Here is a 113,134-nt window from a genome sequence, read left to right as displayed (position 1 = left end):
CTTGGTCCGCTTGTGCCGATCTCACGTTTCTTCCGCGTCGAGCCTGTGCTGATGCGCGATGGCGGCGGAGTAGGGCGCCTGCGCCCTCGCGGCGAGCCGCCGCACGACATCCTGTCCTGACGCCTCGGGTCCAATTGGGAGACCACCATGTATCTTGAACGCTTCCGCCTCGACGGCCGCATCGCCCTCGTCACGGGTGCTGCACAGGGGATCGGATTCTCGACGGCCGAAGCCCTGACCGAGGCCGGCGCCCACGTCATCCTCGCCGATCTTGCGGTCGAGAAGGCCGAGGAGGCGGCCGAGCGCCTGATGGCCGACGGCCGCAGCGCGGAGGGTGTCCGGCTCGACGTGACGTCGCCCCAAGCGGTCGACGCCCTGCGCGACGACGTTCTCGCCCGGCACGGCCGGCTCGACGTCCTCGTCAACAATGCCGGCATCGCGATCAGCAACGAGCCGGCGGAAACCATGTCCGACGCGGTGTGGCTGAAGGTTCTCGACGTCAACCTCAACGGTGTCTTCTGGTGCTGCCGTGCCTTCGGCAAATCCATGCTGGAGCGCGGGCAGGGCGCCATCGTCAATGTCGGCTCGATGTCGGGCTTCGTCGTCAACCGGCCGCAGGAGCAGGCCCAGTACAATGCATCCAAGGCGGCGGTGCATCACCTGACCAAGTCGCTCGCCGCCGAGTGGGGCGGCCGGGGCGTGCGGGTCAACGCGGTGGCGCCGACCTATATCGAGACCGCGCTGACCAGCTTCGTCTACGACGACCCGGAGATGATGAAGCACTGGATCGGCGGTACGCCCATGGGCCGCATGGGCCGGACGGACGAGATCGCCGCCACCGTGCTCTTTCTCGCCTCCGATGCGGCCAGCCTCCTGACGGGCTCCATCGTTCTGGCGGACGGCGGCTATACGGCCTGGTAGGTCTTCAGTTCCCAGGTAATAAACGTTGCAGGTTGATTTTGTTGTCAACCCGAGGTTGAGGTTTGCTCGCGTGTGACTCCTGGCATTACGCTCGATGAACAGAAGTCCGCGCAGCAAACCCTTTCCGCGAAGACTTGCGGCACGACCGCTGGCACAGACCGGGCCGGGATCGTCTGGTGGTCAGCTACTGAAACCGCAGCGGTTCCATTGGCAAAACATCGGATTTCACGGGCCGGTGATGCACGGTCATTAACGTCCCGACTCTACCGCTCAAGGCAGGAGGAGCGATGAACGTCCTGCTGACCTGCCTCGGTGTCCTGAACGATCCAAAGCTGCTGACGCTGGCGGCCCTGGTGTGCCTGATCGGCGTCTACGGCTCGTTTTCCGTCGCGCGGCATGCCGGTCGACGCGACGGCGCGGCCCGGCGGCAATGGGCGATCCTGTCGCTGGTCACCGCCGGTTGCACCGCCTGGGCCACCCATATGGTCGCACTGCTCGCCTTCCGTCCGGGAATGGAGGCGGGTTTCGAGCCCGTCACGACGGCGCTCTCGCTTCTCCTGGCAATCGTCGGGATCGGCGCCGGCCTGATGCTGACGCTCGGACGGCGCGAGCGCTGGAGGCGGTTCGTCGGCGGCGTGGTGATCGGCCTCGGCGTTGCCGTGCTGCATTATGTCGGGCAGGCCGCCTATGTGGTGCGCGGCCACGTCCACTGGGACCTTGCGATCGTCTGGACCACCATCCTCGCCAGCCTCCCGCTCTTCGGTCTCGCGACGCTGGCCTCCGTCGAGCGGACACGGTGGATCAACCTGACCGGCGCCCCGCTTCTCGTTTTGGCCATCGGCATCCTGCATATCGGCGGCATGGTCGCGATGACGCTGGAGTTCGATCCGCGCGTGCAGCTTCCGGCCTGGACGGTGCCGCCCGAACTTCTCGCGCCGCTCGTCGCCACGATGTCGTCGGGGCTGGCAATCATCGCGGTCATCGGCCTCCGGCTCACGATCGCGGCCAAGGCGAAGCTGCGCTACGAGCGGCGGCGTCTCGGCGAACTGGCCAATCTCGGGCTGGAGGGGCTCGCGATCTGCGAAGGAAGCCGGATCGTCACCGCGAACGACAGCCTGGCGCGCCTGACCGGCCTGTCGCGCGACGACCTTGCGGGGCGCGAGTTGTCCGAGCTGCTGCCGGGCCTCGACCTCGCCGCCCTGCCGGAGCGCGAGGAGATCGACGCCAGGCTGGCCACGCGCCTCGGGCCGTTCGTGCCGGTGCGCGTTTTGCGCAGCGACGTGCGCCTCGCCGGCAGCCTCCAGACGGTCATCGCCTTTCGTGACCAGAGCGAGCGCCTGTCCGCCGAGGAGCGCATTCGAACGCTCGCCTACACCGATACCCTGACGGGCCTGTCGAACCGGGCCCGGTTCCAGGAGGCCATCGCGACCTGCATCGAGGAGCATGGCAAGGCGCGCACCCCCTTCAGCCTGATGCTGTTCGATCTCGACGGCTTCAAGGACGTCAACGACGCCTTCGGGCATGCGGGCGGCGACGAGGTTCTGCGGGTCGTAGCGCGGCGCATGCGCGAGGTCGTCGGTGCCGATCACCTCGTCGCCCGTCTTGGCGGTGACGAGTTCGCGGTGGTCGTGCGGGGAACCGCCGATCCGATCGAGGTCTCGCGGCTCGGCCAACGGCTGATCGAGGCGACCGAGCTTCCGATCGCCCTCGGTGACGAGATCGTGCACCTGTCCGCCAGCGGCGGGCTGATGCCTTCCCAGTTGCAGGCCATGTCGGCGGACGAACTCATGCTCGCCGCGGATCTTGCGCTGTTCGACGCGAAGGCCAACGGCCGCGCGCGGCTCCGCCTCTTCACGCCCGAGCTTCGAAAGGCCGCCAAGGACCGCCTCAGCGTCGCCGAGGATCTGCGCGAGGCATGGGAGGAGCGCAATTTCGAACTCTACTACCAGCCGCAGGTCCGCCTCGCCGACGATCGTGTCGTCGGTGCCGAGGCACTGATCCGCTGGAACCACGCCTATCTCGGCGTCCTGTCGCCCGTATCCTTCCTTCCGGTGCTCGAAGCGGGTCCGCTGACGCTGCCCGTCGGCGACTGGATCCTGTCGAAGGCCTGCCAGGATGCGGTGGCGATCCGGCGGGCCGGGCATGGCGACTTCCGCATCGGGGTGAACCTCTTCGCCGCGCAGCTTCGCGCACCCGATCTCGTGGAGCGCGTCGAGGAGGCGCTGCGGGCGAGCGGGCTGCCCGCCGAGGCGCTGGAGCTCGAGATCACCGAGAACACGGTCCTGCGCAACGAGCGCACGATCGCCAATCACCTTGCGCGTCTGCGCCGCATGAATGTCGGCATTGCCTTCGACGATTTCGGAACGGGCTACGCTTCACTGACCTTCCTGAAGCAGCTCGACATCACGCGCCTGAAGATCGACCGGTCCTTCGTGCGCGACATCACGATCGACGGGAAGGATCAGGGCATCGTCGACGCCGTCGTTCGAATGGCACGCGGATGCGATCTCGACGTCATCGCGGAGGGCATCGAGACGCAGGCGCAGGCGGATTATCTCCGCGATCGCATGAGCGAGGGGCAGGGCTATCTCTTCGGCAAGCCGATGCCGCTCGCGCGCTTCCGTGAGGCGATCGCGCCGACGGATCAACGGCTCGGCGCAAGCCCTTCCTTCCCGAGCGACGCGCGTCGTCGAGCCTGACGCCCGTCAGGCAGGCGGGGCACTGCGACCCATCTCGCGGCGCTTGCCATCAGGCGAGCGCGTCGAGGTCGTCGTAGAGCGCCTGCGAATGATGGTAGAGGCGTTCGAACACCGGCTGCATGCGCTGGTAGGTCTCCGCCCAGCGCGGCTCGGGGCTCACCTCGCGCTCGAAGGAAACGTAGGCTGCGGCCGCATTGGTGAGGCTGGGAAACCGACCCATCGCCGTTGCGGCCATGGCGGCGCAACCGACGATCCCGCATTCGGCTTCCTGCGGCACGAGGATCGGGATGCCGTAGCAGCTGGCCTTGATCCGCAGCCACAGGTCGGTGCGCGCGCCGCCTCCGGAGGCGACGAGCCGTTCCACGCGCGGCCCGCCGTTCGCCTCCATGACGTCGATGTGCCGCTTGACCGCGAAGGCGACGCCCTCGAGGACGGCGCGGTGGAGGTGCGTGAGGCCGTGGCCGGCGGCGAGCCCGAAGAACTGCGCACGGGCGTTGCGATGGCGGCCGAAGCGCTCGCCGGTGAGGTACGGGACGAAGAACAGCCGGTCGGAACCGGGCGGCGCTTCCGCCGCTCGCTCGACGATGGTCTCGTAGGAGACTGTGCCTTCGTGCAGTGCCCGGCGCGCCCAGCGCATCGCGTCGCCGCCGCTTTCCAGCAGCATGAATGCGCCCCACGCGCCGTCCACCGTCCCGACATTCGAGATTTCGGGGGCGAGGATCGGCCGGTCGGCAATCGTCGTGACGATGCAGGAGGTGCCGATCATCTCGGAGCCCAGCCCCGGCGCGAGGACGCCGGATCCGGCGAGGGCCACGGGATAGTCGCCGCCGCCGACCAGCACCGGCGTTCCCTCGCGCAGTCCCGTCTGCATGGCGGCTTGGCGTGTGACGCGCCCCAGCACCTCCATCGCCCCGCGGATCGGCACGAGCTTCTGGAGGTCGAGGCCGAGCCGATCCACCATTTCGGGCGACCAGTCGCCGGTGCGTGGGTCCATCAGGAAGGAGCAGGCCGCTTCCGTCCGATCCATCTCGATCTCGCCGGTCAGGCGGAAGTTGACGTAGTCCTTCGGCATGATCACGGCAGCGGCGCGCCGGTAGGCGTCGGGATCGGCATCCCGGATCCATTGCAGCTTGAAGGCGGGCCAGGCGGGCGTCGGCGGGTTGCCGGTGCGGGCAAGATAGGTCTGCGCCGCGTTGGCCTCCTCGAATGCGCCGACGAGACCGGCCGTGCGCTTGTCGTTCCACAGGGGGACGGTGTCGCGCGTCGGTTGTCCGTCGGCATCGACGAGGACGGTGCCATGCATCTGGCCGCAGGCGCAGATCGCCTCAATGCGACCGGCGGCGTCCGGGACGGCGGAGAGAACGCCGCGGACGGCCGTGACGACACCCTCCCACCAGTCGGCGGGCCGCTGCTCCGACCAGCCGAACTGCGGCACGATCTGATCATGCTCGCGCGCGACGATCGAGACGATGTGACCCGAGGCGTCGACCAGCGCGGCCCGGACGCTGCCGGTTCCGACGTCGATGGCAAGGATGAGATCGTCGCTGCGCATGAGCGTGCCTCAGTCTCGGCGCGTCATGCGGGATCGACCGGAAGCGCGGAAGCATGAGACGTCGCCAAGCATTCCTGCGACAGCTGCGGCGAGGTTGATGTGCATGATCGGCCTCCAAGCTGTGTAGCTTAGGTACTGAAAACTGGGCGGTCAACCGCCAGCCGTTGGCCCAAGAGGGCTACGGAACCCATGATCGCCTGTAGTTTTGCCCCGTTGCGTATGCCCTTGATCATCGTCTATGTAGCAAAATTACCTCTTATACGATGCCGACATTGAGGAGCAGTATCCATGCTGACCGAGCCTGCAAGCTGTCATGTCGACCTCGCTGCCGGGACGATGGGCGGGGCGGGCGGACGTTACCAGAAGCGGCTAAGCGACCTCACGGGCCTGTATCTCGACGCCGACGCCCATCGTGACCTTGTGACGCGCACTGGCGATGCCGTGGTCTACGACGTGGGAGATTTCCGCCCGTCCGCCGCGGCCGGCGACATGATCTTTGGCCTGACCCGGATGTCCCCCGGGTTGGTCGGCGAGGAATTCTTTCTGACCCGCGGCCACATCCACGCAAAGGCCGACCGTCCCGAAATCTACTACGGCCAGGCGGGCCAAGGACTGATGCAACTGGAGTCGCCGGAGGGCGAGACGCGCATCGTCGAGATCGGACCCCAGACGATCTGCTACGTCCCGCCGTTTTGGATCCACCGCTCGATCAATACGGGCGAGGGGGATTTCGTGATGATGTTCGCCTATCCCGCAGATGCCGGGCAGGACTACGGCATCATCGAGCGATCCGGCGGAATGCGCCACCGGGTGCTGCGTGGCGAAGGCGGCGGCTGGCGCCTCGCGGAGAACGCGGCGTATCGACCGCGGACGCCGTCGGAGGTCCAGGCCCTGATGGGGGCCGCGGCATGACCTACGCACCCGCGACCCGGCCCACGCTCCACTTCATCGGCGTCACGACGGGCCAGAGCTCGATCATTAAGGTGTTTCCGGCCTGGGCCGCGCATCTCGGCCTTCGCGACGCGGCGATCCGGGGCATCGATTTCCCGCCTCATGCCGAGGCGTCCGCCTACCGGGATGCCGTCGAGTTCATCCGCGACGATCCGCTTTCGCTCGGCGCGCTGGTCACGACGCACAAGATCGACCTGTTCCAGGCCGCGCGGGACCTCTTCGACGTCGTCGATCCGCATGCGAGCCTGATGGGCGAGACGAGTTGCATCTCGAAGCGGGACGGCAAGCTCGTCTGCCATGCCAAGGATCCGATCTCGTCGGGGCTCGCCATCGACGGCTTTCTCGAGCCCGGCCATTTCGCCCGCACGGGGGCGGAGTTCTTCGCGATGGGGACAGGCGGCTCCACGATCGCCATGACATGGCACCTGATGCGCGCCGACCGGGGCCGGGACGTGCCCTCGCGCGTCGTGGTCTCCGACCGCAGTGCCCATCGCCTCGACGAGATCCGCGCGGTTCACCGGCAGATGGCGCCCGCGATGCCGGTCGAGTACGTGCTGGTCGACACGTCGACCACCAACGACGAGGTCTTGCGAGCCTTGAAACCGGGCTCGTTCGTCGTCAACGCCACGGGCCTTGGCAAGGATGCGCCGGGCTCGCCGCTCACCGACCGGGCGCTCTTCCCCCACGAGGCGATCGCCTGGGACCTCAACTATCGGGGCGACCTCGTCTTCCTCGAGCAGGCGCGGCGGCAGGCGGCCGAGCGCGCCTTGCGCGTCGAGGACGGATGGACCTATTTCCTCCACGGCTGGACGCAGGTGATCGCCGAAGTGTTCGAGACGCCGATCCCGACGTCGGGCGCGGGCTTCGACGCCATCTCCGATATCGCGATCCGGGCGGCGAAGGCCTAAGGCGGGGCGAGACTGTTCGCCGGGACGGCAGCTTTCGGGGGCCGGCGATCGGGGGCGGCAGGTGGGATGGCGATGCAGCGCGAGGATCGCAGGGAGACGCGGGAGGTGTCGGCCGCCAACATCATCGAGGTCGTGCGCGCCGCGCGTCCCGATCTGCGCAAGTCGGAGCGCAAGGTCGCCGACGCCGTCCTGTCCGATCCGCGCTCGGTCCTCGGCGCGACGATCGCGGAGCTTTCAGCCCTGGCCTCGGTGAGCCAGCCGACCGTGGTGCGCTTTTCGACCGCGGTCGGCTGCGACGGCTTCTCGGACTTCAAGCTGAGGCTGGCGCAGGCGCTGGCGCTCGGCGTGCCCGCGACGCATTCGGTGCTGCTCGACAGCGATCCGCCGGAGGCGGTGGCGGAGAAGATCTTCGACTATACGATGACCAGCCTCGACTGGGCGCGCACCCATCTCGACCGCGCTGCCCTCAACGAGAGCGTCAGGCTGCTCGGCCGCGCGCGCTCGATCGAGTTCTTCGGCCTCGGCGCCTCCGGCATCGTCGCGCGCGACGCGCAGCAGAAGTTTCCGCTGTTCGGTGTGCCCTGCGGCGCGCAGGTCGATCCGCACCAGCAGTTCATCGCCGCTTCCATGATGGGGCCGGACGACGTGGCCTTCGTGATCTCGAATACCGGGCGGACGCAGGCGATCCTGCGCGTGGCCGAGACCGCCCGCACGGCCGGCGCGAAGGTCATCGGGCTGGTCGGAGCGGACTCGCCGCTCGTCGAGTGTTGCGATGTCGCCCTCGTCGTGCGCACCCACGACAACACCAATGCCTTCACGCCGACCACGTCTCGGATCGCCGCACTGGTCGTCATCGACATCCTGTCGACGAGCGTCGCGATGACGCGCGCCCCCAGCCACAAGGAACGGGTCGCGGACATGAAGCGGCACTTGCGTGCATTCCGCGAGGCCGATGCTTCGGGACATGCGGGCGAGCCTATCGACTGAGCGACGCGCGCCGCGTCGCCGACCTCGGTGCCTAACGATCCGGCTTCGCGGCGAACCAGAGCACGTGCTTCGTTCCGCGCCCGCGTCCGGCCTTGACGCGCATCTCCTCCACCTCGAAACCGGAGCGCCCGAGCCGAGCGGTGAAGGCCGGGTCTGCTCCTTGCGACCAGATGCCGAGGATGCCGCCCGGCGTCAGTGCCCGGCGAGACGCGCCGAGGCTCGCCGGTCCGTAAAGGCGATCGTTGCTGTCTCGCGTCAGGCCGCCGGGTCCGTTGTCGACATCGAGCAGGATGGCATCAAAGGCGTTGCTCGCGCGGCCGATCGTCTCGGCCACGTCTTCCACGACCACGGTCACGCGCGGGTCGGACAGCGAGGTGCCGAAGACCTCGGCCATCGGTCCTTTTGCCCACGCGACGACGCCCGGCACCAGCTCGGCGACCGTCACTGCCGCATCCGGCGCAAGGCTCGCCAGGGCGGCGCGCAGCGTGAACCCCAGGCCGAGACCGCCGATCAGGATGCGCGCAGCCGGCCGCGCTCCGATCCGCTCGGCCGCGATCGTCGCCAGCGCTTCCTCCGATCCGCTGAGGCGGCTGTTCATCAACTCCGTCCCACCGATCATAATGGAATATTCCGTGCCGCGCCGCATGAGGCGCAGTTCGCCGCCGTTCGGGATGGCTGCGGTGCCGAGCGCTTCCCAGGGGATCACCGGCGGTTCCCTTCGGGCGGGTCGCGGCGGCACGGGGTTGGGGCGAGGGGAGAGGGGTCGATCATCGGGCGCGCTCGCTGGGGCATTCCAAGCCCCTCTCGTAGCGCGCATGGTTCGCACCCGCGAGGGGTTTCATGCGTCCGGGTTGACGCGATCCGCGCCGACCGGCGGAGGGGAGGTCAGCCCTTCCGGCATCCACCTGCGGCGCGTCCAGAAGGCAAGGGCGCCGACCAGGAGGAGTGCCCCGGCCGCTCCGAGGAGGAGACGGTGGTTCGCGCGCAGCGCGCCGAAGGCCGCTTCGATGGCATGCCCGAACCAGTATCCCGCGGACACGAAGACGAGCGCCCATGTCGCCGCCGCCGCGGCATTGATCAGGACGAAGCGCGATGTCGAAAGCCGGGTCGTGCCGATCGCGATCGGACTGACCGTCCGGAACCCGTAGACGAAGCGAAAGCCGAAGGTGAAGAGGACAGGCCGCTCCTCGAAAGCCTTCAGCGCCTTGGCGAAGAAGGGGCGGGCGCTGACGCGTCGCACGAAGCGGGAGCTGCGGAAATGGCGGCCGCAGGCGAACCAGACCTGATCGGCGACGAAGGATCCAAGCGCCACCGCGAGGACGACCGGCCAGAACCCGAGCGTTCCCGAATGCGCGATGACGCCGGCGAGGATGGCGACGGTTTCGCCCTCGAGCCCCGCTCCGAGGAAGATGGCGGGCAGGCCGTATTGGGCGATGAAGGTCTCGATCGCTCTGGTCCTCGACAGGGCACGGGGGACACCGCCGGACTGCATGCCCCGCAGCCGTCGCGCCGCTCCGGATGGATCGACAATCGCGCCTCCGCGATCGATGCCTTGAGCGATATAGCGGACGACCCTTCGGAGCGAAGGGCGGAAGGCGTCGCCTCGGAACGAAGTTCAAGGTTGGAACCTGCCGACCTCGGCCGGCCGGTCAGACGGTGAGGGGCACATTCATGGTCGGCGCGCGTCGAGGAGCCACTCCCGCACGGCCGCGGTGGGTACGGGGCGACGGGGCCTGCGCAGCGTGACGACGTAGGCGTTCAGCCCACCGTCCATCGTGTCGGGGAACGCCTGAACCAGGCGCCCGGCCTCGATGTCGCTCGTCACCAGGAAGCGGCTGGCGACGGCGATACCCTGACCGGCGGCCGCGGCATCGATCGCGAGCGACGTCTGGCTGAACCGCATCTGCCGGGCCGATGCCGGAAAGGCCTGCCCGAGGACGCGCTCCGTGAACTCCGGCCAGAGGTCGTGCGCATCGCTGAGGAAGGTCAGGCGGTCGAGGCTCGACGCACGGATTTCGGACGACCCGTCGTCCAGCATCGCGGGGCTGCACACGGCCACCACCTCCTGCTCGAACAGAAGGTCGGCGACGAGGCCGGGCCCGAACCCGGTGCGGCTCTGGCGAACGGCGATGTCGACGCCGTCGCTCTGGAAATTCGACAGGCTTTCCGTTGCGAGGATGCGCAGTTCGATCCCGGGATGCGCCTCTGCGAAAGCGGGAAGTCGCGGCAGAAGCCATTTCGACGCGAAGGTCGGCGTGACGCTGATCGTCAGGCGCTCGGGCTCCGGGCGTAGCGCCGCTGTCGCCTCGTTCATCACCTCGAACGCCCGGCGCAGTTGCGCCGCATAGCTGCGCCCCGGTGCCGTCAGCGCGAGGGAGCGCGGCAGCCGTTCGAACAGTCGGATGCCGAGATCGGCCTCCAGCCCGCGCACGTGCTGGGCCACGGCGGCCTGCGTCACCCCAAGCTCCTCGGCGGCGAGCCGGAAGTTCAGGTGTCGCGCTGACGCCTCGAAGGCGCGAAGGGCATTGAGCGGCGGAAGACGATGGGACGAGGACCTCATCCAGTAGATTTCCTACTGCATCGAGACAGGACTTCTCCTTAGTCCGGTTCCCCCATCGATGCGATAGGCATCGGGTGGCGAGCGTCTTTCGGCTTCGTCACAACCGGTTGCGGCACCTCGCGTCAATGCCGGTCGATCCTCCGTTCGAAAAGGTGGGATTGCCATGGCCCGCGCCTATGCCGCGCTCGTCACCCTCGGCTTCATCTGGGGCACGAACTTCATCTCCATGAAGATGGCGACAGGGCTCATCTCGCCCGCTCAGACCGTATTCCTGCGCGTCCTCTTCGGCTTCCTGCCGCTCGGCCTGATGGCGTGGAGAACGGGCGCGATCACGCGGGCCCAGCTGCGGCACCTGCCGCATTTCGCCGTCATGTCGGTGATGGCGACGACGTTCTACTACTACGGCTTCGTCGCCGGCACGGCCCTCCTGCCGACGAGCGTCGCGGGCCTCCTCAGCGGCTCCATCCCGATCTTCACGTTCCTCGGCGCCGCGCTTTTCCTGCGCGAGGATCGCCCGACCGGGCAGATGGCGGCCGGCGTCGCGCTCGGCTTCGTCGGCATCGTGCTCAGCGCCCAGCCATGGAACGCGTCCGCGGACATTCCGCTGGCCGGCGTCCTGTGGATGCTCGCCGGAACCTCGAGCGTCGGCTGCTCCTTCGTCTACGCCCGACGCTTCCTCACGCCGCTGAACCTCAAGCCCCTGACGCTCGCCACGTGGCAGACCGGGCTGGCGGTGGTGACGATCGCGGCCCTCACCGATTTTCACGGCATCGGCGCGATCGTCTCGAACCCGCACGCGCTGCTGGGTGCCGTCGTCGGGCTCGGCATCGTCGGGACAGGCGGGGCGTTCCTCATCTATTACTTCATCATCGGCACGCTCGGCCCCGTCCGTGCGGCCGGTGCGACCTACATCGCGCCCGTCGTCGCCGTTGCGATCGGTGCCCTGATCGGCGAGCGCATCGCCGGTATCGAACTCCTTGCGCTCGCGCTGATCCTCACAGGTGTGGTGCTGATCCAGACCGGAAAGCGGACTGCACCGGCGGACTCGGTCTGAACACGGCAAACGGCATGATCCATCAGTAGCAATGGGAAACCTCGACTTGCAGTTTATTCAACAGACTTGAAAAGCGGAGTGGGTTCCGCTCTCTTGTCGCTGCATGGATCGAAGCGAGGCGCGCTGGTGAGTTCGGAACCCAAGTCGGTCACTACGGTGTCCGATCCTCAACCTGGCGGCGTCGCGCTCTCGAGCATGCTCGGCGTTCGCTTGAAGCTCGCACGGCAGACCAAGGGGATGACCCTGAAGGGTCTCGCCGTATCCGCGGGCTGCTCGGAGAGCCTTCTGTCCAAGATCGAGAACGGCAAGGCGTCCCCCTCGCTGCCGATGCTCCATCGCCTGGTCGAGGCGCTCGGAACCAATATAGGCCGCATGTTCGAAGAGGTGGACGGTGAGGAGGGCATCGTCTTCCGCGCCGGCCGACGACCGCTCATCACGCTCGACCCGCTCCGCCAGGGGGACGGGATCACGCTGGAGCGCGTCATACCCTACTCGGCAGGCCATCTCCTCCAGTGCAACATCCACCATATCGACGTCGGCGGCGCGAGCGCCGGTCCGATCCGGCACGCGGGCGAAGAGGTCGGGTATGTGGTGTCGGGCGAGGTCGAGCTGATCGTCGACGATCGCTCGTTTCACCTCCGGGAGGGCGATTCGTTCGCCTTCCAATCCGAGCGACCCCATCACTATCGCAACAACGGGACGAAGCGCGCGAGCATCTTCTGGGTCAACACACCGCCGACGTTCTGAGCACGATAGAGGCTTCAGTCCAGCGGGCATTGGGCGACGTCCTGATCCGCCTGACGTTTGCGGCGCGCAAATCCGATGCGGCGCTGCACAAAACGAATGCACATTCCGAGATTGGCGAAGGGCTGCGCAATTCTGTTGACAAGCGTTCAAGTCTCTTGAATTCTCCCACTGCCGACGATGGCATGGCCCCCCTGGATCGGGCCCTCGATCATGGAGAATCGGAAAATGCGCCTTTCCCATTTCCTCGCCGGCACCGCCGTCGCCCTGACGGTTCTGGCCGGCAACGCCTCGGCGGCGCTCGCCGACACCTACGCCCTGGTGACGATCAACCAGCAGGCCCTGTTCTTCAACCAGATCAACGACGGCGCGAAGGCCGCGGCCAAGGCCGCCGGCGCCGAACTCGTGATCTTCGACGCCAACAACGTGCCGGCCGCGCAGAACACGGCGATCGAGAACTATATCACGCAGAAGGTCGACGGCATCATACTGATCGCCATCGACGTGAACGGCGTGAAGCCCGCCATTTCCGAGGCCAAGAAGGCCGGCATCCCGGTGATCGCGATCGACGCGCAGATCCCGAACGGCGACAATGTCGCCTTCGTCGGCGTCGACAACATGAAGGCGGGCGAGGAGATCGGCAAGTTCTACGCCGACTACGTCAAGTCGCAGATGAAGGGCGAGGCGACGGTCGGCGTCGTCGGCGCGCTGAACTCCTTCATCCAGAACCAGCGCCTCGACGGCTTCAAGAAGGCCGTCGGCGACAGCGGCGCGAAGGTCGAGTTCCTCGATACGGTCGACGGCCAGAACGTGCAGGACGTGGCGCTCGGCGCCGCCGAGAACCTGATGACCGCCAACCCCACGATGACGACGCTCTACGCGACCGGCGAGCCGGCGCTGATCGGCTCGGTCTCGGCGGTCGAGAGCCAGGGCCGCCAGAGCGACGTGAAGGTCTTCGGCTGGGATCTCACCGCACAGGCCGTCAAGGGCATCGATGAGGGCTGGGTCGCCGCCGTCGTCCAGCAGGACCCCGCCGGCGAAGGCAAGGCCGCCGTCGAGGCGCTGGCCAAGCTGAAGAAGGGCGAGAGCGTCGAGCCGATCATTAACATCCCGGTGACAATCGTGACCAAGGCGAACGTCGACCAGTTCCGGGGCATGTTCAAGTAAGGCTGCCGCCGCGAAAGCGGCCCGATGGACGGGCTCCGGCCCGTCCGCTTCCCGTGTTCCTCCAGACGGAGCGGCGTCATGCCAGCCACCCCCGACCGTGTCCGGATGACCGGCATCTCCAAGCGCTACGGTCCGATCCAGACGCTCAGCGACGTATCGCTGCATCTGGCGCCGGGCGAGGTGCTCGGACTTGTCGGCGACAACGGGGCCGGCAAGTCGACCCTCTCCAAGGTCCTGTCCGGCGCGGTTGTGCCCGACAGCGGCACGATCGAGATCGACGGGCAGGCGGTCGCCTTCGCCTCGCCGGCGGACGCACGCGCCGCAAGGGTCGAAATGGTCTACCAGGACCTCTCGCTCTGCGACACGGTCGATGTCGCCGGCAACATCTTCCTCGGCCGCGAGCCGCGGCGGCGGCTGGCGGGCCTCAACCTCCTCGACAAGCGGCGGATGCACGACGAGGCGAGGGCCATGCTGGAGACGCTCGGGATCGTCATCGCCGACACGCGCCTCATGGTCGAGAACCTGTCGGGCGGGCAGCGCCAGTCGATCGCGATCGGCCGTGCCGCCTCGTTCGAGCCGAAGGTCCTCATCATGGACGAGCCGACGGCCGCGCTCGCCGTCGCCGAGGTGGAGGCCGTGCTCGAGCTCATCCGCACGGTCTCGGCGCGCGGCGTCTCGGTGATCCTGATCACCCACCGGCTGCAGGACCTCTTCCTCGTCTGCGACCGCATCCAGGTCATGTACGAGGGCCGCAACGTCGCCGAGCGGCGCATCGCGGACACCAATATCGAGGAGGTCGTGAACCTCATCGTCGGGCGCAAGTTCCAGGCGCGCTCGGCGCGCGGCGAAGACGGGCAAGGAGCACGGGCATGAGTTCCGGGATCGCGGGCGGCAGCGCCCATCTCCATGCGGCGGCACCCCCGCGGGTGCGCAAGGCCACCTTTCGCGACCGCTTCATCGCCAACGGCGCGGTGGGCTCGATCGCGATCTTCTTCATCCTGGTCTGCCTCCTGTTCAGCCTGACCACCGGCGCCTTCCTGTCCGCGCCCAATCTCCTGAACATCGTCCGCCAGTCCGCGCCGCTCCTCATCGTCGCGGCGTCGATGACCTTCGTCATCACAACCGGCGGCATCGACCTCTCGGTCGGCTCCGTGCTGGCCCTCGTCTGCGCCCTCTCGGCCGCGCTCCTCCAGTGGGGCCTGCCCTGGCCGCTGACGATCCTCGCCATGCTGGTGCTCGGCGCCCTGATCGGCGCGCTGCAGGGCTTCTTCATCGCCTACGAGGGAATTCCCGCCTTCATCGTGACGCTCGCCGGCCTCTCGGTAATCCGTGGCGTCGCGCTCCTGATCACCGGCGGCTACTCGATCCCGATCGAGCCCGACAGCATGTTCGTGACGCTCGGCCGCGGCTGGTTCCTCGGCGTGCCCATCCCGGCCTGGATCGCGCTCGCCGTGCTGCTGGCGGCCTATCTCGCCTTCAACGGCACGCGTTTCGGCCGCTACGTCACGGGCATCGGCGCCAACAAGGAGGCGGTGCGGCGCGCGGGCGTCGACGTCCGGCGCACGCTCCTCAGCGTCTACATGCTCTCGTCGACGGCAGCCGCGCTCGCCGGCGTCGTCCTCGCCGGGCGGCTCGGCTCCGGCTCGTCGAACTCCGGCCAGGGGTTCGAGCTCGACGTCATCGCGGCCGTGGTGCTCGGCGGAACGTCGCTCTTCGGCGGACGCGGGACGATGGTCGGCACCGTGCTCGGCGCGCTGACGGTCGCCGTCATCGCCAACGGCCTGATCCTCGCCCACATGTCGCCGTTCCTGACGCCGATCATCACCGGCTGCATTATCCTCGTCGCGATCTGGCTGAACTTCCGCCTGTTCCGCGGCGCCTCGCGCGGGCGCTGATCCGATGGCGCTCGACTTCCGGGATCCGGCAGGCCGGCGCGGGGTGCCATCGGGCATCGGCGTGCACTCCGGCCATGTGATGACGGTGGACGGACCGTCCCCCGTGTCCGACATGGGCGTGACGCTGATGCATGAGCACGTCTTCCTCGAAGGCGCCAAGTCCTGGCGCTGTCCGTGCCACCCGCCCGATCCGGTGCGACACGAAGGCCCCGTGCGCATCGAGATCATCGGCGAGCTGCGCATGAACCCCTACATGAACCGCGACAACGTCTCGCTCGACGACGGCGACCTCGCGCTATCGGAACTGAGGATGTTCCAGGCGCTCGGCGGCCACACGGTGGTGGACCCGACGAACTTCGGCATCGGGCGGGACCCGGAAGGGCTGCGGCGCATCCAGCGCATGAGCGGACTGAAGATCGTGATGGGCTCGGGCTTCTACCTCGAGTTCAGCCATCCCGACTGGCTGAAGGGCATGGACGTCGACGAGGTCGCCGAACTGATCGTGCGCGACGTCGGCGGCACCGAGGACCGGCCCGAGATCATGGCCGGCATCATCGGCGAGGTCGGCGTGTCCAAGGACTTCACGCCCGAGGAGCGCAAGTCGCTGCGCGGCGCGGCGCGGGCCTCGGCGCGTACCGGCGTGCCGCTCTCGATCCATCTGCCGGGCTGGGAGCGTCTGGCGCACGAGGTGCTGGACGTCGTGGAAGGCGAGGGCGCCGATCTTCGGCACACCGTCCTCTGCCACATGAACCCGAGCCACGACGACATCCCCTACCAGACGAGCCTGGCGCGGCGCGGCGCGTTTCTGGAATACGACATGATCGGCATGGACTACTACTATGCCGACCAGGACGCCCAGTGCCCCTCCGACGAGGAGAACGCGCGCGCGATCCGCACCTTGGTGGACGAGGGTTTCGCCGACCGCATCCTCCTCAGCCAGGACGTCTTCCTGAAGATGATGCTTACCCGCTACGGCGGCTTCGGCTACGCCCACGTGCTGCGCCATTTCGTGCCGCGCCTGAAGCGCCATGGCGTGCCGGGAGCGGTGATCGACGCCATCATGACCGACAATCCGCGCGCCGTCTTCGCGGCCGCCTGATCCTTTTCCCTTCGCTCAAGGAAATTCGATATGACCCGCAAGAAGGTGCTCCTCGCCGGCGAAAGCTGGGTGTCGACCGCGACCCACATCAAGGGCTTCGATCAGTTCCCGACCGTGACCTACCACCAGGGCGCCGACGAGCTTCTGGCCGCGCTGAAGGACAGCGCCTACGACATCACCTTCATGCCCGCCCATGCGGCGCAGAAGGACTTCCCGCAGACTATGGAGGCCCTGCGCGAGTACGATGCGGTGATCCTCTCCGACATCGGCGCCAACACGCTGCTGCTGCATCCCGACACCTGGATCCACTCCAAGACGACGCCGAACCGCCTGAAGCTCCTGCGCGACTACGTCGATGGGGGCGGCGCTCTCCTGATGTTCGGCGGCTACTATTCCTTCCAGGGCATCAACGGCGGCGCGCGCTACGCCCGGACGCCGGTCGAGGACGTCCTGCCCGTCACGTGCCTGCGCTTCGACGACCGCGTCGAGGTGCCCGAGGGCTTCTCGCCCGTGGTCACCGGCGAGGCCTCGCATCCGATCCTGAACGGTCTCGGCACCGAATGGCCGGTGCTCCTCGGCTACAATGAGGTGGAATTGAAACCCGGCGCCGAGGTGCTGGCAACGGTCTCGGCCGACTACGGCTCGCAGCCGCTCCTCGTCACCGGCACGTATGGGCAAGGCCGCTCGGTGGTCTGGACCTCGGACGTCGGCCCGCACTGGCTGCCGGGCGAGTTCATCCGTTGGGACGGCTATGCCAAGCTGTTCTCCGCCATGCTCGACTGGGCGACCGCGAAGTAGGGAGCGCGGCCGCATGCCCGTGCATGTCGTCGGCAACGTCTGTCTCGACACGACATTCCGCCTCGCCCGCTTTCCGGAGCCCGGCGAGACGCTGAATGCGATCGATTGCAGCGTCGCGCTCGGCGGCAAGGGCGCCAACCAGGCGCTCGCCGCGTGGCGTGCGGACGCCGAGGTCCACCTCTGGTCGGCCATCGGCTCGGATGCGGAGGCGACGCTCGTCCGCCGGGGGCTCGTCGAGGCCGGCCTGTCGGATCACGGCCTCACGGTGCTGCCGCTGCCGACCGACCGCTCCGCCATTCTCGTGGACGCGGGGGGCGAGAACCAGATCGTGAGCGCCGTCGCCTGCGCGCGGGCCTTCGACCCAGCGGCGAGCGGCTGGCTGGCCGCGGCACGGCCGGGCGACGCGCTCGTCCTGCAGGGCAACCTCACCCCGGCTGCGACGCGCGCCGCGCTCGAGGCGGGGCGCGCGCTCGGCCTCCTGACGGTGCTGAACGCCAGTCCGCTAGGCGAGCGCGCCGACGGACTTCCCGGCGCGCCGGCCGTCACCGTGGTCAACCGCGGCGAGGGCGAGGCCCTCACCGGGCAGCGCGATCCCGGCCGGATCGCGGAACGCCTCGCGCGCACGAGCGGCGGCGCCGCGGTGGTCACGCTCGGCGCCGACGGGTATGTCGCACTGCGGGACCACGCCGCGGCGCCCCGATTCCATCCGGCCGTTCCCGCAAAGGCCCTCGACACCAGCGGTGCGGGCGACGTCTTCTGCGGCACGCTGGCCGCCCGGCTGTTGCTCGGCGACGCGTTCGAACCGGCCCTTCACCTCGCGGCCCGGGCGGCGGCGGTGGCCGTCACGCGGGCCGGCACCTTCGGCTGCGGCCCCAGCCGCGACGAGTTTCACGCATGGCATACGAGAGAGAGCGCATGAGCACCCCATCCAAGCCCATCGGACAGGCATCCGGCGATGCGCTCCACGACATCTTCGGCAGCCGCCGCGCCATTATCGGCGTCGTGCACCTCGCACCGCTGCCCGGAAGCCCGCGCCATGACGGCGAGGCGGTCGAGACGATCTACCAGCGCGGGCTCGACGACGCGCGCGCCTATCTGGAGGGCGGCTGCAACGGGGTGATCGTCGAGAACCATGGCGACGTACCCTTTTCCAAGCCCGATGCGATCGGCCCCGAGACCGCCGCGCACATGTCGGTGGTCGCCGACCGCATCCGGCGCGAACTCGGCCGCCCGATCGGCATCAACGTCCTCGCCAATGCCGCGATCCCCGCGCTCGCCATCGCCAGCGCCGCCGGCGCCGCCTTCGTGCGCGTCAACCAGTGGGCCAATGCCTATGTCGCCAACGAAGGCTTCGTGGAAGGCGAGGCGGCGCGCGCCATGCGCTACCGCGCGCGGCTTCGGGCCAAGGGCATCCGCATCTTCGCCGACGCGCATGTGAAGCACGGCGCGCACGCCATCGTCGCCGATCGGCCGGTCGAGGAACAGGTCAAGGACCTCGTCTTCTTCGACGCCGACGTCGTGATCGCAACCGGCCAGCGCACCGGACATGTGGCAGAGCTGTCCTACATCCGGATGATCAAGGAGGCGGCGAACCTGCCGACGCTGGTCGGCAGCGGCGTGACGCCCGAGAACGTCGGCGACATCCTCTCGGTCGCCGACGGGGTGATCGTCGCGAGCTCGCTGAAATACGACGGCGTCTGGTGGAACCAAGTCGATCCGGGCCGCGTGAAGGCGTTCACGGCTAGGCTCGGTCGATGATCGGGCGACCCGCGATCCGGTCCGAGCGTCTTCTGGAGCGTCTCGATCGTTTCGCGGCGATCGGCGCGACGGCAAGGGGCGGGGTCAACCGCCAGGCCCTTACCGAAGGCGACCGGCAGGCCCGCGCCCTCCTGACCGAGCTTGCCGGGGCGCGCGGCTTCCATGTCCGGCAGGATGAAGCGGCCAACCTCTTCCTGCGCCGCGACGGCACCGATACCGCCTTGTCGCCGCTGCTCCTCGGCAGCCATCTCGATACGCAGCCGACCGGCGGGCGCTTCGACGGGGCGCTCGGCGTTCTGGCCGCTTTCGAAGTGCTGGAGGCGCTGGAGGACGCGAGCGTCGTGTGCGAACGGGCGCAGGAGGTCGTCGTCTGGACCAACGAGGAGGGCAGCCGTTTCGCGCCCGGCGCCATGGGGTCGCAGGCCTTTGCCGGCGGCTCGCTTCCGGCGGCATGGCGCGATGCGCGCTCGCCCGACGGCGCACGCCTCGGTGACGAACTTGCGGCGACAGTCGCAGCCCTTCCGGTGCCGATCGTCCCGCTCGGGTTTCCGATCGCCGCCTATCTCGAACTCCATATCGAGCAGGGGCCGGTCCTCGAGCGCGAGGACATTCCCGTCGGCGTCGTCACCGGCATTCAGGGGACGCTCTGGCTGGATGTCGAGATCGAGGGGCAGGCGGCTCATGCGGGGACGACCCCTCTCGAGTTCCGCCGCGACCCGATGCGCACGGCGGCCGCCGCCATGGCGGCGTTCTATCGGACCATCATGCCGTCGGATCCCGAGGCGCGCTTCACCATCGGCCGCATCGCGTCCGAGCCCGGCTCGGTCAACGCGGTTCCCGAGCGCGTGCGCTTGACGATCGACCTGCGCCACCCCGATGCGGCCGTCCTCGCCTCACTCGCCGGACGGATCGAAGACGTGCTGCGGGACGTCGCCAAGGAGGGCGGCTGCCAGCTCTCGATCCGCCGCCTCGTCGATATGCCGCCGACCGCCTTTCCCGAACTGATGCTGGAGCGGGTCGAGGCGAGCGCTCGGCGCGCCGGCCTCCGATCCCGCCGGATCGTCTCCGGCGCGTTCCATGATGCGCTTTACCTCGCGCGGTGCGCGCCCGTCGCGATGATCTTCTGCCCGTGCCGAGACGGGATCAGCCACAACGAAGCGGAATATGTGGAGCCCCGTCACGTGCTCGCGGGCGCAACCGTTCTCTTGGAGACGGCGCTATCGCTGATCGGCGGCGTCGATTTGGCGATCGACGAGCCGCCTGTGGTCCGCGCTCTCTAAGGCTTTCCGCTCGGCGCCTCCCTGCTGTCCGAGACGGGTCACTCAGGATTGCGCGATGGGGCTCGACGCGGTGGCCCCGGCTCGTGCATCCTGCATTTCGGAACCGCCGGGAGAGCCATCGAGATTGATGGGGCGGATCTATGCGGGGCGCGAAGCCGCGTTGCGGGCCGCATGGGCGTCGGGCCCTGTTCATGGGCGTTTGCCCGCCGCGACGGTGCGATGCAAGGCGGGGAGGCAACGCCGATTTGACGACGATAAGGAGAGTTTCCGACGGCGGCCGCCTCGATCTCGGCCGCTACAGCCATATCGTCGTCGGCGCGGGCTCGGCCGGTTGCGTCCTTGCCAACCGGCTGAGCGCCGATCCGAAGAACACGGTGCTCCTGCTCGAAGCCGGCGGCTCCGATCGATACCACTGGATCCACATTCCGGTCGGCTACCTCTACTGCATGGGCAACCCGCGGACCGACTGGGGCTACTCGACCGAAGCCGAGGCCGGGCTGAACGGGCGCAGGCTCGCCTATCCCCGCGGCAAGGTCATGGGCGGCTGCTCCTCGATCAACGGCATGATCTACATGCGCGGGCAGGCGGCCGACTACGACGGCTGGCGCCAACTCGGCAATGTCGGCTGGGGGTGGGACGACGTCCTGCCGCTGTTTCGCCGCTCCGAAAACCATCATGCGATGGACGAACCATTCCACGGCCAGAGCGGCGAGTTGCGGGTCGAGAAGCAGCGCCTGTCCTGGCCGATCCTCGACGCGATCCGGGAGGCTGCCGAGGAGCTCGGCGTGCCGCAGATCGACGACTTCAACGCCGGTGACAATCTCGGCTCGTCCTATTTCGAGGTGACGCAGAAGTCCGGCCTGCGCTTCAACGCCGTGCGGGCCTTTCTCGGACCGATCCGGCATCGCGGGAACCTGCGCATCCTGACCAAGGCCCAGGCCGAGCGCATCCGCATCGAGAACGGGCGAGCGGTCGGCCTCGACTTGCGTCTCGACGGCCGGCCCGCCACGGCGCACGGCGACGTCGTCTTGTCCGCCGGCGCGATCGGCACGCCGCAGCTTCTGCAACTGTCCGGCATTGGTCCGGGCGACCTTCTCCGGCGATACGGTATCGACGTCGTGCTCGACCGGCCGGGCGTCGGCGCCAACCTGCAGGACCATCTCCAGATCCGCACCGCCTTCCGCATCGAGGGAGCGCGAACCTTGAACGAATGGCAGGCGACGCTCCTCGGCAAGGCGCAGATCGGCCTGCAATATGCACTGAAGCGCTCGGGGCCGATGGCGATGGCGCCGAGCCAGCTCGGCATCTTCATGAAATCGGATCCGCGGTTCGAGACCGCCAATATCGAGTTCCACGTCCAGCCACTGTCGCTCGACCGCTTCGGAGAGCCGCTGCATTCCTTCCCCGCGATCACGGTCTCGGTCTGCAACCTGCGTCCGGAATCTCGCGGTCATGTCCGGATCGCAAGCGCCGATCCCTTCGCCGCGCCCGCGATCCAGCCGAACTACCTGTCGACCGAGGGCGACCGGGAGGTCGCCGCCGCTTCGATCCGGGCCGCACGCCGGCTGATGGCGACGAGGCGTCTCGAACGCTACCGGCCGGAAGAGTTCAAGCCGGGCGCCCACCTGCAGAGCGACGCGGAACTGGCGGAAGCGGCCGGCGACATCGCCACGACGATCTTCCATCCCGTCGGTACCGCACGCATGGGCGTCGATCCCGATGCCGTGGTCGACCCGCAACTGCGCCTGCGCGGCCTCGAAGGCCTGCGGGTCGCGGATTGCTCGATCATGCCGACGATCGTTTCCGGCAATACCCACGCTCCGGCCGTGATGATCGCGGAGAAGGCCGCCGAGATGATGCGCGCGGACACCTGAAAGTCGGGCCACGGCTCGCGACGAGCCTGTCATTCCCGCCGCCCGGCGAAATGCCGTGCGAGCTAGTTGCGAAGCCCCGGCGCTTCCTGGCCGGTGCGCTCGACATATTCGCTGTAGCCGCCGCCGTAGAGATGCGGGCCTTCCGGCGTCAGTTCCAGCACGCGGTTCGACAGCGCCGCCAGGAAGTGGCGGTCGTGGCTGACGAAGAGCATCGCGCCCTCGAAGCGGGAGAGCGCCTCGACCAGCATCTGCTTGGTGGCGATGTCGAGATGGTTGGTCGGCTCGTCGAGGACGAGGAAGTTCGGCGGGTCGAACAGCATGCGCGCCATCACGAGACGCGCCTTCTCGCCGCCCGACAGAACCCGGCACTTCTTCTCGACCTCGTCGCCGGAAAAGCCGAAGCAGCCGGCGAGCGCGCGCAGGGGAGCCTGTCCCGCCTGCGGGAAACTGTCCTCCAGGGACTGGAGCACCGTCCGCTCGCCGTCGAGGACTTCCATCGAATGCTGGGCGAAATAGCCCATCTTGACGCTCGGACCCCGGGTCACCGTGCCGGAGTCCGGTTCCGACGTGCCGGCGATCAGCTTGAGCAGCGTCGACTTGCCCGCGCCGTTCACGCCCATGACGCACCAGCGCTCGCGCCGGCGCACCTGGAAGTCGAGCGCGTCGTAGATCGTGCGCGTGCCATAGCGCTTGGAGACTGCCTTGACCGTCGCGACATCCTCGCCCGAGCGCGGCGCCGGCAGGAATTCGAAGCGCACCGTCTGCTGGCGCTTCGGGGGCTCGACGCGGTCGATCTTGTCGAGCTTCTTCACCCGGCTCTGCACCTGCGCGGCATGGCTGGCGCGCGCCTTGAAGCGCTCGATGAAGGCGATCTCCTTCGCCAGCATCGCCTGCTGGCGCTCGAACTGCGCCTGCTGCTGCACCTCGGCGATGGCGCGCTGCTGACGATAGAACTCGTAGTCGCCGGAATAGGAGGTCAGCGCGCCGCCGTCGATCTCGATGATCTTGTTGACGATGCGGTTCATGAACTCGCGGTCGTGCGAGGTCATCAGGACGGCGCCGTCGAACCCCTTGAGGAAGCTTTCGAGCCAGATCAGGCTCTCGATGTCGAGATGGTTCGACGGCTCGTCGAGGAGCATGATATCGGGGCGCATGAGGAGGATCTTGGCGAGCGCGACGCGCATCTTCCAGCCGCCCGAGAGCTTGGCGACATCCCCGTCCATCATCGACTGGGTGAAGCCGAGACCGTCGAGCACCTCGCGGGCGCGGCCGTCGAGGGCATAACCGTCGAGTTCGTCGTAGCTGCCCTGCACCTCGCCGTAGCGGGCGATGATCTGGTCCATCTCGTCGGCACGGTCGGGGTCTGCCATGGCGGCTTCGAGTTCGGCCATCTCGGCAGCCAGAGCGCTGACGGGACCGACGCCGTCCATCACCTCGACCACCGCGCTGCGGCCCGCCATGTCGCCGACGTCCTGGCTGAAATAGCCGATCGTCACGCCGCGATCGACCGAGACCTGGCCTTCGTCGGGCAGTTCCGAACCCGTGATCATGCGGAACAGGGTCGTCTTGCCCGCACCGTTCGGGCCGACGAGACCGATCTTCTCGCCGCGCTGGAGCGCGGCCGACGCCTCAATGAAGATGATCTGCTTGCCGTTCTGCTTGCCGATGCTCTCAAGGCGGATCATGCGAAAATTCCAGGTCGGCAGGGGAAGGTGCTGCCTCAAACCATCCCGTTTGCCGCAGCGCAAGCGCGGAGTGCGCCGCGTCGAGAAATTGCCCATAGGCGAGCCCCCTTGCGCAGCTCTAGATCGTTACGTAATAACATTACAAACTGAGGCGATTTCGAGCCTCGCTGCATGGAGACGACGATGCTGCGCCAACTTGCCTGCGCCACAGGCCTCATACTGGTTCCGTGGTCGGGCGCCATGGCGGAAGACGCCGCACGGGAACGTAAGGCGACGACGCTTTACCGCGTGTTCGTGGGCGACCACGACGCTCCCAAGGTCACGGCCTTCGACCTTGGCGATCCAGCCAAGCGCTGGTCGTTCGAGACGACCGGTCAAGCTAGACTCTACGGCGTCGACAACGGCTCGGCGGTCGTTGTCGTCCAGTCCGAAGACGACAGGGTCGACATCATCCGCAGCGGCATTTCCCTTCACTCCCATGGCGACCACTCGGACATATCGATCGCCGAGCCGGCCGCCGTGCGCGAGGCGCTCACCGGACCCCGCCCGTTCCACCTGATCGACCACGGCGGCAAGGTCGTCATCAACTTCGATCGAGGGGGCTATGCCGAGGTTCTCGACGCGCATGCGCTCGGAGAGGGCAGGTTGGAGGCGACCCGGCTTGCGCAGGGACTTGCTCACCACGGCTATGCCGCGCCGATCGGAAAGGCCTGGGTGACGACGGTCGCGTCCGACGCATCCGTCGAGGGCAGTGCTGCTCCTAAGCGCCTCGGCCTTCGGCAGGTCGAAGCGGACGGGATGCCCGTCGGCGAGATGCAGCCCTGCACCGGGATCCACGGCGAGGCCTTCTCCGGCGCCTATCTCGCGACGGGCTGCGACGAAGGCATCCTGACGGTGACGGCCGGGAAGGAGGGCCCCGAGTTCCGGATGCTGCCTTACCCCGCCGATCTTCCGGCCGGCGAGAGCACGGGAACGCTGCTCGGCTCGAAGAGCCTGCAGGTCTTCCTCGGCAACTTTGGCGCCAAGGGCCTCCTCGTGGTCGATCCTGCGGGCGAGCCGCATATCCAGCATATCGAACTTCCGTTCCGGCGTATCGACTTCGCGCTCGACCCCGCCAACGCCCGCTTCGGCTACGTGCTGACCGAGGACGGCACCCTGCACCGGATCGATGTCCTCGATGGCAAGATCGCGCAAAGTGCCCGGGTCACCGAGCCCTATTCGATGGACGGCCACTGGAACGATCAGCGTCCCCGACTCGCGATGGCCGGCGACGAGGTCGTCATGAGCGACCCGAAGGCCGGGCTGGTCCGCCGCATCGCCAAGGACACGCTGGAAGAGGCTGGTACGGTTCCCGTCGAGGGGGTGCCCTACAATATCGCCGTCGTTGGCGGCAGCGGGGTCGTCCACGAGGGCGACGGCCACGACCATGCGGGCCACGCCCATTCCCACGGCGACCCGAAGATCTATGCCGGCTACTTCGAGGACAGCCAGATCCAGGACCGGCCGCTGTCGGACTATGCCGGCGACTGGCAGTCGGTCTACCCATACCTCCAGGACGGCACGCTCGATCCCGTCTGGCAGCACAAGGCGGAGAAGGGCCCGATGGATGCGGCTGGGTACAAGGCCGAGTATGAAACCGGCTACCGGACGGACGTCGAACGGATCACGATCGAGGGCGATGTCGTGACCTTCTATAGGGACGGCAAGCCGATGAAGGGGACATACGCGTCCGACGGCCGTGAGACCCTGACCTACAAGAAGGGCAACCGCGGCGTCCGCTTCATCTTCCGGAAGATGGACGGCGACGCCGATGCCCCGCAGTTCATCCAGTTCAGCGACCATGGGATCGCACCGGCGAAGGCCGACCACTATCACCTCTACTGGGGCAACGATCGCGCCGCCCTGCTCGAGGAGGTCACGAACTGGCCGACCTATTATCCATCGACGCTGACGCCGACGCAGATCGTCAGCGAGATGATGGCGCACTGACGCGCTTCGCCGAGCGACGGGCCCAGGGAAAGATGCAGAAGGCGGGCGCATGGCCCGCCTTTCGCGTTTTCTGCGGCAGGCGCGGGACAATCCACAGCCCGCCCGTTGGCTTTTCGGCGCCACGCGCTCTACGACTGGGACGGACGTTTCGGGGAGCGTGGGTCGCAATCGTCGGGGGAAGGGGATGGCCGAGAAGGAGTTAGATCGACCGGTTCCTGCGCCCGCAGTGCCGGCGACCCGCATCCAGACGATGACGCGTGCCCTGATCCTCGACGCCGCGCTGGACATCTTCTCCCGCCACGGTCTGCGCGGATCGACGGTGGACGAGATCGCAGCCCGCGCCGGCATGTCCAAGGCGAACCTTCTCTACTACTACCGCCGCAAGCAGGATCTCTACGAGGCCGTCCTCGAGCGCACGCTGGCCGACTGGCTGCAGCCGCTGGAGGAACTGACGGTCGAGGGTGATCCGGCGGAGGAGCTTCGCCGCTACATCACGGCGAAGCTCGCGCTGTCGGCCGAGCGGCCGGAAGCCTCCCGGCTCTTCGCCAACGAAATCATCGCCGGCGCGCCGGTCATGATGCCCAGCCTCGAGACGACGCTGCGCGATCTCGTGTCGAAGAAGACGGCCGTCATCCGGGCGTGGATCGCGCAAGGACGGCTGGCTCCGGTCGATCCCGTCCACCTGATCTTCGCGATCTGGGCGACGACGCAGCACTACGCCGACTTCGACGCGCAGATCCGCGCCATCCTCGGTCCCAAGGCGGAGAGCCCCGATTTCCGCTCGTCGGTCACCCAGTCCGTCCTCGCGATCATCCTCGACGGCGTACGGCCTCGCTGAGAGGGAGCGCCTCACCTGCGAAAGCCTTCAGCCAATCCGGCCGAGATCACAGGCGGTGATAGGTCCGATCGAAATAAATGAGCGCGCCGCCGTCCTCGCGCGAGCGGATCGAGACGACCCGGCAGAAGAGGACATCATGCGTTCCCGCCTCCGTGACCGTCTCGATCTCGCAGCCGATCGAGACCAAAGCGCCCTCAAGTTCGGGCGTGCCTGAAGCGTTCGAACGCCACGATGCGGCAGCAAAGCGCTCGTCGGCCGGCGTCCGGCCGCCGAACACGCGGCTGACCTCCGCCTGCTCGTCGCCGAGGACGTTGACGCAGACCCGGCCGTTCCACCGCACCGGCTGATAGGCGGAGGACGCCCGGTTGATGCAGACGAGAAGCGTCGGCGGGTCGTCGGTGACACTGCAAACCGCGGTCGCCGCGAAGCCGGTGCGCCCGCCGGGCCCGTCGGTCGTCACAATGGTCACGGCCGCCCCGAGCCGTGCCATCGCGTCGCGGAATGCGGAGCGGTCGACAGGTTCGGCGTCGTTCGGGAGAACAGGCGATGCTGCGGCGGCACTCATGGCGATCGTGTCCCTTCCAGCGACGCAAAGAACGAGACGACGGCCGCATCGAACCAGGCGGCCTCGGTGATGTTGACCGCATGGGCGCCGTGGTCCGCCAGGGCGAGCCGCGCCCCTCCGATCCGTTCCGCGAGATTTACGGAGCGCGTATAGGTGACGAGGAGATCGTCCTTTGCGGCCACCACCAGCGTCGGCACCGCGACCTCGCCGAGCCGGGCTTCCATGTCGAAGGCGCGCAGGGCCTTGATGCGGGACAGGACGGTCTCGCGTCCCTGGAAATGGGCGATCCCGTGCGCGACTTCGGCTTCAAGACGCGCAGCGTTCTCGGCCATCCAGGCAGCGGGGTAGAGGAACAGCGGCTGGGCGTTGACGAAGGCCTCGACCCCCGCCCTTTCCAGAAGCGTGATCCGCGTATCGAAGCAACGGCCGGAATGGGGATCGGCGCGACCCCAGGCGTTGACAAGGACGAGGCTCCGGATCGGCGAGGCAGGCCGCAGGGCGAGATCGAGGCCGATCAGGCCGCCCAGCGCGTGACCCATGAAGTGGAAGTGCTCGGCGCCGATCGCCTCGGCCATCTCGAGGACGTCGTCGGCCATGGCGGCGATCATGTCCTGCCCCGCACCACCGCTGCGGTTCGTGCCGCGATGATCGTAGGTGACGACGCGAAAATGCGGCGCCAGCGCCTCGATCTGCGGGGCCCAGTAGCCGCCGGAGCCCCCGAGGCCGGACGAAAGGATGAGCGTCGGCGCGCCGCCGTCGGCGCGCCCAAAGACGTCGTGATGCAGCGTCATGGGCGGCCGATATGCGCGACGGTGGCGATCTCCACCAGTGCATCGGGCTTCACGAGGCCGCAGAGAATGCAGTAGCGCGCCGGCTTGTCGCCCGGAAAATACTCGGCATAGACCGCGTTGACCGCGGCGTAGTTCGCCCAGTCGGTGATGAAGATGTGGTTCATGGTCACGTCCTCCATCGTGCCGCCGGCGGTCGTGATGACGGACTTGATGGTTTCGAGGACATGGCGCGTCTGGGCCCCGGCGTCGCCGACATGCACGACGTCGTTGTTGGCGTCGAAGGGGAGCGTTCCCGAGACGTAGACGATCCCGTCGGCCAATGTGCCGGGCGAGAACGGGGCGATCGGCTTCGACGTGCCCTCGGGGACGACGATGGATTTCGGCATGCCGGCTCCTGGATCAGATCGAGGGGGAGGGGGCGGCTTGCGAGACGGCGCCGCAGAAGTCGGCGACCGTCGAGACCCAGCCGAAGAAGGTCTCGACATTGTAGGCCGCCGCCTCCTGAATGAAGGCGGGACCGAGCTGATGCGTGGCGTCCTCCAGCATCACCGCGAAATATTCGAGGTGGAAGGCGTCGCGCAGCGTGCTCTCCACGCAGACATTGGTGGCGATGCCGACGAAGACGAGATTGCGGATGCCGCGCGCACGCAAGGTGCTGTCGAGGGTCGAGTTGAAGAAGCCACTGTAGCGCGTCTTCGGCACCAGAAGGTCGCCTGGGCGCGGCTGGAGCGCGTCGACGATCGCGTAGTCCCAGGTGCCCTTGGCCAGCAGCGTGCCGGCAAGTTCCGGCCGGCGGCGCATGGTTTTCAAAGCGTTCGACTTGTGCCAGTTCGGCGAGCCGGGACCGCCGGCGTCCAGGTAGTCCTTGTCCCAGCCGTTCTGAAGATAGACCACGAGGACGCCGGCGTCGCGCGCCGCCGAGAGCGCCCTGCCGATCGCTCCGATCGTGCCGGCGGCGCCGGAGATGTCAAAGCCGGCGAGGTCCACGTAGCCGCCGGGCGTCGCATAGGCGTTCTGCATGTCGACCACGACGACTGCGGTCTCGTGGAGCTTCAGCGACAGCGGCTCCGGGCGGGCGGGCAGGGTGACGCTCTCGCGCGTCTGCGGCCGGGGCACGTGTCCGGCAGCGGGAAGCGCGCTCATTCGGCGGCCTCACGCTGGAAGGCGACGTGGCGACGGGACGTCATCTGCGGCTGGATGCGGGTGCCGAAGGCCTCCACGCCTTCCACGAAGTCGTCGAAGGTGAGGAGCACGCCGCCGGTGCCCGGTACGGTCGCGACCTCGTCGAGGAGCCGCGCCACCGTCTCGTAGGAGCCGACGAGCGTTCCCATGTTGATGTTTACGGCCGAGACCGGATCGGCCATCTGCCGGACATTGGTGTCGGCGCCGGACTTCGTGTCGGCCGCGCCCTGGACGCCCAGCCAGGCGATCGCCTCCGCGTCGGCGCCCGCCTTGTAGTGCTCCCACTTGGCGCGGGCCTCCTCGTCGGTCTCGTCGGCGATGATCATGAACAGGACGAAGGTCGAGACGTCGCGGCCCGTCTCGTCGGTCGCCGCCTTCAGCCGGGCGGTGTTGCCGGCGAAGGCCTTCGGCGTGTTGACGCCGACGCCGAAGCAGAAATTGTAGTCCGCGTGGCGGGCCGAGAAGGCCATGCCGGCGTTGGACGAGCCGGCGCAGATGATCTTCACCGGCGTCTGGGGCTGCGGCGACAGGCGGCAGTCGTCCATCTGGAAGAACTCGCCCTTGAGGTCCGACCGGCCGGTCTCCCAGAGCTCGCGCAGGATGGTCGCGTATTCCGCGAGATAGTCGTAGCGGCGGGCGAAATACTCGTCGCCGGGCCACAGGCCCATCTGCGAATATTCCGGCCGCTGCCAGCCGGTCACGAGGTTCAGCCCGAAGCGGCCGTCCGAGATCGAGTCGATCGTCGACGCCATGCGGGCGACGATGGCCGGCGGCATCACGAGCGTCGCGGCGGTCGCGAAGAGGCGGATGCGGGTCGTCACGGCGGCAAGGCCCGCCATCAGCGTGAAGCTTTCGAGATTGTGGTCCCAGAACTCGGACTTGCCGCCGAAGCCGCGCAGCTTGATCATCGACAGCGCGAAGTCGAAGCCATGGCGCTCCGCGCTCTGCACGACCGCCTTGTTCAGGGCGAAGCTCGGCTTGTATTGCGGCGCGTTTTCCGAGATCAGCCAGCCGTTGTTCCCGATCGGGATGAAGACACCGATTTCCATCCGTCCTCTTGCTCCAGCAATGCGGCATCAGCACCGCACCGAATGCACAGCAAGACGCGTGCCAGAGACATTTTCATAATTGATTGCAATGGCTTGTAAGGAAAGGCGATAGCCAGGTGTCCGAGGGTGGCCGGGAAAACTGACCAAATGGACAAATTCGAGAGGGAGATGCCGAAAACCGCGGCAACCCATGGTTACTGCGTTGGCAACGGGTTCCGAGGATGTCTTCGTCGATCCGCGCGCCCGCCGTCGGAGCCGCTTCTTCGCAACTGCCGCCTGACCCATCCTTCAGCAGCAGCCGGAGGGCTCCGGACCAAGGTCAGGCATCTCGCGACTGCGCTTCCAGCGCCTTGACCGCGCAGACCACACCGTCGAACACGGGCACGCCGAACCGGGCGGCGAACGTCTCGGCGAGATCGGCCATGCCGGCGCAGCCGAGGACGACGGCACCGGGCTGGTCCTCGCCGAGCGCCGCCGCGATCTCGGCCGCCACCGTCTCGCGTGCGGCGCTGCCGGGCTCTTCCAGAGCCAGCACCGGCACCTCGGAGGCGCGCACCCGCCGGCAGAGGCTGCCGAGCCCATAGGCCCGCACGTTCTCCTCGATCACCGGAATCGAGACCGACAGCGTCGTCACCACGCTGAACGCGCGATTCCCGTCGGCGGCGGCCCGCATGGCGGCCTCGCCGATCCCGATGACCGGCTTGCCCGTGAGCGTTCTCGCCGTCTCCAATCCCGTGTCGTCGAAGCAGGCGATCACGAAGGCATCGGCGTCCGCGTCCCGCTCCGCGATCAACGCGAGGAGGCCGGGCTCGGCCGCCTCGCCATCAGCCGGTCCTTGGATCGACGCCGGACCGGCATGGTTGGTGGCGGAGAGGATGAACGTGCCGGGCGAGGCCGCGGCCCGGGCCGCCGCCCCGATCTTGTGCGTCATCGAGACGGTGGCGTTGGGATTGATGAAAAGGATGCGCATGGCGGCTTTCAGAGCGTACCCTTGCCGGCGTCGGAGGCGCCGCGCATGCGACGCGCACGAAGGAACAAGCCGGTGCCGAGCGTGAGGGCAATGACGAGGAAGGACACTGCCGTCGTCAGCGTGCCGAGCGCGTAGATCGCCGGGGTGGTGACCGTCGTCGTCAGGCCTTGGAGTTCCAGTGGCAGCGTATTCGGGCCGCCGATCGCCTGGGAGGTACGGGCGATCTCGTCCCACGACAGGGTGAAGCCGAAGAGCGCCACGCCGACGAGATAGGGTGCGATGATCGGCAGGACGACATGGCGGAAGGTCTGCCATGGCGTTGCGCCGAGATCGCGGGCGGCTTCCTCGTAGGCGGGGTCGAAGCGGTTGAAGACGGCGAACATCACGAGCATGCCGAAGGGCAGGGTCCAGGTGAGGTGAGCGCCGAGCGCCGAGGTGAAGAGGCCCATCGCCGACTGGTAGCCATCGCCGCCGAGGCCGTAGGCTTTCACGACGTCGTCGAAGATGCGAAACTCCAGCGCGATGCCGAGCGAGACCGCGATCGACGGCAGGATGAGGCTTGCGATCGCCGTGTAGAACAGGAGCGTCGAGCCTCGGAACCGCCGCCGGAAGGCGAGGCCCGCCAGCACCGAGATGACGACCGTCAGGACGGTCACCACGAGGCCCAGCCGGAACGAGCGTCCGAACGCGGCCCAGACGTCGACGACGCCGAGCCCCTGCCACAGCACGCCGAACCAGTGGGTCGAGAACCCGTTCATCGGGAACGTCAACCCGCCCTGCGGCCCCTGGAAGGAGAGGACGAGGACGGTCAGCGTCGGCCCGTAGAGGAACAGGACGAAGAGTGAGAAGAAGATCGCGAGCGGCCAGAAGGCGCGGGAGCGTTTTTCCGACACGTCAGAGTGTCCTTCGATGATGCGGGGCGGAGGCGGGGCGAGGGATGCTTCCCCGGCCGCGAGGAGCGGAGCGCAGTCGATGCCGGCGGCATCGTCGAGCATCCGGGACGCTGCGGAGGGGAAGCAGGACCGGCCTGCCGACCCCCGCATCGTCGAAGGACACTCTATAGCTCCTTGCGGATGTCGACGACGCGCAGGAGCGCGAAGACGATGAGGAGGACGGTGGCGAGCAGCACGACGGCGTTGGCGGCGGCGATCGGGAACTGGAGGTAGCTGATCTCCGTCTGGATCGTCTTGCCGACCGAGGCGATCTGCTGGCCGCCCATCAGGCCGACGGTCACGAAGTCGCCCATGACGATGGTGAGGACGAAGATCGAGCCGATGGCGATGCCGGTCTTCGACAGCGGCACGATGACGTTCCACAGGATCTGCCAGCCGGAGGCACCGGCATCCCGTGCCGCCTCGATCAGCGAGCGGTCGATGCGCAGCATCGAATTGTAGATCGGCACCACCATGAAGAAGGTGAAGAGGTGGACGAAGGTCAGCGTCACCGAGAAGGAGGAATACAAGAGCCAGTCGATCGGCTGGTCGATCGCCCCGATGCCCATCAGGGTCCGGTTCACCAGACCCTCGCGGCCGAGGAGCGGGATCCACGAGATCATGCGGATGACGTTGGAGGTCCAGAACGGGATCGTGCAGACCAGGAACAGCATCGACTGCACCGCCTTCGAGCGCACCTCGAAGGCGAGAAAATAGGCGATCGTGAAGCCGATCCCGAGCGTCAGCACCCAGACCCGGAGCGCGAAGCCGAGCGTCGACAGATAGGTGCGGAAGGTCGTGCAGAGCACCGGTAGCCGCGTGATGCAGCGGTCGAAGACGTCGGCATAGTTCTGCAGCGTGAAGGCCGGCTGGATCTGGTAGTTGTCGTAGGTCCAGAAGCTCACCATCACGATGAAGGCGAGCGGCACCACCAGAAACAACAGGAACACTAGCGCCAGCGGCGCCGCCTGGAGATAGGGCGCAAGCCCCGTGCGATCGGTCGCTGCCATGCGGCCTCCGTGGGTGGGAACGTTGCAGCGTGGGGCCGCGTGGATGTGGCGGGGCTGCCGCCCCGAGCCCCGCTCGGGAAGGAATTCCCGAACCCTTCTTTTCGTTTGGGACCTTTCCGAAGATCGGGAGGGCCGCTGGCCCTCTCGATCTTCGGACACCTCATCAAATGAGGAGGGGCCAGGGGACATCATGTCCCCTGCGACAACCGCCGCGCCTTATGCCGCGACGAACTCGTTCCATTTGCGGACCATGTAGGCGTCCTCGTCCATCACTGCGTTCCAGCAGGCGACGGCGCCCATGCGCTCGTTGAAGGAGCCGCCGTCGCGCACGTCGCCGGTCTTGGCGATGACCTGGCCCTGCGGGGAAAGAATGTCCTTCTCGGCCGGCTTGCCCTCCATCCAGTAGGCCCATTCGTAGGGCTGCATGGCGGACTTGGCAGTCGACAGGACGCCGGAGTAGTAGCCCTGGCGGTTGAGGAAGGCGCCGGCCCAGCCGGACAGGAACCAGTTGACGAACTCGTAGGCGGCGTCGAGCTTCGGGCCCTCGAGCGTCGCGGGCAGGGCGAAGCCCGAGGCCCAGGCGCGGTAGCCCTCCTTCAGCGGCTGGAAGCGGCAGTCGATGCCCTTGGCGCGCACGGCGGTGACGGCGGGCGACCACATGGACTGGATCACGGTCTCGCCGGAGGCCATGAGGTTGACGCTCTCGTTGAAGTCCGACCACAGGGCTCGGAACTGGCCGCCCTGCTTGGCCTCGATCAGCGCGTCGATCGTCAGGTCGATCTCGTCGCGGGTCATGTTGCCCTTGTCGGGATACTTGTACTTGCCCGACGCCTCGATCGCCATGGCGGCGTCCATGATGCCGATCGAGGGGATGTTGAGGATCGAGGCGCGACCCTTGAACTCGGGGTTCAGGAGTTCCGCCCAGCTCTCGATCGGGCGCTTGATGAGGTCGGGCCGGATGCCGAGCGTATCGGCGTTGTAGGTGGTCGGGATCAGCGAGATCCACTCCGTCGGCGTCGCCGAGAAGGCCTTGGACTTGTTGGCCTCGAGATAGAGCACCTTCCACGGCGCGGTGCCCTGGTCGCCGATCTTCTTGCCGTCGATCTCGCCTTTGGTGAACACCGTCGTGATGTTGTCGAATTCCTTGATGCGCTTGGCGTCCATGCCCATCAGGTTGCCGGTCGGCACGAACTTCTTCAGCGAGAAGTATTCGGTGTCGACGATGTCGAACGTGTTGGGCTGGGTGATGATGCGCTTCGTCACCTCGTCGGTCGTGACAGGCACGTACTCGATCGTGATTCCGAGATCCTCCTTCACCTTGGCGGCGATCTCGGTCGACTGGTTCACCGCCGTGCCGAGATAGCGCAGCGTCTTGGCCTCCTGCGCCCGCGCGCCGGACACGAAGGGAAAGCCGGTGACCTTGGTGGTCACGACCGCGCCGGCGGCGAAGACCGCCCCGGACTTCAGGAAGGCGCGGCGGTCGAGCCCGGTGGTCTTGGGGGTGTCGCTCATGAGGTGGTCTCCTTGGGTCGGGGGCTGGAGGCGGCTGCGGATCAGGCGGCTTCGAGCACGAACTCGTCGCCGCGCGACCAGTGGACGGCACGCGTCTGCCCGAGTTCGGCCGGGGTCGCGTTGAACTGCTCTTCGGGGATCACGGCGGTGATCTCGCCGGCGTCGCCGGCATGGACGACCACGGTGACGGTGGCGCCGCCGTATTCGACGCCGCGCACCTCGCCGGAGACGGAGCGCGCGTCGGCGCTGCCCTCGCCGATGCGCACCCGGTCGGCGCGCACCGAGACGGGCCGGCCGTCGAGCTGCAGGACGTTATGGCCGCCCATGAAGCGCGCGACGAAGCCGGTGGCCGGGCGGTGGAAGACGTCCTGAGGGCTGCCCGCCTGCTCGATGCGGCCGTCCCGCATGATGACCACGAGATCGGCGAGGGCCATCGCCTCGTCCTGCCCGTGCGTGACGTGGAGGAAGGAGATGCCGAGTTCGCGCTGGAGCCGCTTCAGCTCGGTGCGCACGCGAAGGCGCAGGAACGGGTCGAGCGCCGACAGCGGCTCGTCGAGGAGAAGGATGCCGGGATCGGTGACGAGGGCTCTCGCGAGCGCCACGCGCTGCTGCTGGCCGCCGGACAACTGGGCGGGCATGCGCGCCTCGAAGCGCGCGAGGTCGACGAGCTCCATGACGGCGCGCGCCTTGCGGTATCGCTCGTCCTTCGAGGCGCCCTTCATCTTCAGGGAGAAGGCGACGTTGTCGAGAACGGTGAGGTGCGGAAACAGCGCGTAGGACTGGAACATCATCGCGGTGCCGCGCCGGGCTGGCGGCAGATCGGTGACGTTGTTGGCGCCCAGGATGATGTCGCCGCCCGATGCGCTTTCGTGGCCGGCGATCATGCGCATGGTCGAGGACTTGCCGCAGCCCGAGGGTCCAAGGAAGCAACAATAGGTGCCGGCCGGCACGCGCAGGTCGATCGCGTCCACCGCCGTCGTCGCGCCGTAGCGCTTGGTCAGTTTGACGAGTTCGAGGTCTCCAGGGGCCATGCGTCCGTCTCCGCTTCTCTCGCAGGAGACGGATGCAGGAAGCGTGCCACATCGAGGCTGGCCGGAAACGCGCGGCTTCGGCAGCGGGGAGGGAAGGCAACGCATCCATGGGCGGCGCCCGATGCCCATGGACGAAGCGCCGCCTCTCGTTTCCTGCCTAAAGCGTATACAATTTGTGTATCCGATCCGCTGATCGTCACTCGGTCGGCGTGGCACGGTTCCTGCATGAAACACGTCGGCAGCCGGCGGCCGCCCAGAACGGAGACGACGCGTGCCCCCCGATCCCGCTTCCCCCGGAGACGTCACGGCCTCATGGGAGCCGATCTGCGACGGCATCATGCATGCGATCGCGCGTCACCGCCTCGGGCCGGGCGCCAAGCTGGTCGAGGAGGAGATCGCCGAAATCTATGGCGTCAGTCGCACGGTGGTGCGGGCCGCCCTGCAGGCGCTGGCGCGCGACGGCGTCGTCATCCTCCAGCGCAACAAGGGCGCCCGCATCGCCCATCCGACGCCGCGCGAGGCGCGCGAGATCTTCGAGGCGCGGGCCGTGATCGAGCCGCCGCTCGCCGCCCTTGCGGCCGAGCGCATGGGGCCGGACGACGCCGCGAGGCTGCGCGCCGCGATCGACGCCGAGCATGACGCGCTGAACGCCGACAACCCGCGCGAGGCCGTCTACCACTCCGCCGACTTCCATCGCAGGATCGCCGCGCTATCCGGCCACGGCGTCCTCGCCGCGATCGTGGATGGGCTCCTGTCCCGCTCCTCGCTGGTGATCGCGCTCTACTGGCGGCAGACGGCGACGCTTTGCGACAACGCCGCCCATCTCGCGCTTCTCGACGCCCTGGTGCGCGGGGCCGGCGACGACGCGTCCGGGCTGATGAAGCGCCATGTTGAGACGCTTCTGGCCGATCTCGACCTGACATCCAGTCCGCCGCCCGCGTCGGACCTTGCCAGCGCCTTGAGCCTTCGCCGTCGTCGAGCCCTCGTCAGGCGTTCTGGCGGATGAACTCGCGCGCGGCTTCCTTGCTCATCGGCTTAGCGAACAGGAACCCCTGCGCTTCGGTGCAGCCGTTGGCGGTGATGTAGTCGAGCTGGGCCGAGGTCTCGACGCCTTCGGCCGTGGTCGTCACGCCGATCTTCGACGACAACTCGAGGATCGACTTGATGATCGCCACGCTCTTGGCGTCGCCGTTGATCGCCTGCACGAAGCTCCGGTCGATCTTGATCTTGTCGAACCGGAAGTTCTGCAGCGAACTCATCGACGAGTAGCCCGTGCCGAAGTCGTCGATCGACACGCGCACCCCCAGTTCCTGCACGGAGCGCAGGAAGCCGACCGTCTCCGGCTTGAGGGCCAGGAGCGAGCTCTCGGTGATCTCGAGCTCGAGGCGGCTCGGATCGAGCCCCGTCGCCGCCAGCGTGTTGACGAGGACCGGCAGCATCTCGCCGTGCCCGACCTGGAGCGCCGAGACGTTCACGGCGATGCCGATATCGGCAGGCCATTGGGCGGCCTCCGCGCACGCTTCACGAAGGACCCAGTCGCCGAGCGCCACGATCAGCCCGGTTTCCTCGGCCAGCGGGATGAACTGGTCGGGAGCGATGGTCCCCTGCATCGGGTGATGCCAGCGAACCAGAGCCTCGAACGACTTGAGTCTGGCGGTCTGGGCGTCGAACAGCGGCTGGAAGTTGAGTTCGAGGCAGCCGTCCTGAACCGCATGGCGCAGGTCCATCTCGAGGATGCGGCGGGTCCGGCGCTCTTCCAGCATCGCCGGATAGAACACCTTCACCTTTCCCTTGCCGTCGGCCTTGGCCGCGTACATTGCGGTATCGGCAGCGTTCAGGGCTTCGTCGACGTCGGCGTCGGCGAACGCGGGCGACAGGCGGACGAGGCCGCAGGACGCCCCGAGACACGCTCTACGGCTATGTCGTGGGCGGCGGCATCGAGCACAAGCTGACGCAGTCGATCAGCGTGCGGGCCAAAGGCCTGTACTACGATCTCGAGAACACGACCGTCTACGCGTCCGATCCGGTCGCCTTCCCGGGGCAGCGGATCTCCTACGGCTTCGACAACGACGGCTTCATCGGCCGCATCGGCCTCGCCTACTCGTTCTGATCGGGAGCGAGTCCCGTTCGGGCTCCAGGGCGGTGAGCCCGGAGCTTCGGCCGGCTAGACGACCCACCCCACCATCGGGGTGGGCCTACGACATGGCGCTTCAGTAGCCGCCCGAAGCGCTCTCCTTCGCTGCCCCGACGATCGCGACGCTGGCGCTCGCGCCGATGCGGTTCGCACCGGCTGCGACCATCGCCCGCGCGGTCTCTGCGGTACGGATGCCGCCCGATGCCTTGACGCCGACGTCCGGGCCGACCGTGCGGCGCATGAGTTCCACCACCTCGACGCTTGCGCCCCCGGTCGAAAAGCCGGTGGAGGTCTTCACGAAGTCCGCGCCGGCTTCGGCCGCGATCCGGCATGCTGCCGTGATCTGCGCTTCGTTCAGCAGGCACGTCTCCAGGATCACCTTCAGGACGCGACCCTTGAAGGCCTCGCGCACCGCCGCGATGTCGGCGCACACCCGGTCGAGGTCACCCTCGCGCAGGGCTCCAATATCCAGCACCATGTCGAGTTCATCGGCGCCCTCGCCGACCAGCCAGGCGGCTTCCGCCGCCTTGGCCCCGGCGCCGCCCGCGCCGAGCGGGAACCCGAGCACGGCGCAGGTCTTCACCGGCGTGCCCCGCAGCCGCTCGGCGACGAAGGCGACATGGACACCGTTGACGCACACCGAGGCGAACCCGTTCGCCACCGCCTCGTCGCAGTGCCGCGCGACGTCCGCGCGGGACGCCTCGGGCTTCAGGATCGTATGGTCGATCAGCGCCGCCAGATCGTTGCCCGGTCCGGCGCTCGCGAAGTCCTGCATGAAGCCTCCAGGGCGTATGACGGTCGGGTCGAGAGCGAACGGTCTTTCACGACCCTCAAGGGGCGTCAAGCCGACCGGAAGCCGGTCCCGTCGCGCTCAGTCGCGGACGGGGGCGTGCGCCGCGCCTTGCGCGACGACCGAGCGCTCGATGCGCTCGCGGTCGAGCACGCCCGAGCGGCGCAGTTCCGCCTTCAGCTTGTCGATCGGCGGCGCGTAGAGGAAGCCGAACGAGACGCAGTGGTCGCGGCCTTCGACCGCATGGTGCAGGCGGTGCGCCTGCACGAGGCGCTTGGCGTAGCCGCGATGCGGCACGTAGTGGAACGGCCAGCGCTGATGCACCAGCCCGTCATGGGCGACGAAGTAGAGAAGACCGTAGATCGTGATCCCCCAGCCGATGGCGAGGAGGATCGGCGACAGGTAATGGCCGACGAAGAACAGGGCGACGGCGAAGACGCTGAAGACGACCGCGTAGAGGTCGTTCTTCTCGAACAGCCCTTCGGTCTCCTCATGGTGCGACTTGTGCCAGCCCCAGCCGCTGCGCCCATGCATGACGTATTTATGGGCGCCCCAGGCGAACCCCTCCATCGCGACCACGGTCACCAGAACGATCAGGGCGTAGAGGAGGAAGTCGAGGGTCATGGCCGCTTCGCTGAATGGGTTCCACACGTGTTTCGATGCCGAACGGGGCTAGGGTATGGCAAGGGACCGCGCCGCTGCCAAGCATTTCCCGATCGCGCCCTATCGCCACAGGAGGCGACGCGGGTCCGGCGCGGATCGGCGGCGTCGGCTCTCCGCTTCGTGATCGCCGATCCCCGCGCGGCAACGAGCCGACTTCCTTCCCGCGCCAACCGGTGGCAGGACGCGGGAGCCGATGTCGTAAGATCGGCAAACAGCCGCAATCGACTGGCATAGTGCCGCATGGTGCTGTTCGGGCGGGGCGATCGAGGTAGGTTGAGCGTGATGCACGAATACACCGCCCTGACCGAGATGAAGACGATCGCCCGGCGCGCGCCGGCCGCGTCCGCGCGCCCGACGCTTCGCCCGTTCCAGGCGGCGATCGGGCTCACCCTGGCGGCCGCGATCCTCGTGTCCTGGCTGACGATCCATTTCGGGGCGGTGTTCTTTCTCGAACTGAATTGGACGACCGCGCCGTTCGTCCCGCTGCTCGTGGCCGTCCAGTGCTGGCTCACCGTCGGGCTCTTCATCGTGGCGCACGATGCGATGCACGGCTCGCTCGTGCCCGGATGGCCGCGGCTGAACGCGGCGATCGGCACGTTTATCCTGACGATCTATGCGGGCTTCGCCTGGGCGCGCATCCGCGCCGCCCACATGGCCCACCACGACGCGCCGGGCACGATCGACGATCCCGACTTCTTCGCGGATGAGCCCGACCGCTTCTGGCCTTGGTTCCGCACCTTCTTCATGCGCTACTTCGGCCGGCGGTCGATCCTCTTCGTCAGCACCGTCGTGACGCTCTACATCGTCGTCTTCGGGGCATCGGTCGCCAACGTCGTCCTGTTTTACGGGATGCCCTCGCTCCTTTCGTCGATCCAACTCTTCTACTTCGGGACGTTCCGCCCGCACCGCCACGAGGAAAGCGGCTTCGTGGATGGCCACAATGCGCGCTCCAACGAGTTCGGTTACCTCGCCTCGCTCCTGTCCTGCTTCCATTTCGGCTACCACCACGAGCACCATGACCAGCCATGGGTGCCCTGGTGGGCGCTGCCATCGCAGTGGCGGCGCAAACGCGAGGCGGCGCTCTAGGGCAGGCCTGCCGGCCGGTCAGAGATAGGCCGGCACCATCGAGCGGACATCGACTTTGGCCTGGAGGCGAGCCGCCAGCAGCGCCATGCCGCTGACCTTGCGCTGGACGAAAAGCGTGTCGGTCGGCGGGATGTGCCAGGTCGCCCGGTCGCTCGCCATCGCGGTCGCGTGCTCGCGGATGATCGGGACGAGGCGTCGGTCCGCGAAGTCGAACGGTCCCCCGCGCGACGCTTCCGTCACGATCAGGTCGATGATGCGATCGACGAGATCTCCATGGCGCCGCACCGCCGCCTCGCCGAGGAAGCCAGCCTCGACCGCGGCGCGCTTCACCGCCTCGCGATCTTCCGAAAGGCCGGCAGCCAGAAGCCGGCGGTAGGCTTCGGACGTCTCGGCCGTGACGGCGCGCACGGCACCGAAGTCGAGAAGCACGATCCGGCCGGTCGCCGGCTGGTAGCGGAAATTGGCAAAGTTCGGATCGGTCTGCATCCGCCCGAAGCGGAAGAGTTCGTCGAGCGTCAAACCGATGAGGCGGGCGGCGATCCGATCGCGCTCCTCCTGCGAGCGTCCCGCGGTCGTCTCGATCGGGACGCCCTCGATGAACGACATGGCCAGCACGTTGTCGGTCGTGAAGTCGGCGGCGACGGTCGGCACGACGAAGGCGTCGTTGCCTTGGAGAAGGCGGCCGTAGGCCTCCATCTCGGCGCCCTCCCGCCGGTAGTCGGTTTCCTCGTGCAGCTGCGTCTTCGCCTCGGCGAGAAGGGCCGTGATGTCGAGTTGTGGCGGCAGGAGGCCGGAGACGCGCAGAAGCGTTGCGACGTTGTCCACATCCGCATCGATGCTGCCGCGCACGCCGGGATACTGGACCTTGATCGCCAGCTCGCGGCCGTCGAGCGTCCGGGCGCGATGGACCTGTCCGATCGAGGCGGCTGCGATCGGACGGTCGTCAAAGCGCTCGAAGCGAATGCGCCACTCGCGGCCCCACTCGGCCGTCAGCACCCGCTCGAGCTGGACGCGCGGCATAGGGTCGGCCTCGGCGCGCAACCGCGCCATAATCTCGGAAAGCTCCGGTGGCAGCGTGTCGCCGGCATCCAGCGAGATCATTTGGCCGAGCTTCATGGCCGCGCCGCGCAGGTGCGACAGGCGGTCGGCGACGCGCACGAGATTGCCGGGCGTCAGCAGCATGTCGCCGACCCTCGGACGCTGGCCGTCCGCGATGCGCCGCGCTCCCTCGGCGAGCATGCCGCCGGCGATCCCGCCCGCCAGCCGCCCGAACTGCCCGAGCCGCGACAGGCGACCGCTCGGCACCGACCGGCCCTTCGAACCGTTGTCCCACCCGCTCATCGCTTCCTCATCCTGCACTGCCCGACCAAGCCGGTGTGCCGCGCGGCGAACGATCGCTGCGGCCACGCCGGATCGTCGGTTCCGTCGTCGCAGGTGAGATGGGGACGCCTCGGCCAAAGTCGCGCCCCGCGCCGTGCGGCCAATCGCTCGCAGGGCCCCGAAAAAAGGGGGCGGTCGCAAGGACGCCCGCCGACAGGATCGACGGGCGTCCGCTTGCTCCGTGCGTGTGGCTTACTTCAGCTGGTCGGCCGTGTAGTAGCCGCTCTCGACGATCGTCTTCTGGATGTCGTCCCTGGTCACGAGCACCGGCGTCAGGAGGTTGGCGGGCACCACCTTCACCCCGTTCTCGTAGGTCTTGGTATCGTTGACGGCCGGCTCCTTGCCCTGGCCGATGGCGTCGATCATGTCGACGGTGACCTTGGCAAGATCGCGGGTGTCCTTGAAGACGGTCGAATACTGCTCGCCCGCCAGGATCGCCTTCACCGACGGGAGGTCGGCGTCCTGACCGGAGATCACCGGCATCGGCTTGCCGCTGCCGCCATAGCCGTTGGCGGTGAGCGCCGAAATGATGCCGATCGCGAGGCTGTCGTTGGGCGAGAGGACGGCGTCGATCTGCTTGCTGCCGTAGTAGGACGACAGGAGGTTCTCCATCCGGGCCTGGGCGACCGCCGGATCCCAGCGCAGCGTGCCGATCTTGTCCATGCCCATCTCGTCCGACGTCACGACCAGCTTGCCGCTGTCGATATAGGGCTGCAGCACGCTCATCGCGCCGTTATAGAAGAAGAACGCGTTGTTGTCGTCCGGCGAGCCGCCGAAGAGCTCGATGGCATAGGGACCCTTGCCGCCCTTCAGGTCGAGCTTGTCGGCGATCGAGGTCGCCTGCAGGACGCCGACTTTGAAGTTGTCGAAGGTCGTGTAGTAGTCGACGTTCGGCGAGTTGCGGATCAGGCGGTCGTAGGCGATGACCTTGATGCCCTTGTCGTGCGCCTGCTGCAGCACGTCCGTCAGCGTCGTGCCGTCGATCGAGGCGATCACCAGCGACTGGACGCCCGCGGCCACCATGTTCTCGAGCTGGCTGATCTGCGTCGGGATGTCGTCCTCGGCATACTGCAGGTCGGTCTTGTAGCCGCGCTCCTGCAGCTGCTTGACGATGTTGTCGCCGTCCTGGATCCAGCGCTGCGAGGATTTCGTCGGCATCAGGACGCCGACCGTGCCCTTGTCCTGCGCCGACGCGCCGAGCGTCGAAAGGCCGAGCCCGAGCATGGTGGCGGCCAGAAGCATGGTTCTGCGGTTCATCGTGTGTCTCCCGTCTGCGTGCCGATGCCGGGTCCCTCGACCCGTCCTCCCCCGGCACAAAGTCCTGTTGTCTCGAGGTCCGGCGCCGGCGGCAATCCGGGCAGGGCGCCGCCCGGCAACCCGGATGAGAGCGACGGCGAAGCGCCAAGGCCCGGACCTCCATCCGGCGACGCCCACCCCGTCATCCCGCATTCGGCCTGCGCGCCACGCTGCCGTTCCCGTCACTTTGAGCTACGTACCTCAAATCTCCTCGATCTGGGTATCGCAACACGGGTGGCGTGGCAACCGGGGTCAGGGGAGGTTGTCGGGGAAGATCACCTCGATGCGAATGCGCTCCTGGCTCTCGTTGAGCACAGTCCCGGTCAGGGCCGCCATCAGGCAGCGGACGGCCGAGCGCGCCTCGTGGCCGGGGTCCTGCGCGATCAGCGCATCGAGGATGCCCTCCTCGAGAAGCGGCCGCGTTTCCGACGTCAGTTCGTGGCCGATCACCACGGGCGCGAGTCCCGCCTCCCGGATCGCCGCGGCGACGCCCGACGAGCCGGCGCCCGCGTTGTAGACCGCACAGGGCCTTGCCCCCGCCGCGAGCGCGTCGTGGACGACCGCGCGCGTCCGGTCGATGTCGTCAGCGCCTTCGAGGACGGCTGCGACGCTCATCCCGGGAAAGCCCTCACCGAGCGCCGCGCGGAAGCCTTCCAACCGGTCGCGATGGTCGCGAAGGTTTTGCGAGCCAAGGACAACCAGCACCTGTCCCGCCGGATCGGCCGCGAACCGCCCGATGATCGTCGCCGCGACCCGGCCCGCCGCGCGGTTGTCGATGCCGACATAGCGGTGGCGCTTCGACCCCGGCACGTCCGACACCAAGGTGACCACCGGCACCCCATCGGCGACGGCTGCGTCGATGGCTTCGGCGACGCGCGGATCGTCGAGCCCCATCGTGATCACGGCGTCGCTCCCGCGCGCAGCCCTAGCGAGCGCATCCACAAGGATCGTCGGCGAGAATCGGTCGACCTCGTCGAGCGCGAGCGTCAGGCGGCGCTGTCCCTCGGCGCGGCAGGCCTCGGCGAGTTCCTCCGCAAGTCCTGCGACGAACGGATTGGCAAAGCGCGGCAGGATGGCGGTGACGTGGAAGCCGGAGCGGCGGGCGAGGGCGGCCGCGCCCGCATGGCGCTCGAAGCCGAGTTCGCGCACCGCCGCCTCGACGCGCTCAATCGTCGCTGCGCGCACGCCCGGCCGCCGGTTCACGACCCGGTCGGCCGTGGCAAGGCTCACCGCCGCGCGCCGCGCGACATCGCGTAGCGTCGGGGCACCGATCCGCCCTTGATCGTCCATGAACCTCCCCCGCACGCTCCGGCCACGCCACGGCATGGGTCCCGGCCGTTCCCTCTCCCGCCCCATTCCTTGAGCCGCCCGGCGATCCGGCGCAAGACCGGTGTGGGTCGAACCTCGAACCTTCGGACCGGGCGCGTCGGTAAAGTGCGATCTGCCGCGGCGGGCAGGGTGAACGCGCAAGGCCGTCCTGCGTTACCACACATGCTTCACGACCCGCGCCCCGCCCTTCGCTCCACACCGATCTGGCGTCCGAAGCGCGTCCTCGTCACGGCCTCCGCGCAAGCCTACCCGCACGGGCGCTCGATCGCTGAGCGGGCGGAGGCGCTGGGGCTCACCGTGGAGCGCCTGCGCTCCGACCGGCTTCCGCTCGAGCGCGGCGAGGACCCGCGAAAAGCCTATGCGCGCGCCAAGTCGACGCTCGCGGTCGTGGTCGCGCCGCCTTCGAAGCTCCGCCTCCAGCCCATCGCGCCGAGCGCCGACTGGCGGGTCGATCTGGCGGAAGGCTGCCCGGCCCATTGCAGCTACTGCTACTTGGCGGGCTCGCTGAAGGGACCGCCCATCACGCGCGTCTACGCCAATCTCAGCGAGATCACCGGCGCGCTGCCGTCCTACCTCGGGCAGGGCGTCGTGACGTCCCGCAGCGCCGAGCGGGCTGCCGAGGGAACGACGTTCGAAGCGTCCTGCTACACCGATCCCTTAGGCATCGAGCCCGTCACGGGGTCGCTCTCCGCGCTGATCTCGTGGTTCGGGCGCTGGGACGCGCCGGTGCAGCTGCGCTTCACCACCAAGTTCGCGTCCGTCGATCCGCTACTCGATCTCGATCATCGCGGGCGCACGCGCATGCGCGCCTCGCTGAACCCCGATGCCTTCGCGCGGTTCGAGGGCGGGACCAGCCGCGTCGCGGAGCGCCTGCAGGCGCTGCGGCGCATGGCGGAGGCCGGCTACCCGATCGGGCTGACCATCGCCCCGATCATCGCCGCGGACGGTTGGGAGGACGCCTATGGCGGCCTGATCGCGGATATCGCCGCCGTGCTCGGCGAGCTTCCCGCCTCGGCCGACCCGACCGTGGAACTCATCACCCATCGCTATACGCCGGGGTCGAAGGCGGTTCTGGAAAGCTGGTATCCGGGGTCCGACCTCGACATGACCGGGGCGCAACGTCGCGAGAAGCGGACGCGGTTCGGCGCCGTCAAGCAGGTCTACGACGCGCCGACGATGGCGGCGTTGCGGCGCTTCTTCGAGACCGAGATCGCCGCCAGGCTCCCGGCCATGCGCGTCCTCTACTGGACATGAGAAGGCGGGCACCGTCGGCGCATCGGTCGCATGGACGATGCCGGATGCTTTGCCATCTAGCGGTGGCATGACGGAACGGACTTCTCTCACCCGCAAGGCCGGCCTCGAACGCCTCGCTGCGTTCCTGCGCGAGGATGCGGCAGACTACGCCGCGATGCGCAACACCGACCACGGTCCCGACGCCCGGCCGACGACCTCGGCCCTGTCGCCCTTCCTCCGCCGGCGGCTGCTGGACGAGCGGGAGGTCGTGGCGGCGGCCCGTGCCAAGCTCGGCGAGCGGGGTGCCGAGAAGTTCGTGTCCGAGGTGTTCTGGCGGACCTACTTCAAGGGTTATCTCGAAACGCATCCGGGCATCTGGAGCGATTGCCTGGCGCTCGCGCGCGCCGGCCACGATCGGCTCGACGCCGAGCCCGGCCTGCGGCGCGCCTATGCGGCGGCGACGGACGGGCGCACCGGCATCGACTGCTTCGACGCGTGGTCGCGCGAACTCGTCGAGACGAACTGGCTGCACAACCACACGCGCATGTGGTTCGCCTCGATCTGGATCTTCACGCTTCGCCTGCCCTGGGCGCTCGGGGCGGACTTCTTCATGCGCCATCTCCTCGACGGCGATCCGGCCAGCAACACCCTGTCCTGGCGCTGGGTCGCCGGGCTCCACACGCGCGGCAAGCACTATGTCGCGCGGGCCGAAAACATCCGCCGCTACACCGACGGGCGCTTCGACGCCAAGGACCTCGACGAGAACCCGACGTCGCTCGAAGAGGATCGCACGCCCGCCGAGGTGCCCTTGCCGGCGGCCCACAAGGCGCCTGCCGGCGAGGTCGCGCTGCTTCTCCATCTCGACGACCTCACCGTCGAGACGCTTCCGCTCGACGGGGTCCGACGTGTCGCGGGGCTCCTCGTTCATGCCGAGGGTGCGGCCGACCGGGTGAAGGCGGCCGACCGCGAGGCGCTGAACGACGGCCTGAAGCGCGCTGCGGCCCGTTTCGGATGCCCAGTGGTCGCGTTGGAAGACGGCTGGGCCGCGGACCTGCCGGTCGTCACGCCGTGGGCGCCCGGCGGACCGAGCGCCGCCGCGCTGCCGTCGGACTGCCTGCGCGTCCGCCGGCCGTGGGACGAAGTGGCCTGGCCGCGCGCGACGCGTGGCTACTCCCGGCTGCGCTCGGCGATCCCCGACGTCCTCGACACCTGCGGGGTGCCATGAGCGAACTGACGGTCTGGCACGATGGCTCGTGCCCCCTTTGCCGACGCGAGATCGCGCTGATGCGGCGTCTTGACCGGCGCGGTGCGATCCGCTTCGAGGACGCCGCGGCCGGCGAGGGGGCTGACTGTCCGATCGACCGGGCCGAGCTTCTCGCCCGTTTCCATGCGCGCGAAGACGGGCGCATCCTCAGCGGAGCGGCGGCCTTCGCCGCCATGTGGCGCGCCATCCCCGCCTTGCGTCCGCTCGGCCTCCTGTTTCGCAGCCGACCCGCGCTGGCCGTGCTGGAGGTGCTGTATCAGGCCTTCCTGCGCTTGCGCCCGCGCCTCCAGCGACTGGCCTTGCGATGGGAGAGATCATGAGACCGACACCCGACCCGACACGCGACGGTCAGGAAAGCGTCTGGGACTATCCGCGACCCGCGATCGCGGAACGGTGCAGCGCCCATGTCGTCATCGAGCACAAGGGCCGCCGCATCGCCGACAGCCGCCGCACCGTGCGCACGCTCGAGACCAGCCACCCGCCGACCTACTACATCCCGGTCGAGGACATCGCGCCCGGCATCCTGCGGCGCGGCGTCGGTCGGTCCATATGCGAATGGAAGGGCGCCGCGACCTACTGGGACGTGGTCGTCGACGGGGAGGTGCTCGCCTCGGTCGGCTGGAGCTACGCGTCACCGACGCCGGCCTTCGAGATTCTGCGCGACCACGTCGCCTTCTACGCCCGGCCGTTCGATCGTTGCCTCGTCGACGGCGAGACGGTCTCGCCGCAGCCGGGCGGCTTCTACGGCGGCTGGATCACCTCGAAAGTCGCCGGGCCGTTCAAGGGCAAGCCGGGAACCATGGGCTGGTAGCGTGGCGCACCCGGGCGGTCCGCTCCGTGGGAATGCTCCTCAGCGCGACTGTTCCAAAACGAAGACCGGGGGCGCCTCCGGCCGCAGCATGTCGCGCGTCAGCTCCATGCTGCTCGCTCCGACACGGTGGACGCGTCCAGAGGGGAACCGGTCGAGGAAGCGCTCGACCGGTTCGATCGCGAGCACGCCACGCGCGCTGTAGTAGTGCATCGGGATGATCGCGCCGGGGCGGATCCGCTCGATCGCGCGATCGAGATCGTCGAGCGCGATCGTCGCATGCTCGCCGGTCAGCGCGAGCAGGAGATCGACCTGACCGGCGAGGGCGTCGAGCTGGTCGTCGGCGATCGGGTTGCCGACGTCCCCCATGTGGAGAACGCGGATCCCGCCGAGCTCGAAGAGGTAGAGCGCATTGGCGTCGGGGTCGCGGTTGGACGCCGCCCGGAAGTCGAAGGTCAGGCTCTCGTAGGTCGGGAAGGCGCGGACGGCGAGCCCCTTCACCACCGTGCCCTCGCTCGGCAGTTCCAGCGTATTGACCACCACCGGTTCGCCGAGGACATGGCTCGGATCGGAATGGAAACGGTCGGTCGCCGAACTCATCAGGACGATGTCGGCCGGCTCGTCGATCGGGTCGAACCCGCTCTGGCCGGGGCCGGGCGTATAAGGGTCGGTGACGACCGCAAGGCCGTCCGCTTCCAGGCGAAAGCTGGCATGGGCGTAGAAGGTGATCTTCATCGGTCGTCTCCCGTCGCGTCCGCTCGGTCCGTCAACCCTCAATGCGCCGGCGGCACATGCTCCCCGGCCTCGACGCGGATCGGCAGCACGTTGCCGGGCGGGGGCAGGGGGCAGACCGCGAAGTCGGTGAAGGCGCAGGGCGGGCTGACGGCGTGGTTGAAGTCGAGAACGATGGTCTCGTCCGCGACGTCCTCACCGAAGAGAAAACGCGCGGCGGGATAGGTCTCGCCGGTTTTTGCCGTCGCGTCCCGGAACACGAACTGCGGGCGCTCGGGCGTGCCGTGCGTGGCCAGCAACTCGTATTGCTGGCCTTCCCGTTCAAAAACGGCGCGGTGCGTCGCCTCCACCTCAGTGCGTATGCTGCGGCTGGTGTCGATCTCGACCGAGTGGGGCGTGTCCAGCCGCTCCCAGCGGGCGACGATCCGCCAGGTCGGATCGTAGGAGAAGGCGGTCAGTTTCGGCAGGCGTTCGCCCTCGAGCGGCGTCGTGTCGCGCACGCGCAGCGCGTTCTCGCCGTTCAGCGTCGTGACTTCGAGCAGGAGGTTGCCGCTCGAAAAGCGTGGCGGCGCCGACTTCGACAGGGCAAGGCGCTGCTCCGCGCCGCCGCCGGCCGGCTGAAAGCGCACGCCGGTCTCGTCCTGCGTGAGCGTGCCGACCTCGGTGGGGCCGGTCGGCAGCACGATGTCGTTGTCCTGTCCGCTGCCGATGCGGAACCGCCCGTTCTCCAGCGGATAGCGGCCGACGATGTTGAGCCACCCGTCGGGTCGGGCGAGATCGGCGAGCCGCCGCTCCCGCCACGCTGCAAACCCGGTCTTCGCGTCCTCGGCGGTCTCGCTCATGGAATGGGTCCTTCCGGTCTCGTGCCGAAGCAGGCTGGCGTTTGCGGGCCGGGTCTAGCGAGGCTGCGACCCGGCGCGCAACCCTTGCGATCGCGTTTGCCGCAAGGCGGCCTCTGTCAGGCGCTCGCCGGCACGCGTGCGATCACCTTGATCTCGAAGTCGAAGCCCGCCAGCCAGGTGACGCCGACCGCCGTCCAGTTCGGATAGGGCGCGGCGCCGATCACGCCGTCGCGCACCGTCATGATCGTCTCGAACTGGGCTTCCGGGTCGGTGTGGAAGGTGGTCACGTCGATCACGTCGTCGAAGGTGCAGCCGGCGGCGGCGAGGACGTTGGCGAGGTTGGCGAAGGCCCGCCGCACCTGCGCCTCGAAGTCGGGCTCGGGCGAGCCGTCGTCGCGGCTGCCGACCTGACCCGACACGAACAGGAGGTCGCCCGAGCGGATGGCCGCGGAATAGCGGTGCGCGTCGTAGAGGGCGTGACGGTTGGCGGGAATGATGGCCTGACGCTGAAGCATGGGTCGGTTCCTGAATGGATAAGGAGGGGCGAGCATGGAGGCGCTCGCGCGCGCTTCACTTCCTCCCGCGGGTTTGATATACGCGGCGTATGTGAATTGGTCGCACACATACGCAGCGTATGTCAAGCGCTCGCGGCAGGAGAACATTCGCGATGGCGGCAGCGGGTCGACGGGCGGAACAGATGGAGGCGACGCGCGCCAGGCTGATCGCGGCCGCGCGCGCGGCCTTTGCCGAGAAGGGCTATGCGGCGGCGTCGATGGACGAACTCACCGCGCAGGCCGGCCTGACGCGCGGCGCGCTCTATCACAACTTCGGCGACAAGAAGGGCCTGCTGCAGGCCGTGGTCGACCAGATCGACGGCGAGATGGCGGAGCGGGCGAAGCGCGACGCGACCGCGGCCGGCGGCGGTTTCGAGGCGCTGCTCGCCGAGGGCATCGCCTATATCGAGCTGGCGCTGGAGCCCGAGGTGCAGCGGATCGTGCTTCTCGACGGGCCCGCCGTGCTCGGCGATCCCTCGCGCTGGCCCTCGCAGGACAGCTGCCTGCGAACGACGATCCGCACCCTGGAGGACCTCATCGCCGCGCGTGTCGTGAAGCCCGTCGACCCGGAGGCCGCGGCGCGGCTGATCAACGGCGCGGCCCTCAACGCGGCGCTCTGGATCGCAGCTGCGGAAGATCCGCGCGCGGTCCTCGGCAAGGCCGTCGATGCTTTCCGGCAGCTCTGCTCGGGCCTCCTGCGCGCCGATTGACCGCGGGGCCATATGGCTACCCAGCCGCTCCGATCGGGCGTAGGCTTCGCTCCGATCTCGGGAGTGCACCCATGGTTCTCGATCGTCGTTCTCTGCTCGCGGCGCTTGCCCTTGCGCCCCTCGGCCTCGCGTCCGCCCGCGCCGCGACGCCGGAGCCTCTCTCCGACCCGCCGCTTCTCGGCAGCGACTACCGGGCGGCCCGCGCCGGCTTCCGGACCAGGCTCCTTCGGCGCGGACCCGCACCCGACGAGGGCGATCCGCTGACGGCCCCGGACGGCGCGGTGGCGCTCCGCTACCCATCGGGCCCGCGCGAGCTCGTCGCCTGGGCGAGCCCGCCGGGCGACGCTTCGGCGCGCAAGCCGGCCGTCCTCGTTCTCCACGGCGGCAACGCGATCTGGCACGGCCACTGGCAGGACCTCGCAGCGCCCTTTGTTGCGGCAGGCTTTCATGCGCTGATGCCGACGATGCGCGGCGAGAACGGCCAGCCCGGCGACTTCTCCGCCTTCTACGACGAGACCGACGACGTGCTCGCCGCCGCCGCGGTTCTGCGGGCGCGTCCCGACGTCGATCCAGAGCGCGTCTACATCAGCGGCCACAGCATCGGCGGCACGCTGACGCTTCTCGGCGCGCTCGCCGGCGATTTTCGCGCGGCGGCCGCCCTGTCGCCGTCGCCGGACACGCGCATCTTCTTCCGGCGCTTCGCCGACGAGGTCCCGTTCGACATATCGGACCCGCGCGAGGTCGAGATGCGTTCGGCCGTGTGCTTCGCCTCCGGCTTCCGCTGCCCGGTCCTCATGTCGCACGGCGACGGCGAAACGCGCTCGAGCGGCGCGATCGACCTGACCGTCGCGCGCGCCAGAGCCGCCGGGCAGACCGCCGAACACCGCGTCGTGCCGGGCGATCACATGGGCTCGATCCCCGGCAGCATCCGCGAGGCGCTCGCCTTCTTCGCCCGCGTGGGTTGAAAGGCGAGCGCCCGGACTCTTGCGCCTCAGGAGGCGTGGGGGAGGGCGGCGTGTGGCTCCCGCCCGGCGGCCGCCGACTTGGCGGCGCCCCGACGCACGAGGACGTAGAACAGGGGCGTCAGGAACAGGCCGAACACGGTGACGCCGAGCATGCCGGAGAAGACCGCGACGCCCATCGCCGAGCGCATCTCGGCACCCGCACCCGTCGACAGGACCAGCGGCAGGACGCCCATGATGAAGGCGAGCGAGGTCATCAGGATCGGCCGCAACCGCAGCCGCGCCGCCTCGATCGCCGCATCGCGCGGAGTGCGCCCTTCGGCTTCCAGTTCGCGGGCGAACTCGACGATCAGGATGGCGTTCTTCGCCGACAGGCCGACCAGAACGATCAGGCCGATCTGGGTGAAGATGTTGTTGTCGCCCGCCGTCAGCCAGATGCCCGCCAGCGCCGAGAACAGGCCGGCCGGCACGATCAGGAGGATCGCGATCGGCAGCGTCAGGCTTTCGTACTGCGCGGCGAGCACCAGGAAGACGAGGAGCAGCGCCAGGGGGAAGATCACGATGCCGGAATTGCCCGCGATGATCTCTTGGTAGGTCAGCTCGGTCCATTCGAAGGCGAAGCCCGGCGGCAGCGTCTCGGCGGCGATCCGCTCCACCGCGGCCTGCGCCTGCCCCGACGAGAAGCCGGGCGCGGCGTTGCCGTTGACGTCGGCGGCGAGGAAGCCGTTGTAGCGTAGCGCCCGCTCCGGCCCGGCCACCGTGTCGACCGACAAGAGCGCCGACAGCGGGATCATCTCGCCCGTGGTCGAGCGGACCTTGAGGCTGCCGATGTCCTCGGCCCTTGCGCGATAGGGCGCATCGGCCTGGACCCGCACCGAGTAGGTACGGCCGAACTCGTTGAAGTCGTTGACGTAGAGCGAGCCGAGATAGATCTGCAGCGTGTTGAAGATCTCGGTGATCGGCACGTTCAGCTGCCGGGCGCGCGCGCGGTCGACGTCGGCGAAGAGCTGCGGCACGTCAATGCCGTAGCCCGTGAACATGCCGGTCAGTTCGGGCGCCTGATAGGCCTTCGCGAGGAAGCCCTTCACCACGTCGTCCAGCGCCTTGTAGCCCTGGCCGGAGCGGTCCTCGATCTGCAGCTTGAAGCCGCCGATGGTGCCGAGGCCCTGGACGGGCGGCGGCGGGAAGATGGCGGTGAAGGCCTCCTCGATCCCAGCGAACTGTCCGTTCAGCGCCTGCGCGATGGCGCCGGCCGAAAGCTCCGGCGTCTTGCGGTCCTCAAACGGGGCGAGGGTCAGGAAGACGACCGCGGCGTTCGAGGAGTTGGTGAAACCGTTGATCGAGAGGCCCGGGAAGGTGATCGTCGATTCGACGCCGGGCGTCTTCAGGGCGATCTCGCCCATGCGCTTCGCCACGGCTTCGGTGCGGTCGAGCGAGGCGCCGTCGGGCAGCTGCGCGAAGCCGACGAGATACTGCTTGTCCTGCGCCGGCACGAAGCCGCCGGGCACCTTCTGGAACAGCACGACCGTCAGCGCGACGAGCACGATGTAGACGCCGAGCATCATCCCCTTGCGGGTGATCAGGCGTCCCAGCCCGTTGCCGTAGCGGCGCGACGAGGCGCCGAAGAAGCGGTTGAAGCCGCGGAAGAACCAGCCGAGCGCGCCGTCGAGGATGCGCGTCAGACGATCCTTCGGCGCATCGTGGCCCCGCAGGAGGAGGGCGGCGAGCGCTGGCGACAGGGTGAGCGAGTTGAAGGCCGAGATGACGGTCGAGATCGCCAACGTCAGCGCGAACTGCCGGTAGAACTGGCCGGTGAGTCCGGAGATGAAGGCGAGCGGCACGAACACGGCGACGAGCACCAGCGCGATCGCGACGATCGGACCCGACACCTCGCGCATCGCCTGATAGGTCGCCTCGCGCGGCGAGAGGCCGTTCTCGATGTTGCGCTCGACGTTCTCGACGACGACGATCGCGTCGTCCACCACGATGCCGATGGCCAGGACGAGGCCGAAGAGCGACAGCGCGTTGATCGAGAAGCCGAGGAGATGCATCACCGCGAAGGTGCCGACGATCGAGACGGGCACGGCCAGAAGCGGGATGATCGAGGCGCGCCAGGTCTGGAGGAAGACCACGACGACGATCACGACCAGCACCACGGCTTCGAGCAGGGTGTGGACCACGGCGTCGATCGAGGCGCGCACGAACTGGGTCGTGTCGTAGACGATCTCGTAGTCGACGCCGTCCGGCATCGTCTGCTTGATCTCGGCCATTGTGCGGCGCACCTCGTCGGCGATCGCGATGGCATTGGAGCCGGGTGCCTGGAAGACGGGGACGGCGACCGCCGGCTCGTTGGAAAGGAGCGAGCGCAGGGCGTATTCCGAGGCGCCGAGCTCGACGCGGCCGATGTCGCGGATGCGCGTGATCGCGCCCGTCTCGGGATCGGTGCGAACGATGATGTCGGCGAATTCCTCGACGTCCCGCAGGCGCCCCTGCGCGTTGACGGACAACTGGAACTCGACGCCGGCGACGCTCGGCGAGGCGCCGATGACGCCGGCCGCGGCCTGCACGTTCTGCTCGCGGATCGCGGTCACGACGTCGTTTGCCGAGAGGCCGCGGGCGGCGGTCTTCTCGGGGTCGAGCCAGATGCGCATGGAATAGTCGCCCGAGCCGAAGAGCTGGACCTGGCCCATGCCGTCGATGCGCGCGAGGCGGTCGCGCACGTTGAGAAGCGCGTAGTTGCGAAGATAGGTGAGGTCGTAGCGCCCGTTGGGCGAGGTGAGGTGAACGACCAGCATGAGGTCGGGCGAGGACTTCACCACCGACACGCCGAGGCGGCGGACTTCCTCGGGCAGGCGCGGCTCGGCCTGCGCGACGCGGTTCTGGACGAGCTGTTGCGCCTGGTCGGGATCGGTGCCGATGCGGAAGGTGACGGTCAGCTGCAGCGTGCCGTCCGTCGTCGCCTGGCTCGACATGTAGAGCATGTTCTCGACGCCGTTGATCTGCTCCTCGAGCGGCGTCGCCACCGTCTCGGCGATCACGGCCGGATTGGCGCCGGGATAGGCGGCGCGCACGACGACCGAGGGTGGCACGACCTCGGGATATTCCGAGATCGGCAGCGCGAAGATGGACAGGAGGCCGCCAAGGAAGATCATGACGGACAGGACGCCCGCAAAGACGGGACGGTCCACGAAGAACCGGGAAATGTTCACGGGCTGACGCTTTCGAAGGGGAAGGACGAGGGACGGCCCCGGCGGAGCGGGAGGGACTCCGCCGGGGGCCTCGGCTCAGCGCGTGGCGGGGGCGTCCGCGCTGGCCTGTCGGTCGAGGCTGCGGCCGGTCTCCATCGAGACCATCTGGGGGGCGACCTTGGCGCCGGGGCGCAGACGCTGCAGGCCATTGACGACGACGCGCTCGTCGACGGCGAGGCCGCTTTCGACGACACGCATGTCGCCGGACGCCGCGCCGAGATGCACTTCGCGGTACTGCACCGTATCGGTCTCGTCGACCACCAGCACATAGCGCTTGTCCTGATCGGTGCCGACCGCCCGCTCGGACACGAGAAGGGCCGGTTCCGCCTTGGGTTCACCAAGACGGACCTTGGCGAACTGGCCCGGCATCAGCGCTCCCTCGGCGTTCGGAAAGGCGACGCGGATGGCGACCGTGCCGTTGGCGGGGTCGACGGTCGGATCGACGAAGCGGACATGGCCTTCGACGCTGCCACCGTTCTGGAGATCGAGGCGAGCCGGAATGCGCCCGATGCCGTCCATGCCGCCGGCGGACTGCAGCAGGCGCTGCGTGCTGCCCTCGTCGGCGTCGATCGTGGCGTAGACGGGATCGACCGACACCATCCGCGCCAGGACCGGCGAGGCGGCCCCGGCCGAGACGAGGTTGCCGCTCGTCACGAGGAGCCGCCCGATACGCCCGGACACCGGCGCCCGGATCTCGGTATAGGAGAGATCGAGCTCGGCGCTGCGCAGAGTGGCGGCGGCAGCCGAGAGCTGGGCCTGCGCCTCGGCGGCGGCCTGGACACGGCGCTCGTATTCGGAGCCTGCGATGGTGCGGTTCCCCTGAAGCTGTGCGCCGCGATCGCGTTCGCCTTCGGCAAACGCGAGGCGCGCCTGCGCAGCCTGCAGGTCGGAGCGGGACCGCTCCACCGCTGCGCGATAGGGCTCGGGATCGATGGTGACGAGAAGCGCACCCTTTTCCACCAGGGCACCCTCCTCGAAATGCGTCGCGAGGACCGCACCGGCGACGCGCGAGCGGATCTCGACCCGCTCGACCGCCTCGAGCCGGCCCGAATGGCGCGACCAGAGCTCGACCGGACGCCGCTCGACCCGGGCGACCGATGCCGGCACGGCCGCTGGGGGCGCGGCTTCGCTCGTTTCGGCGCCGGCCGCTGGCCGGGGCTCATGGCTGATCACGCCGAGGCCAAGGAATGTGACGGCAAAGGCCGCCGCGACGGAACTTGCCATGACCGCGGCGACGCCGTTCAGGACGGAATGGAGTTTGGACATGGGGTCTTCCTCGATCGATGCGGGGGGCGGACGGATGGGAAAGGCGGGAGGCCCGCCGGCGCGCGGGGGCGCTGACGGCAGGCCGCTTTCTCAGAAGCTGTCGGAGCCGGGAACGATCGCGCCGCCCCGGGCAAAGGACTGGCTGCGGGCGTTCTCGCGCACCTCAGGCCGTTCGGCCGGCACGAAGGACTCCGAGCGCACGGTGCGGCCGGACTGGTAGCCGTAGGAGGTCTCGGAACGATCGCGGCTCTTCACAGTCCCGGTCACCACCGAGTGGTCGGCGGCAGCCTGCGCCTGGCGCACGCCGAGATCGGAGCCCGGAACGAGGTCCGCGGCGGAGGCGAAGCCGGCAGAGAGCAGGAGGGCGGCGGTGGCGGAGAAAAGAATGCGGGACATGGGTTGGTCTCCGGAAAACAGGTCGCAAGAGATCGCTGCCGCGACGCCGGGGGCGCGCGGAACAAGCGGTCGGAAGGTTGGGAACGGGAGGCCGCATGCGGAGAGCGCGCGCCCATCCCTGCCGCAGCACGAACGTGCGTCGGCATCGGGTCCGGTCTCGGACATCGGGTGGGCGATCTTGGTGCCACCGTCCCGATGTTGATTACCGATCGGTATGGAAAGAGCTAGACGCTCCCCTCCTCGATGTCAACGGAATATTTTACCGATGAGTATAAAAGATGCCGAAGGGGGACTGCGGGCATCTCGTCAGGCCCGTTCGCGGCGGTATCGCAAGATATGGTCCACGAAGGCGCGCAGGCGCATCGGCATGTCGCGGCGGCTGGGATAGTAGAGGAAGAAACCGGGGAAGGGCGGGCAGAAGGCGTCCAGCACCGACACGAGGGTTCCGCGTTCGAGATCCTCGTGGAACGTGTCCTCCATGCCAAAGCTGATGCCGGCTCCCGCGCGGGCCAGCTGCACCATCAGGCGCATGTCGTTGGTGGTGACTTCCGGTTCGACCGAGACCGTGAAGTCGCGTTCGTCTTCGGCAAATTCCCAGCGATAGGGCGCGGCGCGTGGTGCCGGACGCCATCCGATGCAGCGGTGGGCAGCCAACTCGCGCGGGTGCAGGGGCGTGCCAGCCCGTTCGAGATAGACAGGCGCGGCCACTGCGACCTGGCGCTGGTCGCCCGACACCGGCACGGCGATCATGTCCTGCTCGATCACCTCGCCAAGCCGCACACCGGCGTCGAAGCCCTGCGCCACGATGTCGAACTCCTCGTCGGTGACGAGGACGTCGAGCTGCACGTCGGGGCAGGCATCGCAGAAGCCTGCCAGCAGCGGGCCGGATAGGACGCTCTCGGCGATCGAGGACACGGCCAGCCGCAACTGTCCGCGCACGGCGGAGCGATGGGCCCGAACCCCGTCCAGCGCTGCCCGCATGTCGGCGATGGCCGGGGCGATCTCGCCTCGCAGCCGCTCGCCTTCCTCGGTCAGGCTCATGCTGCGCGTCGTGCGGCGGACCAGCGACACGCCGAGATCGGCCTCAAGACGCCGCAGCGACTGGCTGACCGCGGAGCGGGTGACGCCGAGACGATCGGCGGCGGCACGCAGGCTCGCCTCCTCGGAGATGACGGCGAAGACGGACAGGGCGTTCAGGTCGTCGTGCATTGGTTATCGTGGCTTACCAAGGCGTGCAGTGGAAGGTGGCTTTTGGCGACAATGGAGCGGGTCTATCTCATCGGCAACCGCCCCGGTCGACGAAATTGCCGGAGCGGGATGAACGCAAACCACGCAAAGGAGGCCCTCATGGCTCTCGACAAGGTCGTTCTCATCACCGGCGCCTCGTCCGGCATCGGCGAAGGCATCGCTCGCGAACTCGCTGGCGCCGGCGCCACGCTCATGCTCGGAGCCCGTCGCACGGACCGGTTGGACGCGCTCGCCGAGGAGCTCCGACGCAACGGCGCCCGTGTGGCGACCCGCCGCCTCGACGTCACCGACCGCGCCGACGTCGCAGCCTTCGCCGAGGCGGCCCGCGCCGCGTTCGGGCGTGTCGACGCGATCGTCAACAACGCCGGCGTCATGCCGCTGTCGCCGCTCGCCGCGCTGAAGGTGGACGAGTGGGACTGGATGATCGACGTCAACGTGAAGGGTGTCCTCTACGGCATTGCGGCCGTGCTGCCGGAGATGACGGCGCGCGGCTCCGGCCACGTCGTCAATACCGCCTCGATCGGCGCGCTCGCCGTGTCGCCGACCGCCGCCGTCTACTGCGCGACGAAGTTCGCTATCCGAGCCATCTCGGACGGGCTGCGGCAGGAGCGGCAGGACATCCGCGTGACCTGCATCCATCCGGGCGTCGTGGAAAGCGAACTGGCCTCGACCATCACCGACCGCGACGCGGCGACGCTGATGGAGAGCTTTCGCTCGGTCGCCCTGAAGCCGGACGCGATCGGCCGCGCCGTACGCTTCGCGCTGGAACAGCCGGAGGACGTCGACGTCAGCGAGGTGGTCGTGCGTCCCCTCCGGTCGGCGCACTGATGCGCCGGCTCGTCCTTGCGGGCGCCACCCTTGCGGCCGCGTCCGTCCTTCCGTCCCAGGCCGAGGAGGCTGTCATGCCGGACCAGAACCATCCCTATGTCGGCCTTTGGGTCACCGACGATGGCCACGTGCGCCACGAGCTTCTCCCGAACGGTCGCTATGACGAAGCGCGCGGCACGCGCGAGAGCGCCTATCGCGGCCGATACGAGGTGTCCGGCACCCATATCGAGTACTGGGACGATACCGGCTTCACCGCCGACGGCGATTTCGTCGATGCCGATACGCTGCACCATGGCGGAATGGTGCTTCGCCGTCGCTGAGCGAAGACGGGCTGCCGCAGCAGGGAAAGCCTGCGGCGGCTCGGCCACAGCACCGCCACAATCCGGCCTTGCGCTTCGGCGCGCGTCCACAATCCGCTGTCGCCGCGCCGCGCCGTCTTGCATGCTCCCGTCGGACCGGCTGCGGGGGCTTGCCGGAGGGGGACGTTTCGCATGAGCCGTATCGATTGCCGGGCCGTTCTGGCCGCTACCACCGCGCTTCTCGTCGCCGGCACGGCGCTGCCCGCGCTGGCGCAGGTCGCCGGACCCGTCATCAGCTTCGGCGACTCCCTGTCCGACAACGGCAACCTCTACCTCCTGACCGGCCGGCCGGCATCGCCGCCCTATTTCGCAGGCCGCTTCTCGAACGGGCCGGTCTTCACCGAATACCTCAACGGCGGTCCGATGCAGCAGGCGGGCGCGGCGACCCTCGCGGGCGTGCGCATCAATCCCGAACTGTCGCAGAACTATGCGTTCGGCAACGCCCGCACCGACCGGCTGGACGGCCTGCTGCCGCCCGGTATCCCCGCGCAGATCGATGCGTTCGAGCTGCAGGACGGGCGCTTCGGCGCGAGCGACGTCGTCACCCTCTACGGCGGCGCCAACAACATCATCCAAGAGATCAACACGCCCGGCGCGACCGCCGCGCTGGTCGGCGCGGAAGCCGTGGCGTCGGCCGGCGACGTCGCCGCCTCGCTCGCCCGCCTCGGTCGTCTCGGCGCGCCCACCGTCGCCGTCCTCAACCTGCCCGACATCGGCGCGACGCCGGCCTTCTCGGCGACCCTGCAAGGGTCGGTGGCCGGAACGCTCGCCACAAACGCCTTCAACACCGCGCTGCGGGCCGGCGTGGCGCAGGTCGCCGCAGGGCTGCCGAACACCGACGTCGTGCTCGTCGACGTCCAGCGCCTCGGGGCGCTGGTCGCGAGCGATCCGGCGCGCTTCGGCATCCTCAACACGCGCGACGCCTGCCTGTCGACGCCGGCCTGCGCGGCGGCCCCCGTCAGCGTCCAGAACACCTATCTCTACTGGGACGGCATCCACCCGACGACCGGCGTCCACCGCCTGTTCTCGCAGCTCGTCGAGGACTACCTGTCGGTCGGAACCACCGCTGCGGCGGTCGGCTCGCTGACGGAGACCGCGCTTCTCGATCGCATGACGGCGAACGAGGCGGTGCGCGACCGGGCCCGCGTCGCCGCGCTGCGCCTGCCGCCGCCGGCCACCGGCTCGGACGCGGCGATCGCCGTGCCGTTCTCCGACCTCTACGTCTCGCTCGGCGGCAGCCGCTTCGAGCGCGACGGGGCGCGCGACTACCGCTTCGACAACGGCTCGGTCCGCATCGGCTACGACCACCGCCTGACCGACCGGGTCCTGATCGGCGGTGCGCTGTCGGCGGCCGCCGGCGAGGTGGACGACGCGCGCCTCACCTACGACACGCTGTCCTTCGCCGCCGACCTCTACGCCACGGCTCTGTTTGGCCCGGCCTATGTGACCCTCTCGGGCGGCGTCGCGCATCACGACTACGAGGACCTCGACCGGCGGACCCTCGTTTCGACCGTCGTCAATCGCGGCACCAACACCAACGGCGTGTCGGCCAATGTCGGCCTCGAGGCCGGCTACGGCTTTCAGGCCGGCGCCTTCACGATCACGCCGGCGCTCGGGCTCGACTACCTCTACGCAGATGCCGACGGCTATGCCGAGAGCGGCGCCGCGGCCGAGATCGTCTATGGCGACACGCAGCGCAACGCGCTGCTCGGCTCGGCGAACCTGCACCTCGGCTATGTCACCGATCTCGGCGGCCGACCGCTCGCGCTGACCGGCCGCATTGGCTACGAGGACATCCTCACAGAAGACGACGCGCGCGTCTCGGCGGCGATCGCCGGCGGCATCACCCGCGCACGCTCCAGTGCGCTCGACGATCTGGCGGCGCGTGGCTTCGTGGCGGGCGTCGGCGTCGATGCGGGCCTCACCGACCGCCTGTCGCTTACCGGCCGCTATTCGATCGGCACGAGCTCGGACATCGACACCAGCCACGTCGGCGAGGTCGGCTTGAAGTATCGCTTCTGACGAGAACGGATGCGGCGCGGCGGGCATCTGACGCGGCGTCGCCTCAGACCGCGGTGCCGAGCTTGATGCGGCTGAGGTCGGAGAAGCGGGGGATCGCGTAATCCTCGGTCCCGACCATAGTCGGGCGGCCGGTCAGCACCTCGGCCGCGAGGCGTCCCGCGCCCGGCCCGATGCCGAAGCCGTGGCCGGAGAAGCCGGTCGCCACCACGACGTCGGGATCGGTCTCGATCCGGTCGATATAGGGGATCGCGTCGGGGGTGACGTCGATATAGCCGGCCCAGCGCTGGAGGATCCGGGCGCCGCCGAGCGCCGGGAAGAAGCCGGCGGCCTTTCGCAGAAGGGCCTCTCCGTCGCCGGCGCGGGGCCGGGGGTCGAGCATCCGCGCGCCGGTATAGGATCGAGGCGCCAGCGTCTCGCGGAAGGACTGCAGCGCGATGTGCGGGCGGATGCCGCGGCCTTGCTGGCGCAGCATCGGCGCGAACTCGCGAAGGAAGCGGAGGCTGTCGGGCGTCAGCGGCGCGTCGTAGGTTGAGCTGTCGGCGATCGTGTAGCCGCCGTCGAGGCGCTTGCGGACGCCGATCTTGTCGATCCAGATCGAGGCCTCGGGACCACCCTCGACCGCCGATGTGCGGAACACGGAGCCGAGGACCTTCAACTGCGGCAGGCGGAGGCCAAGGCTTCGGCCAAAGGCGCTGGACCAGGCGCCGGCCGCCACGAGAACGCCGGAGCACGCGATCCGCCCATGCTCGGTGAGAACGGCGTCGACCCGCCCCGCCGACCGCTCGACGCCGTTGACCGCGCAGGGCGCGAGGACGGTCAGGCCCTTGGCCCTGGCGGCGCGCACGATGGCCGGGACGGCGAGCTGGGGTTCGGCGCGCCCGTCGCTCGCGACGAAAAGGCCGAGGCGCTGGCGCAGCGGCGCATCGCGCGTCACCTCGCGCAGGCGCGCGCCCGTCAGGATCTCGGCGTCGACGCCCTGCGGCCGGGCCATCCGTGCCCAGGCCTCGAACGAGGCTTCCTCTTCGGCGGTCTCGGCGACGAAGAGCGTGCCGTGCTGGCGGAAGCCGACATCGGCGCCCACCGTCTCGGCCATCCCGCGCCACAGGCGCAGGCTCTCGACGATGAGCGGCACCTCGCGCTCGTCGCGCCCGGCCTGCCGGCACCAGCCCCAGTTGCGGCTGGACTGCTCGCCGGCCACCTGTCCCTTTTCGCAAAGGACGACGGAATGGCCCGCCTCGACGAGATGAAGAGCGGCTGCCGCCCCGATGATGCCGCCGCCGATGACGACGAAATCCACCTTGGTCGGCACGCGCGTGTCGCTGGCGACGAGATCGAGATGAGGTCCCATGATGGGTCTTCGTAGAGCAAACCGGGGAAGGGGCGGTCAAGCCTTGTGATCATGACGGGCGCGGATCACGGCGCCGGACTTGGGGGTTGCCGAGTTGTGCGGCGAGGGGCGTCGTGGCACGCTCAACCATCCTCTCAAAGGCATCCACCCTGCGACGTTGGCTCGCCACTTTGCCTACAAACTAGGCAAGCCCTTCTTCTCATCAAAGTGGTTGACGCCGCTGTGATCCTGTCGCAGGATCGCCCGACATACCGGCCTTGTCTGCCGGACGGCATTCGAGCCCCGTCGGTCCGACGCGACGCCCTTCCGGCATCGCGGCGCGCTTGCGGGGCTTTTTCGTTTCGGGAACTGCGACATGAAGCAACCCATCGACATCGGCGTCCTGTTCTCCCGCTCCGGCAGCTACGACCGGCTCGGCGAGGCGTGCCGCGAGGGCGCGATGGGGGCGATCGAGGCCGTCAACGCTGATCCCGCGCGGCGCATTCGCTTCCGTGTCGCCGAGCGCGATCCGGCCGGCCGGATCGAAGCCTATGCGCCGCTCTGCGCCGATCTCCTCGTCACTGATGGCGTGCGCCATGTCGTCGGCTGCATCACCTCCTGGAGCCGGAAGGACGTGATCCCGGTGCTCGAGAAGCACGGCGGACTTCTGTGGTATCCGGCGCCCTACGAGGGGTTCGAGGCGAACGAGCACGTCGTCTACCTGAACGCCGCGCCCAACCAGCACCTCGTGCCGCTCGTGGCGCACGTTGCCGCGCGATATGGGCGCGACGCCTTTCTCGTCGGTTCGAACTACATCTGGGGCTGGGAGATGAACCGCATCGCCCGCGACCTCGTGGCGGATGCCGGCGGGGAGGTGAGGGGCGAGCGGTACCTCGCGCTTGGCGACACGGATGTCGGCCGGCTCGTCGCCGAGATCCGCGCGACCGCGCCGGACTTCGTCCTCAACAACCTGATCGGCCCGTCCGCTTATGCCTTCTACGAGGCTTATGCGGCGCTCGGGCGCGAGGACGAGCGCTTCCGGCCCGAGCGGCGCCCGATCGTCTCGTGCAACCTGACCGAGGCGGAACTGCCCTCCATCGCGCCCTTCGGCGACGGGCACCTCTCCTCGCTCCCCTTCGTCCACGACGGCGCGCCGGGACCGGGCTCCTCGTTCGAGGCGGCGGCGCACGCCGCGGTCACGGTGCTCGCCGATGCGATCGAGGCGGCGGGGACGGACGAGCCGTCGGCGGTCCGCCGTGCGATGGGTGCGGGCATCCGCGAGACGGCGCTCGGGCCCATCCGCGTCGATCCGCTGACGCAGCATGCGGCGCTGCCCGTGCGCATCGCGCGCGTTCGCGGAAGCCGCTTCGAGGTGCTGGAGGAAAGCCGCGGGCGGGTCGAGCCCGATCCCTACCTGTCGCACTACGATCCGACGGCTACCTTTCGGCCCTCGCTGAGGCTGGTGAAATGACCCGGCGCGCGCGCATCCCCAATCTCGGCGGCGCCAGGGCCGTCGTCCTCCACCGCGAGCACGCCGCCGTCGAGGTCCTGATCCGCCAGCTCGGTGCGATCGGCCTCGAGGTCGAGCAGGCTTGGCCCGATCTTCCCGCGACCGCCGCCGGCGCGAACTTCCTGTTCTTCGACGTCGACCACGGCTTCGACGAGCAGTTTCCGTGGAAAGCCGGCGAGGCGCCGATGCCGCTCGTCGCCTTGATCGGCTCGGAAGCGCCGGGGCGCATCGAATGGGCGCTGTCGCTCCAGGCGGACGCGCAGATCGTGAAGCCTGTCGGCAATGCCGGCGTCTATTCGGCGCTCCTGATCGCGCGGCGCGCCTTCGACGAGCGGCGGCGGCTCGGCGAGGAGATCGCCTCGCTCCGCCGTCGCATCGGCGAACGCCAGACCGTCGTGCGCGCCGTCGTCGCTCTATCCGGAGCCGGCATCGGCGAGGAACAGGCCTATGCGCAGCTCCGAGCGCTCGCCATGAGCTGGCAGGTCAGCCTCGAGGACGCCGCCCGCCGCATCGTCGAACTCAAGACCACGGAGGCCTCGGATGAGCGTCCTCGTCTCGCCTGACACGTCGGCGGTCCCTCCTGCCGCGCCGGTCGGCGGCGAGGGCGTCCTGAAGCGCCTCCTGTCGCGCAAGCTCGGCGTTCTCGGTCTCGTCGTCATCGCCGCGGTCGTGCTGGCCGCGATCTTCGCGCCGCTGATCGCCCCGTTCGACCCGAACGAACAGTTCTTCGACGGCCTGTCGCTCGAAGGCTCGCCGCTGCCGCCCTCCGTGACCTACTGGCTCGGCACCGATCTTCTCGGCCGCGACCTCTTCTCCCGCCTTCTCTACGGCGCCCGCAATTCGCTCGTCATCGGCATCGTCGCCAATGGGGCGGCGCTCGTCATCGGGACGCTGGTGGGCGTCGTCGCCGGCTACTATCGCGGGGTCGTCGGCTCCCTGCTGATGCGCTTCACCGACCTGATGATGGCCTTTCCGGCCTTGCTTCTGGCAATCTGCCTCGCCGCCGTGCTGCGGCCGAGCCTCTGGATCGTCGCCCTCGTCATCGCGCTGGTGAACTGGGTGCAGGTGGCGCGCGTCGTCTATTCGGAGACGCGCTCGCTCGCCGAGCGCGAGTTCATCCAGGCCGAGGTGACGCTCGGCGCCAGCTCCTCGCGCATCCTGTTCCGGCACGTCCTGCCACATCTCACCTCGACGGTCATCGTCTACGGCACGCTCGGCATCTCGACGACGGTTCTCCTCGAGGCGACGCTGTCCTTCCTCGGCGTCGGCGTGCAGCCGCCGGACGCCTCGTGGGGCAACATCATCTTCGAGAACCAGACCTACTTCCAGGCGGCCCCCTGGCTGGTCTTCTTTCCCGGCGCGGCGATCCTCCTGCTCGCGCTCGCCTTCAACCTCGTCGGCGACGCGCTGCGCGACGCGCTCGACCCGACCGAAGAGGGGCGCGGCTGATGGCGGTCTATCTCGCGCGGCGGCTCGTCCAGGCCGTCCTCATCCTGATCGGCGTCAGCCTCATCACCTTCGTGCTGCTCTATCTCCTGCCGGCCGACCCGGCGCGGCAGATCGCGGGCCGCACGGCGACCGCCGCGCAGGTCGCCAACATCCGCGCCCAGCTCGGGCTCGACCAGCCGTTCTTCGTCCAGTACGCTCGCTATCTCGGCAACCTCGTGCAGGGCGACCTCGGGCGCTCCCACCTCCAGCGCTCGGAGGTGGCGGACCTCATCTGGGCGCGGCTTCCCGCCAGCCTTCTTCTGATGCTGGCTGCGATCGTCTGCGAACTCGTGCTCGGCCTGACGATGGGCATCCTGGCGGCCGTGCGGCGCGGACGGGCTAGCGATCACGCGCTGATGGTGACCTCCTTCGTCACCGTCTCGGCGCCGCAGTTCGTGGTTGGGCTGCTTCTTCTCTACGTCTTCGCGGTGAAGCTCGGCTGGTTCCCGATCGGCGGCTACGGGACGTTCTCCCATCTCGTGCTGCCGGCGCTGACGCTCGGCATTCTCGGGGCCGGCTGGTACGCGCGCATGATGCGCTCCTCGATGGTCGACGTTCTGCGCCAGGACTACATGCGCACCGCCCGCGCCAAGGGCCTGAAGCGCTGGACGATCCTCCTGCGCCACGCGCTGCCCAACGCCATCCTGCCGATCATCGCGATGATCGGCATCGACATCGGCCTCTTCATGAGCGGCATCGTGGTGGTGGAGAGCGTTTTCGGCTGGCCCGGCATCGGCCAGCTCGCCTGGCAGGCGATCCAACGCGTCGACCTGCCGATCATCATGGGCGTCACGCTCGTGTCGGCCCTCGCCATCGTGATCGGGAACCTCGTGGCCGATCTCGTCGCCCCCTTCGTCGATCCCCGCATCAAGCTCCAGTGAAAGGAAGCCCGCCCATGCTCGCTCGTCTCAAGCGCGGCGCCGCAGCGCTCGCCATCTCCGCCGCCGTCCTGTCCGCGCCGATGGTGGCGCATGCGCAGGAGGGCGACACGATCACCGTCACCTACAAGGACGACATCGCGACGCTCGATCCCGCGATCGGCTACGACTGGCAGAACTTCTCGATGATCAAGGCGATCTTCGACGGGCTGATGGACTACGAGCCGGGCACCGCCAAGCTGCGGCCGGGTCTGGCCGAGTCCTACGAGATCTCGCCGGACGGCAAGGTCTTCACCTTCAAGCTGCGCGACGGCGTGAAATTCCACAACGGCCGCGCGATGACGGCCGAGGACGTGAAATACTCGTTCGAGCGCACGGTGAACCCGGCCACCCAATCGCCGGGTGCCGGCTTCCTCGGCTCGATCGAGGGCTTCGAGGCGATGCAGGGTGGCACGGCCACCGAGCTGTCGGGCGTGAAGATCCTCGATCCGAAGACGGTGCAGGTGACGCTGTCGCGCCCCGACGCGACCTTCCTGTCGGTGATGGCGCTGAACTTCTCCTTCATCGTGCCGAAGGAAGAGGTCGAGAAGTCGGGCGCTGACTTCGGGCGCAACCCGGTCGGCACCGGCGCCTTCAAGCTCGCCGAGTGGACGCTCGGCCAGCGTCTGGTTCTCGAGAAGAACCCGGACTACTACCGCGAGGGCGCGCCCAAGCTCGGCGGCATCACCTTCGAGATCGGTCAGGAGCCGGTGGTCTCGCTCCTGCGCGTGCAGAACGGCGAGGTCGACGTGCCGGGCGACGGCATCCCGCCGGCCAAGTTCCGCGAGGTGATGGGCAACCCGGCCGAGGCCGCGCAGGTGGTCGAAGGCGTGCAGCTCCACACCGGCTACATCACCATGAACACCAAGGCCGCGCCCTTCGATGATCTGAAGGTGCGCCAGGCCGTCAACATGGCGATCAACAAGGACCGCATCGTCCAGATCATCAACGGCCGCGCGACGCCTGCCAACCAGCCGCTGCCGCCGACCATGCCGGGCTACATCCAGAACTTCGAGGGCTACAAGTACGACGTCGAGGCCGCCAAGAAGCTCCTGGCCGAGGCGGGCCACGAGGGCGGCTTCGAGACCGAGCTCTTCGTCGCCAACGTCGATCCGCAGCCGCGCATCGCGCAGGCGATCCAGCAGGATCTCGCGGCCATCGGCATCAAGGCCTCGCTGCAGAGCCTTGCGCAGGCCAACGTCATCGCCGCCGGCGGCTCGGCGGAGGGCGCACCGATGATCTGGTCGGGCGGCATGGCCTGGATCGCCGACTTCCCGGACCCGTCGAACTTCTACGGCCCGATCCTCGGCTGCTCCGGCGCGGCCGAGGGCGGCTGGAACTGGGCGAAGTACTGCAACGAGGCGCTGGACGAGAAGGCGGCCGCCGCCGACGCGATGGTCGATCCGGCGAAGGCCGCCGAGCGGGCGGCCGCCTGGGGCGAGGTCTACAAGGGCGTCATGGCCGACGCGCCCTGGGTGCCGGTCTTCAACGAGAAGCGCTACACGATGCGTTCGGCCCGGATGGGCGGCGACGACGCGCTCTACATCGACCCGGTCAACACCCCGATGAACTACCGCTACGTCGAGACGAAGTGAGATGTGCAAGGCTTGCGACTACACGATCCACGGCCGGCAGCATCACTTCGGCTGGGACAACACGTTCGAACCGGCGCTGCGCGTGGCGCCGGGCGCGACCATCGAGTTCGAGTGCCGGGACTCCTCGGCCGGCCAGCTGACGCCTCAGTCCACCGTCGAGAGCGTCACCGCTCTCGACTTCTCCAAGATCAACCCGGTCTCGGGTCCGATCTTCGTCGAGGGCGCAGAGCCGGGCGACGCGCTGAAGGTGACGATCGAAGGCTTCAAGCCGTCCGGCTTCGGCTGGACCGCCAACATCCCCGGCTTCGGCCTTCTCGCGGACCAGTTCACCGAGGCCGCGCTGACGATCTGGACATATGACCCGAACTCGCTCGAACCCGCCGCCTTCGGTAGGCACGGGCGCGTGCCGCTGAAGCCCTTAGCCGGCACGATCGGCAATGCGCTGGCCGAGCCGGGACACCATTCGGTGGTGCCCCCGCGCCGCGTCGGCGGCAATCTCGACATCCGCGATCTTGCGGCCGGCACCACGCTCTACCTGCCGGTCGAGGTCGCGGGCGCGCTCTTCTCCGTCGGCGACACGCACGCCGCGCAAGGGGACGGCGAGGTGTGCGGCACGGCGATCGAAAGCCCGATGAACGCGGTGCTGACGCTCGACCTCGTCAAGGGCGCCAATCTTGCCATGCCCCGGTTCACGACGCCGGGCCCCGTCACCCGCCATCTCGACGCCAAGGGCTACGAGGTGACGACGGGCGTCGGCCCGGACCTGATGACCGGCGCGCGACAGGCGGTCGCCGACATGGTGGAGCTCCTGGCCGGGCGCTACAACATGAACCCGGTCGACGCCTACATGCTCGTCTCGACCTGCGGCGACCTTCGCATCTCCGAGATCGTCGACATGCCGAACTGGGTCGTCTCGTTCTACTTCCCGCGGGTCGTTTTCGAGTGATGATGGGCAAGGTCCTGCCGCGCGAGGCGGTGGCTGCGGCCGCCGCCCCGGTGCTCTCGGTCCGAGACCTGACGATCTCGGTCGGTGAGGGCGCGCGGGCGCGCGTGCTGGTCGAGGGCCTGTCCTTCGACCTCGCCCGCGGCGAAACGCTCTGCATCGCGGGCGAGTCCGGTTCGGGCAAGTCGCTGACCTCGCTCGCGATCATGGGCCTTCTGCCGCAGCCGGGGCCGGTGGTCGCCGCCGGCTCGATCCGTCTTGGCGAGGAGGACCTGACCGAGGCGTCCGAGAGCCGGATGCGGCGGGTGCGCGGCGACCGGATTGCGATGATCTTCCAGGAGCCGATGACCTCGCTGAACCCGGTGCTCACCGTCGGGCGCCAGCTCGTCGAGGCGATCGACGCGCATCGCGACGTTTCAGCAGCGGAGGCAAGACGCCTGGCGCTGGAAGCGTTGCAGTCGGTTCGGATCCCCGAGGCCGAGCGGCGGATGGGGCAGTATCCGCACGAATTGTCCGGCGGCATGCGCCAGCGCGTGATGATCGCGATGGCGCTCGCGCTCGAGCCCGACGTCCTGATCGCCGACGAGCCCACCACGGCGCTCGACGTGACGATCCAGGCGCAGGTTCTGGGCCTCCTGAAGGAGATCCAGGCGACCCGCGGCACCGCGCTGATCCTGATCACGCACGACATGGGCGTCGTCGCGGAGATGGCAGACCGGGTCGTCGTCATGCGCGCGGGGCGCGAGGTCGAGGCGGGGGCGGTCGTCCCGCTCTTTGCGGCGCCGAAGGAGGATTACACCCGCGCGCTGCTCGCCGCCGTGCCGCGCATGGGCGACGGAAGCGGGCGCGAGACCGCCGCGACACCGGCCCCGGTCGCCGAGATCTGGGACCTTCGGGTGCGCTTCCCCTTGAAGGGGGGGCTTTTCGGCCGCACGGTCGCCGAGGTCCACGCGGTCGCCGGCGTCTCGTTCGACGTACCGGCCGGCGCGACGCTTAGCCTCGTCGGCGAGAGCGGCTGCGGCAAGTCCACCACTGCCAAGGCGATCGCCGGGCTCGTGCCCTACGAGGGGCACTTGTCGGTCGGCGGCCGGTCGGGGCAGGACCTGTCGACGTCGGAGCGCAAGGCGCTGCGCCGCGACGTGCAAATGATCTTCCAGGACCCGTTCGCCTCGCTCGACCCGCGCTGGCGGGCCGGCGACCTCGTGGCCGAGCCCCTCGCGGTCCACGGCATCGGATCGGCGCGCGAACGCGAGGAGCGGGTCGCTGCGCTGTTCGAGCGCGTCGGCCTCCAGCCGGACGCGATGCGCCGCTACCCCCACCAGTTCTCCGGCGGCCAGCGCCAGCGGATCTGCATCGCCCGCGCGCTCGCGCTGCGACCCAAGCTCATCATCGCCGACGAGAGCGTGTCGGCGCTCGACGTGTCGGTGCAGAAGCGCGTGCTCGAACTCCTGAAGGAACTGCAGGCCGAGTTCGGCATCGCCTATCTCTTCATCAGCCATGACATGGCCGTGGTCGAGAACATCTCCGACCGGGTGGCCGTGATGTATCTCGGCCAGATCGTGGAAACGGGCACGGCGCGTCAGGTGTTCGGCGATCCGCGGCACGCCTACACGCGGCGGCTGATCGAGGCTGTGCCGGTCCCCGATCCCGCCCGTCGCCGAGCGGGTTTCCCGCGCCTCGTCGGCGACATTCCGAGCGCGGTGCGCCGCGTGGGCGATCCGCCGGCGCGGCTCGTCCTGACGGACGTCGGCGAGGGACATCTCGTCGCACAATGATGACCGGCACCGGCGCAGGGTGCCCGTACGGGGCGTTCCTCGCCTTCTATTGAATGGCCGCATACGCAGTCTGTCGCCGCGAAGCCTTGGAGGGGGATGGCATCCCGCTAGCTGATCGTTTGTAGCGCTTCCAATCTGGCGGCGCCATGAAACGAGCGGCCGATGAAACTGCGCCACGCCGGCCTCGGCCTCCTTGCAATCGTCGTTTTCGGCGCGGCCGGCTTTACGGCCTATGCCTGGGAGAGCGAGATCGCTCCCGTCGAGCGTGCCGCCTCGGAGCGCTTCGAGCCCGCGCTCGTGAAACAGGGCGCGGACCTTGCGGCGGTTGGAAACTGCGTGGTCTGCCACACCGCGCCGGGCGGCAAGCCCTTCGCGGGCGGACTGCCGCTGCCGACGCCCTTCGGCACGATCTATGCGACCAACATCACCCCGGACCCCGAGACCGGGATTGGCCGCTGGAGCGAGGCGGCGTTCACGCGCTCGATGCGCGTGGGCGTCGACCGGGAGGGGCGACACCTCTATCCCGCCTTTCCCTACGACCATTTCACGCTGGTCTCGGACGCCGACAACCGCGCGCTCTATGCCTACCTGATGACGCGCGAGCCGGTGGTCGCCGAGCCGCTGCCGAACGAACTCCCGTTTCCGCTCAACGTGCGCCTGGTGCTGGCCGGCTGGAAGCTCCTGTTCTTTCGCGAGGGCACGTTCGAAGCCGATCCGGCGAAGGACGACGTGTGGAACCGTGGCGCCTATCTCGCCGAGGGTCTCGGCCACTGCAGCGCCTGCCATTCGCCGCGCAACCTCCTCGGCGCCGAGAAGCGAGGCGACGACCATCTGGCCGGCGGCGAATCCGAAGGCTGGACGGCCTATGCCCTGAACGCGGCCTCGCCGGCACCGATCCCGTGGGACGTCGACAGCCTGACCCACTACCTGCACCAGGGCTGGGAAGCCCGGCACGGCATCGCCCGCGGGCCGATGGCGCCGGTGAACGCCAATCTCGGCACGCTGCCCGAGGCCGAGTCCCGCGCCATCGCGACCTATATCGTCTCGCTGATGGGGGAGCCTTCACCGGAGCGGCGTCAGCGCGCCGAGACGCTGACGGCCGAGGCGACGATCCATCCGCCAGGCGCCGTGGTTCCCTCGGCCGGCAGCCAGACCGTGCCGGTCGCGCACGATTCGGCTGACCGGGGCGCTGCGATCTATGCCGCCGCCTGCTCGACCTGCCACGATGCCGGGCGCCCGCTGCCCTACGGCGGGCTGCGCCTCGATCATTCCACCGCGATCTCCGGTCCGACGCCCGCCAATCCGATCAACGTGGTCCTCAACGGTATCCCGGCGCCGGAGGGCGAGCGCGGCCCGATCATGCCGGGTTATGCCGGCGCGCTCGACGACGGCCAGATTGCTGATCTCCTCGCCTACATGCGCCGCACGTACAGCGACAAGCCGCCGTGGGACGACCCGGCCGACCTCATCGCCGAGGCGCGGGCGCGCGGGGCCGAGAACGGCCAGCGCTCGCTCGACACCGGCTCCGCCGCACCAGCCAATCCTTCCAAGCGAGAGCCCACATGGTAAGCCTCACCGTGAACGGCACGCAGCACCAGATCGAGGCCGATCCCGACACGCCGTTGCTCTACGTCCTGCGCGACGAACTCGGGCTGCACGGGGCGAAATACGGCTGCGGCCTTGGCCAATGCGGCGCCTGTACGGTGATGGTGGGGGGCGAGGCGGTCCTGTCCTGCGTCACTCCCTTGGTCGTGATGGAAGGCAAGTCGGTGACGACGGTCGAGGGCCTCGGAACGATCGAGGCGCCGGGGCCGATGCAGGCGGCCTTCATCGCCGAGCAGGCCGCACAGTGCGGCTACTGCATTCCCGGCATGATGATGCGGGCGCAGGCGCTTCTGGAGCGCGACCCGGAGGCCTCCGACGAGGCGATCCGCGCCCACATGGAGCCGAACCTCTGCCGCTGCGGCACGCATATGCGCATCCTCGCCGCGATCCGGAGGGCGGCGGAAAGCATGCGCACTGCAGGCGTCGGAACCACCGGCGCGAGGGCGGGCTGATGACCCGTCACGATCCCCACGGCCTCACGCGCCGTAGCGTGCTTCTCGGCACCGGTTCGCTGGTCCTCGCCTTCTCGATGCGCGGGGCCTTCGCGCAAGGGACGACCTCGCCGGGCAGCGAGACGCAGAACTTCCAGGAGGTGGAGGAGGCGGCGCCGGACCTGCCGGGCAGCCTCAAGACCAATCCGAACCTTGAATCCTGGTTGCGGATCGACGCCGACGGGCGCGCCACCGTCTTCACCGGCAAGGCCGAACTCGGGCAGGGCATCCGTACCGCGCTCCTCCAGATCGCAGCGGAAGAGCTCGAGATGCCGTTCGAGAGCCTCGCGCTGGTCGGGCCGGACACGAGCGAGAGCCCGAACGAGGGGTTCACCGCCGGCAGCCATTCCGTGCAGGACAGCGGTCGGGCGATCCGGCATGTCAGCGCGCAGGTGCGCGAGATCCTGAAGGGCGAGGCGGCCCGGCGCTGGGGCGTGGCGCCCGACGCCGTTCGTGCCGAGGCAGGCGCGGTGATCGCCACGGACGGACGCCGCGTCTCCTATGGCGAGCTCGTGTCCGGCGACCTCATCAAGGGACGCGCCGGTCCGGACGCGGTGCTGAAGCCCACAGTCGAGTTTCGCGAGATGGGCCGTCCGCGAGCGCGGATCGACATTCCCGGCAAGGTCACCGGCGCGCCCGCCTATGTGCAGGACATGCGACCCGACGGCATGGTGCACGGGCGCGTCGTGCGCCCGCCGAGCCCGCGCGCGCGCCTCGTCTCCGTCGACAGCGCGCCGGTCGAGGCGATGCCGGGCGTCCTGAAGGTCGTGCGCAACGGCTCGTTCCTTGGCGTCCTCGCCGAGCGCGAATGGCAGGCGATCAAGGCGATGTGGACGCTCTCCACCCTCGCGCGGTGGGAGGAGCGCGAGGACCTGCCCGACGCGTCGCAGCTACCCGACTACCTCCTGTCCCGCCCCGTCACCGATGGGCAGGTCGCCGAGGAGGGACGAACGGGAACTGCGGGTCTCACCCCGTTCGAGGCCCGCTTCACGCGCCCCTACCAGCTGCACGCCTCGATCGGCCCGTCCTGCGCGCTGGCGGTCCTCCAGGACGGCGTGACGACGGTCTGGACGCACACCCAGGGCGTCTATCCCGATCAGGAGGCGATCTCCGAGATGCTGGGCGTCGGCGTCGAGGCGGTGCGCTGCATCCATGTCGAGGGGTCGGGCTGCTACGGCCACAACGGCGCGGACGACGCGGCGGCCGATGCCGCGCTTCTCGCGCAGGCCCTGCCCGGCCGCCCGGTGCGCCTTCAGTGGATGCGCGAGCAGGAGCATGCCTGGGAGCCGTTCTCGCCGGGCATGGTGACGCGCGTTCGCGCCGGCACGGATGCGTCGGGCACGATCCAGGACTGGACCTACGAGGTCTGGAGCAACACCCACAACTCGCGGCCCGGCGGGGCCGGAGCCCTTCTGCCCGCGCAGTATCTCGACCGCCCGTTCGCGCCCACGATCCCGACCGTCCGCATCACGCCGGAGGGCAATGGCGACCGCAACTCCAACCCGCTCTACGCCTTTCCCAACCGCGACGTCGTCTGGCACTTCATCGAGGAAATGCCGCTCCGGGTCTCGGCGCTGCGCGGCCTCGGCGCCTACATGAACGTCTTCTCCATCGAGAACGCGATGGACGAGCTGGCGCTGAAGGCGGGCGCGGACCCGGTCGAGTATCGCCTGCGCCACATGCAGGACGAGCGAGCTCGCGCGGTGATCGAGCGAACCGCCGCGATGTTCGGCTGGAAGGCCGGTGAGACGCCTCCCGCCCATCACGGCTACGGCTTTGCCTTCGCGCGCTACAAGAACCTTGCGGCCTACTGCGCGGTGGCGATGGAGGTGATGGTCGAGCCCGACACCGGACGCGTGCGCATGGTGCGCGCCTCGACGGCGGTGGATGCCGGCGAGATCGTCAACCCGGACGGAATCGCCAACCAGGTGCAGGGCGGCATCGTGCAGTCGGCGAGCTGGACGCTCTACGAGGCCGCAACCTTCGACCGGACCCGCGTGACCTCGGTGGACTGGTCGACCTATCCGATCCTGCGTTTCGACGCGCTGCCCGCCTCGATCGACGTCGAGGTGATCCCGCGTCCGGGCGACCCGTTCCTCGGTGCGGGCGAATGCAGCCAGGGGCCCGGCGGCGCTGCGCTTGCCAACGGGATCGCCCGTGCGATCGGCAGCCGGATCTACGATCTGCCGCTGACGCGCGAGCGCATCCGCGCGGCCGTCGGCGTCTGAAGCAAAGCGCTAAGGTTTCAGCGAGCGATGTGCCGCCCGGCGTGGCGGCGCTCGAACCGCGCCCGGACGTCGGCTTCGATCTCGCGCGAGGCGGCGGCCCAGAACTCGTGCTCGCGTCCCAATGGGCAGCCGGCCTCTTCCCACAGGAAATAGGCCCGCTCCTTCACGAGCGGTTCGAGGTCGATATGGCTGTCGTCCTCCGCGTCGGCGGTCTGTGCGGGCGAGAAGAGGTAGAAGCCGGTCTCCGACAGCACCGCGCGATAGGTCGCCCGGTCGGGCTCGGCCAGCTTCTCCGCGATGTCGGCGCTCTGGCCGGCAAAGACCCATTCGTCACCCGAGAGGAAATCCGGAAGGTCGGAGGCTTCCGGAACGGCGCAGAGGGTGACGATGTCACCCTCCTTGCGGAAGAGCTTCAGCATGATGGGTCCGCCCATGGGAGGGGGCACGCCTTCCGCGGGATACGGCTTGCGGCGGGCATCGGTTGGGGGCGGATCACGACCGGCGGGACGCTTCGCCCTTGCGCGGCGGGGCGTCCTTCTTGCGGCCTTCCGCCTTCCCGACCGCCTTTTCGGCGGCTCCCTCGGCCTCGACCCGTTCGTTTCCGATCACCTTGCCGAGCGCTTCCTTGACGGAGCCGAGGGCTTCCTTCTTGGCCGCCTGATCGTTCTTCTCTCCCATCCCGCACTCCTCTGCTTCGGGCTGGGGGCGGCATCGCCCTGCGACGCCGCCCGTGGTTTCAACATGGAGGGAAGACCCGACGCCCCCAAGTGTCACGGGCATCAGGTCGGCTGATGCAGGCGACCCCGATAGCCGTCCGCATCAGTGCTTTCCCGGTTACGTGACCCGCATCAGGGCGCGCGCTGGTCGTCCGCGCCGATGCCGCGCGTCGACTCGCCCGGCGACAGGATATGGCGCCAGATCAGGGCACCGGCCACGGCGCCGGCCAGCGGCGCGACCCAGAACAGCCAGACCTGACCGAGCGCACCGGTATCGGCGAAGAAGGCGACGGCCAGCGATCGGGCGGGGTTGACCGACGTGTTGGTGACCGGGATCGAGATGAGGTGGATCAGCGTCAGGCCAAGGCCGATCGCGATCGGCGCGAAGCTGCCGGACGCGGCGGTCGCCGTCGATTCGAGGATGATGATGAGGAAGAAGGCGGTCAGGACGAACTCGATAAGGAAGGCCGACCCGGAGGCCGTAGCCGCCCGGCGAGTTCACCCCATAGCCGTTGGACGCGAAGCCACCGGCAGTGAAGTCGGCCTTGCCGGTCGCGATCGCATAGAGGACGATAGCGCCGAGGATGCCGCCAAGCACCTGCGCCAGCCAGTAGGGGCCGAGCTGGTTCCAAGAGAAGCGGCCGGACACCGCAAGGCCCAGCGAAACGGCCGGGTTGAAATGACCACCGGAGATGCCGCCGACGGTGTAGGCCATCGTGAGAACCGTCAGGCCAAACGCCAGCGCGACGCCGGTAAAGCCGATGCCGAGCTCCGGGAAGCTTGCGGCAAGAACGGCGCTTCCGCACCCTCCGAAAACGAGCCAGAAGGTGCCGAAAGCTTCGGCGGCGAGCTTCCTGAACATGAATGCCATCCTGTCTTTGACCTGCCTTCGGGCAGTGTGGGGCGTTGGTTTCGCCGGCAGGCCGATGCCTGACTGATGCCGCGTTCATTCCCCGTCGAAGCTAGAGGATTAGCCACCCAAATAAGTCGCATCTGCACTAGTGCAGCTGATGCGAATCTAACTTTCTGGCGTGCGAAACGATCTTTGACGATCAGGTCTTCTTGGGACGCTTGGCCGGCGGCTGGGATCCGACGATCCCGCGCTCGCGGGCCCAGACGATCGCCTCGCCCCGGCGGTGAACGCCGGTCTTGGCATAGATGCGCTGGACATGGTTGCGAACCGTATTGCGCGACAGGAAGAGCAGCTTGGCAATCTCGCCGTCGTCGAGCCCCTGCGAGATCAGCCCAAGCACCTGCCGCTCCTTTTCGGTCAGGTCCGCGCTGCTTGGTTTCCGGGCGCCCTCCCGCTGCGGCGAGCGCATGTCGGCGAGCTTCTCCATCACGCTCCGGCTGAGCCAGGAGGTGTCGGCGAGCGCCTCCTCGATCGCCCGCACGAGTTCGAGCTCGGATGTCTTGCGTGCGGTGATATCCTGGAACACGTCGAGGACGCAGGTTTCGCCGCCGATGCGGATCGTCTCCGCCGAGACGAGGCAGTCGGCGGTCGAGCCGTCCTTCTTCTTCAGCTTCGCCTCGTAGCCGCGGAAGCCGCCGGTCTCGACGAGCTCGCTCTCCATGCGGCGGCGCGTCGTCGCCGTGTCCCACAGCTCGATCTCGGCCGCGCTGCGCCCGACGACCTCCTCGATCGCCCAGCCCGTCTCCTTCAGAAAGGCCTCGTTGACGTCGACGATGCGGAAGCCGTCGAGCGTCGAGACCTTCATCGGCACCGGGGCGAGGCGGAAGGTCTTGGCGAACTTCTCCTCGCTGTTGCGCAGCGCCGACTCCGCCTTTCGCCGTGGCTCAAGGTCGGCAAATGTGAACAGCATGCAGCGCTCGTCGCCGATCTCGATCGGCTGTCCGGCGACGATCACGAGCTTGGTCTCGCCTTCCGGCAACGGCAGCGACGCTTCCATCTGCGGCACCGTCGCCCATTCCGACAGGCGTGCCTTGCCGAGCTCGCGCCGATCCGCGCCCGACATCACGTCGAGGTCGTAGACCGACCGGCCGATAATGGCCTGGCGCGTATAGCCCGTCATGTCGAGGAAGCCCTGGTTCACGCGGATGAACCGGAGATCGCTGATGCGGCAGATCAGGGCGGGGGCGGGGTTGGCGTTGAAGGCGCGCTCGAAGCGCTCGACCGCCTGCATCTCGTCCGTTGCGTCGGTGATGATCAGGACGAGGCAGTCCGGGTCGCCATTCGCGTCGTTGAGGACGAGGCTGCGCACGCGGTGGACCCATTCGGGCTCCGTCTCGCCGTGGCGCGCGACCTCGACCATGACGTCGGTGAACAGCTCACCCGCGACCACGCGGTCCGCCGGATAGGTGCCGTCGTCGAGGGCGTGATGGTTGCGGTAGCGCAGCTGGAAGCGCTCGCGATATTCGTCCACGGTCCGTCCGAGATCGGCCAATTCACGCGCCCCGTGCATCGACAGGGCCGCGGTATTCGCCCAGGCGATCGTCTGATCGGGATCGATCAGGATCACGCCCTCGGTCAGGCCGGCGATGATCTGCTGGAGCTGCTGACGTTCGATACGTTGTCCGCTGGAGGGGGGACTCATGAAGGGTTCCATCTCGGGGGGCAGGAAGCCGGGTCGCGTCGGCCTTTGCATCGACAGGAAAAGGTTGTGCGACGGGAGCTTTCGGGCAAGGGGCGCGGTGGCACGCAGGCGCCGTCAATCGAAGGGGTGCGAAGCCTCGTGCGGCGAGGATGCGTCGGCCGCGAACGGATCGTAGGTGCCACGGCCGTTCAGGAGCCAAGCGGTCTGATGATCGAAGCCGTCCATCCAGTTGCTCCAGGTCTCGCTTTCGACCGGATGCGGGTTCTCGCTTCGATGCATGCCGTCCCGTGCCGCTTGGGCTCCAGCGTAAACCGCTTGCTTGCGCTCGGGGGAGGGAATGGATGTCATGAGCCCCGATCTCCTGGGCGTCCGCTTTCGGGCGGCCGGGCGCCGGACGCTCGGCCCTCGGGCGGGCGTCGTTCCGGTCGCTCACGATCAGCGCACCGTGCGGTGACCGCGGCCCTCAGGTAGCCTCGGGCCGTTGCCACGCTAGAGGCGACCGCATCAGGCCGGCTGATGCAGTCGGAGCGATCTTGGCCGCAGGGGCGAACGGTTCGGAGGCTCCGGTTGGCGGCGGCAACGAACCTCAGATGGGTTCGCAGAGAGCGTTGAAGCTCCTTTTCTGGTCGTTGAAGGGCTGTTTTTGCGCACTCTTGCAGGTGACTGATGCAGGTTGATCATGACGGATCGGCCGGCAGGTCTTAGACAGGAAACGAAAGGCACAGGCGATTCTGTGCCGGGATGAGGATCGATTTTGCCTGCTGTCGTCGAAAAGGCCTTTCTGCAGAAGCTCGCCGAGACCGGCGGCGCTTGCGGAACCCTGATCGCTTCGCACGACTGGCGGGCCACGGCACTGGCCGACGCCGCGGCATGGACCCCGGCCCTTCGGACCTCGCTGTCCATCGTGCTGCGCTCGCCCGTTCCGATGGTCCTCCTCTGGGGACCTGAGGGTCTGTGCCTCTACAACGATGCCTTCTCCATCCTCGTCGGGGATCGGCATCCTGATCTTCTCGGCGCGAGTGTCCGCGATGCCGGGCTCGACGCGCTCGGGCTCGACGCCGAAACGATGGCGGGTGTGCTCGGCGGCAAGGCGCTGACCGATCACGCGCGCGAACTGACGTTCCGCCGCGACGGTGCGGTACGGCAGGTCTTCGTGGACCTCGGCTGTTCGCCGGTCGCGGGCGAGGACGAGGCACCAGCCGGTATCCTCTGCGTCGTGACGGACGTGACGGATCGTGTCCTCGCCGAGCGGCAGCGGGACGCGGCCGAGACGGTGCTGAAGGACAGCGAAGCCGAGTTCCGCCTAATGGTGGACACGGTTCCGCAGATCATCTGGATCGCGGATGCGAACGGGCAGATGGAGTTCCTCAGTCGGCAATTCTCAGAATACACCGGCGCGGGCTTTCGCTCGATGTCGCCGGGCGAGATCGCCGGTGCCTTCATCCATTCCGACGACGCGCCGCATGTCGTGGCGGCCTTCCAGAAGGCGCGTGACAACGACGAAGCCCACTTCTCCGAGCATCGGATCCTGTCCGCTGCGGGCGAGTATCGGTGGTTCCTCGACCGCGCGCACTCGTACCGCGACCGACACACCGGCGAGGTCACGCGCTGGTTCGGCGCATCGGTCGACATCCACGACCGACGGCTCGCCGAAGAGGGCTTGCGCGAGCTGAACGCAAATCTCGAAGAGCGGGTGGCCGAGCGAACGGCCGAGCGCAATCTCCTGGGTGCCATCGTCGAGCATACCGACGTCATGGTGATGGCGGTCGATCTCGACTACAACATCCTCGCGATCAACGCCGCCAATGCCGACGAGTTCGAGCGCGTGTTCGGCCTCCGGCCGAAGGCGGGCGATAACATTCTCGCCCATCTGGCCGACCGTCCGGAACAGCAGGCCGAGGTGCGCGCGGGATGGGCGCGGGGCCTCGGCGGCGAGCCCGTGACTTTCATCGAGGAATTCGGCGATCCGGAACGAGCACGGCCCTACTACGAGGTCACCTTCCGTCCGCTCCACGACGCCGAAGGAGCGCTCATCGGTTGCTACCAGTTCGTCACCGACGTGACCGACCGCCTGCGGCGGGAGGCGGAACTGATCGAGGCGCAGAGCGCGCTGCGCCAGAGCCAGAAGCTGGAGGCGATCGGCCAGCTGACCGGTGGCGTCGCCCACGACTTCAACAACCTTCTGATGGCAATCCTCGGCAACCTCGAGCTTCTGCGCAAGCACCTGCCCGCCGATCCGCGTACCGCCCGGCTGATCGATGGTGCCGTCCTCGGCGCGCAGCGTGGGACCGCCCTGACGCAGCGCCTTCTCGCCTTTGCGCGCCGCCAGGACCTGTCGGTGGAGCCGCGCGACCTGTCTGAGATCGTCAACGGCATGGTCGATCTTCTCGAGCAGTCGATCGGTAGCGGCATCGAGCTCGCCATCTCGCATCCGGCGGAAGCGCCGATCGCCCTTGTCGACGCCAACCAGATGGAACTCGCGATCCTGAACCTTGCGGTCAACGCACGCGACGCCATGCCGAACGGTGGGCAGCTCACGCTCGAAATCGACCATGCGGCAGGCGACGGCGATCTGGTGCCGGGCGACTACGTTCGCGTGGTGATGACCGACACGGGCCAGGGCATGGACGACGAGACGCTGAAGAAGGCGACCGAGCCGTTCTTCTCCACCAAGGGCGTCGGCAAGGGCACCGGGCTCGGTCTGTCGATGATCCACGGACTGGCAAGCCAGCTGCAGGGAACGCTGCGACTGTCGAGCGTCGTGGGGGAGGGCACGCGCGCCGAACTCTGGCTGCCGAGAGCGAGCAGGGACGCGGCGCCTATCGTCGTTGCCGCGGCGGAGCCGATCATCGTCGAGCCCGGCGAGCTGCCGCCCGCGCGTATTCTGGTGGTCGACGACGACATGCTCGTCTCCATGAGCACGGTCGACATGCTGCGCGACCTCGGCCACGACGTGCTGGAAGCCGCCTCCGGCGCCGAAGCGCTGGAGATCCTGGCGCAGGACGGTCCCTTTGACCTGATGATCACCGACTATGCGATGCCTCGCATGAACGGGGCCGAGCTTGCCCGGGCCGCACGCGGCAGCTACCCCCGCCTGCCGATCCTCCTTGCGACCGGCAACGCGGAAATGCCGGCCGACGAGCGCCTCGATCTGCCGCGCCTCGGCAAGCCCTACAACCAAAGCCAACTGGCAACGCAGCTTCACCGCCTGCTGCGCGGCTGACGGGCTTGCGCTTGCGCATGCAGTCGATGCATCATCCTGCATGCAGTTGGGGTGAGGGATCACCGCCTGTTGAGGCGCGGCCGATCTTCTCCGCATCGGTGCGCGGTGGTAGGTCGATGCCAGGAACTTTGAAAGAGAGCGCTGCGTGACAGGGGAATTGCCGGCGAGTGACGACGGGGCGGCGAGCGACCGCGCATCGGTGATCTGTCGCGCCATCCGGCGCGCGATCCTGGAGCAGGCTCTGGCGCCCGGCGACAAGCTCCCGGAAGATCAGCTCGGCGAGCGCTTCGGGGTCAGCCGCACGCTGGCGCGGCATGCGCTCGGACAACTCGCCTCCGAAGGGCTCGTGGAGTTGCGGCGCAACCGGATCGCGGTGGTGGCGACGCCGTCCTTCGAGGACGCGCGCGACGAGTTCGACATCCGCATTGAGCTGGAACGGCTGGTGGTTCGCCGCCTCGCCGGACGGCTGACGCAGCGGCAGATCGCCGAGCTTTCCGCGCATGTCGATGCCGAGGAGGGCGCGAAGGGCGGCTCGGCGGCGGCGTCGCTGCGGCTGGCCACCGAGTTCCACGTGCGCCTCGCCGAGATGACGGGGCGGCCGACCCTGTCGCGCTACGTGCGCGAGACCGCCTACCGCTCCTGCCTGTCGCTCGCGACCTTCGGCCGCCCGCATTCATCGGAGTGCGCTGTGTCCGAGCATCGCGAGGTGCTGAAGGCGCTGGAGAGCGGCAACGAGGCGAGGGCAGGCGAATTGATGGCGCACCACCTCGACCAGGTGGCGCAACGCGCGCTCCTCAAGGCGCCGGAAGCGCGCGGCGATCTCATGGATATTCTGGCCCCTTACGCGCAGCTCGAGCCGACCGCGCCACGACGCCGCCGCAAGCAGTCCGCTGACGGCTGAGCCGTTCAGCGCCGGAGCGAGGGGTCGAGGATCCACTCGGCGCTGTCGTTCCAGACGTCCATTCGCGTGATCCGTCCATCGACGACCTCGAAGCGATCGACGTAACGATTGTCGTCGAAGGGCGTGCCGTCGGGCCATTCCCCGTAGAGCTTGCCGATCGAATAGACGACGGTCGCGTCCGGGCCCGGTGCTACGTCGAACCGCTCCATCCGCTTCTTCACCCACTTGTAGCGCCCGGCGTTGACGGCGGTCGGCCCGCTCGGGTGATCGAAGACGCGTCCGCCGGTGAAGGTGATGACGCAGCCCGGCGCCATGAAGGTGGCCGCCCGGTCCGGATCCGGGACCATGGAGGCTTCCAGGTACTCGCGCACCATGTCGGCGTCGCCCTGAGCCCCTGCCGAAGAACCTGTATGCAATTTCGCATCCATCCCGTTTTTTCCTCTTTTCAAAACTCCATGCAGTCCATACCATTGACCAATGGAGTGCAATGCGGGGCGCTGAACAAATTTTGCGCAAGGCCCGGCGATGCGTCCATGCGCCGACGCCTCAACCCTGATCCAGTCTCGAAGGAGCCGACATGACCCGCTTCAAACTGGCCGCCCTGGCAGCCGCCCTCCTGGCCTTCGCCGCGCCCGCCAGCGCCAAGTCGCTGACCGTCGGCGCCAACATCGGCAACGTCCCCTGGGAGTTTCAGGACGAGAAGTCCGAGACCGTCGGCTTCGAGGTCGATCTGGTGCGCGAAGCTGCCAAGCGCATGGGCTACGACGACGTCACCTTCGAGAACATTCCCTTCAATGGGCTCTTCTCCGCCGTGCAGTCGGGCCGCATCGATGCCGCGATCTCCTCGATCACCATCACCAAGAAGCGACTGGAATCGGTCTCCTTCGCACAGCCCTACTACGACAGCGACCAGTCGCTCTCGGTCCTGAAGGACTCCGGGATTGCCGGCCTGTCGGGCCTGAAGGGCAAGGTCGTCGGCGTCGACACGGGTTCCACCGGCGACATCTACGCCACGCAGCACGAGAAGGACCTCGGCCTCTCCGAGATCCGCCGCTTCGAAGGCCTCGCGCCCGCCATGCTCGACCTCGCAGCCGGCCGCATCGACGGCTACATCTCCGACATTCCCGCGGTCGCCTACTACATCAAGGACAAGCCGCAATATGCCGTCGTCGAGCGCATCCCGACCGGTGAGCAGTATTCGATCATGTTCGCGAAGGACTCGCCGCTCGTAGCCGAGGCCACCAAGGCGATCACCGAGATGAAGAACGACGGCTTCCTCGCCCAGATTCACGAGAAGTGGTTCGGCTCCAAGCCGGACGCATCGACCTCGACGACAAAGGTCCTTGAAGCGCCCAAGCTCTAACGGGCCCCGTTCGACCGATCTGCGGATGCGGCGCGACCGGCACCGCATCCGCCCCACCCCGTCGCAGGGCTCGGCATGGACATCGTCACAACCTTCTTCAACGTCGACGTCCTCTGGCGCTCGATGCCCCAGCTTCTCCAGGGGCTCTGGCGCACGATCCTGCTCGGCGGACTCTCGATCATCCTCGGCCTCGTCGGGGGCCTGGCACTGGCGCTGGTGCGCCTCTATGCGCCGCGCCCGCTCCGCTGGCTGTCTATCGCCTATATCGACGTGTTCCGGGCGCTGCCCGTCCTCGTGTGGCTGGTGATCGTCTATTACGCCTTTCCCTTCATCGGCATCCGCCTGTCGCCCTTCGCCTCCGCATGCCTCGCCCTGACGACGGTCTCGGCGGCCTACACGGCCGAGATCTACCGTGCCGGCATCGAGGCGATCCCGCGCGGCCAGTTCGAGGCGGCCCAGTCGATTGGCCTCAACGCCTTCGACGTGATGCGCGACGTGATACTGCCGCAGGCCGTGCGGATCGTGATCCCGCCGCTCACCAACAATTCCATCAACGTCATGAAGGACACGGCGCTCGCCTCGGTGGTCGCGCTGCCGGACCTTCTGAAGCAGGCGACGCAGGCGCAGGCGCTGGCGGCCAACCCGACGCCGCTGATCGGCGCGGCGCTTCTCTATCTCGTTCTGCTTCTGCCGCTGGTGCGCCTCGTCGCCCGCTTCGAGACTCGCTATTCCAGCCGGGAGGCCCGCTGACATGGCCCCGACACCGTCCGCCGAGCCGATCATCCACATGCGCGGCGTCCAGAAGCGCTACGGCCATTTCACCGCCTTGAAGGGCGTCGACCTCGATGTCGCAGCCGGCGAGGTCGTGGTGCTTCTGGGGCCGTCGGGTTCCGGCAAGTCGACGCTGATCCGCTGCATCAATCATCTCGAGGAATACGACGCGGGCGACGTGTTCGTCGGCGGCGTGCGCGTCGAGCGGGGGCGCAACCTCCTGAAGGTCCGCCAGCAGACCGGCATGGTGTTCCAGGCCTTCAACCTCTTCCCGAACCTTTCGGTGCTCGACAACGTGGCGCTCGGCCCGGTGCGGGTGAAGAAGCTGAGCTGGGACGAGAGCCGCGCCAAGGCGAGGACGCTTTTGACCCGCGTCGGCATCGGCGCGCAGGCCGAGAAGTTCCCGACCCAGCTCTCCGGCGGCCAGCAGCAGCGCGTCGGTATCGCGCGCGCGCTCGCCATGGAGCCCCGCATCCTACTCTTCGACGAGCCGACCTCGGCGCTCGACCCCGAAATGGTCGGCGAGGTGCTCGACGTCATCAAGGGTCTTGCCCATTCCGGCGTCACGCTCGTTCTCGTGACCCACGAGATGGGCTTCGCCCGGCAGGTCGCCGACCGCATCGTCTTCATGGAGGACGGCGAGATCCGGGAGGTCTCGACGCCCGACGTGTTCTTCTCCTCGACCCGCAACGAACGCGCCCGCGCCTTCCTCGACGCGGTGCTCAACCACTGATTCCACCAGACAGGCGCGGGGTGGACGCGCCAGCAAGGCCAGGCAGCATGACCCTCGATCTCGATTTCGTCCGCGCCCAGTTTCCGGCGCTCCAGGGCGAGTGGACCTTCATGGACAACGCCGGCGGCAGCCAGGTGCTGCGCACCGTCGCCGAGCGCGTGTCCGACTATCTCCTCACGACCAACGTCCAGACCGGCGCGAGCTACGAGCCGAGCCGCGTCTCGACGGCTCGTGTCTCGCAGTCGCGCGAGGCCTTCGCCCGTTTCATGAACTGCGATCCGGGCGAGATCGTCGAAGGGGCCTCGACCACGATCCTGATCCGCTTCCTGTCGGAGGCGATGACGGGGCGCCTCGAGCCGGGCGACGAGATCATCCTCACCAATACCGACCACGAGGCCAATATCGGCCCCTGGCTCCGCCACGAGGCGCGCGGCATCAAGATCCGCTGGTGGCGTTGCGATCCAGAGACCTACGAGCTCGACCTCGAGGACCTCAAGGGGCTGATGAACGAGCGCACCAAGCTCGTTTGCGTCACCCACGCCTCGAACATCCTGGGCACGATCAATCCGATCCGCGAGATCGCCGACATCGCGCATGCCGGCGGCGCCGAACTCTGCGTCGATGCGGTCGCATACGCGCCGCACCGCGCGATCGACGTGAAGGCGCTCGACGCCGACTACTACATCTTCAGCGTCTACAAGGTGTTCGGGCCGCACCACGCGGTGATGTTCGGCAAGCGGGAGAAGCTGCTCGCGCTCGACAACATCTACCACTACTTCTTCGACAAGAGCCGCGTGCCCCACAAGCTGGAGCCCGGTAACATCAACTACGAATGCGCCTGGGGCTCGATCGGCGCCGTCGACTATGTCGAGGATCTCGGCCGCCGCGCCGGGGCTGGCGAGGGGCGCGGCGCGATCGAGGCGGGCTTTGCCGCGATCGCCGAGCAGGAGCGGGTGATCACCGAACGCCTGATGGACTTTCTCCGCAGCCGCAACTCGGTGCGCATCATCGGCCGCAGCTCGTCGGCGATCGAGGATCGCGTTTCGACCGTTTCCTTCACGGCGGGTGAGCAAAGCTCGCGCGAGATTGTGGAAGCGGTGGACAAGGCCAGGATCGGCATCCGCTACGGCGACTTCTACGCCAAGCGCATCGTCGAGGAGCACGGCCTGACGAAGACCGACGGCGTCGTTCGCGTCTCCATGATCCACTACAACACGCTGGACGAGGTCGATCGCCTGATCGCGGCGCTGGAGCCGGCCCTTTGAGCGCCGCCTTCGACCTCGTGATCAGGGGGGGCACCGTTGCAACCGCCTCCGACACCTTCCTCGCCGACGTCGGCATCCGCGACGGGCGGATCGTCCAGATCGGCGAGACGCTGCCGGCGGGCGCTGAGGAGATCGACGCGCGCGGCCGCTTCGTGCTGCCGGGCGGCATTGACAGCCATGTCCACCTCTCGCAGCCGTCGGGCGAGGGGATCGTCATGGCCGACGACTTCGAGAGCGGCACGCGCTCGGCGCTGTTCGGCGGCAACACGACGGTTCTGCCCTTCTGCCTGCAGGAGAAGGGCCAGTCGCTGCGCGAGGCGCTGACGGCCTACCACGCGCTGGCAGAGGGCAACTGCTACACCGACCACTCCTTCCACATGATCATCTCGGACCCGACCGCGTCGGTCCTCGGCCAGGAACTGCCGGCGCTGGTCGCCGACGGCTACACCTCGTTCAAGGTCTTCATGACCTACGAGGGCCTGCGCCTGAACGATGCGCAGATTCTGGAGACGATGGACGTCGCCCGTCGCACCGGGGCGCTCGTCATGGTTCACTGCGAGAACGAGGACGCGATCCGCTACCTCATCGGCCGGCACGAGGCCGATGGCGACGTCGCGCCGCGCGCGCACGCCACGACGCGGCCGATCGTGGTGGAGCGCGAGGCGACGCACCGCGCCCTGTCGCTCGCCGAGGTGGTGGACGTGCCGGTGGTCATCGTCCACGTCTCCAACGGGCCGGCGATCGACGAGATCCGCGCGGCGCGCGCGCGCGGGCGCAAGGTGATCGGCGAGACCTGCCCGCAATATCTCATGCTCACCGCCGACGACCTCGAGGGCATGGACTGGGAAGGCGCGAAGTTCGTCTGCTCGCCGCCGCCGCGCGACGCGGCCAGCCAGGAGGATTGCTGGCGCGGGCTGGAGACAGGCGTCTTCGACATTTTCTCATCCGACCACTGCCCGTTCCGCTACGACGACCCCGCCGGCAAGCTGAACCCGAAAGGCAAGATGAGCTTCCGACACATCCCGAACGGCATCCCCGGCGTCGAGACGCGCCTGCCGATCCTCTTTTCGGAAGGGGTGATGAAGGGCCGGATCGACCTTTCGCGCTTCGTGGCGCTGACGGCCACGAACCATGCCAAGGTCTACGGCCTCGAGCGCAAGGGGCGCGTCGCGGTCGGCATGGACGCCGACATCGCGATCTGGGATCCGGAGGCGCGGCGCACCATCCGCCATGCCGACCTTCACGACGGGGCCGACTACAGCCCCTATGAAGGGATCGAGATCCAGGGCTGGCCGACCACGGTCGTGCTCGGCGGCAAGGTCATGGTGCAGGACGGCGAACTGACTGGGACGAAGGGCGACGGGCGCTACCGCGCCCGTGCCCTGCCCAAGGTCTGAGCACCGCGTCAGACGGCACGGGTCGCCCCGCCGTCGACGCGCAGCTTGGTGCCCGTGACATAGGACGCCTGCATCGAGGCGAGGAACACCACAGCCGCCGCGAACTCCTCGGGGCGGCCGTAGCGCCCGGCGGGGATCGCGGCGATCGAGGCCTTCTGCACCGCCTCGACGCTCGAACCGGAGCGGGCCGCGTTGGCGGCGTCGAGTTCGGCGAGCCGCGTCGTCTCGATCCGGCCCGGCAGCACCACATTGACGGTCACGCCGTCGCCCGCCACCTCGGCCGCCAGCGTCTTCGACCAGCCGAGAACGGCGGCGCGGATGCCGTTGGACAGGGCCAGATTCGGGATCGGCTGTTCGACGCCTGAAGAGGCGACCGTGACGATGCGGCCGAAGCCGCGCTCGCGCATCGGCGGCAGCAGGCGGCCGGTGAGGTGGAAGAGGTTGGCGGCCATCGTCTCGAACTGGCGGAGCCAGTCGCCGCGCGCCATCCCCGCCGCGGGGCCGGGGGGAGGACCACCGGAATTGTTGACGAGGATATCGACGCCACCCTCGGCCAGCAGCCGCTCGGCGAGCGCGTCGATCGCCGCGATGTCCGAAAGGTCCGCCGAGACGGCCGTCAGGCCCGTCCTGCCACCACCCCAGGCCTCGATCGCCGCCGCATCGCGGGCGACCGCGGTGACGGCGACGCCCTCAGTGAGCAGCCCTTCGGCGATCGCGCGGCCGAGGCCGCGGCTCGCGCCCATGACCAGCGCGCGGCGGCCCTTGATTCCCAGATCCATCAGTTCAGTTCCTTCAGTCGCTTGTCCTGCCGGGCGATGAGCCGCTCGATGTCGGCCACCGTCTGCGGTGTGAGGGTGCCGCCGGGCCGGCGCAGCGCGGCATTCGCGATGATGCCGCGGCGCGCCATCACGTATTTGCGCACCGCCAGCCCGACGCCCGGCTGCTGCTCGAAGCGAGCGAGCGGCAGATAGGCGTCGAAGAGGTCGTGCGCACGCTCGATCTCGCCGGCTTGCCTGTGACGGACGACGTCGACCATCATTTCGGGATAGGCGAAACCTGTCATGGCGCCATCCGCCCCGCGCCCCATCTCCTCGTGCAGGAACATGCCGCCGTTGCCGCACAGGATCGAGATGCGCCGGTCGAGCGAGCCCTCGGCCCGCAGCGCCGTGATCTTGTCGAGCCCCGGCCAATCCTCGTGCTTGAGGCAAACGCAGGTCGGCAGGTCGCGAACGATCCGGCGGATCACCGGCACCGACATCTGCACGTTGGTGACGAGCGGGAAGTCCTGCAGCACGAACGGCACGTCGCCGATGAACTCGGCGGCCTGATGGTAGTAGGTCACGATCTGGTCGTCGGTGCGCAGGGCGCCCGGCGGGGCGATCATCACGCCGGCTGCCCCGTCGTCCATCACCATCGTCGTCAAGGCCGCCATCTGCGCGAAGCCCGCCGCCGACACGCCGACCACCACCGGCACGCGGCCGGCGACGCGGGCGAGGATGCGCCGGACGATCGTTTGCGATTCCTCGATCGTCAGCTTCTGCGCCTCGCCCATCATGCCGAGCACGGTGAGGCCCGTCGCGCCGCAATCGAGGTAGAAGTCCACCATCCGATCGGTGCTCTCGAGGTCCAGCGCCCCGTCGCTCTGGAACGGCGTCACGGCAATGACGTAGACGCCCTTTGCGCTCTCGTTCAGTCGCATCACCGGTTGTCTCCTTGGTTCTGTTGGGCGCGGGCCAGCGCCACGCGGCCGATGGCCATGGCGGCCGCGGCCTGGCAGGGTTCGATGACGGGTCGCTCGAGCGCGTCTTCCAACGCGGCACGAAAGCGGGTCATCCCGGCGCAGCCGAGGATCAGGACGTCGGCACCGTGCGCGTCGCTCAAGGTTCGCCCGACCTCCTGAAGACGCCCGAAGGTCCGCGTCTCGTCGGCAAGGTCCGCGACGCCGAGTTCGAGGGGCAGGTCGGCGGCGAGCCGGTCCATGACGCCCATCGCGCCGAACATGCGCATGTGTCGGGGCACCGATCGCTGTAGGATCGACAGGACGCCGAACCGCTGGCCGACCGACATCGCGGTGAGGATCGCGCTTTCGGCGATGCCAAGCACCGGACGACGGCTCTGCTCACGCAGCGCGGCTAAGCCGGGATCTGAGAAGCAGGCGACGACGAAGGCGGAGGCTTCGTTCTCCAAAGCCGCCGCGCGCTTCAGGAGCGGGCCGACGACGCCGTCGACATGGGCTTGGGTCTCGATGCCTTTCGGCCCCTCGTCGAGCTGGATCGCGGCGATCGGCGCGGGGCTGACGGCTCGCAGCGGCTCCATCGCCCGGTCGATGCCGGCCGTCACCACGTCGCTGGAGTTCGGGTTGACGACGAAGATGGTCACGGGCGATCGCCCTCCGCTTGCGTTTCGGGATAGCGCGCCCGGCTCCAGAAGCCGTCAGGCAGGCCCAGCATGTCCTCGGCGCCGATCCGCGCGATCATGCGCTCGGCCTCGCGTTGCGCGTCGGCCAGGACGCCGGCCATGTCGGTCCGCACCGGCCGCCCGCCCTGCAGCAGGATCTCGCCGCCGACCAGCACGGTGTCGACGTCGTTGCCGTTGGCGAAGTAGGCGACGCGGAAGGGCTCCATGTTGACGGGGTAGAGGTGCGGGCGCTGCATGTCGATCAGGATGAGATCCGCCGCCTTGCCGACCTCGAGCGAGCCGATCGTGTCGGCCATCCCGAGCGCCTCCGCGGCGTCGATCGTCACCATTTCGAGCGCCTTGCCCGGCGGCAGCACGGACGGGTCGCAAAAGTGCCGGCGATGGTAGTGCATGGCCTGCTGGACGTGGCGGAACATGTCGGCGGAGCGGTCGGGCGCCGTCGCATCCGAGCCGATCGCGACGACCGTCCCGGCCTCCATCAGCTCGATCGCCGGGCAGCGGCCGAGGATCGAGGCGATGGCGCTCGGATTGTGGGCGATCCGCGTTCCGGTCTCGGCGCTGAGCGCAATCTCGTCCCGGTCGATGTCGATGCAGTGCGAGAGAAGCGCATCGGGACCGAGGAGGCCGAGCGCGGCCGCACGGCGGATCGAGCCGCGCCAGTGCCCGTCCTGCGTGAAGAGGACGCCGAGCTCGCGCGAGGCCGCCCGCACGCTCTTCGCCTGTCGCACGGCCTCCGCATAGTCGGCGGCCGGCATCGTCGTCTCGTGCTCGTCTCGCAGGACGGAATAGAGGAGTGCGAGGTTCACCGTCCCGCGTCCGTGCCAGTCCCGGATCAGGGTCCGGCAGCTCTCCATCTGCCGTTCGAAATCGACGGGGTAGGGCGCGGCGCGGTCGTCTGCGTCGCGGCTGGCGTAGGTTCGGGGATGCGGCGCGCGGGTCGGGCCGACGGCCACCACCGAGCGCGTGCCGATCGCCGCCACGCCCTCGCAATGGGCCGCGCCGTAGGCGGGATCGTCCGTCCGCATGATCGTGTCGCCGCCGCCGAGCAGGGAGACGCCGCAGGTGACGCCGAAGCGCAGCCGCTCCATTGCGGCGAGCCGCGCCTCCGCGTACCAGAATTCCGGCGGCGAGGCCTGCGTGTAGACCTCGCCGCAGATCCGCTCCCACCGGTCACCGTCCTCCATGCCCATGGTCTTGATCAGGCCGTGCCCGGCATGGGCGTGGACGTCGATGAGGCCCGGCATCATTACCTTGCCGGCGGCGTCGAGCGACGGGGCGCCGGGATGGGTGGCCTCGATCTCGGCGCTGGACCCGACGGCGACGATACGTCCGGCCGCGATGGCGACGGCGCCATCGGGAATGACGCGGCGTGTGCCATCCATCGTGATGACGTAGGCGCCGGAAACGACGAGATCAACCATGGGTCACCTGCGGCAGGCGCGTGACGTCGAGCACCGCGTCCTTCGGCAGGGCGAAGCCGGGATGATGGCCCCGAAGGCCGGTGACGCGGATCGGGTTGTAGAGCGTCAGCCAGGCGGGATCGTCCTGCAAAACGCGATAGGCCAGTCGATAGATCGCCGCGCGCGCCGCGTCGTCCGTCGAGCGGCGTCCCCGGTCGATCAGGTCTTCGACCTCCGCGTTGTGGTAGCCCTCCCACCAGGACCCTTCGACGCGGGCGTCGAGCTTCTCGACAAGGACGCGGTAGGTCGAGAGCGGGCTGGAATCGAACACGGCGAGATCGCCGATCTCCTTGCGCCGCACCTGATGCGCGTAGGCTTCGCGATCCTCGTGATAGGTAACTTCGAGGGTGACGCCGATTTCGGCCAGTTGCGCCCCGAGCGCCGCCGTCAGCCGGACCGCCTCGTCCGGCAGTCGCGTCGGGCAGGAGACCGTGAGCGTCAGCCCTTCGCCATGGCCGGCTTGCCCGAGCAGCGCCCGCGCGGCCGCCGGATCGCGCGCGGGCGCGGCCTCGTGTCCGGCTCCGAAATGAACGGGGCTCACGAAGCCGTGGAGCGGCGTCGCGCCGCCGTCCATCACGTCGCGCACCAGCGCGTCGCGGTCGAGCGCGAGCGACAAGGCGCGGCGTAGGCGGACGTCCCGCAACGGCCCGCGGGCGGCGTTCATCAGGAAGATGATCGCGACGGGATTGAGCGTCTCGACCCGCGTCGTAGCGGCTCCGAGATCGGCGGCGAACGGGAGGTTGGTCGCGACGTCGGCTTGGCCCTCGCGAAGCGCCGCGGCGCGGGCTTCCGCATCCGGCATCGCCTGAAACACGAGCGGCGGCAGACTCGCATCCGCGGCCGGCTGCAACCGCACCGATCCGTCGCGCACCGTCTCGACGCGGTAGGGGCCGGTCCCGGCGACGGCCGCCATGTCGCCCGCATCCATCGTTGGGAGGCAGTCCGGCGAGGCGATGAAGCCCTGGACGAGGACGTCGAGAAGGTCGGCCATCGGCTCGGCGAGATCGATCGAGAGGTCGAGCCCGTCGCCCGCGATCGTGGCCTGCCCGAGATACTGACGCCAGACGGCCGGAGCGCCGAGCGTATAGCCCTTGTCCTCGCGCGCCATGCGGTGGAGCGACTGCGCGACGGCCCGCGCATCGCATCGGCTGCCGTCGTGGAACGATGCGCCGTCGCGGATCCGGAAGCGCCAGCGGCGGGCATCCGGCTCGACAGACCAGCGCTCGGCCAAGCCCGGTTTGAAGCCGTCGTCGCCGCGCCGGACCAGCGTCTCGCAGATCGCCGATAGGATCGACAGGTCGTCCGCGGCGTCGGTACAGTCGTGCGGATCGACGAGATCGGACCGCCGCTGGAGGATGGTGACGGGCGGCGTCATGCGTGGTCCCTCTGTGGCTCGTCGGTCAGGTGGCAGGCGACGGACTGGCCGCCGCCGACCTCGCGCATGGCGGGGCGCTCGGTTCTGCAGCGGTCGAAGGCGAGCGGGCACCGGGTGCGGAAGCAGCAGCCCTCGGGAAGGGACAGGGCGCTCGGCACTTCGCCCGTCAGCGGGATTTCCGCCTTCGCGCGCGTCGGATCGATGCTCGGCGCCGCCGAGAGGAGGGCGCGCGTGTAGGGGTGACGGGGGCTGTGGAACAGCGTATCGCGCGGGGCCAACTCGACGAGGAAGCCAAGATACATGACGCCGATCCGGGCGGCGATGTGGTGCACCACGGAGAGATCGTGGCTGATGAAGAGGTAGGCGAGCGCGAACTCGTCGCGCAGATCCATCATCAGGTTGAGGATCTGCGCCTGAACCGAGACGTCGAGGGCCGACACCGGCTCGTCGGCAATGATAAGGCCGGGATTGACCGAGAGCGCCCGCGCGATGCCGATCCGCTGGCGCTGACCGCCGGAGAACTGATGCGGGTAGCGCCCGGCGTGCTCGGCGTTGAGCCCGACCTTGGACAGGAGCGTCGCGACGCGCTCGGTGACCTCGCGCGGCGGCAGTGAGTCTTGGGCGCGCAGCGGTTCGGCCACGATGTCGCGCACCTTCTGCCGCGGATTGAGCGAGGCGAAGGGATCCTGGAAGATCATCTGCATCTTGGAGCGGTGCGGCAGCAGCGCCGACTGGGGCAGGGCGGCGATGTCCTGGCCGTCGAGCCGGATCGCGCCCGCCGTCGGCTCGTAGATGCGCGCCACCGCCTTGGCGAGCGTCGATTTTCCGCAGCCGGACTCCCCGACGAGCGCCAGCACCTCGCCCTTGGCGATCTGGAAGCTGACGCCGTTGACGGCCTTCACGACCCGGTCCTCCAGCCGGACCCGCCCGCCCTTCAGGCTGATGCGCTCGAGGAGGCCGGGATTGAGGCTGAACTCCTGGCGCAGGCTGGAGACGTCGAGCATCGTCGTCATGCCGTGCCTCCGGCCGACAGGGGAAAATGACAGGCCGCAAGGCCCCCGCCGGGCTGCGGTGTCAGCTCAGGCTCGACGCTCGCGCACAGCGCCTGCGCGCGCGGGCAGCGGGCGCGGAAGGCGCAGCCTTTCGGCAGGTGGCGCACGTCGGGCACGGTGCCGGGGATCTGGCGCAATCGCGGCTGTCGATGGTCGGGATCGGGGATCGAGTCGATCAGCCCGCGCGTATAGGGATGCGCGGGTGCTTCGAGGATCTGGCGGACCGGACCGGTCTCGACCACCCGGCCGCAATAGAGCACCGTCACCTTGTCGACCATTTCGGCGACCACCGCGAGATCGTGGGTCACGAGGATCAGCGAGGCGCCCTGATCGCGGATCTCGCGGCGCATGAGCCGCAGGATCTGCGCCTGGATCGTCACGTCGAGCGCGGTCGTCGGCTCGTCGGCGATGATGAGGCGCGGCTTGGCGAGGAGTGCGATGGCGATGACGACGCGCTGGCGCATGCCGCCGGAGAACTGGTGGGGGTAGCTGTCCAGCCGCTCGGCGGCGCGCGAGATGCCGTTGGCCTCCAGCATCTCGATGCAGCGGGCGCGGCGCGCCGCCTTGTCGAGATCGGTATGAAGGCGCAGCATCTCGTCCATCTGCCGGCCGATCGTCTGGACCGGGTTGAGCGAGGTCATCGGATCCTGGAAGATCATCGCGATCTCGCGCCCGCGGATCTGCCGCAGGCGCTTCTCCGACGCCTTGGCGAGGTCTTCGCCGCCAAACAGGATCTCGCCGCCCTCGATCCGTCCCGGCGGATCGATCAGGCCGAGCAGCGAAAAGCCGACGACGGACTTGCCGCCGCCCGACTCTCCGACGAGACCCATGATCTCGCCGGCGGCGAGGTCGAAGCTGACCCCGTTCACCGCCTTCACGGTGCCGGCGAACGTGTGGAACCAAGTACGCAGGTCGCGCACCGACAGGAGAGGCTGGGGTGGGGAGTGCATGACCAGCCCTATTTCAGCCGGGGATTGAGTTCGTCGCGCAGGAAGTCGCCGACGAGGTTGATGCCGAACACCATCGCCATGATCATCAGGCCGGGGAACAGCGACGTCCACCAGAGGCCGGAGAACAGGACGTCGAAGCCGTTCTTGATGAGGAGGCCGAGCGAGGGCTGGGTGACGGGCACGCCGACGCCGAGGAAGCTCAAGGACGCCTCGATCAGGATGAAGGTGCCGACCTGCACGGTGGCCACCACGATCAGCGGCGTCAGAACGTTTGGCAGGATGTGGCGGCGGATGATCGGCCCGGTGCGAAGGCCGGCGACGCGCGCCGCCTGCACGTATTCGCGATTGCGCTCACCGAGCGTCGAGCCGCGCACTGTGCGGGCATAGACCACCCAGCCGACGGCGGTCAGCGAGATCAGGATCTTGTCGATGCCGTTGCCGAAGGCCGACATTAGGAACAGCGCGATCAGCATCGAGGGGAAGGATAGCTGGATGTCGGCGACGCGCATGATGACGGCATCGATCCAGCCGCCGAAGTAGCCCGCCATCAGCCCGAGGAAGGTGCCGATCACGCAGGACATCAGCGTTGCGGCGAGCCCGATCAGCGCCGAGATACGCGTGCCGTAGACGACGGCGGCGAGGACGTCGCGGCCCTGCCCGTCGGTGCCGAGCCAGTATTTCGGGTTGCCGCCGTCCATCCAGGCGGGCGGCAGGTAGCTGTCCATCAGGTCGAGCTGCATGACGTCGTAGGGGTTCTGGGCGACCAGCGCGGGGCCGAACACGACGACGATGGCGCAGGCGAGGATGATCGCCGACCCAAGGATAGCGGAGGTGTTGCGCCGCCAGTTGTAGGCGATCTGCGAGGAGAGGAGACCCGTCGCCATCTCAGCGCACCGTGATCCGGGGGTCGATGAAGGTGTAGAGAACGTCGATCACGAAGTTGATCACCACGAAGATCAGCGCGACGAGCATCAGGTAGACGACGATCACGGGGCGGTCGGCGCGGTAGATGCTGTCGATGAGGAGCTTGCCCATGCCGGGCCAGGCGAAGATGGTCTCGGTGATCGTGGCGAACGCGATGAGGTCGCCGAGCTGCAGGCCGAAGATCGTCACCACCGGGATCAGCGCGTTGCGCAGGCCGTGGCCGTAGAGAACCTGGGCCCGCGAGGCGCCCTTGGCGCGGGCGAACTTCATGTAGTCCTGCCGCGTTACCTCCATCATGCCGGCGCGCGTGATGCGCAGGAGGATGGCGAGCGTGCCGACCGACAGCGTCACGGCCGGCAGTACGATGTGCTGCCATCCCGACCACGTGGCGAGCGAGGTCTCGATGCCGAAGATCGTGCCGACCGCCCCGCGGCCCGACGAGGGGAAGATCCGGTACTCCACCGCCAGCACCCAGATCAGCATCATGCCGACCCAGAAGCCGGGCAGCGAGACGCCCAGCAGCGACCCCGACATGATGAGCCGCGACAGCGGCTTGCCGGGATTGGCCCCGGCATAGACGCCGAGCGGGATCGCGACGACGGTCGCGATCCCCATGGCGACGAGCACGATCTCCATCGTCGCCGGCAGGCGCTCCAGGATCAGCGAGAAGGCCGGCTGGCGGAACACATAGGAGAGGCCGAGGTCGCCCTGCAGCAACCCCTTCAGGAAGATGCCGTACTGGACGAGCAGCGTCTGGTCGAGGCCGAGGATGCGGCGCGCCTGCTCGATCTCGGCCTGCGTCGCGTCGATCGGGACGACCATGAAGACGGGGTCGCCGGTGAAGGTCGTCATCAGGAAGACGATGACCGACACCGCCCAGAGTACGACGAGCGTCTGGACCAGCCGTCTGACCGTGAATGCGAACATGCGCGAAATGCCCTTCGCCCGCGAAAGCAGGAGCGCGACCGCGCCCCCGCCTGCCGGAAATCCTTACTCGGCGACGTCCATCTCGTAGGCCCAGATGAACTTGTCGACGCGCGGCTCGAAGGTGACCTTGTCGCGCGAGGCGTAGATGTCCTGCTCGTAGTGGATCGGGATCATCGGGATGTCGGCCAGCAGCAGCTTGGTCGCCTCCTGCAGGTGCGCGTCGCGCTCCTCGACGTTGGCCGTCGAGTCCGCCTTGTCGAGAAGTGCGTCCACCTCGGGGTTCGAGTAGCTCGTCCGGTTCACCTCGCCGTAGCCCGGCTTCTTGTCGCGGCTGTAGTAGAGCGAGTTGTACATCGAGCCCGCATCGCCCGACGGCACGTCCCAGCCCGACATGATCATGCTGGATTTCGGCGAGGGCACGCGGATGTAGCCCCAGAAGTTCGATTTGGGCATCAGGTTGAGCTTCAGCTGGATGCCGATCTTGCCGAGCATCGAGGTCAAAGCCTGGGCGACCTGCGCGTCGTTGACGTAGCGGTTGTTGGTGGCGTCGAGCGTCACCGCGAAGCCGTCGGGCACGCCCGCCTCCGCCATTAGCGCCTTCGCCCGCTCGAGGTCGAACGGATACATCTGCCGGAAGTCGGCGCCCTCGACATAGCCAAGGTGGGATTCCGGCACGAACTGTGCGGACGGGGTCGCCAGCCCGTTCATGATGACGCGGTCGATCGCGGCGACGTCGATCGCGCGGGCCATCGCCTCGCGCACCCGCCGATCGGTCATCGGGTTCTTGCCCGAGATGGTGGGCGAGGTCTCGCGCACGTCGAGGGCGAGGAGGATGTTGAGAAGGCTCGGGCGCGTCTCGACGGTGACGCCGCTTTCCGCCTTGACGCGGTCGATGTCGCGCACGGCGAGATCCTGCACCACGTCGAGTTCGCCCGTCAGAAGCGCGGCCGTGCGCGTCGCCGGATTGGTGATCGGGCGGAACACCACGGTGTCGATCTTCGCCTTGCCGCCATAGTAGTCGGGGAAGGCCTCCAGCGTCAGCCGGTCCTCCTTGGCCCACTCCTTCAGGCGATAGGGGCCGGTGCCCATCGGCTTCAGGCCGAGTTCGGCGTCGCCGACCTTCTTCGTGTAGGCTTCGTTGAGGATCAGGATCGCGGCGAGGTCGTTCGGCAGGGCGGCGTAGGGGCCGGGCGTCGCGATCTCGACCGTGCGGTCGTCGACCGCCCTGGCGCTCGCGATATTGGCCGAAAGGTTCGACATGACCGACGCCTTGAGGCGGTCGATCGTGAACACGACGTCGGACGCCTTCAGCGTCTCGCCGTTATGGAATTTCACCCCGTCGCGCAGGGTGAAGACCCAGGTCCTGTCATCCTTCTGCGACCAGCTTTCGGCCAGGCCCGGCCCGAACTTGAGGTCCTTGTCGCGCCGGACGAGCGGGTCGTAGAGGTGATAGAACATGATGTTGCTCGACAGTTCCTCGCCCGCCTGCGGGTCGAGGATCGTCGGATCCGACGTCAGGCCGATCGTCACCTCCTTGGCCTCGGCCTCGGCCGCGGTGGCGAAGGCGAGGGGGCCGAGCGGCAGGGTGGCGGCGAGGGCCGCCGTCGCCAGCAGGCATCGGATCGAACGGTGCAGTGTCATCTTGTCCTCCTCCAGGAATGCGGTTGCCGGCCTTCGCCGTGACGTCGGTTGCGGAGGTCAGTCCAGCGCGGACTGGACCTCGATCTGGTAGCCCTCGGGATCGTCGAAGACGAAGGCGCGGATCTTCAGTGCCACGCTGTCGCGCGGCTCGGTGAGATTGGCGACGCCGTGCGCCGTCACGAAGCGGTGCCAGGCGTCGACGTCGGGCACGCGGATGCAGAGCTGGACGGGCTTGGGATCGCTCGCGCGATGCATGCCGCGCGTCTCGTCGACGAGGCCCACATGCGAGGCGCCGGTGATGCGGTAGATCTTCGACCAGCCCTGATCGATCGCGAGCGTGAAGCCGAGCACGGTCTCGTAGAAGCGCACGGCGCGATCGAGGTCGCGATAATAGAGGAACGTGATGCCGAGGATCGGCCCGTCCGGGCGCGCGGCGGTCTCTGCGGTCATGTCATCCCCTCTCGTATGCTAGCGCCATCCAATCGGTATACACAAAAAATGGCAAGAGGATTCCGTACTGCTTCACAGCATAATCTTGAGTTTCAGAACAGGCGTGACAGGTGTCCGAGGATGGCGTTGCGCGCGTTGTCGATGTGGCGCAGCATGGCGGCCTCGGCGCGTGGCGGATCGCGGGCGAGGATCGCGTCGACGATCTCGATATGCTCGTGGCAGCCCGGCACGAATCGTTCGGGGATCGAGCCGTTGTCGAAGATGCGCGTCTTCAGCTTCAGCCCCTTCACGAGATCCGTCAGGAGCGTCGAACCCGCCGTGCGCGCGACGAGCGTATGGAAGTCCTCGTCGAACTGGGCGTATTCGGCAACGCTCGGGCGTTCTCCCTCCAGATACTGCGTCAGCCGCCTGCGCAGGGCCAGAAACGGCTCCGGCGAGGCGTTGACGCTGGCTGCCTGACGCGCCGTTTCGCCTTCGAGCAGCCGACGGACATGGAGGATCTCCATGATCTCGGTGACCGAAATCCGGCTGACGGTCGGCACCCCGCCGCCGTTGCGTGTCACCAGTCCCTCGCTCGTCAGCTTGGCGACCGCCTCGCGCACCGGCGTCCGCGAGACGCCGAGACGCTCGGCGAAGAGCTTTTCCTGAAGCGGCGTGCCGGCCGGCAACTCGCCAGCCAAGATCATCGCCTTCAGGCGGTCGTGCACCGACTGGCCGAGCGTCTGCGCCGCCGTGGGTTTGAGGCTCATGACCGTTCCTTCGCCTCGCGCCGTTGCGCCCGCATATGCCATGAACTCCCGTTCGCCGTCATCGTCCGATTTCCTGTTGCGGCCGAGTGTATACATTGGGTATCCCTTGGCAAGGCGGTGGACTGCGACAGGAGGGCGAAGTGCTGGACGTTCTGATCGAAGGCGGGCGCGTGGTGACGGCGGAGGGCTCGCGCGAGGCGGACGTCGGCATCGCGGGCGGTCGCATCGTCGCGGTCGGGCAGGGTCTTGGCCAAACGACTCATCGCATCGACGCGCGTGGTCGCCTCGTGATGCCGGGCGGCGTCGATACCCATTGCCATGTCGAGCAGATTTCCGGCGCCGGATTGATGAACGCCGACACGTTCGAAACGGCGACACGCTCGGCGCTCCACGGCGGCACCACCTCGATCGTGTCCTTCGCCGCCCAGCATCCCGGCAAGCGGCTGCGCCAGGTCGTCGACGACTACGGGGCGCTGGCGGCGCGCGGGGCGATGATCGACCATGCCTTCCACATGATCGTCTCGGATGTTTCGGGCGACAACCTCGCCCGTGACCTGCCGGAGCTTATTAGTGAGGGGCATCGGTCGATCAAGATCTTCACCACCTACGACAAGGTGCGTCTTGGCGACGAGGATATTCTCGACGTCCTGTGGACGGCCCGCGGCGGCGGGGCGCTGGTCTGTTTCCACGCCGAAAACGATGGGCTGATCCGCTGGATGTCGCGCCGCCTGATCGCGAGCGGGCGGACCGAGCCTCGCTTCCACCCGCTGTCGCATCCGCGCGCGGCGGAAATCGAGGCGCTGTCGCGCATGTGCGTCTTCGCCGAGTTCACCGGCCAGCCGATCATGCTGTTCCACGTCTCGACACGCGAGGGTGTCGAGATCGTGCGCGCGGCGCAGGCGCGCGGCGTTCCGGTCGTCGCCGAGACCTGCCCACATTACCTCTTCATGACCGTCGACCAGCTCGAGGCGCCGGGACGCGACGTCGCCGGCCTGATGTGCAGCCCGCCGCAGCGCCGCACCGACGATCAGGACGCGCTCTGGGAGGGCTTGAGTGACGGCACCCTTCGGGTCGTCTCCTCCGACCATGCGCCCTATCGGCTGGACGAGACCGGCAAGTTCGCCAACGGCGCGGATGCCCCCTTCAATCGCATCGCCAACGGGCTTCCAGGCCTCGAGGTGCGCCTGCCGCTGATGTTCGACGCGATGGTCAGTCGCGGGCGGCTCGGCCCGGAGAAGTTCGTGGAACTGACGGCGACCGCGCCGGCGGCGATCTTCGGCCTTCCCGCCAAGGGGCGGATCGCGGTCGGCGCCGATGCCGACATCGCGATCTGGGATCCGGAACGCCGCGTCACGTTCGGAGCCGACGACCTCCACGACAACACCGGCTACAATCCGTTCGCCGGCACCAGCGTGACGGGATGGCCGGAGACCGTCCTGTCGCGAGGCGAGGTGGTCGTGGCGGACGGCATGTGCCGCGCGACGCCCGGCCGCGGCCGGCGAATCGTCATGGAACCGTCGGACGCGATGCGCCCGCGCGCCGGTTCAGAGGCCGACCGGCTGGACCATGCGCGCTGACGCGGCGACCTCGGACGGCGGCACGAGGGCGTCGCGCCCGAGCGCCTTCAGCTCGTCGATCGACGAAAGGCCCATCAGGCCGAGGGTGACGTCGATCTCGTCGGAGAGGAGCTGGATGACGCGAGCCGCGCCCGCCTCGCCGCCCGCCGCGACGCCCCATACATAGGCGCGGCCGAGGAGGACGCCCGATGCGCCGAGCGCGATCGCCTTGACGATGTCGGTCCCGCGCCGGACGCCGCCGTCAAGGAGAACCTCCAGACCATCGGCCGCGTCCACGATGCTGGGCAGGGCGCTGATCGTCGAGCGGGCGCCGTCGAGCTGTCGTCCGCCGTGGTTCGACACCACGATCGCATCGGCGCCCGCCGCCTTCGCCCGGCGCGCGTCGCCGGGATGAAGGATGCCCTTGATCGACAGGCGCCCACGCCAGCGCCCGCGCAGCCAGTCGACGTCGTCCCACGACAGGGCGGGGTCGATGAGGCGCGAGAGGGTGGCGGCCTGCGCCAGGATGTTGGCGCCGAATTCCGCGCGGCCGCGCACCGCGCCGACGCCGGGCTTGCCGGTTCGCAGCATGTCGAACGCCCAGGCCGGGCGGAGCGCCATGCCGAAGCCCATGCGCGGCGTGATCCGCGTGGCGGCCCGGAAGCCGTTGCGCGCGTCGCGCTCGCGAATGCCGGTCACCGCCGTGTCGACGGTGAGGTGCAGCGTCTCGACGCCGGCCCGCTCGGCGGCCGCGACGAACTCTTCCGCCAGCCCGCGGTCCTTCAGGACATAAAGCTGGAACTGCAGCGGCCCGTCGCAGCCGGCGCGACGGAGGTCGTCGAGCGAGGCGATCGAGAAATTGGACAGGCAGGCGGGGATGCCGGCCGCATGGGCGGCCTTGGCCGCGAGGATCTCGCCGTGCCCGGCAAACAGGCCGAGGAAGCCGACGGGACCCAGCATGAAGGGAAGGCGGTTCCGCTGCCCCAGGAACTCGCTCGACAGGTCGCGCGGACGAAGGCCTGCGAGCACCCGCTGCTCCAGCCGGAGGTTCGCGAAGTCGCCCGTGCTCGACGCCAGCGTCGCCTCGGCGGAGGAGCCCCCGTCGATATAGTCGAAGAAGATCTTCGGAAGACGCCGCCGGGCGATGCGGCGGGCGTCCTCGACATTGACGAAGCGAGCGGTCATCGCGGCTTCGACAGAATGGCGTCGCGCATCTCCGACACGGCGTTCTCGTGCGAGGAGAAGCCTTCGTAGCGCGCGAGGCGGCGGGCGTGCAGCGCGAGTTCGGGATAGCCGGTGGAGGTCACGTAGCCGATCGACGAGCGCTTCAGGAAGTCGGTCACCGACAGCGGTCCGCAGGTGCGCGCCCAGCGGCTCGTCGGCAGCACCGCGTTGGGGCCGAGAACGAAGTTGCCGAGCGTCACCGGCGTATGCGGTCCCATCAGGATTTCCGCGGCTTCGGTGATCCGGCCGAGATGGCGGAACGGCTCCGTCGACAGAAGCTCGAGATGCTCGGGCGCGTAGTCGTTGACGAAGCGGTAGCTGTCTTCGAGCGAGGGCGTCAGCACGATGCCGCCATAGGGGCCAGTCAGCACGGTGCGCGAGAAGGCGGTGCGCTGCTCGCTCATGCGCGCCCAATGGCCGGGCAGGGCGGCCAGTGCCTCTTCGGCGACGCGGCGGTCGTGGGTGACGAGATAGGCCGAGGAGTCCGGTCCGTGCTCGGCCTCGATCAGGAGATCGAGGGCCGCGAGCGCGCCGTCCACCGTCTCGTCGGCGAAGATCATCGCCTCGGATGGGCCGGCGGGAAGGCCGGTGTCGAGGACGCCCGACAGGAGGCTTTTGGCCGCCACCACGAAGGGCGAGCCGGGGCCGACGATCTTGATCTTCGGCCGGATCGTCTCGGTGCCGTAGGCGGCCGCGGCAACGGCCTGCGCGCCGCCGACCTTGTAGACGGTCTCGACGCCCGCCAGCCGCGCGGCGACAAGCGTCGCGGCATCCACCGAGCCGTCCGCGGTCGGCGGGGTGAGGATGCAGAGATCGGGCACGCCCGCCACCACGGCCGGCACGCTGGTCATCATCGTGACGGAGGGGAAGGCGCCCTTGCCGCGCGGCACGTAGAGTGCGGCGGACTGGATCGGCGTCCAGCGGTCGCCGGCAAACGCGCTCGGGCGCATTTCCTTGAACCACATGGGTTCGGGCTTCTGCTCCTCGTGGAAGCGGCGGATGTTGTCGATGCCGAAGCGGATGGCCTCGATCACCTCCGGCTCCACGGACTTGAAGGCCGCGTCGAACTCGGCCTCGCCGGCCTGCAGCGCGCCGGGCGCGACGTTCGCGCCGTCGAGATCGCGGGCAAAGCGCAGGAGCGCGGCGTCGCCCTCCGATTTCACCGCCTCGATGATCGGGCGGACCGTCTCGACGAAGGACGAAAGGTTGGTCTCGGAGCGCCGCAGGAGCCGGGCGCGCGCGGCCGCGTCGAGCGTGGCGAGGTCGTGGAATGAGCAGGGGGTCGAGGACATGGGAGGCGTCACTTCGATTTCAGGAAGATGTCGAGGCCGACGAGGCGGTCGAGCGCGAGGATCGCGAGTGCCGCGCAGGCGATGAAGACCACCGAGATGGCGGCGAGATCGGGCGTGATGATGGAGCGGATCGAATTGTAGATCTGGACGGGCAACGTCACCGTGCGCGCGTCGACGAGAAGGAGGCTGACGAGGAACTCGTTCAAGGCCAGGATGAACATCAGGAGCGAGCCGGTGATGATGCCGGGCGCGACCGCCGGCACGGTGACGAGGAGGAACGTCTGGAGCGGCGGCGCGCCGCACATCGAGGCGGCGAGCTCGAGATCGGGATCGAGCGCGCCGGCGCTCGCGCTCACCGCCCAGATCATGAAGGGCAGGTTGATGACGCAGGCCGCGACGCCGACCGGCCAGAGCGAGCCGAGGACGCCTGCCTCGCCGAACAGGAGCATAAGCCCGATTCCGGAGCCGATGAGCGGGATTGTGAAGGGCAGTAGCAGGTAGACCTGGAGAAGGTTCGCAAACCGCACGCGATACTTGGCGAGCGCGAGGCCCGCCAGCGTGCCGACGGGAATCGCGATCGCGGTGCAGATCAGCGCGACCTGGAGCGATCGCCAGAACGCCTGACGCAAGTCTGCAGCACCCGCAACCTTGGCGTACCATTTCAGCGACAGCCCGTCGGGCGGGAAGGCGATGATGTTGCCGGCGGTGAACGAGGCGCCGAGAACGACCAGCGTCGGGGCCGAGAGGATGATGAGCGAGAGCGTGACGAGGGCGCCGATCACCCAGCGTTTGGAGCGGGCCTCGGTCATGGGGCGCGCCCGCGCAGCGCCAGGGTGCCCGCGCCGAATAGCGCGAAGATCGCGCCGACGAGCGTCGAGCCGACGACGACCAGAAGCAGCGTCAGTGCGGCGCCCATGCCCTGGTCGGAGGTGCGGAAGAACTGGTCGTAGATCGCGTTGGCGATGAAGTCCTGGCCCCCGCCGCCGAGGATCGCGGGGATTGCGAAGTCGGTGAGCGTCAGGGTCAGCACCACGAGCCCGGCGCCGACGAAGCCGGGCGTCGCCATCGGAAACACCACATGGAGGAGGGTCCGCCCCCAGTTGGCCCCGAGCGAGCCGGCGGCGGCCTCGACCTCTTCGGGGATCGCCGAGAGGGCGGGCGCCAGCATCAGGACGGCGAAGGGCAGCATGTACTGGACAAGGCCGAAGAGGACCGCCCAGTAATTGAAGAGGAGGCGATAGGGGCCGAGTCCGAACAGCGCGAAGATTTCGTTGGCGAGCCCCTGGTTGCCGAGGAGGATCAGCCAGCCGTAGGCGCGCACCACCTGCCCGATGAAGAAGGGCAGGAACAGCGCGATCAGCAGCGTCTTGCGCCGGGCGGCCGAGCGGGTGCGCACCATCGCATAGGCGTAGGGAAAAGCGAGGACGAGGGTCGCGAGCGTCACGATCAGCGCGCCGCCGAGACTGCGCAGCGCGACGCTGAGGAACACCGGCTCGGAGACTGCGCGGGCGTAGTTGGCAAGCGTGCGCTCCTCGGACGGCAGGAAGGTTGCCGTATCGAGCGTGCGCAGGCTGGCGTCGAGAATGTCGAAGAGGCTGATCGCGAGAAGCCCGACGAGAAGGATCGCGGGCGCCAGCATCACCCAAGGGAGCGCCTTGCCGGCCCGCGCCGGCCAGACGGCGCGCGCCGCCGCCTCGGCCGCGTCGAAGACGCGCCAACGAAGGGGATAGGCGGAGCGGGCAGGGCGAAGCGGCATGAGCGTCGGGGTCTGGTGGTGGGGTCTTGCGAAAGGGTGGCATCGGGGGCGAATGCGATCCGCCCCCGAAGGCCCGTGGCGTCAGCCCTGCATGATGGCCTTGAACTTGCCAAACCAGTCGGCCTCGTTCTCGACCTGCACCTTGGACGAGATGCGGATAAGGTTCTGGAAGTCTTCGGGCGTCGTCGGATAGGACGGATCGCCCGCGAGATCGGCCGGTGGCGTGAGGCCCGGCACGACGCCCGGCAGGCCGAGGCCGTCAAGCCAGACCTGCTGGCTGTCCTTGCCGATCGCCATGTCGATGTACTTCTTAGCCCAATACAGCTCGTTCTCCGGCAGTCCCCTCGGGATCCACAGTCCGTCCGTGTCGAACTTGGCGCCTTCCTCCGGGACCACCCAGGCGACGTCGATGCCGTTCTTCTTGGCCTCGCGCGCGTTGGTCGAGATGGTGCAGGCGAGGTCGATCTCGCCGTTCTGGAACCAGGTCGTGAAGTCCGGGTCCTCGCCGAGCAGCGGCTGCTGCTCCTTCACCTTGGCGATGAAGTCCCAGGCCGGCTGCATGTTGGCCGGAATGTCCTCGAGCTTGCCGCCGCCGGCGACCTGCGCCGGGAAGTGGAAGCCGATGCCGTCGTTATAGAGGGCGATGCGGCCCTTGAACTTCGGGTCGAGCATCGCCTTCCACGAGGTCGGCGGACCGTCCGGGAAGGCGGCCGGGCGGTAGGCGAGGACGTAGACATAGCCGTAGGTGTCGACGATCGGATAGCCGTCGAGGCCGACGGGCTTGGCAAGCTCGGTGACGCCCTTGAGGTTGGGCAGGTCCGAGAGGTCTTCGGTGACGCCGCGCAGCGCCGACTTGGTGGCGTTGGTGGTCGTGTCCCAGTTGATGTGGATCGGCGGCACGCGCTTCTGCGCCACGGCCGCCCAGACCTTCGGCTGAATCTCGTTGTCCTCGGTGAGGTCGTGACGGACCGCGATGCCGGTCGCCTTCGTGAACGGGTCGGAGACGCCCGCCTTCAGCGCCTCGACCCAGGACCCGCCCCAGGCGCGCACGATGATCTCGGCCGGCTTTTCCGGCTCCTGCGCGACGGCCGTGCGAAGGCCGAGCGCCGAGGCTGCGCCGATCGAGCCCACGGCGGCGACGCCCTGCAGGAAACGGCGGCGGTTGAGGTCATGGAGGAAGGGCTTGTCGGTCATGGCGATGGCTCCTTTCGCGAATGGGGCGGCGTTCAGGCTTGCGGAAAGACGATGAGGTCGCGGGTATTCCAGCCGAGCCGCACGTGGGCGCCGACGGGCTGGACGGCGTGGCCGACCGGATCGTGGTCGAAGGCGCGCAAGGTCACGCCCAGTGCGCCGGTGGGGCGCGCCTCATAGACGACGCGTTCGCCCTCGAAGATCACGTCGGCGATCTCGGCGGTGAGATGGGTGTCGAGCGCCGCGCCGGTCGAACCGGTGCCCTCGACGCGAATCTGCTCGGCACGCAGCATGCCGACCGCGGGCTCGCCCGTGCGCGGCGCACGGCCGGCGGGCGCCGACCAGCGGCCACTCATGACCCCGAGCGGCGTCTCGAGCGTCACCACCTCGCCCTCAGCGCCCGCGACCCGGCCCTCCAGCCGGTTGGTGACGCCGATGAAGCTTGCGACGAACGCATTGGCGGGCTCGCGATAGGCGGCGATCGGCTCGGCCATCTGCTGGATGCGGCCCGCGTCCATCACGATGATCTCGTCCGACACCACGAGCGCCTCGCGCTGGTCGTGCGTCACGTTGATCGTGGTGATGCCGAGTTCGCGCTGGATGCGGCGGAACTCCAGCTGCATCTCCTCGCGCAGCTTGCGGTCGAGCGCGGCGAGCGGCTCGTCGAGGAGGAGAAGCTCCGGTTCGAAGACCAGCGCGCGGGCGATTGCCACGCGTTGCTGCTGACCGCCGGACAGCTCGTGGATGCGTCGGTCCCCGTAGGCGCCGAGATGCACGAGATCGAGGTAGCGCTCGACGCGGGCCGGGATCTCGCGCGCATCGAAGCGGCGCATCTTGAGCGGAAAGGCGACGTTCTCGGCGGCCGTCATGTGCGGGAACAGCGCGAGCTTCTGGAACACCATGCCGATCTTGCGCTTGTGCGCGGGCTCGTCGGACACCGGGCGGCCGTTGATCGCGATCTCGCCGCGCGTCGGCTTCTGGAAGCCCGCGATCATGCGCAGGAGCGTCGTCTTGCCCGAGCCCGAGGGGCCGAGGATCGTCAGGAACCGGCCGCCGGCAAGGTCGAACGAGGCATCCGCCACCGCTGCCTGTCCGGAGAAGACCATCGAGACGTCGCGCACCGACACGGCGGGCGTGCCGAGATCGGAGGCTGGTCGCGTTAGGCTCATGCGCGCCATCCCGCGCGTGCGGCAGCGGCCAGGGAAATCGGGGCGGATTCGTCACAACGCATGACGTGTGCTTGATCCAGCCGCAGGCTCGGCGCAAGCCCAAACTTGCGGCAGACGCCTGTTCTTCCAGCGGTTTCAGATGGAAGCGAGGAAGCCGCCGTCGATCGCGATGCACTGCCCGGTCATGTAGCGGGACGCGTCGCTCGCCAGGAACAGCGCGGCGCCCGCCAGATCGTCGAGATCCCCGAACCGGTTCATCGGGATGCGCCCGAGCATGCGCTCGCGCCAGTCCTCGTTCTCGTAGAAGACGTCGGTCATGGCGGTGCGGAAGTAGCCGGGCGCGATCGCGTTGACGCGGATGCCGACTGGCGCCCATTCCGCGGCCAGCGCCCGCGTCATGCCGAGAAGCCCGGATTTCGACGAGCCGTAGGGAACCGCGGTCGGCACGCCGACCATCGAGGTCAAGGAGGCGATGTTGACGATGCTGCCCGAGCCGTTCATGCGCATCGCGCGTCCCGCCGCCTGCGCCGCGAAGAACGCACCTTTCAGGTTGGTGTCGAGGATGCGGTCCCACAGCGTCTCGTCCACGTCGAAGCTCGGACGGACGTCTTCGACCCCGGCGTTGTTGACGAGCCCGTCGAGCCGACCGAAACGCTGCGTGGCCGCATCGACCGCCGCTTCGATGGACGCGACGTCCGTGACGTCGAGCGGAACGGCGAGGACGGGCGATCCGGCTTGCGAAACGGCTTCCGCCGTTGTTTGGAGATTCTCGACCTTGCGTGCGCCGACCACCAGCGAGGCGCCCGACTCGGCGAGAGCCGTCGCCAGCGCGGCGCCGATTCCGCGGCTCGCGCCCGTCACCAGCACGACGCGGCCCGTGAGATCGAACCGGCCGACGCCCTTGTTCCGTTCCGACGTCATTCGATCCCAGCCCTTCGCTTCATCCGGTCCGCCCTTTTCGCATGGGCGAACGGGCTCGCAAACGCCTTGCATGCGCTGGCGCGAAAGACCGGCGAAAGGCTGCCGGTGTTCCTGACGCGATGACCATGGCTTCCGAACCATCGACCGACGCGACCGGCGCTCGGCCCGAGACCGCGCTCTATGCGCCGGTGAAGGCGTTTCTCGAAACGCTCGGCTTCTCGGTGAAGGGGGAGGTCGGCGGGTGCGACCTCCTGGGGCTGCGGGAGGGGGAGCCCCAGATCGTCGTGGTCTGCGAACTGAAGCAGACATTCAATCTCGAACTCGTGCTGCAGGCCGTCGACCGGGCCGCGGCCTGCGACGAGGTCTGGCTCGCGGCGCGCCTGTCGCTGCGCGGCAAGGGGCGGGAGGCGGACGCGCGCTTTCGAAACCTCTGCCGCCGGCTCGGCTTCGGGCTCCTTGGCGTCGGCAGCGACGATGTGGTCCACGTCCTTCTCAGCCCGGACGCGCCGATGCCGCGTCGCGACCCGAAGCGGCGCTCGCGCCTCGTCAGCGAGCACAAGCGGCGGCAGGGCGACCCTGTCGCCGGCGGGGGCTCGCGCGCGCCGATCATGACGGCCTATCGGCAGCAGGCGCTCGTGCTGGCCCGGGCGATGGCAACGGGACCGCAGCGCCCGCGCGATCTCGCAGCCAGGGTGCCGGCCGCCGCGGCCATGCTGCGGCGTAACGTCTACGGCTGGTTCGAGCGCACCGGCCACGGCGTCTACGCTCTGACGCCGCAGGGGCACGAAGCGATCGCGCGCTGGCCCTGAGCGCGCATCAGCCCGGCTGGTACTGCGCGTCGGTGACGTGCTCCATCCAGTCGACGACCTTGCCGTCCTTCTGTTCCTGAATGGCGATGTGGGTCATGGCATTGGTCGGCGAGGCGCCGTGCCAGTGCTTCTCGCCCGGCTCGAACCAGACGACGTCGCCCGGCCGGATCTCCTCGATCGGGCCGCCCTCGCGCTGGACGAGGCCGAGGCCTGCGGTGACGATCAGCGTCTGCCCGAGCGGATGAGTATGCCAGGCCGTGCGTGCGCCGGGCTCGAAGGTGACCGTGGCGGCCGCCGCGCGCCGGGCCTCGTTGGGCGAGAACAGCGGATCGACGCGCACCGTCCCGCTGAACCACTCCGCCGGTCCCCGGCCGGAAGGCGACGATCCGTTCCTGACGATCTCCATGAGCCTTTGTCCTCATCTTGGGTGGCGGCGAGTCTGTGAGGATAGGGCCGCCCCGTGCGCTTCAAGGCCGTACAGGCGTAAGACTGGTTCTCGCCCACGCGTTTTCGGCAGCAGCCTCAGCGTCTTCCGGCTTGACCCTGCCGCCACGGCCGGCAGAAGTCGGGCCGATGCCGCGCGGAGGCATGGCGGCAAGCGGAGAGGATACGGCGATGGCGGACGTCAGGATCGGGTGTCAGACCTTCACCTGGGAAATGCTGGGCGAGGGTTTCAACGGCGGACCCGATGACCTCCTCGATGCGATCGCAGCCGGCGGCTACGGCGGGATCGAGATCACCGACACGATGATCGGCGCCTACGGCAGCCAGCCCGAGGCCTTCGCGAGGGCGCTGGACGCACGGGGGCTCGCCCTCGTCGCCTTCACCTTCAGTTCGGCGAGCGGCTTCACCGAGATCGACGAGGTGGAGCGCGATCTCGAGACCGCGCGACGCTGGGCGAATTTCGCCGCGCGCTTTCCCGGCGCCGTCCTGTCGATGGGATCGGCGACCGTCATGTCGGGCGGGCCGCGAGAGGAGAAGTTCCGCATCGCCGCCGAGGTCTACAACCGAGCCTCAGAGATCGGCAGCATTGCGGGCATCGAGGTGGCGGTCCACCCAAGTTCGCACCATGACACGCTGCTCTTCGACCGCGCCGATTACGACGCGCTGTTTAAGCTTCTTGATCCTGCGTCCGTCGGCTGGGTGCCCGATACCGGCCACATCCTGCGCGGCGGCATGGACATGCTCGACACGCTGCGAACCCACGCCGCGCGCATCCGCTACCTGCACCTGAAGGACGTCGATGCCACGGGCACCTGGGCGATGCTCGGGCGGGGTGCCTGCGACGTGCCTGCCGTGATCGCGGAAGCTGCGAAGGCGCCGGGCTTCAACGGCTGGCTGGTGCTGGAGGAGGAGTCGGAGGAGGCGGCAAGCGATCCCGCCCGCGCCGTCCGCACCAACCGGGAGACGATGCGCCGCTTCGTCTCCTGAGGGCTCCAAACGAAAGAGGCAGCCGCATGGCGGCTGCCTCGATCGGTGGGGAGGGGCGTCGGGCGAGCCGCGTCCCTCGATGCGATCCGCCTGTTACGGAGCCAGCGTGAACGGCGCCGTCATCTTGTCGGCGTTGTCCTTGTTGATCAGGATGCAATCGAAGAGCTGCTTCTCCTGGTCGACGCCGGTCTTGCCGGTCTTGATGAAGCTGTCGGCCTGCTTGACGGCTTCCGCCGAGAACACGGCCACCGGCTGCAGCACGGTGTACTGGAGCTCGCCGGCCTTGACCGCGGCCACCGCGTCCGGCGAGCCGTCGAAGCCGCCGACCTTGATGTTCGCGAGCTTGCCGGCTTCCTTCAGCGCCGCGACGGCGCCGAGCGCCATCTCGTCGTTGCCGGAGATCACGCCGATGATGTCCGGGTTCGCCTGCAGAAGCGACTGCATCTTGTTGTAGCCCTGGGTGCGGTCCCAGTTGGCGACTTCCTGGCCGGCCTTCACGAGGTCGGGATACTGCGTCAGCACTGTCTCGAAACCGTTCGAGCGGGTCTGGGCGTTGTTGTCGGACGGCGCGCCGAAGAGCTCGACATACTTGCCGCTGTCGCCGACCGCCTCGACCCAGGCCTGGGCGCCGAGCGCCGCGCCTTGCGCGTTGTTCGAGACGAGCTGCGCCTTGGCGAGGCCTTCCTGGTTGATCTCGGCGTTGACGAGGATCACCGGAATGCCGGCATCGACCGCCTTCTTCACCGCGCCGACCGAGCCGTCGGCGTTGGCGGGGTCGAGGATGATCGCCTTGACCTGGCTGGTGATGGCCGTGTCGATCAGGCGCGACTCGGCGTTGGTGTCGCCCTTGTGGGCGGCCACGGTGGCCGTGTAGCCGAGCTTCTCGGCCTCGGCCTTGGCGACCTCGCCTTCCGTGAACCAGTAGGGATTCGACGGGTCGTTGACGATGATCGAGATCGCGCCGTCGGCGAAGGCCGGCGCGGAGAAGATCGTCATCACAGCGGCGGCGGTTGCCGCCAGAAGCGTCCGGGTCATGCGCATGGTTGGTCTCACTCCCTGGTATTTGCCGGTTCCCGGCGAGGCTTGCCGTCGTGGAGGCGTCATGCCTTCGATGGCGAAGAGGTGGCGGCCTTCTTGGCGGGTTTGGGGCCGCGACGGCCGTACTGGATCGAGTTGAGGAGGACGGCGAGCACGATGACCGCGCCGGTGAAGACGGTCTGCCAGTAGGCGGACACGCCGATGATCACGAGGCCGTCGGCGAGGAAGCCGATCACGAAGGCGCCGAGCATGGTGCCGCGGATGTTGCCGCGCCCGCCGGTCAGCGCCGCGCCGCCGATCACGACGGCCGCGATCGCCGTCAGCTCGTAGGTTGTGCCGGCGGTCGGGCCGGCGGAGGTCAGCTGCGAGGACAGGACGAGGCCGGCGATCGCCGCGCAGATGCCCGACAGGACGTAGACGAGGATCGTCACCCGCTTCACCGGCACGCCGGAAAGCTCGGCCGCGCGCTGGTTGCCGCCGGTCGAGTAGACCCAGCGGCCGAAGGCCGTGCGGTTGAGGAGGACGCTGGCGAGGATCGCGACGGCGGCGAGGATCAGGACACCGATCGGCACGTTCAGGACGCGGTTGAAGCCGAGCCAGTCGAAGCCCGTGTTGCCGAGTTCCGGGCGACCGCCGAGGTTGTTGTAGGTGAGGCCGTTGGTCATCAGGAGCGCGATGCCGCGCGCGACATAGAGAAGGCCGAGCGTCGCCACGAAGGCCGGCACCTTGAAGAAGGCGATGAGGATGCCGTTCGTCAGGCCGACCAGCGCGCCGACGACGCAGGTCAGGATCACCACCACCCAGACCGGCGGGTAGAGGATGACCCCGAGCGGCTCGAGCGTCAGCCCTTGCATCAGCGCGCCGGCGATGACGCCGCACAGGCCCAGCGTCGAGCCGACCGACAGGTCGATGCCGCCGGTGAGGATGACGAGGAGCATGCCGATCGCCAAGAGACCGAAGATGGCGACGTGCGAGGCCATCGTCAGGAAGTTGGCGGTCGAGAAGTAGTAGGGCGAGAGCGACGAGAAGATCGCGATGATGGCGATC

At 68.5% G+C, this 113,134-nt stretch carries 106 protein-coding genes and 1 pseudogene (1 of these 107 cut by a window edge); 50 read left to right on the top strand and 57 right to left on the bottom strand.

All coding sequences use genetic code 11. The annotated features are described in order from the left end of the window. Positions 1-147 precede the first annotated feature (147 nt). Both BM175_RS02985 and BM175_RS02980 read left to right on the top strand, forming a co-directional pair. Positions 148-921, top strand: coding sequence for an SDR family NAD(P)-dependent oxidoreductase (locus BM175_RS02985; RefSeq protein WP_090958939.1), 774 nt, complete (start codon positions 148-150; stop codon positions 919-921). Positions 922-1,208: 287 nt separating this feature from the next. Beyond that, positions 1,209-3,620, top strand: coding sequence for a bifunctional diguanylate cyclase/phosphodiesterase (locus BM175_RS02980; RefSeq protein WP_090958937.1), 2,412 nt, complete (start codon positions 1,209-1,211; stop codon positions 3,618-3,620). Positions 3,621-3,669: 49 nt separating this feature from the next. On the opposite strand, the gene BM175_RS02975 is transcribed toward BM175_RS02980, so the two are convergent. Beyond that, the gene (locus BM175_RS02975) at positions 3,670-5,172 is read right to left on the bottom strand and encodes a xylulokinase (protein WP_090958934.1); all 1,503 of its coding nucleotides are present in this window, start codon (positions 5,170-5,172) and stop codon (positions 3,670-3,672) included. Positions 5,173-5,460: 288 nt separating this feature from the next. On the opposite strand from BM175_RS02975, the gene BM175_RS02970 reads away from it, so the two are divergent. From BM175_RS02970 to BM175_RS02960, 3 genes are all read left to right on the top strand, one after another. After that, on the top strand, positions 5,461-6,084 hold the full coding sequence (locus BM175_RS02970) for a glucose-6-phosphate isomerase (protein WP_090958932.1): 624 nt from the start codon (positions 5,461-5,463) through the stop codon (positions 6,082-6,084). Beyond that, the gene (locus BM175_RS02965; protein WP_090958929.1) at positions 6,081-7,031 is read left to right on the top strand and encodes a shikimate dehydrogenase family protein; all 951 of its coding nucleotides are present in this window, start codon (positions 6,081-6,083) and stop codon (positions 7,029-7,031) included. The genes BM175_RS02970 and BM175_RS02965 overlap by 4 nt, the downstream gene beginning before the upstream one ends. A 72-nt stretch (positions 7,032-7,103) precedes the next feature. Next, positions 7,104-8,018 (top strand): MurR/RpiR family transcriptional regulator, encoded by a 915-nt coding sequence (locus BM175_RS02960; RefSeq protein ID WP_090959193.1) that lies wholly within the window; start codon positions 7,104-7,106, stop codon positions 8,016-8,018. A 31-nt stretch (positions 8,019-8,049) separates the two neighbouring features. On the opposite strand, the gene BM175_RS02955 is transcribed toward BM175_RS02960, so the two are convergent. The 3 genes from BM175_RS02955 to BM175_RS02945 form a co-directional block, all read right to left on the bottom strand. Beyond that, on the bottom strand, positions 8,050-8,724 hold the full coding sequence (locus BM175_RS02955) for a spermidine synthase (protein ID WP_090958927.1): 675 nt from the start codon (positions 8,722-8,724) through the stop codon (positions 8,050-8,052). 132 nt (positions 8,725-8,856) lie between these two features. Beyond that, positions 8,857-9,510, bottom strand: coding sequence for a DedA family protein (locus BM175_RS02950; protein WP_090958924.1), 654 nt, complete (start codon positions 9,508-9,510; stop codon positions 8,857-8,859). 177 nt (positions 9,511-9,687) lie between these two features. Next, positions 9,688-10,578 (bottom strand): LysR substrate-binding domain-containing protein, encoded by an 891-nt coding sequence (locus BM175_RS02945; RefSeq protein ID WP_090958922.1) that lies wholly within the window; start codon positions 10,576-10,578, stop codon positions 9,688-9,690. A gap of 163 nt (positions 10,579-10,741) precedes the next feature. On the opposite strand from BM175_RS02945, the gene BM175_RS02940 reads away from it, so the two are divergent. From BM175_RS02940 to BM175_RS02890, 11 genes are all read left to right on the top strand, one after another. Next, a complete protein-coding gene (locus BM175_RS02940) occupies positions 10,742-11,632 on the top strand; it encodes a DMT family transporter (protein ID WP_090958919.1) in 891 nt (296 codons plus the stop codon). A gap of 195 nt (positions 11,633-11,827) precedes the next feature. Further along, on the top strand, positions 11,828-12,379 hold the full coding sequence (locus BM175_RS02935) for a cupin domain-containing protein (protein ID WP_244545844.1): 552 nt from the start codon (positions 11,828-11,830) through the stop codon (positions 12,377-12,379). 225 nt (positions 12,380-12,604) lie between these two features. After that, complete coding sequence (locus BM175_RS02930; protein WP_090958917.1) at positions 12,605-13,543, top strand: ABC transporter substrate-binding protein; 939 nt, start codon at positions 12,605-12,607, stop codon at positions 13,541-13,543. Positions 13,544-13,621: 78 nt separating this feature from the next. Next, positions 13,622-14,416, top strand: coding sequence for an ATP-binding cassette domain-containing protein (locus BM175_RS02925; RefSeq protein WP_090958914.1), 795 nt, complete (start codon positions 13,622-13,624; stop codon positions 14,414-14,416). After that, entirely contained in the window at positions 14,413-15,438 is a 1,026-nt protein-coding gene (locus BM175_RS02920) for an ABC transporter permease (protein WP_210283932.1), read from the top strand. Before BM175_RS02925 ends, BM175_RS02920 begins: the two co-directional genes overlap by 4 nt. Before the next feature lie 4 nt (positions 15,439-15,442). Continuing rightward, positions 15,443-16,537: a phosphotriesterase family protein gene (locus BM175_RS02915; RefSeq protein ID WP_090958911.1), complete on the top strand. Its 1,095-nt coding sequence runs from the start codon at positions 15,443-15,445 to the stop codon at positions 16,535-16,537. Between the two features lie 30 nt (positions 16,538-16,567). Further along, complete coding sequence (locus tag BM175_RS02910) at positions 16,568-17,335, top strand: glutamine amidotransferase (protein ID WP_090958908.1); 768 nt, start codon at positions 16,568-16,570, stop codon at positions 17,333-17,335. Positions 17,336-17,348: 13 nt separating this feature from the next. Beyond that, positions 17,349-18,254, top strand: coding sequence for a PfkB family carbohydrate kinase (locus BM175_RS02905; protein WP_175526734.1), 906 nt, complete (start codon positions 17,349-17,351; stop codon positions 18,252-18,254). Beyond that, positions 18,251-19,093, top strand: a complete 843-nt coding sequence (locus BM175_RS02900; protein ID WP_090958904.1) for a BtpA/SgcQ family protein — start codon at positions 18,251-18,253, stop codon at positions 19,091-19,093. Before BM175_RS02905 ends, BM175_RS02900 begins: the two co-directional genes overlap by 4 nt. Next, positions 19,090-20,373 (top strand): Zn-dependent hydrolase, encoded by a 1,284-nt coding sequence (locus tag BM175_RS02895; RefSeq protein WP_090958902.1) that lies wholly within the window; start codon positions 19,090-19,092, stop codon positions 20,371-20,373. Before BM175_RS02900 ends, BM175_RS02895 begins: the two co-directional genes overlap by 4 nt. 254 nt (positions 20,374-20,627) lie before the next feature. After that, positions 20,628-22,247 carry a GMC family oxidoreductase gene (locus tag BM175_RS02890; protein ID WP_244545843.1) on the top strand — a complete coding sequence of 540 codons (1,620 nt, stop codon included), beginning with the start codon at positions 20,628-20,630 and terminating at the stop codon, positions 22,245-22,247. A gap of 62 nt (positions 22,248-22,309) precedes the next feature. Here the strand turns inward: BM175_RS02890 and BM175_RS02885 are convergent, their stop codons facing one another. Beyond that, complete coding sequence (locus BM175_RS02885; protein ID WP_090958899.1) at positions 22,310-23,932, bottom strand: ABC-F family ATP-binding cassette domain-containing protein; 1,623 nt, start codon at positions 23,930-23,932, stop codon at positions 22,310-22,312. A 1,374-nt stretch (positions 23,933-25,306) separates the two neighbouring features. Here BM175_RS02885 and BM175_RS23310 point away from each other — a divergent pair. Next, entirely contained in the window at positions 25,307-25,921 is a 615-nt protein-coding gene (locus BM175_RS23310; RefSeq protein ID WP_425285254.1) for a ZinT family metal-binding protein, read from the top strand. A 184-nt stretch (positions 25,922-26,105) separates the two neighbouring features. Then, on the top strand, positions 26,106-26,759 hold the full coding sequence (locus BM175_RS02875) for a TetR family transcriptional regulator C-terminal domain-containing protein (RefSeq protein ID WP_090958893.1): 654 nt from the start codon (positions 26,106-26,108) through the stop codon (positions 26,757-26,759). 46 nt (positions 26,760-26,805) lie between these two features. On the opposite strand, the gene BM175_RS02870 is transcribed toward BM175_RS02875, so the two are convergent. The 10 genes from BM175_RS02870 to BM175_RS02825 form a co-directional block, all read right to left on the bottom strand. Continuing rightward, positions 26,806-27,324, bottom strand: coding sequence for a flavin reductase (locus tag BM175_RS02870; protein ID WP_090958891.1), 519 nt, complete (start codon positions 27,322-27,324; stop codon positions 26,806-26,808). Continuing rightward, positions 27,321-28,115 carry a pyrimidine utilization protein D gene (rutD, locus tag BM175_RS02865; RefSeq protein ID WP_090958888.1) on the bottom strand — a complete coding sequence of 265 codons (795 nt, stop codon included), beginning with the start codon at positions 28,113-28,115 and terminating at the stop codon, positions 27,321-27,323. Before rutD ends, BM175_RS02870 begins: the two co-directional genes overlap by 4 nt. Beyond that, entirely contained in the window at positions 28,112-28,501 is a 390-nt protein-coding gene (rutC, locus tag BM175_RS02860; RefSeq protein ID WP_090958885.1) for a pyrimidine utilization protein C, read from the bottom strand. Before rutC ends, rutD begins: the two co-directional genes overlap by 4 nt. A 13-nt stretch (positions 28,502-28,514) precedes the next feature. Continuing rightward, positions 28,515-29,258: a pyrimidine utilization protein B gene (gene rutB / locus BM175_RS02855; RefSeq protein WP_090958882.1), complete on the bottom strand. Its 744-nt coding sequence runs from the start codon at positions 29,256-29,258 to the stop codon at positions 28,515-28,517. Further along, the gene (rutA, locus tag BM175_RS02850; protein WP_090958879.1) at positions 29,255-30,346 is read right to left on the bottom strand and encodes a pyrimidine utilization protein A; all 1,092 of its coding nucleotides are present in this window, start codon (positions 30,344-30,346) and stop codon (positions 29,255-29,257) included. The genes rutB and rutA overlap by 4 nt, the downstream gene beginning before the upstream one ends. A gap of 319 nt (positions 30,347-30,665) precedes the next feature. Then, a complete protein-coding gene (locus BM175_RS02845) occupies positions 30,666-31,316 on the bottom strand; it encodes an aspartate/glutamate racemase family protein (RefSeq protein WP_090958876.1) in 651 nt (216 codons plus the stop codon). A gap of 8 nt (positions 31,317-31,324) precedes the next feature. Then, entirely contained in the window at positions 31,325-32,209 is an 885-nt protein-coding gene (locus BM175_RS02840) for an ABC transporter permease (protein ID WP_090959181.1), read from the bottom strand. Between the two features lie 164 nt (positions 32,210-32,373). Beyond that, on the bottom strand, positions 32,374-33,258 hold the full coding sequence (locus BM175_RS02835) for an ABC transporter permease (RefSeq protein ID WP_090958873.1): 885 nt from the start codon (positions 33,256-33,258) through the stop codon (positions 32,374-32,376). A 216-nt stretch (positions 33,259-33,474) separates the two neighbouring features. Continuing rightward, entirely contained in the window at positions 33,475-34,770 is a 1,296-nt protein-coding gene (locus BM175_RS02830) for an ABC transporter substrate-binding protein (RefSeq protein ID WP_090958870.1), read from the bottom strand. Positions 34,771-34,811: 41 nt separating this feature from the next. Then, entirely contained in the window at positions 34,812-35,801 is a 990-nt protein-coding gene (locus BM175_RS02825) for an ABC transporter ATP-binding protein (RefSeq protein ID WP_090958867.1), read from the bottom strand. 271 nt (positions 35,802-36,072) lie between these two features. Between BM175_RS02825 and BM175_RS02820 the strand changes: the two genes are divergently transcribed. After that, positions 36,073-36,807, top strand: coding sequence for a GntR family transcriptional regulator (locus BM175_RS02820; RefSeq protein ID WP_244545832.1), 735 nt, complete (start codon positions 36,073-36,075; stop codon positions 36,805-36,807). Here BM175_RS02820 and BM175_RS02815 read toward each other — a convergent pair. Beyond that, positions 36,788-37,618, bottom strand: coding sequence for a putative bifunctional diguanylate cyclase/phosphodiesterase (locus BM175_RS02815; RefSeq protein WP_090958861.1), 831 nt, complete (start codon positions 37,616-37,618; stop codon positions 36,788-36,790). The genes BM175_RS02820 and BM175_RS02815 overlap by 20 nt on opposite strands. 107 nt (positions 37,619-37,725) lie before the next feature. On the opposite strand from BM175_RS02815, the gene BM175_RS02810 reads away from it, so the two are divergent. Further along, positions 37,726-37,911, top strand: a complete 186-nt coding sequence (locus BM175_RS02810) for a hypothetical protein (protein ID WP_090958858.1) — start codon at positions 37,726-37,728, stop codon at positions 37,909-37,911. Positions 37,912-38,011: 100 nt separating this feature from the next. On the opposite strand, the gene deoC is transcribed toward BM175_RS02810, so the two are convergent. Both deoC and BM175_RS02800 read right to left on the bottom strand, forming a co-directional pair. Continuing rightward, positions 38,012-38,710: a deoxyribose-phosphate aldolase gene (gene deoC, locus BM175_RS02805; RefSeq protein WP_090958855.1), complete on the bottom strand. Its 699-nt coding sequence runs from the start codon at positions 38,708-38,710 to the stop codon at positions 38,012-38,014. Between the two features lie 96 nt (positions 38,711-38,806). Further along, positions 38,807-39,349, bottom strand: a complete 543-nt coding sequence (locus BM175_RS02800; RefSeq protein ID WP_090958852.1) for a sterol desaturase family protein — start codon at positions 39,347-39,349, stop codon at positions 38,807-38,809. Positions 39,350-39,670: 321 nt separating this feature from the next. Here BM175_RS02800 and BM175_RS02795 point away from each other — a divergent pair, with 321 nt between their 5' ends. Next, positions 39,671-40,474, top strand: a complete 804-nt coding sequence (locus BM175_RS02795) for a fatty acid desaturase (RefSeq protein WP_090959178.1) — start codon at positions 39,671-39,673, stop codon at positions 40,472-40,474. An 18-nt stretch (positions 40,475-40,492) separates the two neighbouring features. On the opposite strand, the gene BM175_RS02790 is transcribed toward BM175_RS02795, so the two are convergent. From BM175_RS02790 to BM175_RS02780, 3 genes are all read right to left on the bottom strand, one after another. Further along, positions 40,493-41,815 (bottom strand): ABC1 kinase family protein, encoded by a 1,323-nt coding sequence (locus BM175_RS02790; protein WP_090958849.1) that lies wholly within the window; start codon positions 41,813-41,815, stop codon positions 40,493-40,495. A gap of 231 nt (positions 41,816-42,046) precedes the next feature. Next, complete coding sequence (gene chvE / locus BM175_RS02785; RefSeq protein ID WP_244545842.1) at positions 42,047-43,096, bottom strand: multiple monosaccharide ABC transporter substrate-binding protein; 1,050 nt, start codon at positions 43,094-43,096, stop codon at positions 42,047-42,049. A gap of 306 nt (positions 43,097-43,402) precedes the next feature. Beyond that, on the bottom strand, positions 43,403-44,440 hold the full coding sequence (locus BM175_RS02780) for a LacI family DNA-binding transcriptional regulator (protein ID WP_175526732.1): 1,038 nt from the start codon (positions 44,438-44,440) through the stop codon (positions 43,403-43,405). Between the two features lie 201 nt (positions 44,441-44,641). Here BM175_RS02780 and BM175_RS02775 point away from each other — a divergent pair, with 201 nt between their 5' ends. The 4 genes from BM175_RS02775 (at position 44,642) to BM175_RS02760 (ending at position 47,787) form a co-directional block, all read left to right on the top strand. After that, positions 44,642-45,733 carry an SPL family radical SAM protein gene (locus BM175_RS02775; RefSeq protein WP_090958840.1) on the top strand — a complete coding sequence of 364 codons (1,092 nt, stop codon included), beginning with the start codon at positions 44,642-44,644 and terminating at the stop codon, positions 45,731-45,733. A gap of 67 nt (positions 45,734-45,800) precedes the next feature. Further along, entirely contained in the window at positions 45,801-46,937 is a 1,137-nt protein-coding gene (locus BM175_RS02770) for an FAD-binding domain-containing protein (RefSeq protein WP_090958837.1), read from the top strand. Continuing rightward, positions 46,934-47,296 carry a thiol-disulfide oxidoreductase DCC family protein gene (locus BM175_RS02765; protein WP_090958835.1) on the top strand — a complete coding sequence of 121 codons (363 nt, stop codon included), beginning with the start codon at positions 46,934-46,936 and terminating at the stop codon, positions 47,294-47,296. The genes BM175_RS02770 and BM175_RS02765 overlap by 4 nt, the downstream gene beginning before the upstream one ends. Further along, entirely contained in the window at positions 47,293-47,787 is a 495-nt protein-coding gene (locus BM175_RS02760; protein WP_090958832.1) for a DUF427 domain-containing protein, read from the top strand. Before BM175_RS02765 ends, BM175_RS02760 begins: the two co-directional genes overlap by 4 nt. Before the next feature lie 39 nt (positions 47,788-47,826). Here the strand turns inward: BM175_RS02760 and BM175_RS02755 are convergent, their stop codons facing one another. The 3 genes from BM175_RS02755 to BM175_RS02745 form a co-directional block, all read right to left on the bottom strand. Continuing rightward, positions 47,827-48,519: an MBL fold metallo-hydrolase gene (locus tag BM175_RS02755; RefSeq protein ID WP_090958829.1), complete on the bottom strand. Its 693-nt coding sequence runs from the start codon at positions 48,517-48,519 to the stop codon at positions 47,827-47,829. 38 nt (positions 48,520-48,557) lie between these two features. After that, the gene (locus tag BM175_RS02750; RefSeq protein WP_090958827.1) at positions 48,558-49,358 is read right to left on the bottom strand and encodes a DUF1684 domain-containing protein; all 801 of its coding nucleotides are present in this window, start codon (positions 49,356-49,358) and stop codon (positions 48,558-48,560) included. Positions 49,359-49,474: 116 nt separating this feature from the next. Further along, positions 49,475-49,873: a RidA family protein gene (locus BM175_RS02745; RefSeq protein WP_090958824.1), complete on the bottom strand. Its 399-nt coding sequence runs from the start codon at positions 49,871-49,873 to the stop codon at positions 49,475-49,477. A 152-nt stretch (positions 49,874-50,025) separates the two neighbouring features. Here BM175_RS02745 and BM175_RS02740 point away from each other — a divergent pair, with 152 nt between their 5' ends. Together BM175_RS02740 and BM175_RS02735 are read left to right on the top strand one after the other, a co-directional pair. Further along, a complete protein-coding gene (locus tag BM175_RS02740) occupies positions 50,026-50,622 on the top strand; it encodes a TetR/AcrR family transcriptional regulator (protein WP_090958821.1) in 597 nt (198 codons plus the stop codon). 71 nt (positions 50,623-50,693) lie between these two features. After that, a complete protein-coding gene (locus BM175_RS02735; protein ID WP_090958819.1) occupies positions 50,694-51,587 on the top strand; it encodes an alpha/beta hydrolase family protein in 894 nt (297 codons plus the stop codon). Positions 51,588-51,613: 26 nt separating this feature from the next. Here BM175_RS02735 and BM175_RS02730 read toward each other — a convergent pair whose 3' ends face one another. The 4 genes from BM175_RS02730 to BM175_RS02715 all read right to left on the bottom strand — a co-directional run bounded on the left by BM175_RS02730 (position 51,614) and on the right by BM175_RS02715 (position 57,703). Continuing rightward, positions 51,614-54,793, bottom strand: a complete 3,180-nt coding sequence (locus tag BM175_RS02730) for an efflux RND transporter permease subunit (RefSeq protein ID WP_090958816.1) — start codon at positions 54,791-54,793, stop codon at positions 51,614-51,616. Positions 54,794-54,868: 75 nt separating this feature from the next. Next, positions 54,869-56,098 (bottom strand): efflux RND transporter periplasmic adaptor subunit, encoded by a 1,230-nt coding sequence (locus tag BM175_RS02725; protein ID WP_090958813.1) that lies wholly within the window; start codon positions 56,096-56,098, stop codon positions 54,869-54,871. Positions 56,099-56,188: 90 nt separating this feature from the next. Continuing rightward, positions 56,189-56,494: a hypothetical protein gene (locus BM175_RS02720; protein ID WP_090958810.1), complete on the bottom strand. Its 306-nt coding sequence runs from the start codon at positions 56,492-56,494 to the stop codon at positions 56,189-56,191. A 306-nt stretch (positions 56,495-56,800) separates the two neighbouring features. Further along, positions 56,801-57,703, bottom strand: a complete 903-nt coding sequence (locus BM175_RS02715; protein ID WP_090958807.1) for a LysR family transcriptional regulator — start codon at positions 57,701-57,703, stop codon at positions 56,801-56,803. A gap of 138 nt (positions 57,704-57,841) precedes the next feature. On the opposite strand from BM175_RS02715, the gene BM175_RS02710 reads away from it, so the two are divergent. The 3 genes from BM175_RS02710 to BM175_RS02700 all read left to right on the top strand — a co-directional run bounded on the left by BM175_RS02710 (position 57,842) and on the right by BM175_RS02700 (position 60,951). Continuing rightward, positions 57,842-58,570, top strand: coding sequence for an SDR family oxidoreductase (locus BM175_RS02710; RefSeq protein ID WP_090959175.1), 729 nt, complete (start codon positions 57,842-57,844; stop codon positions 58,568-58,570). Then, the gene (locus BM175_RS02705) at positions 58,570-58,890 is read left to right on the top strand and encodes an Atu4866 domain-containing protein (protein ID WP_090958804.1); all 321 of its coding nucleotides are present in this window, start codon (positions 58,570-58,572) and stop codon (positions 58,888-58,890) included. The genes BM175_RS02710 and BM175_RS02705 overlap by 1 nt, the downstream gene beginning before the upstream one ends. Positions 58,891-59,061: 171 nt before the next feature. Next, positions 59,062-60,951: an autotransporter domain-containing protein gene (locus tag BM175_RS02700; RefSeq protein ID WP_090958801.1), complete on the top strand. Its 1,890-nt coding sequence runs from the start codon at positions 59,062-59,064 to the stop codon at positions 60,949-60,951. Between the two features lie 43 nt (positions 60,952-60,994). On the opposite strand, the gene BM175_RS02695 is transcribed toward BM175_RS02700, so the two are convergent. Continuing rightward, positions 60,995-62,299, bottom strand: coding sequence for an NAD(P)/FAD-dependent oxidoreductase (locus tag BM175_RS02695; protein WP_090958798.1), 1,305 nt, complete (start codon positions 62,297-62,299; stop codon positions 60,995-60,997). Positions 62,300-62,654: 355 nt separating this feature from the next. On the opposite strand from BM175_RS02695, the gene BM175_RS02690 reads away from it, so the two are divergent. The 10 genes from BM175_RS02690 to BM175_RS02645 all read left to right on the top strand — a co-directional run bounded on the left by BM175_RS02690 (position 62,655) and on the right by BM175_RS02645 (position 74,830). Further along, on the top strand, positions 62,655-63,749 hold the full coding sequence (locus BM175_RS02690; RefSeq protein ID WP_090958796.1) for a transporter substrate-binding protein: 1,095 nt from the start codon (positions 62,655-62,657) through the stop codon (positions 63,747-63,749). Continuing rightward, positions 63,746-64,351, top strand: a complete 606-nt coding sequence (locus BM175_RS02685; protein WP_090958793.1) for an ANTAR domain-containing response regulator — start codon at positions 63,746-63,748, stop codon at positions 64,349-64,351. Before BM175_RS02690 ends, BM175_RS02685 begins: the two co-directional genes overlap by 4 nt. Next, on the top strand, positions 64,329-65,237 hold the full coding sequence (locus BM175_RS02680; protein WP_090958790.1) for an ABC transporter permease: 909 nt from the start codon (positions 64,329-64,331) through the stop codon (positions 65,235-65,237). Before BM175_RS02685 ends, BM175_RS02680 begins: the two co-directional genes overlap by 23 nt. After that, entirely contained in the window at positions 65,237-66,157 is a 921-nt protein-coding gene (locus BM175_RS02675) for an ABC transporter permease (RefSeq protein ID WP_090958788.1), read from the top strand. The genes BM175_RS02680 and BM175_RS02675 overlap by 1 nt, the downstream gene beginning before the upstream one ends. A gap of 14 nt (positions 66,158-66,171) precedes the next feature. Continuing rightward, positions 66,172-67,788, top strand: a complete 1,617-nt coding sequence (locus BM175_RS02670) for an ABC transporter substrate-binding protein (protein WP_090958785.1) — start codon at positions 66,172-66,174, stop codon at positions 67,786-67,788. A gap of 1 nt (position 67,789) precedes the next feature. Further along, the gene (locus BM175_RS02665) at positions 67,790-68,734 is read left to right on the top strand and encodes an acetamidase/formamidase family protein (protein ID WP_090958782.1); all 945 of its coding nucleotides are present in this window, start codon (positions 67,790-67,792) and stop codon (positions 68,732-68,734) included. A 2-nt stretch (positions 68,735-68,736) separates the two neighbouring features. Further along, complete coding sequence (locus tag BM175_RS02660; RefSeq protein WP_210185759.1) at positions 68,737-70,506, top strand: ABC transporter ATP-binding protein; 1,770 nt, start codon at positions 68,737-68,739, stop codon at positions 70,504-70,506. A 162-nt stretch (positions 70,507-70,668) separates the two neighbouring features. Then, positions 70,669-72,075: a c-type cytochrome gene (locus tag BM175_RS02655; RefSeq protein WP_090958776.1), complete on the top strand. Its 1,407-nt coding sequence runs from the start codon at positions 70,669-70,671 to the stop codon at positions 72,073-72,075. Next, on the top strand, positions 72,069-72,563 hold the full coding sequence (locus BM175_RS02650; protein ID WP_090958773.1) for a (2Fe-2S)-binding protein: 495 nt from the start codon (positions 72,069-72,071) through the stop codon (positions 72,561-72,563). The genes BM175_RS02655 and BM175_RS02650 overlap by 7 nt, the downstream gene beginning before the upstream one ends. Then, a complete protein-coding gene (locus BM175_RS02645; protein WP_090958768.1) occupies positions 72,563-74,830 on the top strand; it encodes a xanthine dehydrogenase family protein molybdopterin-binding subunit in 2,268 nt (755 codons plus the stop codon). Before BM175_RS02650 ends, BM175_RS02645 begins: the two co-directional genes overlap by 1 nt. Positions 74,831-74,847: 17 nt before the next feature. Here BM175_RS02645 and BM175_RS22950 read toward each other — a convergent pair whose 3' ends face one another. The 5 genes and pseudogenes from BM175_RS22950 to BM175_RS22320 all read right to left on the bottom strand — a co-directional run bounded on the left by BM175_RS22950 (position 74,848) and on the right by BM175_RS22320 (position 78,380). Further along, positions 74,848-75,249, bottom strand: coding sequence for a DUF2934 domain-containing protein (locus BM175_RS22950; RefSeq protein WP_090959172.1), 402 nt, complete (start codon positions 75,247-75,249; stop codon positions 74,848-74,850). A gap of 73 nt (positions 75,250-75,322) precedes the next feature. Beyond that, the gene (locus BM175_RS02635) at positions 75,323-75,508 is read right to left on the bottom strand and encodes a CsbD family protein (RefSeq protein WP_090958766.1); all 186 of its coding nucleotides are present in this window, start codon (positions 75,506-75,508) and stop codon (positions 75,323-75,325) included. 170 nt (positions 75,509-75,678) lie between these two features. Further along, positions 75,679-76,408, bottom strand: a pseudogene (aqpZ, locus tag BM175_RS02630) (aquaporin Z). Between the two features lie 190 nt (positions 76,409-76,598). Further along, entirely contained in the window at positions 76,599-78,101 is a 1,503-nt protein-coding gene (locus tag BM175_RS02625; protein ID WP_090959169.1) for a helix-turn-helix transcriptional regulator, read from the bottom strand. A 114-nt stretch (positions 78,102-78,215) separates the two neighbouring features. Continuing rightward, the gene (locus BM175_RS22320; protein ID WP_175526731.1) at positions 78,216-78,380 is read right to left on the bottom strand and encodes a hypothetical protein; all 165 of its coding nucleotides are present in this window, start codon (positions 78,378-78,380) and stop codon (positions 78,216-78,218) included. Between the two features lie 475 nt (positions 78,381-78,855). Here BM175_RS22320 and BM175_RS02620 point away from each other — a divergent pair, with 475 nt between their 5' ends. Further along, on the top strand, positions 78,856-81,324 hold the full coding sequence (locus BM175_RS02620) for a PAS domain-containing hybrid sensor histidine kinase/response regulator (protein ID WP_090958763.1): 2,469 nt from the start codon (positions 78,856-78,858) through the stop codon (positions 81,322-81,324). A 145-nt stretch (positions 81,325-81,469) separates the two neighbouring features. Beyond that, entirely contained in the window at positions 81,470-82,225 is a 756-nt protein-coding gene (locus BM175_RS02615; RefSeq protein ID WP_244545831.1) for a GntR family transcriptional regulator, read from the top strand. A gap of 5 nt (positions 82,226-82,230) precedes the next feature. Here BM175_RS02615 and BM175_RS02610 read toward each other — a convergent pair whose 3' ends face one another. Then, complete coding sequence (locus tag BM175_RS02610; protein ID WP_244545841.1) at positions 82,231-82,599, bottom strand: nuclear transport factor 2 family protein; 369 nt, start codon at positions 82,597-82,599, stop codon at positions 82,231-82,233. Positions 82,600-82,802: 203 nt separating this feature from the next. On the opposite strand from BM175_RS02610, the gene BM175_RS02605 reads away from it, so the two are divergent. From BM175_RS02605 to hydA (BM175_RS02585), 5 genes are all read left to right on the top strand, one after another. Next, the gene (locus BM175_RS02605; protein WP_090958754.1) at positions 82,803-83,588 is read left to right on the top strand and encodes a transporter substrate-binding domain-containing protein; all 786 of its coding nucleotides are present in this window, start codon (positions 82,803-82,805) and stop codon (positions 83,586-83,588) included. A 75-nt stretch (positions 83,589-83,663) separates the two neighbouring features. Then, positions 83,664-84,338, top strand: coding sequence for an amino acid ABC transporter permease (locus BM175_RS02600; protein ID WP_090958751.1), 675 nt, complete (start codon positions 83,664-83,666; stop codon positions 84,336-84,338). A 1-nt stretch (position 84,339) separates the two neighbouring features. Then, positions 84,340-85,092, top strand: coding sequence for an amino acid ABC transporter ATP-binding protein (locus BM175_RS02595; RefSeq protein ID WP_090958748.1), 753 nt, complete (start codon positions 84,340-84,342; stop codon positions 85,090-85,092). A 47-nt stretch (positions 85,093-85,139) separates the two neighbouring features. Beyond that, a complete protein-coding gene (locus BM175_RS02590) occupies positions 85,140-86,357 on the top strand; it encodes a cysteine desulfurase-like protein (RefSeq protein ID WP_090958745.1) in 1,218 nt (405 codons plus the stop codon). Next, on the top strand, positions 86,354-87,754 hold the full coding sequence (hydA, locus tag BM175_RS02585) for a dihydropyrimidinase (RefSeq protein WP_090958742.1): 1,401 nt from the start codon (positions 86,354-86,356) through the stop codon (positions 87,752-87,754). Before BM175_RS02590 ends, hydA (BM175_RS02585) begins: the two co-directional genes overlap by 4 nt. An 8-nt stretch (positions 87,755-87,762) precedes the next feature. On the opposite strand, the gene BM175_RS02580 is transcribed toward hydA (BM175_RS02585), so the two are convergent. The 12 genes from BM175_RS02580 to BM175_RS02525 form a co-directional block, all read right to left on the bottom strand. After that, positions 87,763-88,533, bottom strand: coding sequence for an SDR family oxidoreductase (locus tag BM175_RS02580; protein ID WP_090958739.1), 771 nt, complete (start codon positions 88,531-88,533; stop codon positions 87,763-87,765). Then, positions 88,533-89,456: a dihydrodipicolinate synthase family protein gene (locus BM175_RS02575; RefSeq protein ID WP_175526730.1), complete on the bottom strand. Its 924-nt coding sequence runs from the start codon at positions 89,454-89,456 to the stop codon at positions 88,533-88,535. The genes BM175_RS02580 and BM175_RS02575 overlap by 1 nt, the downstream gene beginning before the upstream one ends. Further along, a complete protein-coding gene (locus BM175_RS02570) occupies positions 89,453-90,133 on the bottom strand; it encodes an aspartate/glutamate racemase family protein (RefSeq protein ID WP_090958734.1) in 681 nt (226 codons plus the stop codon). The genes BM175_RS02575 and BM175_RS02570 overlap by 4 nt, the downstream gene beginning before the upstream one ends. Then, entirely contained in the window at positions 90,130-91,593 is a 1,464-nt protein-coding gene (locus BM175_RS02565; protein ID WP_090958731.1) for an amidohydrolase family protein, read from the bottom strand. The genes BM175_RS02570 and BM175_RS02565 overlap by 4 nt, the downstream gene beginning before the upstream one ends. Then, on the bottom strand, positions 91,586-93,007 hold the full coding sequence (locus BM175_RS02560) for an ABC transporter substrate-binding protein (RefSeq protein ID WP_090958729.1): 1,422 nt from the start codon (positions 93,005-93,007) through the stop codon (positions 91,586-91,588). The genes BM175_RS02565 and BM175_RS02560 overlap by 8 nt, the downstream gene beginning before the upstream one ends. Beyond that, positions 93,004-94,020 (bottom strand): ABC transporter ATP-binding protein, encoded by a 1,017-nt coding sequence (locus BM175_RS02555; protein WP_090958726.1) that lies wholly within the window; start codon positions 94,018-94,020, stop codon positions 93,004-93,006. The genes BM175_RS02560 and BM175_RS02555 overlap by 4 nt, the downstream gene beginning before the upstream one ends. Beyond that, positions 94,017-95,009, bottom strand: a complete 993-nt coding sequence (locus BM175_RS02550; protein ID WP_090958724.1) for an ABC transporter ATP-binding protein — start codon at positions 95,007-95,009, stop codon at positions 94,017-94,019. Before BM175_RS02550 ends, BM175_RS02555 begins: the two co-directional genes overlap by 4 nt. Before the next feature lie 8 nt (positions 95,010-95,017). Next, positions 95,018-95,893, bottom strand: coding sequence for an ABC transporter permease (locus BM175_RS02545; RefSeq protein ID WP_090958721.1), 876 nt, complete (start codon positions 95,891-95,893; stop codon positions 95,018-95,020). A gap of 1 nt (position 95,894) precedes the next feature. Continuing rightward, the gene (locus tag BM175_RS02540; RefSeq protein WP_090958718.1) at positions 95,895-96,860 is read right to left on the bottom strand and encodes an ABC transporter permease; all 966 of its coding nucleotides are present in this window, start codon (positions 96,858-96,860) and stop codon (positions 95,895-95,897) included. Between the two features lie 63 nt (positions 96,861-96,923). Beyond that, a complete protein-coding gene (locus BM175_RS02535) occupies positions 96,924-98,501 on the bottom strand; it encodes an ABC transporter substrate-binding protein (protein WP_090958715.1) in 1,578 nt (525 codons plus the stop codon). A gap of 57 nt (positions 98,502-98,558) precedes the next feature. After that, the gene (locus BM175_RS02530; RefSeq protein ID WP_090958712.1) at positions 98,559-98,951 is read right to left on the bottom strand and encodes a VOC family protein; all 393 of its coding nucleotides are present in this window, start codon (positions 98,949-98,951) and stop codon (positions 98,559-98,561) included. 92 nt (positions 98,952-99,043) lie between these two features. Then, positions 99,044-99,700 carry a GntR family transcriptional regulator gene (locus BM175_RS02525; protein ID WP_090959165.1) on the bottom strand — a complete coding sequence of 219 codons (657 nt, stop codon included), beginning with the start codon at positions 99,698-99,700 and terminating at the stop codon, positions 99,044-99,046. A 140-nt stretch (positions 99,701-99,840) separates the two neighbouring features. Between BM175_RS02525 and hydA (BM175_RS02520) the strand changes: the two genes are divergently transcribed. After that, entirely contained in the window at positions 99,841-101,277 is a 1,437-nt protein-coding gene (gene hydA, locus BM175_RS02520; RefSeq protein ID WP_090958709.1) for a dihydropyrimidinase, read from the top strand. Here the strand turns inward: hydA (BM175_RS02520) and BM175_RS02515 are convergent. The 7 genes from BM175_RS02515 to BM175_RS02485 all read right to left on the bottom strand — a co-directional run bounded on the left by BM175_RS02515 (position 101,245) and on the right by BM175_RS02485 (position 108,809). After that, the gene (locus tag BM175_RS02515; RefSeq protein ID WP_090958707.1) at positions 101,245-102,441 is read right to left on the bottom strand and encodes an alpha-hydroxy acid oxidase; all 1,197 of its coding nucleotides are present in this window, start codon (positions 102,439-102,441) and stop codon (positions 101,245-101,247) included. The genes hydA (BM175_RS02520) and BM175_RS02515 overlap by 33 nt on opposite strands. Continuing rightward, complete coding sequence (hisD, locus tag BM175_RS02510) at positions 102,438-103,772, bottom strand: histidinol dehydrogenase (RefSeq protein WP_090958704.1); 1,335 nt, start codon at positions 103,770-103,772, stop codon at positions 102,438-102,440. The genes BM175_RS02515 and hisD overlap by 4 nt, the downstream gene beginning before the upstream one ends. 8 nt (positions 103,773-103,780) lie before the next feature. After that, complete coding sequence (locus BM175_RS02505; RefSeq protein ID WP_090958701.1) at positions 103,781-104,581, bottom strand: ABC transporter permease; 801 nt, start codon at positions 104,579-104,581, stop codon at positions 103,781-103,783. Further along, on the bottom strand, positions 104,578-105,528 hold the full coding sequence (locus BM175_RS02500) for an ABC transporter permease (RefSeq protein ID WP_090958698.1): 951 nt from the start codon (positions 105,526-105,528) through the stop codon (positions 104,578-104,580). Before BM175_RS02500 ends, BM175_RS02505 begins: the two co-directional genes overlap by 4 nt. Before the next feature lie 81 nt (positions 105,529-105,609). After that, entirely contained in the window at positions 105,610-106,722 is a 1,113-nt protein-coding gene (locus BM175_RS02495) for an ABC transporter substrate-binding protein (RefSeq protein WP_090958695.1), read from the bottom strand. Positions 106,723-106,754: 32 nt separating this feature from the next. Beyond that, complete coding sequence (locus BM175_RS02490) at positions 106,755-107,888, bottom strand: ABC transporter ATP-binding protein (RefSeq protein ID WP_244545830.1); 1,134 nt, start codon at positions 107,886-107,888, stop codon at positions 106,755-106,757. Between the two features lie 135 nt (positions 107,889-108,023). After that, positions 108,024-108,809, bottom strand: coding sequence for an SDR family NAD(P)-dependent oxidoreductase (locus BM175_RS02485; RefSeq protein WP_090958690.1), 786 nt, complete (start codon positions 108,807-108,809; stop codon positions 108,024-108,026). 125 nt (positions 108,810-108,934) lie between these two features. Here BM175_RS02485 and BM175_RS02480 point away from each other — a divergent pair, with 125 nt between their 5' ends. Beyond that, positions 108,935-109,618 (top strand): DUF2161 domain-containing phosphodiesterase, encoded by a 684-nt coding sequence (locus BM175_RS02480; RefSeq protein WP_175526729.1) that lies wholly within the window; start codon positions 108,935-108,937, stop codon positions 109,616-109,618. A gap of 7 nt (positions 109,619-109,625) precedes the next feature. On the opposite strand, the gene BM175_RS02475 is transcribed toward BM175_RS02480, so the two are convergent. Further along, on the bottom strand, positions 109,626-110,024 hold the full coding sequence (locus BM175_RS02475) for a (R)-mandelonitrile lyase (protein WP_090958685.1): 399 nt from the start codon (positions 110,022-110,024) through the stop codon (positions 109,626-109,628). Between the two features lie 209 nt (positions 110,025-110,233). Between BM175_RS02475 and BM175_RS02470 the strand changes: the two genes are divergently transcribed. Beyond that, a complete protein-coding gene (locus BM175_RS02470; protein WP_090958682.1) occupies positions 110,234-111,049 on the top strand; it encodes a sugar phosphate isomerase/epimerase family protein in 816 nt (271 codons plus the stop codon). 93 nt (positions 111,050-111,142) lie between these two features. Here the strand turns inward: BM175_RS02470 and BM175_RS02465 are convergent, their stop codons facing one another. Together BM175_RS02465 and BM175_RS02460 are read right to left on the bottom strand one after the other, a co-directional pair. Beyond that, positions 111,143-112,045, bottom strand: coding sequence for a D-ribose ABC transporter substrate-binding protein (locus BM175_RS02465; RefSeq protein WP_416358495.1), 903 nt, complete (start codon positions 112,043-112,045; stop codon positions 111,143-111,145). A 104-nt stretch (positions 112,046-112,149) separates the two neighbouring features. After that, positions 112,150-113,134: the 3' portion of an ABC transporter permease gene (locus tag BM175_RS02460; protein WP_090958679.1), read on the bottom strand. Its footprint extends 86 nt past the window's final position; 985 of the gene's 1,071 nt are visible here — the last part of the coding sequence; its start codon lies off the right edge, out of view — the gene reads right to left on this strand; its stop codon occupies positions 112,150-112,152.

It is taken from the genome of Aureimonas phyllosphaerae, assembly GCF_900113065.1.
Taxonomy (GTDB): Bacteria; Pseudomonadota; Alphaproteobacteria; order Rhizobiales; family Rhizobiaceae; genus Aureimonas; species Aureimonas phyllosphaerae.
The sequence above is the reverse complement of the archived record's forward strand: the minus strand, read 5'-3'. Positions and strand labels throughout refer to the sequence as shown.

Bases quoted from the DNA above. Each gene is read 5' to 3' on its own strand.
- BM175_RS02985 (WP_090958939.1), top strand. From the start codon at position 148: ATGTATCTTGAACGCTTCCGCCTCGACGGCCGCATCGCCCTCGTCACG.
- BM175_RS02980 (WP_090958937.1), top strand. From the start codon at position 1,209: ATGAACGTCCTGCTGACCTGCCTCGGTGTCCTGAACGATCCAAAGCTG.
- BM175_RS02975 (WP_090958934.1), bottom strand. From the start codon at position 5,172: ATGCGCAGCGACGATCTCATCCTTGCCATCGACGTCGGAACCGGCAGC.
- BM175_RS02970 (WP_090958932.1), top strand. From the start codon at position 5,461: ATGCTGACCGAGCCTGCAAGCTGTCATGTCGACCTCGCTGCCGGGACG.
- BM175_RS02965 (WP_090958929.1), top strand. From the start codon at position 6,081: ATGACCTACGCACCCGCGACCCGGCCCACGCTCCACTTCATCGGCGTC.
- BM175_RS02960 (WP_090959193.1), top strand. From the start codon at position 7,104: ATGCAGCGCGAGGATCGCAGGGAGACGCGGGAGGTGTCGGCCGCCAAC.
- BM175_RS02950 (WP_090958924.1), bottom strand. From the start codon at position 9,510: ATGCAGTCCGGCGGTGTCCCCCGTGCCCTGTCGAGGACCAGAGCGATC.
- BM175_RS02945 (WP_090958922.1), bottom strand. From the start codon at position 10,578: ATGAGGTCCTCGTCCCATCGTCTTCCGCCGCTCAATGCCCTTCGCGCC.
- BM175_RS02940 (WP_090958919.1), top strand. From the start codon at position 10,742: ATGGCCCGCGCCTATGCCGCGCTCGTCACCCTCGGCTTCATCTGGGGC.
- BM175_RS02935 (WP_244545844.1), top strand. From the start codon at position 11,828: ATGCTCGGCGTTCGCTTGAAGCTCGCACGGCAGACCAAGGGGATGACC.
- BM175_RS02930 (WP_090958917.1), top strand. From the start codon at position 12,605: ATGCGCCTTTCCCATTTCCTCGCCGGCACCGCCGTCGCCCTGACGGTT.
- BM175_RS02925 (WP_090958914.1), top strand. From the start codon at position 13,622: ATGCCAGCCACCCCCGACCGTGTCCGGATGACCGGCATCTCCAAGCGC.
- BM175_RS02920 (WP_210283932.1), top strand. From the start codon at position 14,413: ATGAGTTCCGGGATCGCGGGCGGCAGCGCCCATCTCCATGCGGCGGCA.
- BM175_RS02915 (WP_090958911.1), top strand. From the start codon at position 15,443: ATGGCGCTCGACTTCCGGGATCCGGCAGGCCGGCGCGGGGTGCCATCG.
- BM175_RS02910 (WP_090958908.1), top strand. From the start codon at position 16,568: ATGACCCGCAAGAAGGTGCTCCTCGCCGGCGAAAGCTGGGTGTCGACC.
- BM175_RS02905 (WP_175526734.1), top strand. From the start codon at position 17,349: ATGCCCGTGCATGTCGTCGGCAACGTCTGTCTCGACACGACATTCCGC.
- BM175_RS02900 (WP_090958904.1), top strand. From the start codon at position 18,251: ATGAGCACCCCATCCAAGCCCATCGGACAGGCATCCGGCGATGCGCTC.
- BM175_RS02895 (WP_090958902.1), top strand. From the start codon at position 19,090: ATGATCGGGCGACCCGCGATCCGGTCCGAGCGTCTTCTGGAGCGTCTC.
- BM175_RS02885 (WP_090958899.1), bottom strand. From the start codon at position 23,932: ATGATCCGCCTTGAGAGCATCGGCAAGCAGAACGGCAAGCAGATCATC.
- BM175_RS02875 (WP_090958893.1), top strand. From the start codon at position 26,106: ATGGCCGAGAAGGAGTTAGATCGACCGGTTCCTGCGCCCGCAGTGCCG.
- BM175_RS02870 (WP_090958891.1), bottom strand. From the start codon at position 27,324: ATGAGTGCCGCCGCAGCATCGCCTGTTCTCCCGAACGACGCCGAACCT.
- rutD (WP_090958888.1), bottom strand. From the start codon at position 28,115: ATGACGCTGCATCACGACGTCTTTGGGCGCGCCGACGGCGGCGCGCCG.
- rutC (WP_090958885.1), bottom strand. From the start codon at position 28,501: ATGCCGAAATCCATCGTCGTCCCCGAGGGCACGTCGAAGCCGATCGCC.
- rutB (WP_090958882.1), bottom strand. From the start codon at position 29,258: ATGAGCGCGCTTCCCGCTGCCGGACACGTGCCCCGGCCGCAGACGCGC.
- rutA (WP_090958879.1), bottom strand. From the start codon at position 30,346: ATGGAAATCGGTGTCTTCATCCCGATCGGGAACAACGGCTGGCTGATC.
- BM175_RS02845 (WP_090958876.1), bottom strand. From the start codon at position 31,316: ATGCGCATCCTTTTCATCAATCCCAACGCCACCGTCTCGATGACGCAC.
- BM175_RS02835 (WP_090958873.1), bottom strand. From the start codon at position 33,258: ATGGCAGCGACCGATCGCACGGGGCTTGCGCCCTATCTCCAGGCGGCG.
- BM175_RS02830 (WP_090958870.1), bottom strand. From the start codon at position 34,770: ATGAGCGACACCCCCAAGACCACCGGGCTCGACCGCCGCGCCTTCCTG.
- BM175_RS02825 (WP_090958867.1), bottom strand. From the start codon at position 35,801: ATGGCCCCTGGAGACCTCGAACTCGTCAAACTGACCAAGCGCTACGGC.
- BM175_RS02815 (WP_090958861.1), bottom strand. From the start codon at position 37,618: ATGTACGCGGCCAAGGCCGACGGCAAGGGAAAGGTGAAGGTGTTCTAT.
- deoC (WP_090958855.1), bottom strand. From the start codon at position 38,710: ATGCAGGACTTCGCGAGCGCCGGACCGGGCAACGATCTGGCGGCGCTG.
- BM175_RS02800 (WP_090958852.1), bottom strand. From the start codon at position 39,349: ATGACCCTCGACTTCCTCCTCTACGCCCTGATCGTTCTGGTGACCGTG.
- BM175_RS02795 (WP_090959178.1), top strand. From the start codon at position 39,671: ATGCACGAATACACCGCCCTGACCGAGATGAAGACGATCGCCCGGCGC.
- BM175_RS02790 (WP_090958849.1), bottom strand. From the start codon at position 41,815: ATGAGCGGGTGGGACAACGGTTCGAAGGGCCGGTCGGTGCCGAGCGGT.
- chvE (WP_244545842.1), bottom strand. From the start codon at position 43,096: ATGCTTCTGGCCGCCACCATGCTCGGGCTCGGCCTTTCGACGCTCGGC.
- BM175_RS02780 (WP_175526732.1), bottom strand. From the start codon at position 44,440: ATGGACGATCAAGGGCGGATCGGTGCCCCGACGCTACGCGATGTCGCG.
- BM175_RS02775 (WP_090958840.1), top strand. From the start codon at position 44,642: ATGCTTCACGACCCGCGCCCCGCCCTTCGCTCCACACCGATCTGGCGT.
- BM175_RS02770 (WP_090958837.1), top strand. From the start codon at position 45,801: ATGACGGAACGGACTTCTCTCACCCGCAAGGCCGGCCTCGAACGCCTC.
- BM175_RS02765 (WP_090958835.1), top strand. From the start codon at position 46,934: ATGAGCGAACTGACGGTCTGGCACGATGGCTCGTGCCCCCTTTGCCGA.
- BM175_RS02760 (WP_090958832.1), top strand. From the start codon at position 47,293: ATGAGACCGACACCCGACCCGACACGCGACGGTCAGGAAAGCGTCTGG.
- BM175_RS02755 (WP_090958829.1), bottom strand. From the start codon at position 48,519: ATGAAGATCACCTTCTACGCCCATGCCAGCTTTCGCCTGGAAGCGGAC.
- BM175_RS02750 (WP_090958827.1), bottom strand. From the start codon at position 49,358: ATGAGCGAGACCGCCGAGGACGCGAAGACCGGGTTTGCAGCGTGGCGG.
- BM175_RS02745 (WP_090958824.1), bottom strand. From the start codon at position 49,873: ATGCTTCAGCGTCAGGCCATCATTCCCGCCAACCGTCACGCCCTCTAC.
- BM175_RS02740 (WP_090958821.1), top strand. From the start codon at position 50,026: ATGGCGGCAGCGGGTCGACGGGCGGAACAGATGGAGGCGACGCGCGCC.
- BM175_RS02735 (WP_090958819.1), top strand. From the start codon at position 50,694: ATGGTTCTCGATCGTCGTTCTCTGCTCGCGGCGCTTGCCCTTGCGCCC.
- BM175_RS02725 (WP_090958813.1), bottom strand. From the start codon at position 56,098: ATGTCCAAACTCCATTCCGTCCTGAACGGCGTCGCCGCGGTCATGGCA.
- BM175_RS02720 (WP_090958810.1), bottom strand. From the start codon at position 56,494: ATGTCCCGCATTCTTTTCTCCGCCACCGCCGCCCTCCTGCTCTCTGCC.
- BM175_RS02715 (WP_090958807.1), bottom strand. From the start codon at position 57,703: ATGCACGACGACCTGAACGCCCTGTCCGTCTTCGCCGTCATCTCCGAG.
- BM175_RS02710 (WP_090959175.1), top strand. From the start codon at position 57,842: ATGGCTCTCGACAAGGTCGTTCTCATCACCGGCGCCTCGTCCGGCATC.
- BM175_RS02705 (WP_090958804.1), top strand. From the start codon at position 58,570: ATGCGCCGGCTCGTCCTTGCGGGCGCCACCCTTGCGGCCGCGTCCGTC.
- BM175_RS02700 (WP_090958801.1), top strand. From the start codon at position 59,062: ATGAGCCGTATCGATTGCCGGGCCGTTCTGGCCGCTACCACCGCGCTT.
- BM175_RS02695 (WP_090958798.1), bottom strand. From the start codon at position 62,299: ATGGGACCTCATCTCGATCTCGTCGCCAGCGACACGCGCGTGCCGACC.
- BM175_RS02690 (WP_090958796.1), top strand. From the start codon at position 62,655: ATGAAGCAACCCATCGACATCGGCGTCCTGTTCTCCCGCTCCGGCAGC.
- BM175_RS02685 (WP_090958793.1), top strand. From the start codon at position 63,746: ATGACCCGGCGCGCGCGCATCCCCAATCTCGGCGGCGCCAGGGCCGTC.
- BM175_RS02680 (WP_090958790.1), top strand. From the start codon at position 64,329: ATGAGCGTCCTCGTCTCGCCTGACACGTCGGCGGTCCCTCCTGCCGCG.
- BM175_RS02675 (WP_090958788.1), top strand. From the start codon at position 65,237: ATGGCGGTCTATCTCGCGCGGCGGCTCGTCCAGGCCGTCCTCATCCTG.
- BM175_RS02670 (WP_090958785.1), top strand. From the start codon at position 66,172: ATGCTCGCTCGTCTCAAGCGCGGCGCCGCAGCGCTCGCCATCTCCGCC.
- BM175_RS02665 (WP_090958782.1), top strand. From the start codon at position 67,790: ATGTGCAAGGCTTGCGACTACACGATCCACGGCCGGCAGCATCACTTC.
- BM175_RS02660 (WP_210185759.1), top strand. From the start codon at position 68,737: ATGGGCAAGGTCCTGCCGCGCGAGGCGGTGGCTGCGGCCGCCGCCCCG.
- BM175_RS02655 (WP_090958776.1), top strand. From the start codon at position 70,669: ATGAAACTGCGCCACGCCGGCCTCGGCCTCCTTGCAATCGTCGTTTTC.
- BM175_RS02650 (WP_090958773.1), top strand. From the start codon at position 72,069: ATGGTAAGCCTCACCGTGAACGGCACGCAGCACCAGATCGAGGCCGAT.
- BM175_RS02645 (WP_090958768.1), top strand. From the start codon at position 72,563: ATGACCCGTCACGATCCCCACGGCCTCACGCGCCGTAGCGTGCTTCTC.
- BM175_RS22950 (WP_090959172.1), bottom strand. From the start codon at position 75,249: ATGCTGAAGCTCTTCCGCAAGGAGGGTGACATCGTCACCCTCTGCGCC.
- BM175_RS02635 (WP_090958766.1), bottom strand. From the start codon at position 75,508: ATGGGAGAGAAGAACGATCAGGCGGCCAAGAAGGAAGCCCTCGGCTCC.
- BM175_RS02625 (WP_090959169.1), bottom strand. From the start codon at position 78,101: ATGAGTCCCCCCTCCAGCGGACAACGTATCGAACGTCAGCAGCTCCAG.
- BM175_RS22320 (WP_175526731.1), bottom strand. From the start codon at position 78,380: ATGCATCGAAGCGAGAACCCGCATCCGGTCGAAAGCGAGACCTGGAGC.
- BM175_RS02610 (WP_244545841.1), bottom strand. From the start codon at position 82,599: ATGGTGCGCGAGTACCTGGAAGCCTCCATGGTCCCGGATCCGGACCGG.
- BM175_RS02605 (WP_090958754.1), top strand. From the start codon at position 82,803: ATGACCCGCTTCAAACTGGCCGCCCTGGCAGCCGCCCTCCTGGCCTTC.
- BM175_RS02600 (WP_090958751.1), top strand. From the start codon at position 83,664: ATGGACATCGTCACAACCTTCTTCAACGTCGACGTCCTCTGGCGCTCG.
- BM175_RS02595 (WP_090958748.1), top strand. From the start codon at position 84,340: ATGGCCCCGACACCGTCCGCCGAGCCGATCATCCACATGCGCGGCGTC.
- BM175_RS02590 (WP_090958745.1), top strand. From the start codon at position 85,140: ATGACCCTCGATCTCGATTTCGTCCGCGCCCAGTTTCCGGCGCTCCAG.
- BM175_RS02580 (WP_090958739.1), bottom strand. From the start codon at position 88,533: ATGGATCTGGGAATCAAGGGCCGCCGCGCGCTGGTCATGGGCGCGAGC.
- BM175_RS02565 (WP_090958731.1), bottom strand. From the start codon at position 91,593: ATGGTTGATCTCGTCGTTTCCGGCGCCTACGTCATCACGATGGATGGC.
- BM175_RS02560 (WP_090958729.1), bottom strand. From the start codon at position 93,007: ATGACGCCGCCCGTCACCATCCTCCAGCGGCGGTCCGATCTCGTCGAT.
- BM175_RS02555 (WP_090958726.1), bottom strand. From the start codon at position 94,020: ATGACGACGATGCTCGACGTCTCCAGCCTGCGCCAGGAGTTCAGCCTC.
- BM175_RS02550 (WP_090958724.1), bottom strand. From the start codon at position 95,009: ATGCACTCCCCACCCCAGCCTCTCCTGTCGGTGCGCGACCTGCGTACT.
- BM175_RS02545 (WP_090958721.1), bottom strand. From the start codon at position 95,893: ATGGCGACGGGTCTCCTCTCCTCGCAGATCGCCTACAACTGGCGGCGC.
- BM175_RS02540 (WP_090958718.1), bottom strand. From the start codon at position 96,860: ATGTTCGCATTCACGGTCAGACGGCTGGTCCAGACGCTCGTCGTACTC.
- BM175_RS02535 (WP_090958715.1), bottom strand. From the start codon at position 98,501: ATGACACTGCACCGTTCGATCCGATGCCTGCTGGCGACGGCGGCCCTC.
- BM175_RS02530 (WP_090958712.1), bottom strand. From the start codon at position 98,951: ATGACCGCAGAGACCGCCGCGCGCCCGGACGGGCCGATCCTCGGCATC.
- BM175_RS02525 (WP_090959165.1), bottom strand. From the start codon at position 99,700: ATGAGCCTCAAACCCACGGCGGCGCAGACGCTCGGCCAGTCGGTGCAC.
- BM175_RS02515 (WP_090958707.1), bottom strand. From the start codon at position 102,441: ATGACCGCTCGCTTCGTCAATGTCGAGGACGCCCGCCGCATCGCCCGG.
- hisD (WP_090958704.1), bottom strand. From the start codon at position 103,772: ATGTCCTCGACCCCCTGCTCATTCCACGACCTCGCCACGCTCGACGCG.
- BM175_RS02505 (WP_090958701.1), bottom strand. From the start codon at position 104,581: ATGACCGAGGCCCGCTCCAAACGCTGGGTGATCGGCGCCCTCGTCACG.
- BM175_RS02500 (WP_090958698.1), bottom strand. From the start codon at position 105,528: ATGCCGCTTCGCCCTGCCCGCTCCGCCTATCCCCTTCGTTGGCGCGTC.
- BM175_RS02495 (WP_090958695.1), bottom strand. From the start codon at position 106,722: ATGACCGACAAGCCCTTCCTCCATGACCTCAACCGCCGCCGTTTCCTG.
- BM175_RS02490 (WP_244545830.1), bottom strand. From the start codon at position 107,888: ATGAGCCTAACGCGACCAGCCTCCGATCTCGGCACGCCCGCCGTGTCG.
- BM175_RS02485 (WP_090958690.1), bottom strand. From the start codon at position 108,809: ATGACGTCGGAACGGAACAAGGGCGTCGGCCGGTTCGATCTCACGGGC.
- BM175_RS02480 (WP_175526729.1), top strand. From the start codon at position 108,935: ATGGCTTCCGAACCATCGACCGACGCGACCGGCGCTCGGCCCGAGACC.
- BM175_RS02475 (WP_090958685.1), bottom strand. From the start codon at position 110,024: ATGGAGATCGTCAGGAACGGATCGTCGCCTTCCGGCCGGGGACCGGCG.
- BM175_RS02470 (WP_090958682.1), top strand. From the start codon at position 110,234: ATGGCGGACGTCAGGATCGGGTGTCAGACCTTCACCTGGGAAATGCTG.
- BM175_RS02465 (WP_416358495.1), bottom strand. From the start codon at position 112,045: ATGACGATCTTCTCCGCGCCGGCCTTCGCCGACGGCGCGATCTCGATC.